General features: G+C 65.0%; 90 protein-coding genes and 1 pseudogene (2 of these 91 cut by a window edge). 35 read left to right on the top strand and 56 right to left on the bottom strand.

The window, feature by feature from the left end; translation table 11 throughout:
• Positions 1–170 carry the start of a hypothetical protein gene (locus HAV18_RS39875; protein WP_243771611.1) on the bottom strand. It extends 301 nt beyond the left edge of the window, so the window shows 170 of its 471 coding nt (coding positions 1–170); the start codon lies at positions 168–170; its stop codon lies off the left edge, out of view.
• Here HAV18_RS39875 and HAV18_RS12550 point away from each other — a divergent pair.
• From HAV18_RS12550 to tkt, 4 genes are all read left to right on the top strand, one after another.
• Positions 169–657 (top strand): Spy/CpxP family protein refolding chaperone, encoded by a 489-nt coding sequence (locus tag HAV18_RS12550; protein WP_006413580.1) that lies wholly within the window; start codon positions 169–171, stop codon positions 655–657. The two genes, HAV18_RS39875 and HAV18_RS12550, sit on opposite strands and share 2 nt — an antisense overlap.
• Positions 658–840: 183 nt before the next feature.
• Positions 841–996 (top strand): hypothetical protein, encoded by a 156-nt coding sequence (locus HAV18_RS39870; protein WP_243771610.1) that lies wholly within the window; start codon positions 841–843, stop codon positions 994–996.
• A gap of 323 nt (positions 997–1319) precedes the next feature.
• Complete coding sequence (locus HAV18_RS12540; protein WP_166955996.1) at positions 1320–2105, top strand: PRC-barrel domain-containing protein; 786 nt, start codon at positions 1320–1322, stop codon at positions 2103–2105.
• 75 nt (positions 2106–2180) lie between these two features.
• Entirely contained in the window at positions 2181–4256 is a 2076-nt protein-coding gene (gene tkt / locus HAV18_RS12535) for a transketolase (RefSeq protein ID WP_166955994.1), read from the top strand.
• A 23-nt stretch (positions 4257–4279) separates the two neighbouring features.
• Here tkt and pgm read toward each other — a convergent pair whose 3' ends face one another.
• The gene (gene pgm / locus HAV18_RS12530; RefSeq protein WP_166956778.1) at positions 4280–5956 is read right to left on the bottom strand and encodes a phosphoglucomutase (alpha-D-glucose-1,6-bisphosphate-dependent); all 1677 of its coding nucleotides are present in this window, start codon (positions 5954–5956) and stop codon (positions 4280–4282) included.
• Positions 5957–6071: 115 nt separating this feature from the next.
• On the bottom strand, positions 6072–6290 hold the full coding sequence (locus HAV18_RS12525; protein WP_078041935.1) for a hypothetical protein: 219 nt from the start codon (positions 6288–6290) through the stop codon (positions 6072–6074).
• A gap of 294 nt (positions 6291–6584) precedes the next feature.
• On the opposite strand from HAV18_RS12525, the gene HAV18_RS12520 reads away from it, so the two are divergent.
• Positions 6585–7874: a sodium:proton antiporter gene (locus tag HAV18_RS12520; protein ID WP_078041816.1), complete on the top strand. Its 1290-nt coding sequence runs from the start codon at positions 6585–6587 to the stop codon at positions 7872–7874.
• Positions 7875–8006: 132 nt separating this feature from the next.
• Here HAV18_RS12520 and HAV18_RS12515 read toward each other — a convergent pair whose 3' ends face one another.
• Positions 8007–8165 (bottom strand): DUF3309 family protein, encoded by a 159-nt coding sequence (locus HAV18_RS12515; protein ID WP_078041817.1) that lies wholly within the window; start codon positions 8163–8165, stop codon positions 8007–8009.
• 742 nt (positions 8166–8907) lie between these two features.
• Between HAV18_RS12515 and HAV18_RS12510 the strand changes: the two genes are divergently transcribed.
• Positions 8908–10161 carry a DUF2252 domain-containing protein gene (locus HAV18_RS12510; RefSeq protein WP_166955992.1) on the top strand — a complete coding sequence of 418 codons (1254 nt, stop codon included), beginning with the start codon at positions 8908–8910 and terminating at the stop codon, positions 10159–10161.
• A gap of 110 nt (positions 10162–10271) precedes the next feature.
• Here HAV18_RS12510 and HAV18_RS12505 read toward each other — a convergent pair whose 3' ends face one another.
• A complete protein-coding gene (locus HAV18_RS12505) occupies positions 10272–10418 on the bottom strand; it encodes a DUF3096 domain-containing protein (RefSeq protein WP_006413561.1) in 147 nt (48 codons plus the stop codon).
• A 425-nt stretch (positions 10419–10843) separates the two neighbouring features.
• Between HAV18_RS12505 and HAV18_RS12500 the strand changes: the two genes are divergently transcribed.
• Positions 10844–11020 carry a CsbD family protein gene (locus HAV18_RS12500; RefSeq protein WP_166955989.1) on the top strand — a complete coding sequence of 59 codons (177 nt, stop codon included), beginning with the start codon at positions 10844–10846 and terminating at the stop codon, positions 11018–11020.
• Positions 11021–11131: 111 nt separating this feature from the next.
• Here the strand turns inward: HAV18_RS12500 and HAV18_RS12495 are convergent, their stop codons facing one another.
• Together HAV18_RS12495 and HAV18_RS39865 are read right to left on the bottom strand one after the other, a co-directional pair.
• Positions 11132–11467 carry a hypothetical protein gene (locus HAV18_RS12495; protein ID WP_078041938.1) on the bottom strand — a complete coding sequence of 112 codons (336 nt, stop codon included), beginning with the start codon at positions 11465–11467 and terminating at the stop codon, positions 11132–11134.
• A 70-nt stretch (positions 11468–11537) separates the two neighbouring features.
• Positions 11538–11885 (bottom strand): hypothetical protein, encoded by a 348-nt coding sequence (locus HAV18_RS39865; RefSeq protein ID WP_226128590.1) that lies wholly within the window; start codon positions 11883–11885, stop codon positions 11538–11540.
• A gap of 123 nt (positions 11886–12008) precedes the next feature.
• Here HAV18_RS39865 and HAV18_RS12485 point away from each other — a divergent pair, with 123 nt between their 5' ends.
• Positions 12009–12281 (top strand): hypothetical protein, encoded by a 273-nt coding sequence (locus tag HAV18_RS12485; RefSeq protein ID WP_078041820.1) that lies wholly within the window; start codon positions 12009–12011, stop codon positions 12279–12281.
• 310 nt (positions 12282–12591) lie between these two features.
• Here the strand turns inward: HAV18_RS12485 and HAV18_RS12475 are convergent, their stop codons facing one another.
• The 4 genes from HAV18_RS12475 to HAV18_RS12460 all read right to left on the bottom strand — a co-directional run bounded on the left by HAV18_RS12475 (position 12592) and on the right by HAV18_RS12460 (position 23401).
• A complete protein-coding gene (locus tag HAV18_RS12475; RefSeq protein ID WP_078041822.1) occupies positions 12592–13773 on the bottom strand; it encodes a fatty acid desaturase in 1182 nt (393 codons plus the stop codon).
• Positions 13774–13860: 87 nt separating this feature from the next.
• On the bottom strand, positions 13861–14079 hold the full coding sequence (locus tag HAV18_RS12470) for a glycine zipper 2TM domain-containing protein (RefSeq protein WP_078041939.1): 219 nt from the start codon (positions 14077–14079) through the stop codon (positions 13861–13863).
• Positions 14080–14240: 161 nt separating this feature from the next.
• Positions 14241–22886: a GH36-type glycosyl hydrolase domain-containing protein gene (locus tag HAV18_RS12465; protein WP_166955987.1), complete on the bottom strand. Its 8646-nt coding sequence runs from the start codon at positions 22884–22886 to the stop codon at positions 14241–14243.
• 62 nt (positions 22887–22948) lie between these two features.
• A complete protein-coding gene (locus tag HAV18_RS12460) occupies positions 22949–23401 on the bottom strand; it encodes a type II toxin-antitoxin system HicB family antitoxin (protein ID WP_011548845.1) in 453 nt (150 codons plus the stop codon).
• Between the two features lie 327 nt (positions 23402–23728).
• Between HAV18_RS12460 and HAV18_RS12455 the strand changes: the two genes are divergently transcribed.
• Complete coding sequence (locus HAV18_RS12455) at positions 23729–24601, top strand: slipin family protein (protein WP_011548844.1); 873 nt, start codon at positions 23729–23731, stop codon at positions 24599–24601.
• Positions 24602–25854: 1253 nt separating this feature from the next.
• Here the strand turns inward: HAV18_RS12455 and HAV18_RS12445 are convergent.
• The 5 genes from HAV18_RS12445 to HAV18_RS12425 all read right to left on the bottom strand — a co-directional run bounded on the left by HAV18_RS12445 (position 25855) and on the right by HAV18_RS12425 (position 37340).
• Positions 25855–26454 (bottom strand): hypothetical protein, encoded by a 600-nt coding sequence (locus HAV18_RS12445; protein WP_166955983.1) that lies wholly within the window; start codon positions 26452–26454, stop codon positions 25855–25857.
• 99 nt (positions 26455–26553) lie between these two features.
• A complete protein-coding gene (locus tag HAV18_RS12440) occupies positions 26554–27654 on the bottom strand; it encodes a DUF4238 domain-containing protein (protein ID WP_166955980.1) in 1101 nt (366 codons plus the stop codon).
• Between the two features lie 253 nt (positions 27655–27907).
• Entirely contained in the window at positions 27908–28951 is a 1044-nt protein-coding gene (locus HAV18_RS12435; RefSeq protein WP_166955978.1) for an AAA family ATPase, read from the bottom strand.
• Positions 28936–30504 (bottom strand): ATP-dependent endonuclease, encoded by a 1569-nt coding sequence (locus tag HAV18_RS12430; protein WP_060206183.1) that lies wholly within the window; start codon positions 30502–30504, stop codon positions 28936–28938. Before HAV18_RS12430 ends, HAV18_RS12435 begins: the two co-directional genes overlap by 16 nt.
• 371 nt (positions 30505–30875) lie before the next feature.
• Complete coding sequence (locus HAV18_RS12425; RefSeq protein ID WP_166955976.1) at positions 30876–37340, bottom strand: transcriptional regulator; 6465 nt, start codon at positions 37338–37340, stop codon at positions 30876–30878.
• Positions 37341–37522: 182 nt separating this feature from the next.
• Here HAV18_RS12425 and HAV18_RS12420 point away from each other — a divergent pair.
• A pseudogene (locus HAV18_RS12420) lies at positions 37523–37912 on the top strand (transposase); the annotation flags it as partial.
• Positions 37913–37975: 63 nt separating this feature from the next.
• Here the strand turns inward: HAV18_RS12420 and HAV18_RS12415 are convergent.
• From HAV18_RS12415 to HAV18_RS12405, 3 genes are read right to left on the bottom strand one after another with little or no spacing between them, the layout of a single operon-like run.
• Entirely contained in the window at positions 37976–39397 is a 1422-nt protein-coding gene (locus HAV18_RS12415; protein ID WP_166955974.1) for a hypothetical protein, read from the bottom strand.
• Position 39398: 1 nt separating this feature from the next.
• Entirely contained in the window at positions 39399–40379 is a 981-nt protein-coding gene (locus HAV18_RS12410; protein ID WP_166955972.1) for an ATP-binding protein, read from the bottom strand.
• Positions 40379–42406 (bottom strand): hypothetical protein, encoded by a 2028-nt coding sequence (locus tag HAV18_RS12405; protein ID WP_166955969.1) that lies wholly within the window; start codon positions 42404–42406, stop codon positions 40379–40381. Before HAV18_RS12405 ends, HAV18_RS12410 begins: the two co-directional genes overlap by 1 nt.
• Positions 42407–42714: 308 nt before the next feature.
• On the opposite strand from HAV18_RS12405, the gene dapF reads away from it, so the two are divergent.
• On the top strand, positions 42715–43545 hold the full coding sequence (dapF, locus tag HAV18_RS12400) for a diaminopimelate epimerase (RefSeq protein ID WP_166955967.1): 831 nt from the start codon (positions 42715–42717) through the stop codon (positions 43543–43545).
• Between the two features lie 219 nt (positions 43546–43764).
• On the opposite strand, the gene HAV18_RS12395 is transcribed toward dapF, so the two are convergent.
• From HAV18_RS12395 to HAV18_RS12380, 4 genes are all read right to left on the bottom strand, one after another.
• Positions 43765–44193, bottom strand: a complete 429-nt coding sequence (locus tag HAV18_RS12395; protein ID WP_166955965.1) for a PRC-barrel domain-containing protein — start codon at positions 44191–44193, stop codon at positions 43765–43767.
• A 188-nt stretch (positions 44194–44381) separates the two neighbouring features.
• Positions 44382–45338 carry a hypothetical protein gene (locus HAV18_RS12390; protein WP_166955963.1) on the bottom strand — a complete coding sequence of 319 codons (957 nt, stop codon included), beginning with the start codon at positions 45336–45338 and terminating at the stop codon, positions 44382–44384.
• A gap of 16 nt (positions 45339–45354) precedes the next feature.
• A complete protein-coding gene (locus HAV18_RS12385; RefSeq protein ID WP_166955961.1) occupies positions 45355–46485 on the bottom strand; it encodes a 3-deoxy-7-phosphoheptulonate synthase in 1131 nt (376 codons plus the stop codon).
• 244 nt (positions 46486–46729) lie between these two features.
• A complete protein-coding gene (locus tag HAV18_RS12380) occupies positions 46730–48046 on the bottom strand; it encodes a lipase family protein (protein WP_166955957.1) in 1317 nt (438 codons plus the stop codon).
• A gap of 405 nt (positions 48047–48451) precedes the next feature.
• On the opposite strand from HAV18_RS12380, the gene HAV18_RS12375 reads away from it, so the two are divergent.
• Genes HAV18_RS12375 through HAV18_RS12365 form a run of 3 tightly spaced genes read left to right on the top strand, consistent with a single transcriptional unit; the run spans position 48452 to position 50722 of the window.
• Entirely contained in the window at positions 48452–49006 is a 555-nt protein-coding gene (locus tag HAV18_RS12375; RefSeq protein WP_166955953.1) for a hypothetical protein, read from the top strand.
• 28 nt (positions 49007–49034) lie between these two features.
• Positions 49035–49457 (top strand): hypothetical protein, encoded by a 423-nt coding sequence (locus tag HAV18_RS12370; RefSeq protein WP_166955951.1) that lies wholly within the window; start codon positions 49035–49037, stop codon positions 49455–49457.
• Positions 49457–50722 (top strand): hypothetical protein, encoded by a 1266-nt coding sequence (locus HAV18_RS12365; RefSeq protein WP_166955949.1) that lies wholly within the window; start codon positions 49457–49459, stop codon positions 50720–50722. Before HAV18_RS12370 ends, HAV18_RS12365 begins: the two co-directional genes overlap by 1 nt.
• A 90-nt stretch (positions 50723–50812) precedes the next feature.
• Here the strand turns inward: HAV18_RS12365 and HAV18_RS12360 are convergent, their stop codons facing one another.
• Positions 50813–51520 (bottom strand): YceH family protein, encoded by a 708-nt coding sequence (locus HAV18_RS12360; RefSeq protein WP_166955947.1) that lies wholly within the window; start codon positions 51518–51520, stop codon positions 50813–50815.
• A 402-nt stretch (positions 51521–51922) separates the two neighbouring features.
• On the opposite strand from HAV18_RS12360, the gene HAV18_RS12355 reads away from it, so the two are divergent.
• Positions 51923–52687, top strand: coding sequence for an SDR family oxidoreductase (locus HAV18_RS12355; protein ID WP_166955944.1), 765 nt, complete (start codon positions 51923–51925; stop codon positions 52685–52687).
• Between the two features lie 13 nt (positions 52688–52700).
• Here HAV18_RS12355 and HAV18_RS12350 read toward each other — a convergent pair whose 3' ends face one another.
• Genes HAV18_RS12350 through HAV18_RS12340 form a run of 3 tightly spaced genes read right to left on the bottom strand, consistent with a single transcriptional unit; the run spans position 52701 to position 55134 of the window.
• Entirely contained in the window at positions 52701–53408 is a 708-nt protein-coding gene (locus HAV18_RS12350) for an MOSC domain-containing protein (RefSeq protein WP_166955942.1), read from the bottom strand.
• Positions 53405–54301, bottom strand: a complete 897-nt coding sequence (locus HAV18_RS12345) for a dihydrodipicolinate synthase family protein (RefSeq protein WP_166955940.1) — start codon at positions 54299–54301, stop codon at positions 53405–53407. Before HAV18_RS12345 ends, HAV18_RS12350 begins: the two co-directional genes overlap by 4 nt.
• Before the next feature lie 50 nt (positions 54302–54351).
• A complete protein-coding gene (locus HAV18_RS12340; RefSeq protein ID WP_166955938.1) occupies positions 54352–55134 on the bottom strand; it encodes an aldolase in 783 nt (260 codons plus the stop codon).
• A gap of 134 nt (positions 55135–55268) precedes the next feature.
• Here HAV18_RS12340 and HAV18_RS12335 point away from each other — a divergent pair, with 134 nt between their 5' ends.
• Positions 55269–55811, top strand: coding sequence for a helix-turn-helix domain-containing protein (locus tag HAV18_RS12335; protein WP_166955936.1), 543 nt, complete (start codon positions 55269–55271; stop codon positions 55809–55811).
• A 30-nt stretch (positions 55812–55841) separates the two neighbouring features.
• Positions 55842–56579 (top strand): histidine utilization repressor, encoded by a 738-nt coding sequence (hutC, locus tag HAV18_RS12330; RefSeq protein ID WP_166955934.1) that lies wholly within the window; start codon positions 55842–55844, stop codon positions 56577–56579.
• A gap of 96 nt (positions 56580–56675) precedes the next feature.
• On the opposite strand, the gene HAV18_RS12325 is transcribed toward hutC, so the two are convergent.
• Both HAV18_RS12325 and HAV18_RS12320 read right to left on the bottom strand, forming a co-directional pair.
• Complete coding sequence (locus tag HAV18_RS12325; protein ID WP_166955932.1) at positions 56676–57524, bottom strand: phytanoyl-CoA dioxygenase family protein; 849 nt, start codon at positions 57522–57524, stop codon at positions 56676–56678.
• A gap of 31 nt (positions 57525–57555) precedes the next feature.
• Entirely contained in the window at positions 57556–58359 is an 804-nt protein-coding gene (locus tag HAV18_RS12320) for an ABC transporter substrate-binding protein (RefSeq protein ID WP_166955929.1), read from the bottom strand.
• 462 nt (positions 58360–58821) lie between these two features.
• Here HAV18_RS12320 and HAV18_RS12315 point away from each other — a divergent pair, with 462 nt between their 5' ends.
• The gene (locus HAV18_RS12315; RefSeq protein ID WP_166955927.1) at positions 58822–59301 is read left to right on the top strand and encodes a helix-turn-helix domain-containing protein; all 480 of its coding nucleotides are present in this window, start codon (positions 58822–58824) and stop codon (positions 59299–59301) included.
• Positions 59298–59987 (top strand): nucleotidyl transferase AbiEii/AbiGii toxin family protein, encoded by a 690-nt coding sequence (locus HAV18_RS12310; RefSeq protein ID WP_166955925.1) that lies wholly within the window; start codon positions 59298–59300, stop codon positions 59985–59987. The genes HAV18_RS12315 and HAV18_RS12310 overlap by 4 nt, the downstream gene beginning before the upstream one ends.
• A gap of 3 nt (positions 59988–59990) precedes the next feature.
• Here HAV18_RS12310 and HAV18_RS12305 read toward each other — a convergent pair whose 3' ends face one another.
• Entirely contained in the window at positions 59991–60665 is a 675-nt protein-coding gene (locus HAV18_RS12305) for an ankyrin repeat domain-containing protein (protein ID WP_166955923.1), read from the bottom strand.
• A 219-nt stretch (positions 60666–60884) separates the two neighbouring features.
• Between HAV18_RS12305 and HAV18_RS12300 the strand changes: the two genes are divergently transcribed.
• Complete coding sequence (locus HAV18_RS12300) at positions 60885–61745, top strand: LysR family transcriptional regulator (RefSeq protein ID WP_166955921.1); 861 nt, start codon at positions 60885–60887, stop codon at positions 61743–61745.
• A 125-nt stretch (positions 61746–61870) separates the two neighbouring features.
• Here HAV18_RS12300 and HAV18_RS12295 read toward each other — a convergent pair whose 3' ends face one another.
• The 3 genes from HAV18_RS12295 to HAV18_RS12285 all read right to left on the bottom strand — a co-directional run bounded on the left by HAV18_RS12295 (position 61871) and on the right by HAV18_RS12285 (position 64872).
• On the bottom strand, positions 61871–62344 hold the full coding sequence (locus HAV18_RS12295; protein WP_060342270.1) for a nuclear transport factor 2 family protein: 474 nt from the start codon (positions 62342–62344) through the stop codon (positions 61871–61873).
• A gap of 67 nt (positions 62345–62411) precedes the next feature.
• On the bottom strand, positions 62412–63596 hold the full coding sequence (locus HAV18_RS12290) for an amidohydrolase family protein (protein ID WP_166955919.1): 1185 nt from the start codon (positions 63594–63596) through the stop codon (positions 62412–62414).
• Between the two features lie 76 nt (positions 63597–63672).
• Positions 63673–64872, bottom strand: a complete 1200-nt coding sequence (locus HAV18_RS12285) for an amidohydrolase family protein (RefSeq protein WP_166955917.1) — start codon at positions 64870–64872, stop codon at positions 63673–63675.
• A 539-nt stretch (positions 64873–65411) separates the two neighbouring features.
• Here HAV18_RS12285 and HAV18_RS12280 point away from each other — a divergent pair.
• Positions 65412–66044: a glycine zipper 2TM domain-containing protein gene (locus HAV18_RS12280; protein WP_166955915.1), complete on the top strand. Its 633-nt coding sequence runs from the start codon at positions 65412–65414 to the stop codon at positions 66042–66044.
• A gap of 330 nt (positions 66045–66374) precedes the next feature.
• Here HAV18_RS12280 and HAV18_RS12275 read toward each other — a convergent pair whose 3' ends face one another.
• The 3 genes from HAV18_RS12275 to HAV18_RS12265 form a co-directional block, all read right to left on the bottom strand.
• The gene (locus tag HAV18_RS12275) at positions 66375–67766 is read right to left on the bottom strand and encodes an amino acid permease (RefSeq protein ID WP_166955913.1); all 1392 of its coding nucleotides are present in this window, start codon (positions 67764–67766) and stop codon (positions 66375–66377) included.
• A gap of 106 nt (positions 67767–67872) precedes the next feature.
• The gene (locus tag HAV18_RS12270) at positions 67873–69123 is read right to left on the bottom strand and encodes an FAD-binding oxidoreductase (RefSeq protein WP_166955911.1); all 1251 of its coding nucleotides are present in this window, start codon (positions 69121–69123) and stop codon (positions 67873–67875) included.
• A gap of 35 nt (positions 69124–69158) precedes the next feature.
• Entirely contained in the window at positions 69159–69512 is a 354-nt protein-coding gene (locus HAV18_RS12265; RefSeq protein ID WP_042974203.1) for a RidA family protein, read from the bottom strand.
• 346 nt (positions 69513–69858) lie between these two features.
• Between HAV18_RS12265 and HAV18_RS12260 the strand changes: the two genes are divergently transcribed.
• Together HAV18_RS12260 and HAV18_RS12255 are read left to right on the top strand one after the other, a co-directional pair.
• Positions 69859–70494, top strand: coding sequence for a helix-turn-helix domain-containing protein (locus HAV18_RS12260; protein WP_047902159.1), 636 nt, complete (start codon positions 69859–69861; stop codon positions 70492–70494).
• A gap of 139 nt (positions 70495–70633) precedes the next feature.
• Positions 70634–71143, top strand: a complete 510-nt coding sequence (locus HAV18_RS12255) for a GNAT family N-acetyltransferase (protein WP_166955909.1) — start codon at positions 70634–70636, stop codon at positions 71141–71143.
• Between the two features lie 251 nt (positions 71144–71394).
• On the opposite strand, the gene HAV18_RS12250 is transcribed toward HAV18_RS12255, so the two are convergent.
• On the bottom strand, positions 71395–71970 hold the full coding sequence (locus HAV18_RS12250; RefSeq protein ID WP_166955907.1) for a hypothetical protein: 576 nt from the start codon (positions 71968–71970) through the stop codon (positions 71395–71397).
• A 451-nt stretch (positions 71971–72421) separates the two neighbouring features.
• On the opposite strand from HAV18_RS12250, the gene HAV18_RS12245 reads away from it, so the two are divergent.
• Positions 72422–73780, top strand: a complete 1359-nt coding sequence (locus HAV18_RS12245; protein ID WP_166955905.1) for an aspartate aminotransferase family protein — start codon at positions 72422–72424, stop codon at positions 73778–73780.
• Between the two features lie 710 nt (positions 73781–74490).
• Positions 74491–76320 carry an amidohydrolase gene (locus HAV18_RS12240; RefSeq protein ID WP_166955904.1) on the top strand — a complete coding sequence of 610 codons (1830 nt, stop codon included), beginning with the start codon at positions 74491–74493 and terminating at the stop codon, positions 76318–76320.
• 73 nt (positions 76321–76393) lie between these two features.
• On the opposite strand, the gene HAV18_RS12235 is transcribed toward HAV18_RS12240, so the two are convergent.
• Positions 76394–77590: a M20 aminoacylase family protein gene (locus HAV18_RS12235; protein ID WP_166956776.1), complete on the bottom strand. Its 1197-nt coding sequence runs from the start codon at positions 77588–77590 to the stop codon at positions 76394–76396.
• A 48-nt stretch (positions 77591–77638) separates the two neighbouring features.
• Positions 77639–78871, bottom strand: a complete 1233-nt coding sequence (locus HAV18_RS12230; protein WP_166955902.1) for a diaminopropionate ammonia-lyase — start codon at positions 78869–78871, stop codon at positions 77639–77641.
• A 178-nt stretch (positions 78872–79049) separates the two neighbouring features.
• Here HAV18_RS12230 and HAV18_RS12225 point away from each other — a divergent pair, with 178 nt between their 5' ends.
• Entirely contained in the window at positions 79050–79526 is a 477-nt protein-coding gene (locus HAV18_RS12225; protein WP_166955900.1) for an Lrp/AsnC family transcriptional regulator, read from the top strand.
• A gap of 71 nt (positions 79527–79597) precedes the next feature.
• Here the strand turns inward: HAV18_RS12225 and HAV18_RS12220 are convergent, their stop codons facing one another.
• The 7 genes from HAV18_RS12220 to HAV18_RS12190 form a co-directional block, all read right to left on the bottom strand.
• Positions 79598–81322: a tannase/feruloyl esterase family alpha/beta hydrolase gene (locus HAV18_RS12220; protein ID WP_166955898.1), complete on the bottom strand. Its 1725-nt coding sequence runs from the start codon at positions 81320–81322 to the stop codon at positions 79598–79600.
• Positions 81323–81350: 28 nt separating this feature from the next.
• On the bottom strand, positions 81351–82499 hold the full coding sequence (locus HAV18_RS12215) for a porin (protein ID WP_166955889.1): 1149 nt from the start codon (positions 82497–82499) through the stop codon (positions 81351–81353).
• Between the two features lie 67 nt (positions 82500–82566).
• Complete coding sequence (gene mhpT / locus HAV18_RS12210) at positions 82567–83772, bottom strand: 3-(3-hydroxy-phenyl)propionate transporter MhpT (protein ID WP_166955887.1); 1206 nt, start codon at positions 83770–83772, stop codon at positions 82567–82569.
• A 358-nt stretch (positions 83773–84130) separates the two neighbouring features.
• On the bottom strand, positions 84131–86068 hold the full coding sequence (locus tag HAV18_RS12205) for a feruloyl-CoA synthase (protein ID WP_166955877.1): 1938 nt from the start codon (positions 86066–86068) through the stop codon (positions 84131–84133).
• On the bottom strand, positions 86065–87513 hold the full coding sequence (locus HAV18_RS12200) for an aldehyde dehydrogenase (RefSeq protein ID WP_166955874.1): 1449 nt from the start codon (positions 87511–87513) through the stop codon (positions 86065–86067). The genes HAV18_RS12205 and HAV18_RS12200 overlap by 4 nt, the downstream gene beginning before the upstream one ends.
• A gap of 58 nt (positions 87514–87571) precedes the next feature.
• Positions 87572–88402, bottom strand: a complete 831-nt coding sequence (locus HAV18_RS12195) for a p-hydroxycinnamoyl CoA hydratase/lyase (protein ID WP_166955871.1) — start codon at positions 88400–88402, stop codon at positions 87572–87574.
• A gap of 232 nt (positions 88403–88634) precedes the next feature.
• Positions 88635–89138, bottom strand: coding sequence for a MarR family winged helix-turn-helix transcriptional regulator (locus HAV18_RS12190; RefSeq protein WP_166955868.1), 504 nt, complete (start codon positions 89136–89138; stop codon positions 88635–88637).
• Positions 89139–89371: 233 nt separating this feature from the next.
• On the opposite strand from HAV18_RS12190, the gene HAV18_RS12185 reads away from it, so the two are divergent.
• Genes HAV18_RS12185 through HAV18_RS12175 form a run of 3 tightly spaced genes read left to right on the top strand, consistent with a single transcriptional unit; the run spans position 89372 to position 94336 of the window.
• On the top strand, positions 89372–89644 hold the full coding sequence (locus tag HAV18_RS12185) for a PAAR domain-containing protein (protein ID WP_166955864.1): 273 nt from the start codon (positions 89372–89374) through the stop codon (positions 89642–89644).
• Positions 89641–93495: a type VI secretion system Vgr family protein gene (locus HAV18_RS12180; RefSeq protein ID WP_166955862.1), complete on the top strand. Its 3855-nt coding sequence runs from the start codon at positions 89641–89643 to the stop codon at positions 93493–93495. Before HAV18_RS12185 ends, HAV18_RS12180 begins: the two co-directional genes overlap by 4 nt.
• Positions 93461–94336 (top strand): hypothetical protein, encoded by an 876-nt coding sequence (locus tag HAV18_RS12175; protein WP_347814750.1) that lies wholly within the window; start codon positions 93461–93463, stop codon positions 94334–94336. The genes HAV18_RS12180 and HAV18_RS12175 overlap by 35 nt, the downstream gene beginning before the upstream one ends.
• A gap of 72 nt (positions 94337–94408) precedes the next feature.
• Here the strand turns inward: HAV18_RS12175 and HAV18_RS12170 are convergent, their stop codons facing one another.
• The 7 genes from HAV18_RS12170 to HAV18_RS12140 all read right to left on the bottom strand — a co-directional run bounded on the left by HAV18_RS12170 (position 94409) and on the right by HAV18_RS12140 (position 102837).
• Positions 94409–95308 (bottom strand): SMP-30/gluconolactonase/LRE family protein, encoded by a 900-nt coding sequence (locus HAV18_RS12170; RefSeq protein WP_166955860.1) that lies wholly within the window; start codon positions 95306–95308, stop codon positions 94409–94411.
• A gap of 51 nt (positions 95309–95359) precedes the next feature.
• Entirely contained in the window at positions 95360–96379 is a 1020-nt protein-coding gene (gene araH, locus HAV18_RS12165) for an L-arabinose ABC transporter permease AraH (protein WP_166955858.1), read from the bottom strand.
• Between the two features lie 32 nt (positions 96380–96411).
• A complete protein-coding gene (araG, locus tag HAV18_RS12160; protein WP_166955856.1) occupies positions 96412–97968 on the bottom strand; it encodes an L-arabinose ABC transporter ATP-binding protein AraG in 1557 nt (518 codons plus the stop codon).
• Between the two features lie 20 nt (positions 97969–97988).
• Entirely contained in the window at positions 97989–99002 is a 1014-nt protein-coding gene (locus HAV18_RS12155) for an arabinose ABC transporter substrate-binding protein (RefSeq protein WP_166955854.1), read from the bottom strand.
• A gap of 72 nt (positions 99003–99074) precedes the next feature.
• On the bottom strand, positions 99075–100004 hold the full coding sequence (locus tag HAV18_RS12150) for a Gfo/Idh/MocA family protein (RefSeq protein WP_166955852.1): 930 nt from the start codon (positions 100002–100004) through the stop codon (positions 99075–99077).
• Positions 100005–100040: 36 nt separating this feature from the next.
• On the bottom strand, positions 100041–100970 hold the full coding sequence (locus tag HAV18_RS12145; RefSeq protein ID WP_166955850.1) for a dihydrodipicolinate synthase family protein: 930 nt from the start codon (positions 100968–100970) through the stop codon (positions 100041–100043).
• A gap of 115 nt (positions 100971–101085) precedes the next feature.
• Entirely contained in the window at positions 101086–102837 is a 1752-nt protein-coding gene (locus HAV18_RS12140; protein WP_166955848.1) for an IlvD/Edd family dehydratase, read from the bottom strand.
• 114 nt (positions 102838–102951) lie between these two features.
• Here HAV18_RS12140 and HAV18_RS12135 point away from each other — a divergent pair, with 114 nt between their 5' ends.
• Positions 102952–103902, top strand: coding sequence for a LysR family transcriptional regulator (locus tag HAV18_RS12135; RefSeq protein ID WP_166955846.1), 951 nt, complete (start codon positions 102952–102954; stop codon positions 103900–103902).
• 102 nt (positions 103903–104004) lie between these two features.
• Here HAV18_RS12135 and HAV18_RS12130 read toward each other — a convergent pair whose 3' ends face one another.
• Positions 104005–105513, bottom strand: a complete 1509-nt coding sequence (locus HAV18_RS12130) for an efflux transporter outer membrane subunit (protein WP_166955844.1) — start codon at positions 105511–105513, stop codon at positions 104005–104007.
• 238 nt (positions 105514–105751) lie between these two features.
• On the opposite strand from HAV18_RS12130, the gene HAV18_RS12125 reads away from it, so the two are divergent.
• Together HAV18_RS12125 and HAV18_RS12120 are read left to right on the top strand one after the other, a co-directional pair.
• A complete protein-coding gene (locus HAV18_RS12125; RefSeq protein WP_166955842.1) occupies positions 105752–106960 on the top strand; it encodes an efflux RND transporter periplasmic adaptor subunit in 1209 nt (402 codons plus the stop codon).
• Positions 106957–110073: an efflux RND transporter permease subunit gene (locus HAV18_RS12120; RefSeq protein ID WP_166955840.1), complete on the top strand. Its 3117-nt coding sequence runs from the start codon at positions 106957–106959 to the stop codon at positions 110071–110073. Before HAV18_RS12125 ends, HAV18_RS12120 begins: the two co-directional genes overlap by 4 nt.
• 60 nt (positions 110074–110133) lie before the next feature.
• On the opposite strand, the gene HAV18_RS12115 is transcribed toward HAV18_RS12120, so the two are convergent.
• A complete protein-coding gene (locus tag HAV18_RS12115) occupies positions 110134–110610 on the bottom strand; it encodes an OsmC family protein (protein WP_166955838.1) in 477 nt (158 codons plus the stop codon).
• Between the two features lie 131 nt (positions 110611–110741).
• Between HAV18_RS12115 and HAV18_RS12110 the strand changes: the two genes are divergently transcribed.
• Positions 110742–111383 (top strand): GntR family transcriptional regulator, encoded by a 642-nt coding sequence (locus HAV18_RS12110; protein WP_166955836.1) that lies wholly within the window; start codon positions 110742–110744, stop codon positions 111381–111383.
• 317 nt (positions 111384–111700) lie between these two features.
• Here HAV18_RS12110 and HAV18_RS12105 read toward each other — a convergent pair whose 3' ends face one another.
• Positions 111701–112741, bottom strand: coding sequence for a LacI family DNA-binding transcriptional regulator (locus HAV18_RS12105; RefSeq protein ID WP_166955834.1), 1041 nt, complete (start codon positions 112739–112741; stop codon positions 111701–111703).
• 189 nt (positions 112742–112930) lie between these two features.
• Here HAV18_RS12105 and HAV18_RS12100 point away from each other — a divergent pair, with 189 nt between their 5' ends.
• Together HAV18_RS12100 and HAV18_RS12095 are read left to right on the top strand one after the other, a co-directional pair.
• Positions 112931–114079, top strand: coding sequence for an ABC transporter ATP-binding protein (locus HAV18_RS12100; protein ID WP_166955832.1), 1149 nt, complete (start codon positions 112931–112933; stop codon positions 114077–114079).
• A gap of 8 nt (positions 114080–114087) precedes the next feature.
• Positions 114088–115343 carry the 5' portion of a beta-galactosidase gene (locus tag HAV18_RS12095; RefSeq protein WP_166955830.1) on the top strand. It continues 730 nt past the right edge of the window, so 1256 of the gene's 1986 nt are visible here — the first part of the coding sequence; it begins with the start codon at positions 114088–114090; the stop codon falls past the right edge of the window.

Here is a 115343-nt window from a genome sequence, read left to right as displayed (position 1 = left end):
GCGAACGTGATCCGCCGCACAACGCCGGGCATCGCGAAACAGCCACGCACACCGGCAAACCGTCCGGCATCGGACAGACTGAGCCCGCACACCCCGCGTATAGCTGGGCTGCCGGCCGGATAAGTCGCGAGACGTCGACTCCTTCCCGATTTTTCATCAGGATCCACCATGAAACTCGCTCTTCTCGCCCTCCCCCGACAGATTGCCGGCGCGTTCGCCGTGGCGGTGACAGTCGCCCTCGGCTCAGCCGTCTTCGCCCCACTCTCGAATGCTGCCGGCCCCGCACCGGATCACGCACCACCCCACGTCATGACCGTGGCGGCTCAAAAGTCGGTCGACGGGCGCATCAACAGCCTGCACCAGCGCCTTGGCATCACGCCTGCCCAGGAATCCCTGTGGCAGCGGGTCTCGCAGGTCATGCGCGATAACGCGAACGCGATGGAATCGCTCAGGAAGGCACGTAGCGATCACGCGAACGACATGAGCGCGATGGACGATCTTCATTCCTACGGCCAAGTCGCCAACGTGCACGCCGAAGGCATCAAAAAACTGACCACGGCATTTCAGCCGCTGTACGACAGCATGTCCGATACGCAAAAGCAGAACGCGGACGCGATTTTCCGTGGCAACGGTCACCACCTGATCAAGAAACAATAGTTCCGGATCGTACCCAGGAGAACATGATGGACGTTTCTGTCGGACACGCACGTCGAAACACGATGGCGCCGAGATCAGGCATGCGGCTCGTCGGCATGATCGTTGCGTTCGGCTGCCTTGTCGTTGCACCGCAGTTGCATGCGGAGAGAATGAATCACGGCTGGGACAAGGGCAATCACGCGCATGACGCATCAGGGCGGTCGCCACTACGACCATCACCGGCATGGAGGCGACGGCTATTACGATGGCGAGGATGACGCTTATGCCGCGCCTCCGATGGTTTACGAGCCGGCACCGGCGCCCGGCGTCTCGCTGTTCATCCCCCTGCGGCTGCGTTAACGTACGAATCCTGTCCGGCGGACGGGTACACCCGGCGGCACGTGGCTGTGGCGACCCTCACTGCTTCGTGATCCTGATGACGATGCTCGAGAGGATGTGTCGCGACATGCCGGGACGGACGGTTCCCCCTCGTGCGCGCTTTGTACGGTTTCGTACCGCATCGGCTAGCCGCCGCGTGTAGCGTCTCAAACATGCCGGCTATCCGAGTGGACGCGCTCGGCAGGAATCGCTCCGCATCGGCGGACGAACGGCTGGATGCCACCGCACGGCACGCATGCCAGCCGGATCACCGACGTGCCGAGCATCGATCTGGCGAGGACATCATGTTACGAAGCATCCGAAGGTTGCACGGAGACACGGTTCGAGCGAAGGACGGCGATATCGGGCACATCCACCAGGCCTACTTCGACGATGACAACTGGTGCATCCGCTACCTCGTCGTCGAGACGGGCGACTGGCTGCACGACAGGCAGGTGCTGGTTTCGCCGTATTCCGTCACGCATGCCGATCCCGAAACCCGCACGTTATACGTCAGCCTCACGCAACAGCAGGTGAGAGACAGCCCGAATCTGGACACGCACAAGCCGGTATCGCGCCAGCACGAGATCGAGTACCTGCGTTACTACAACTACCCGACTTACTGGGGCGGCCCGAACCTTTGGGGGATGGGTGCTTACCCGGCTTTCGATCCGGCCGGACCGTCGCAGGATCTCGATGCCGGCGGCCCGCTGTTCTCGCACGGCGCGCCGGCCAGTGCGCCGGCGGATACGCATTTGCGCAGCACCGGCGAGGTCGACGGATATCGGCTCGAAGCCACGGACGGACATATCGGTCACGTGTCCGACTTCATTTACGACGATGAAGCCTGGGTGATCCGCTATCTGGCGATCGACACGTCGAGCTGGTGGTCGACCGGCAAGGAAGTCCTGATCGCGACGCACTGGCTTGACCAGGTGGAATGGCATACGGAAACGGTTTCGGCCACGCTCACGCGCGACGCGATCCGCCGCAGCCCTCCCTACGACGACTCGCAGCTCGTGCATCGAAGCTACGAAATCGAGTTGCACGAATTCTACGGCAAGCACGGCTACTGGCCCCGAGACCGATAACGCGGACGACGGGCCGTCAACGCAACCACCATCCCGTTTGGGATGTTGCGTGACCGAACGCCAAGGAGCAGTTGCATGACCTCAACCGATTTCCCGTCAATCCAAGGGGCGGCACTCGATGCGCTCTGCATCAATACGCTGCGCTTCCTGTCGATCGATGCCGTGCAGAAAGCGGCGAGCGGCCATCCAGGCTTGCCGCTCGGCGCCGCACCGATGGCCTATGTGTTATGGATGCGCCATCTCAAGCATCACCCCGCCAATCCGGCGTGGCTCGATCGCGATCGCTTCATCCTGTCGGCCGGACATGGTTCGATGCTGTTGTACAGCCTGCTTCATCTAACCGGCTACGACCTGCCGCTCGATCAGATCGGGCGCTTCCGGCAATCGGGCAGCCTCACGCCCGGCCATCCGGAGCGCGGCCTCACGCCGGGCGTCGAGACGTCGACCGGCCCGCTCGGCCAGGGCTTCGCCAACGCCGTCGGCATGGCGATGGCGGAAGCGCAGCTCGCCGCGTGCTACAACCGTCCCGGCTTCGAGATCGTGGATCACCACACCTACGCACTTGTCAGCGACGGCGACCTGATGGAAGGCGTCGCAGCGGAAGCCGCATCGCTTGCCGGCCATCTCCGGCTCGGCAAGCTGATCTGCCTGTACGACGACAATCGGGTCACACTGTCCGCCGGCACCGCTATCACCTTCACCGAAGATCGCGCGCAACGGTTCGACGCCTACGGCTGGCATACCGAAACGGTCGACGACGGCAACGATCTGGCCGCAATCGACGCGGCGCTGGCCAACGCACGTGCCGAGCTGCTGCGTCCGTCGTTGATCCTCGTGCGCACGCATCTCGGTTATGGCTCGCCCAACCGGCAAGACACCTACCAGGCGCACGGATCGCCGCTCGGCGACGCCGAGGTGCGCCTGACCAAGCACAACCTCGGGTGGCCGCCCGACCCCGCGTTTCATATCCCCGCACCGGCGCTCGCGCATTTTCGTCGCGCGCTGACGGAGGGGCGCGCACGAGAAGATCACTGGAACGCGCGGTTCGCAGCGTATGCGCGCGCGTTTCCCGAGCTGGCCGACGCGCTGCTGAACACGGTGCGCGGCACGTTGCCCGACCGGTGGGACCGCGATATCCCGGTTTTTCCGGCCGATCCGAAAGGCATGGCAACGCGGGTTGCTTCCGGCAAGGTGCTGAATGCCCTCGCCTCCCGCGTCCCTTCGCTGGTCGGCGGCTCCGCCGATCTGAATCCCTCGACCTTCACCGCGCTGACCGGGCTCGGCGATTTCGAGGCTGCCGGCATGAGCGCGCTCGACCGGCAAGGTTCCGACGGCGGCGGCTGGAGCCGCGGCGGCCGCAATCTGCATTTCGGTGTGCGCGAGCATGCGATGGGCGCGATCCTGAACGGCCTGGCGGCTCACGGCGGCATCCTGCCGTTCGGCGCGACCTTCCTGATCTTTTCCGACTACATGCGTCCGCCGATCCGGCTCGCCGCGTTGATGCGCCTGCAGGTGATCTATGTGTTCACGCACGACAGCCTCGCCGTCGGCGAGGACGGTGCGACGCATCAGCCGGTGGAGCAGCTTGCCGGCCTGCGTGCGATCCCGGGCCTGCTGGTGATTCGACCGGCCGATGCCAACGAGACGGCCGTCGCGTGGCGGGTGGCGCTCGAAGCCCGGGAGCGGCCGACCGCGCTGGTTCTGACCCGCCAGGACGTGCCGACCATCGATCGCTTGCGGTTCGCGCCGGCCGAGGGGTTGCGGCGCGGCGGCTACGTCTTGGCCGATGCGCCCGAGGGCCGCCCCACGCTGATCCTGATCGCGACGGGCTCGGAAGTCGCGCTCGCGCTGGCGGCGCACGCAGAGCTGCTCGCGCGCGGCGTGGCGGTTCGGGTGGTGTCGCTGCCCTGCTGGAGATTGTTCGACGCCCAGCCCCAGCCGTATCAGGACGCCGTGCTGCCGAAGTCGGTCGGCGCGCGGCTGGCGATCGAAGCGGGCGTATCGCAAGGCTGGCACCGCTATGTCGGCGATCGCGGCGACGTGCTCGGCGTCGCGGGTTTCGGCGCGTCGGCGCCGGGCGCCGAGTTGATGCGCGATTTCGGCTTCACAGTCGAGAACGTCTGCGACCGCGCACTGAAACTGCTCGCCTGAGCCGCAGCCGGCCCGTGCGCGTATCAGGCGTGCGGGCCGCCGCCGGCATGGTGCGTACCGGCTTCGAGCACCGCGTCGACCATCGACTGGGCATCGGCCACGATGCTCGCCACGTGCTCCTCGCCGTTGAAGCTTTCCGCATAGATCCGGTAGAGATCCTCGGTACCGGATGGCCGGGCCACGAACCAGCCGTGTTCCGTCATCACCTTGATGCCGCCGATCGCGGCCCGATTGCCCGGCGCCCGATCGAGTATCCGGACGATCGCTTCTCCCGCCAGTTCGGTGTGCGTGAACTGATGCGGCGTCAGCCGCGCCAGCAGTGCGCGCTGCTCGCGTGTGGCCGCGGCCTGTACCCGCCGTTCGGCGGGCGCGCCGAATCGGTGCGCCAGACCGCGGTAAAGCTCCGCCGGATCGCGGCCGGTTCGCGTCATGATTTCGGCAGACAGCAACGCGGGAACGATGCCGTCCTTGTCGGTCGTCCAGGGTTGCCCGTCGAGCTGCAGGCACGTGGCCCCCGCACTCTCCTCGCCGGCGAACCCCAGCGTGCCGTCGAGCAAGCCGCCGACGAACCATTTGAAGCCGACGGGTACTTCGTAGACTTCGCGAGCGCGTGCGCGGGCGACACGATCGATCATCCCGCTGCAGACGACCGACTTGCCGACCGCCGCGCGCGCGGGCCACCCCGGCCGATGCGCGTACAGATAATCGACGAGCACCGCGAGATAGTGATTGGGCGGCAAGAGACCGTCGCTCCGCGTGACGATCCCGTGCCGGTCGTGGTCGGTGTCGCACGCGAACGCGACGTCGAAGCGGTCTTTCCGCGCGATCAGGGTCTGCATCGCATACGGCGACGACGGATCCATGCGGATCCGTCCGTCCCAGTCGACGCTCATGAAGCGAAAAGTCGGGTCGACTTCCTCGCTGACGATCACGAGATTCAAACGGTAACGCTCGGCAATCGCGCGCCAGTAGTGCACCCCGGCGCCGCCGAGCGGATCGACGCCGAGCAGGATCGGCGCGCCGCGCAGAAGGTCCATGTCGATGACGCTCGCCAGGTCGTCGACATACGCCGCGAGGAAGTCGTAGCGGTGCGTCGTGGCGGCATTCGATGCCTTCGACAACGAGACGCGGCTCACCCCCGCGAGCCCCGCTTCGAGCAGATCGTTCGCCACCGTTTCGATCCAGCGGGTGACGGCCTCCTCGGCCGGGCCGCCGGTCGCCGGGTTGTACTTGATGCCGCCGTTGTCCGGGGGATTGTGCGACGGCGTCACCACGATGCCGTCGGCGAGCCCGGCACTGCGTCCGTGGTTGTACTTCAGGATCGCGCGCGAAACGGCCGGCGTGGGTGTGTATTCGCCCGGCGGCGCCAGCATGACCTCGACGCCATTGGCAGCCAGTACTTCAAGCACGCTCGCCTGCGCCGGTTCGGACAGTGCGTGCGTATCGATGCCGAGAAACAACGGACCGTCGATGCCGTGCGAACGTCGATACCGGCAGATCGCCTGCGCGATCGCGAGGACGTGCCACTCGTTGAAGCTGCGGGTCGACGCGGAGCCCCGGTGTCCCGACGTGCCGAACGTCACGCGTTGCGCCGGGACGGCCGGGTCCGGCATATCGGTGTAGTACGCGGTCACGAGGCGGGGGACGTCGATCCACAGCGCGTATGGCGCGAGCCGGCCCGCCAGCGGACTGACGGGCATCGCGGCCGGCGCGACCGGCGGGTCGGATGTCGTGGGTTTCAACCTGCCTCCTGTATGGGGCACAGCCCCATTCTCGTTCGCGCATGGGCCATGACTGCCGGCACGCCGGCCAGGCTCAATGCGTGGCCGGCGTGCCCGCTCGACGCTCGAGCATGACGATAAGGGCGATGATGCTGACGAACTGCGTGCGTTCCGACGGCGTCGGACAGCCGTCTTCCAGAATCGATTCCAGCCGGATTCGCCACAGTGCCCATGGCACAGGCTCACCGAGCGCGACGCGTGCAATGAGTCGTTCAAGTGAACGCAGGTCTCCCTCGATTGCTGTGTGGGCCATGGCCATGCTCCGATTGTCGTGAGGAACGGCGAACAGTCTATGACGAAGCACCGCGCCGCTCTGCCCGCTACCGTACATCGCATGCGTGCCGCTTCGGGTAGGCCTTCCCAACCGCGTCAGCCGCAGGCGCGCGTCGCTGCGATCGCAATGGTCGTGCCCGGTCCTTTGTCCGCCATCGGACAGACGCCGGACCGGCTCGCTGCGAACGTGGTACGACCGGCGCATCGCCATCCCGTGACGCTCCCGCGCCGACAGGCGGCCCGAGCGTCACGTTATCCATGCTGGGTATGCAAAGTGACTGAAACGATCGGATGCCTCATCTTCGGAGCCCTGCTGATTGCCATGGGACTCATCGGATCGTCGCTCGAGCGCCTGCCGCTGAGCGCGGCCATGGTGTATCTCGGGATCGGCTTTCTGATCGGACCGGCCGCCACCGGCTTGCTGTCGATGACCTTGCCGGATGACGTCACGCGCTTGCGTTTCGCCGCAGAAATCGGCTTGCTGATCTCGCTGTTCGCGATCGGCCTGAGGCTGCGTGTCCCGCCCGCCGATCCCCGCTGGATGCTGCCGCTGCGGCTTGGCGTCGTCGCGATGATCTTCACTGTCGCGTCGATCGCCGCGCTCGGCGTGCTGGTGTTGCATTTGAGCATCGGCGTCGCGGTACTGCTGGGCGCGATGATCGCGCCGACGGACCCGGTGCTCGCGCATGACGTCGGGGTGCGCGACGCGGGTGACGTCGAACTGGTGCGCTTTTCGTTGTCCGGCGAAGGCGGGATCAACGACGGCACGGCCTACCCGTGCGCGGTGCTCGGCTTGCTTTTGTGCGGTTCCGGCACGACGTTGGCGCTCCACTGGAGCATGGTCGGTGGCATTGCATGGGGCATCGCGTCCGGTGTGGGCGCCGGCTGGCTGCTCGGCTTCGTCACCGCCCGGCTCGTCGCATTCCTGCGCAGTCATCACGGACAGGCGCTCGGCCTCGAAGGGTTTTTCGCGCTGGGCCTGATCATACTGTCGTACGGCGTGGCGCTGGCCATTCATGGCTACGGGTTCCTGGCCGTGTTCGCCGCGGGGGTCGCGATGCGGCGTGTCGAGCATCGAACGAGCGGCCGGAAGACGTCGAAGGAGACGGTCGGCGTCGTGGACAGCGAGGATGTCGAGGCCACCGCCACCGATCCCGACAAAGCCCATGCCTTCGTTGCGGAATCGGTCATGGGATTTACGATCGAGCTTGAACACATCGCCGAAGCCGTGCTGATCCTGCTGATCGGCGCGCTCGTGTCCCGCTATTGGGCCGACATGCTGACCTGGACGGGCGCGGCCGTGGTCGCGACACTGCTGTTCGTCATCCGGCCGGCCGCCACCCGGCTCGCGCTGATCGGCTCCCGGGCGTCGCGCCACCAGCGCCGGTTGATCAGCTGGTTCGGCATTCGCGGCGTGGGTTCCCTGTATTACTTGATGCTGGCGATCGAGCAAGGGCCGCGCGCGCAACTGTTGCCGCTGGTTCCGTGGGTACTGACCATCATCGCCGTGTCGATCGTGCTGCACGGCATGTCGGCCACGCCGCTTATGCGCCGTTTTGCATGAGATCCGTGGCGGGCGCAGTGGCACGGTGCATGTGTTGGTAGAACGGTTCGGTTCGGTGCGATGCCACACCCGACACTCACGGTGCCGGGCGGCGGTCTTTCGATGAACCTGCAGCGTCGATGATGTCCCGCGTCACAGCCTGCCCAGCAGCATCATGATGAGCAATACGATCAATACCAAGCCAAGCAATCCGCTTGGACCATAACCCCAGCCGTTGCTGTAGCGCCAGGTCGGGATCACCCCGACCATCAACAGCACGACAACGATCAGTAGAAGAAGTCCCAGTGACATGTCGTCTCTCCTCAATCAATCCGGCCGGCCATGTCGCGATGCGTCCGCACCGATGGCTGCCGAATGCAATCGAACCGATGTTTCCGTCGATCTGCGCCCGTGCGCTTCCCCGTCGAAATGGGCGGTGCCGCCTCTCGAATGCCGGATTAGCCGGGACGTCGGTCGCCCTGCTCCTTCATGCGGGACGCGTGCTCGATGCACCCGGTTCGGGACGTGCATCGACGCTTTCAATATCAAAGTAGACGGATGCGGGCGGGGAGTCTGTCCGGCAACGTACCGGACGCACGCGGGTCATCGCGGACATCGCCGCCAATCGCCTGCTTGCCGATCTGAAGCGACGCCAACCGCCACTGCACGGCATCGTACCGACTTCCGCTGTTCGCTCGCCCATTCTGGGTCGGCACGCAAGCATGCTTGCCGATGCCGATGCGCGCACGGCGCCACAACGCGCCGACACATCGCCGATGTAATCGACCGCGATCCGGTTCGAGCGATCGGATCCATGCGAAGCGGGATTCACAGGAGCACGCTCATGAACGCCCCCAGGCAACAAGCCCGCGACACGCCGCAACAGCATCGGAAATATGCGCAGGACATCGCGACCGATGACGGAATGCCCGTCCCGCCCGAAAAACCGAGGCTGACGAACCCGCTCGCTCACGAGCGGCCGCGCACCGCGAAGCAGAAGCGTTCCGACGCGAGCACGCGCTCGGGAACGGACTATCGATCGATTCGATAGCGCATGCGTCACACTTCAGCCACCACGCACCCGGGTCGCGCGCTGCGCCGAGCCACGCCCGTCCGCGGGCGGCAGGCTGCCCTCATTGCGCTCCGAAACGAGAAGATGGCGCGGTCGGCCCACGCCTATGTCCGGGGCAATACCGTCAGATTTTACGAATGGATCGAGAGCCTGGAGCGCCACACGTTACCGGAAGGCCCGCCGATCTGGATTTGCGGCGACTGTCACGTCGGCAACCTGGGACCCATCGCGAACGCTCGGGGGCACGTCGAGATACAGATCCGCGACCTCGACCAGACGGTTGTCGGCAACCCGGTCCACGACCTCATCCGCCTCGGATTGTCGCTGGCTACCGCTGCGCGCGGCTCCGATCTGTCCGGCGTGATCGTCGCGGCCATGATTGAACAGATGATGGACGGCTATGAGCGGGCCTTCGACAGCCATGCGTGCGTGGATGCCGCGGCGTCCATTGACAATCCGGAGTCCATCCGGCTGGTCATGCGGGAGGCATGGAAGCGGTCGTGGAAAAAGCTGGCCAGGGAACGTATCGAAAACACCCGGCCAACGATCCCTTTTGGCAAGACTTTCTGGCCGCTGTCGAAGGAAGAACGGCGTGCGGTCACGCAGCTTTTCGCAGACGAGGCCGTTGCGGGCCTGGCCACTTCATTGCGGTCGCGCGACGAAGGCGCGTCGGTGGAGGTGCTCGATGCCGCTTATTGGGTAAAAGGCTGCAGCTCGCTTGGCCGCCTGCGCGTTGCGGAACTGCTCGACATTGGGCATGAATCGTCCCGCGGGAATGATCTATGTCTGATGGACGTCAAAGAGGCCATTCAGGCTGCGGCGCCGCGATACCCGTCGGTCAAGATGCCGCGCGACAACGCCGCACGCGTTGTCGAGGGGGCGCACCACCTGGCGCCATTCCTGGGCGACCGTATGCGCGCGTCGCGCTTTCTCGACCGGTCGGTGTTTCTGCGCGAACTGCTGCCGCAAGACGTGAAAATGGAAATCAACCAACTCACGCGCGACGAAGCCGCGAAAGTCGCGCGATTTCTGGCGCGGGTCGTCGGCAACGCCCACGCCAGTCAAATGGACGCGTCCACGCGCGAAAGCTGGCGGGGGGAACTGCGGCGCAATCGCTCAAAAGTGCTCGACGCGCCGTCGTGGCTGTGGGCCAGCATCGTCGAGCTCGTGAGCAGGCACGAACGAGGGTACCTGGAGCATTGCCGCAGATATGCGATGGACTCCGCGACCCGATAGATAGAACAGCACCGCGCCGCCGATCGACCTGTCAACGGCAACGGGTCGACGATCGCGAGTGCCGCGTGCGCGGTTCGTCACCTGCTGTTTCGCCGGGGGGAGGCACGGGTTCAGTGGAGATGTCCTCCGAACAGCCCGAGCAACCCGATGACGATCAGGTAGATCGCCACGATGTAATTCAACAGACGGGGCACCACAAGAATCAGGATACCGGCGATCAGCGAAACCAGTGGGCCCGCGCTCGTGAGAATGTGCATACACCCTCCGCAAGATTGAAAACAACACAGGGATACAAAGCCGCCCTGCCTTCGCCGCCGGTTACAGCGACTCGAGCCTGATGACCTTCGATGTTCGTCGCAGCATGATGCGTCTCAGGTTGTTCGTGGATATCCCTGACGCTACACACAGGCGAATGCGAATGCGGTACGAAAGCGTACCAAGCGCGCAAAGCATGATCACATGCCCCCCATCTTCGCGGCGATCGACCCAATCGCCGCCGGCATGCATCAGGCGGCACGCCGGCGCCGATTCGCGTACGGCAACGTACCGACCTTCGTCGCGATTGCGCGCAACATGTGTTCGGGCGGCTTGGTTGTCCCGCGCCGAAGCGCCCGATACGACGCCTCGATGGTTCGGGGTGTCGTACCGGTGAAACAGGCGACCCATGTCAAGGAGCAGTGTGATGAACAGGGATCAGGTGAGAGGCCGCATCGCGGAAGCAAAAGGCAGGCTGAAGGAAATGGTCGGCAGGATCATGGGAAATCGAACGACCCGAATGCAGGGCAAGGTCGAGCAGGTCGTCGGCAAGACACAAGCGTCATTCGGCGACGCGAAAGCGCAATTCAAGCGGCGGCCGTAGGGTGTTCGCGCGAACCGTCCGAAGCGCCGCGCGATCGGGCAACGTGCGGCGGACTCGCCGGTGGTGATGGCACACGTCCGCATCCGGCGAGATCCGTTTCCCAGCCGACCGTCACGATGCCGCAACGCGTCGGGTGTCGTCGCCATGCGCGGCGGCAAGCGGTTTGTGCTGCTCGTCTCCCACGCCCGGAAAGAACGCGTCCCACGCGTCCCGGACACCTTTCGCTGCGGTCGCATCCGCGGCAATCGTCTCCTGGTCGCTCGACTTGGCCGGATCGGAGCACAAGCCTCGCCAGCGCGTAAAGATGAGCATCGGCTTTTCGGTCCATTCGCCGTCGCCGAACTTCGCAAATGCCGTGTCGCCGCTCACCAGTCGCACTTCATACCATCCGTTGCGAACAGGCGCATATTGGTCCAGCTTAAACCATCGTGTAGATGAGATTTTCATCATTGCCTCATGGATTCATGGATCGTTGTACAGGACAAAACTCCGGTCCCGTCTGATCAACCCGTGCGCGCTAATACGCGCACCGATTCAGCCACAGCCGGCCTGCTGACGTCATATGGATGGAGCCGCCGGTGCGCGACTCGTATGCAAGCCCGTGAGTCAATAGTTCATTGGCTATGGAGCGCGGAATATTGGCTTGGGAATCCGGAATTCGATCAAGCGACTTGAGGGTCTCGACGACCTCGGGTGAAAGTGGGATGCACATGGCAGCCTCCTCGATGTTTATTTCATCGTGAACCGAACGACACGCGTTGGTCTGTACGGTATCGACTATTTGCAGTCGGGTTTTTCCGACACCGCAGGTGACTGCCGCATTGCAGCGCAATGATTTATCCGCATCGAAAATATGATTCGGCATCCGATGTTTTTCTTGCGAAACCATTGTCAAGCGCGCACACTGAACATACCTGCCGGTTTTTTGTCAAGGCATCGGCGCCCTTGAATCCTTCGGCGCCAACGGTTGCTCTGTCAGGAGCAAATCATGACCATCCCCACTCTCGAATATCGCGGACGTGAACTCCGCGTCTATTCACAAATGCTTTTCCCGCCGTTCGGCGATCCCCACGCCCCCGGCCCGAAGCGTTTTGCTTCAATCGTGCGCATCGACACGATTCCGGCGACCTCGGCAACGGCACCGCGTTACTCGACCATTTTCGAGCACGGCGCTCCGCAAACGGCGGCGCTCGCACTCGAACTGGCGATGCAATTCGGCAAGGACATCGTGGATGGCAAGATCGCCCCTCAGGCGATCTGATCCGTCCGCCGCATCCGACTCGACGCGGCGTCTCGCGACGCGAGCACACCTCATTCAGGAGGATCTATGAAATCCCACTCAGGCACGTCGGTTGACCGACGCGATGACGCGACCCGGAAAAAGCAGCGGGACGATCTGACCCGTGCCGACGTCGAACGCGCCGAAAAGCGCATCCGTCAGGATGCCGGCATCAATTCCAATGCGAGCAAGTGGCGTTACTCGCGTCCCGACAATCGCGCGAGATGAGCGGCGCATGCGCCGCGCGCTGTGGCACGCCGGTCCCGCATGGCGGGTCGCCGGCGTGCCGCGATCACGCATACCGGCGCAGGCGCATCGAGAAATCGGCGATCGCCTTGATGCCGCTCTGGTCCGCACTACGGCACCAGTCCTGCAACTGAACCAGCAATTGCTCGTGCGACGCGTGCGACCACGTCCATAGCTCGAGCAACGTCTCGTACATATCCACGTACACGCGTATTCGCCGGTTCGCATTGGGGCTCTTCAGCGCCCGCAGATCGGGCTTGTCCCGATGGCCCCAGGCCTGGCGCAGCCAGCGTTTCATGCCGAGCGCGAACGCGCGCTTGTCGTCGCGGCTCATGTCCTCGATGCGGCGCAGCTCCCGCCGGCAGGCCGACTCGAGCATGCGCGCATAGGCGGCCATCACCGCATGCCGGTTGCGGATGATCGCTTGCAGCGTCCCGTCGTCCGCCACCACCTTGTTCGGGAGCAGGCGCGGCTTCGTCGCGATTCGCCGAATGGTCGCGAGTCTCAACACCGCCAGCAGGCGGATGTACAGCCAGCCGATGTCGAACTCGAACCAGCGGTTCGACAGCCTGGCGGACGTAACGTATGCGTGGTGATTGTTGTGCAGTTCTTCCCCGCCGATCAGGATGCCCAACGGAAAAAGGTTGGTGCTCGCATCGGACGTCGCGAAATTCCGGTAACCGCTGAAGTGGCCGCAACCATTGATTACGCCGCCGGCCCAGAACGGAATCCACATCATCTGGATCGCCCACGCCGCCGCGCCGGGCAGCCCGAACAGCCCGACGTCGATCACGACCAGCAGCCCGACGCCGAGATTCGGATAGCGGGCATAGACGTGGCGTTCGAGCCAGTCGTCCGGCGTACCCGATCCATATCGGCGCAGCGTTTCCTCGTTCCGCACTTCCTCCCGGTACAGTTCCGCGCCGCACAGCAGCACGGTCGCGAGGCCGCGGGTGCGCGGGCTATGCGGATCTTCCGGGGTCTCGCTCCTCGCGTGATGCTTGCGATGCACGGCGACCCACTGCTTGGTCAGCATGCCCGTCGTCAACCACAGCCAGAACCGAAGGAAGTGACTGACGCCCGGGTGCAGATCCAGCGCCCGGTGCGCCTGACAACGGTGCAGGTACACCGTCACGCTGATGATGGTGACATGCGTGAGCACGAGCACGACCCACGCAAGCTGCCACCAGGACAGCCTCAGCTCGCCGTTCAGGAGAAATGCCGCCATACCGGTCGCACTCCGGGTCACGCTCGTCACGCGCGCGCTTCGCCGTGACGGCGGGTGCGCGTGCCGATGCCCTACCCTTCGGCCGGCCTATTTCCCGACCTGATTGCCGACCACCCCGCCGACGGCCGCGCCGCCCACCGTGCCCAATGCACTGCCGCCCGTCAGGACTGCACCGGCAACACCGCCGACACCCGCCCCGATCACGGTATCCGTTCCGCGGCGAGACATACCGCCGCAACCCGCCAGCACGGCAATCGTCATGGTGACTATCGCCATCTCGACTGCCACGGAATGTAGCTTTCTCATGATCATCTCCTTGGGTTGCCGCGGCGCCGTCCGATCCGGCACGACGCACGGAAGCCCATGCGCTGACGTCTCGATGAAATTCGGGACATCGGTTCATGATGGCCGGTCGATCGCGCGCAGTCCGTCCGCTAACGTACCGGCGCGGATGCCGATCTGCCGCGTCACAGAAGCACCGCTTGCGCCGCCCCCAGCGTCACGACCACGCTGTGGCGGCGACCGTCGTCTACGAGCCGCACCGCCGCTTCGCCGGCAGCGAGCCGCACGCCATCGACCACGAGGCGGGACACGCCGCCGCTGGCGCCGCCCGGATTCTCGACGACGATGTCGTAGTGCGACGCGCCGTGACGCAGCGTGGCCCTAAAGCCCGGCCAGGACAGCGGGATGCACGGTTGAATGGACAGCATGTCGCCATGCCTGCGCAGACCGAGCACGCCTTCGACGCCCGCGCGATAGAGCCAGCCGGCCGAGCCGGTGTACCACGTCCAGCCGCCGCGGCCGACATGCGGCGCGACGGAATATACGTCGGCCGCGACCACGTACGGCTCGACCCGATAGCGATTCGCCCCGCTGCGCGTGCGGCTGCGATTGACCGGATTGAGCAGCGCGAACAGATTCGCGGCGCGATCGCCGTCGCCCATTTGCGCGAACGCGAGCACCGACCACGTGGCCGCATGCGTGTACTGGCCGCCGTTCTCCCGGATGCCCGGCGGATAGCCCTTGATATAACCGGGATCGACCGACGAACGATCGAACGGCGGTGCGAACAGCAGGGCCAGGCCATCGTCGCGGCGGATCAACTGCGCTTCCAGCGCGTCCATTGCCTGAGCGGCGCGCATCGGGTCCGCCGCGCGCGACAGCACGCTCCACGACTGCGCGATCGCGTCGATCGAGCATTCGGCGTTGCCGGCCGAGCCGAGCGGCGTACCGTCGTCGAAGTAGCCGCGCCGATACCATGCGCCGTCCCATCCCGCATCGGCAAGCGCATCGCGCAACGCGGCGGCACGCGTCGACCAGCGCGCCGCCAGGTCGGCCGAGCCGCGCGCCGCGGCGAGCGGGGCGAACGCCGTGAGCGTCGCATGCAGAAACCACCCGAGCCAGACACTTTCACCCCGCCCGGCTTCGCCGACCCGGTTCATGCCGTCGTTCCAGTCGCCCGTGCCGATCAGCGGCAGGCCATGCTCGCCGACCTGCGCGAGACTGGCCTCCAGTCCGCGCACGCAATGCTCGAACAGCGACGCGCTCGTTTCCGAGATGCGCGGGATGAAGAACGCGTCCTGCTCGTCGGCGGCCAGCGGTCGTCCGTCGATGAACGGGATCGATACATCGAGAATCGCACGGTCGCCGCTGACGTCGACGTAGTGCGCAACCGCATGCGCGAGCCAGACGCGGTCGTCGGAGATCCGTGTGCGTACGCCGCTGCCGCTTTCCGGCAGCCACCAGTGCTGCATGTCGCCTTCCGGAAACTGGCGCGCCGCCGCCCGCAGCAGATGCTCGCGCGCCAGGGCCGGGCGGGCGATGGCGAGCGCCATGCCGTCCTGCAACTGGTCGCGAAAGCCGTACGCGCCGCTCGCCTGATAGAAGCCCGCACGCGCCCAGATCCGGCAAGACAGCGTCTGGTACAGCAGCCAGCGGTTCAGCATCAGATCCATCGCGCGGTCCGGTGTCTCGACCTGGATCGCGCCGAGCGTCTCGTCCCAGAACGCCGTCACGGCGGCGAATATCGCGTCGAGATCCGCCTGACGGTAATGCGCGATCAACTGTCGCGCCGCTGCCGCGTCGGCGCCCTCGCCGAGCAGCAAGACGATTTCGATGCTGCCGCCGGGTTCGAGATCGACCGTGGTCTGCAACGCGGCACACGGGTCGAGCCCGGCGCCGACGCGGCCCGACAACGGCGACGCGCCGGCCCTGCCCGGAAAACCGGCGGGATCGCTCAGGACGCCATTGCGGCCGATGAACTCGCGCCGGTCCGCGCTCCACGAGGTTTGTAGGCCGCATAAATCGGCGAACGCCACCCTGCCGCGATACACCTGACTCCAGTCGTTGCGGGCAAACAGCGCTCCGGTCGGCTGATCGATCTCGCTCGCGGTGTGCGGCGCCGCGACGCTGCGCGACGCACCCAGCGCCCACTCCGCATAGGTTGCGACGGACAGCCGGCGAGTCCGGTCGGACAGGTTGTGCAAGGTCAGGCGGGAAATCTTGACAGGATCGGCCAGGGGCACGAACTGCAGCAACTCGACGGCGACGTCGGCGGCGGAATGCGCAAACCGGCTGTAGCCCTGGCCATGACTCGCCACGAAAGCGGTCGCGCCCGGCGCGTCATCGCTGATCGAGGCCGCTTGCGGCCCCCAGCGCACGCCGGTCTCGTCGTCGCGGATGTAGAACACTTCGCTCGGCGGATCGGTGACCGGGTCGTTCGACCACGGCGTCAACGGATGCTCGCGGCTGTTCGTCACCCAAGTATAGCCGCCGCCCTCCGCCGACGTCAGGAAGCCACATGACGGATTCGCGACGACGTTGACCCACGGCATCGGCGTGCGTTGACCGGGCTGCAGGATCACGACGTATTCGCGGCCGCCGCGCGCGAATCCGCCGATACCGTTGAAGTATTCGAGCCCCGCGCCGGCCTGCGCGCCCTTCGGCGCCGCAATCGCGGGCGGCGGCAGCGGCGCGCGCGCGGCATCCGGGCGGGCGGACAGCGGTGAACCAGCGAGGCGTCGCAACTGCTCCACCAGCCGGCCGTTGCGCGCGGCGAGCACGGCGCGCGCAACCGCCGGAAACAGCGCGCGCGCCGCCGCCGCCATCAGATCCTCGCGCAGCACGAAAATACTGCCGCGCCCGGCTTCGTTCGGCTGCTGCCGGGTCCGCACCAGCCCCTCGAGCGCCGCCTGCAAATCCTGCACGTACGACGCCGCGCGCTCGTTGATGATGACCAGATCGACCTCGAGCCGCTTCATCCGCCAGTACTCGTGCGCGCGGATCAGCTGCCGCACCATCGCGATGTGCTCGATGTCGTCGATCCGCACCAGCAGGATCGGCAGATCGCCCGATACGCCATGAGTCCATAGCGGCGCCGCGCCCACGCCGCCCGCCGCGGACACCGCCGCCGCATGGCGTATCAGCGCGGCGGACCCCGGCCGCATCGACGCATCGCTGTAGAGCATGTATCCGGCCAGTTGCTGGAACAACGCGGCCTCGTCGAGGCTCACCGCGCTATGCCGCAGCTGCACCTGCGCCTGGGTCCACGCGAGCATCGCCGCCCGCGCGAACGATTCGCCGTCGCGATGCTTGTCGATCAGGTCGAGCAGCTGCGCGCGCGAATCCGCGACGATGGTCCAATAGACGATGCTCGCCTTCGCGCCCGGCTCGATGCGCAGCCGCTGCCGCAGCGTGAACGCCGCGTCCAGTACCGCGCCTTCGCAAGCGCCCAGCGCACGCTGTTCGGTCAGCGCAAGCGGCAGGCGAACGCTGCGCCCGCGTCCGATGACGCGCAATCGATCGGTGTCGAATTCTTCCGCGCCGACGGTTTCGCCGGAGGTCACGGCCAGATGCGCGGCCCAAACTTCCGCCTCGTTCGGCGCGCGCTTGCGCCGCGTCGCCAGAATCGCGCCGGACACAGGCACGTACTCGGTTTCGATGAACAGTTTCGAGAATGCGGGATGGGCGTGATCGGCGGCGGGCGGAGCGAGCACGATTTCCGCGTAGGACGTGAATTCGATCACGCGTGGCCGGGAGCCGGTATTGGCCACCGACACCCGCCGCACTTCCGCATCGTCCTCGGCGGATACCACCACCTCAAGCGACGTCGTCAAGGTGCCGTCGCGACGCACGAACTCGGCGCGATCTTCGGTGAACGTCACTTCGTAGCTGTCCGGCACCACGCCGGTGGGCTGCCACGTGGCCGACCAGACCTCGCCGCTCTCGGCGTCGCGCAGATACAGATAGCTACCCCAATCGTCGCGCGTCGCGTCTTCCCGCCAGCGCGTGACGGCCAGATCGTCGCGGCGGCTGTAGCCGGAGCCCGCGGCCGTGAGCATCACGGCGTAGCGGCCGTTGGACAGCAGATGCGTGACGGGCGCGGGATCGTCCGCCGACAGCAGGCGCCGTGCAACGCCGGCGTCGACGCCATGCATCCTGCCGGCGGGTCTGGCGTCGACCCGCGGCCGCCCTGCCGCGACCCGGCCCGGCACCCGTTCCTGCAACAGCAACTCGGTGGCGCGCACGGCCGGCTCGCCATGGAAGAAGGCGCGAATGCGCCCGCCCAGCAGTGCATTGGCGATCGACACGATCGACATGCCCTGGTGATGCGCCATGAATGCCCGCACGATCGCAACTGGCATGCCTTCCGGCACGCGCGCGGGCGTGTAGTCGAGCGCTTCGTAGAAGCCGAAGCGCCCGCACGCGCCGGCTGCACGCAACCGCTCGAAGTTGCGCGCGGCGGCGTTCGGCGCGACCATCGCCGCGAGCGCGGTCGCATAGGGCGCGACCACCAGGTTCTGGTCGAGATCGCGCTTGAGCCCCAACTCCGGCACGCCGAAGCTCGAATACTGATAGGTCAGCTCGATGTCGCGCGTGTTGTACGCCGATTCGGACATGCCCCACGGCAGGTGCAGCCCGTCGCCGTAGGCGATCTGGCGACGCACCACCAGGTGATTGGTGCGCGCGAGCAGGCTGCTGTCCGGCGCACGCATCACGAGCGACGGCATCAGGTATTCGAACATCGATCCCGACCACGAGATCAGCGCCGCGCCGTGCCCGATCGGCGTCGCCAGGCGGCCGAGCCGGAACCAGTGCCGCGCCGGGACATCACCCTTCGCGATCGCGACGAAACTCGCGAGGCGCGCCTCCGATGCCAGCAGATCGTAGTTGCCCGGATCGAGCCGTCCGTCGGCCACCGCGTAACCGATCGACAGCAGATTGCGCACCGGGTCGAGCAGAAAGCCGAACTCCATCGCATAGGCCATCTGCAACGCGGTATCGGCCAGCACCTGCAAACGCTTGTTCAACACGTCCGCTTCGTCCGGCGTGCGCGTCGCATCGCGACCATGCCCCTGCACCGCGTGCTCCAGCGCCTGCGCCCAAAACAGCACATCGTCGACGTCGCCGCCCCGCACCCGGCCGACCTCGTCCATCAGCGCGCGCGCGACATCGGCGACTGTCGCGGCGAGGATCGTGATCGCGGACCATTCCGGCGCGGCGCGACCGTCCGGTGCGCCGCCCTCCCCGGTCTGCGCGGCGAGCGTTTCCTCCAGCTCGGTCGCGGCCCGCTCGAATTCGCCATGCAGGGCCGTCCGCGCGTCGCCCTCCCGGCACACGGCGCCGCGCAGCAGCGCGAGCGTATCGCCGATTCCTTCATACGCGGCTTGCCGCCCCACGCCGGCGGGCTGATTCGCCCACGCGCGGCAAGCGTTGCCGAGCGCGATCAGGTGGCCGGCGAGATTGCCGCTGTCGACCGACGACACATACCTCGGCTCGAGGGGCCGCAGATCCCGCGTGTCGTACCAGTTATAGAAATGGCCGCGATGGCGCGACATCAGCCGCATCGTCGCGAGGGTCGCCTCCAGCCGCGCCACCGCGTCCAGCGTGCCGAGCCAGCCGAACTCGCGGGCGCTGACGGCGGACAACAGATACAGCCCTATATTGGTGGGCGAAGTCCGGTGCGCGACGACGGGCTTCGGGTCCTCCTGGAAATTGTCCAGCGGCAGCATCTGATCGTCCGCCGTCACGAACGTCTCGAAATAACGCCAGGTCCGGCGCGCGTCGCGCCGCAGTTGACGCGCATCGTGCGGGGCCACCGGCAGCTCGCCCGCCGACCGTGGTGCGCGGCTCAGCCAATACGCGATCGCCGGCGCGGCAAGCCAGACGAGTACGAACGGCACGGCCAGCCAGCCCGTATGACGATCGAAGCGCCAGCCCGCCATCAGACTGGCAGCCGCGACAAGCAGCGCGAGCGTCACGCCGCCGCGCATTTGCAGATAGGTGGGCGCGAGGGTCCGCCGGTCGCGCGCACCCGCTGCGGCCGCCGTGGTCCATTCGAGCAGATGGCGACGGCTGATCGCCACACGAAACAGCGTACGCGCGATCGCGTCGCCCATCGACCACGCCTGCTGCGGCAACATGACGATCGACAGGCCGAACCGCGTCAACGCGAACCGCAACTCCATCGACCATGCATGGAGCACGCTGCGCGTGGTCATCTTCACGTGCGTGCGCCGCCAGCGCGGCACCAGCCCGCTCAATACAGGCAACAGGAACGGCAGCGCGATCGTCACCAGCACGAAGGCGCTCCAGGCGAGCGATACGGGGAGCGGCAGCATCCATCCGGCCAGTAGCGCGACCAGCATGGCGGGCGCCGTGAGTGTGCGGCGCAGGTTGTCCAGCATCTTCCAGCGGCCGACCGCCGTCAACGGTTCGTGGCCGAACAGCAACCAGGGCAGGAGCTGCCAGTCGCCGCGCGCCCATCGGTGCAGGCGGCTCGCGGCGACGTCGTAGCGGGACGGCGACGCTTCGACAACCTCGATATCCGACGCCAGTCCGGCCCGCGCGAAAATACCTTCGAACAGATCGTGACTGAGCACCGCGTTCTCCGGCACGCGACCGGCGAGCACCGCCTCGAACGCGTCGACGTCGTAGATGCCCTTGCCCGCATAGGATCCTTCGTCGAACAGATCCTGATAGACATCCGATACGGCTGACACGTAAGGATCGATGCCGTGCGCGCTCGACGACACGCGCTGGAACAGCGAACCCTCGTCGCCGCTCGCGAGCGAGGACGTGACGCGCGGCTGAAGGACGCCGTAGCCGCCGACGATGCGCCGGCTCGCCGAATCGAATACCGGCCGGTTGAGCGGATGCGCCATCTTGCCGACCAGGCGGCGCACGGTATCGCGCAGCAACCGCGTATCGGCATCGAGCGTGATCACGTAGCGCACGTCCGGCGGCACGTGCGGCGTCCGGCCGGCCGCCGCGATGAACGTCGTGTCCGATGCGCCGCGCAGCAATCGATTCAGCTCGTGCAGCTTGCCGCGCTTGCGCTCCCAGCCCATCCAGCACCGTTCGCCGTCGTTCCATACGCGCTTGCGGTGCAGCAGCAGGAAGCGCTCGCCTTCGCCCGGCGCAGCCGGATAAAGGCGATTCAACCGGTCGATGCCCTCCGTCGCGGATGCCAGCAACCTGTCGTCGCTGTCGGCGTGTGGCGTGGACGCGTCCATCCAGTCGGAGAGCAAAGCGAAGTAAAGCGCGCCGTTGGGGCTCGCCAGATGATGAATTTCCAGTTGCTCGATCTGCTCGCCGAGCACAGCTTCCGTTGTCAGCAGCACCGGCACGGCGACCATCGTGCGCAGGTCCGGCGGAATGCCGTCGAGCAATGCGAGGCCGGGCAGGATCTTCGCGCCGACATCGCGCATCACGCCGCGATTGACGAGCGCGACCGCGGCATCCAGCGCGGGTAGCAGGCCGGCGACGCCGAGCCAGATCAGCCACTGACCGGGCGGCTCGATGCAAGCGAGCCATGCCAGCATGCCCGTCAGCAGCAGCGCGGCAATCAGCCCGATTCGGCCGAGATACCCGCCGAGACCGGCGTGGCGGGTGAGGCGCCGCAACCACAACGCAACGGGCGGCCGATAGCCGATCTCCGCTTCGAATGCGGCGCGGCCGTCCGCCAGCAGGTAGTAACCGGGGTCCGCCTCGCGGCCAGGCATCGCGCCGGCGGCCGGCGCGTGGCTCGGCCCCTGTGCCGCGGCATCGGAGACGACGCGACGGGCAATCTCGAGCTCGCTGACGGGCGCGCCGCGGGCAAGCGCTTCAACCGCGTCGCGATACAGATTGCGCGTTGGGAAATCCATCTCCGCGAAACCCGGGTGGCTGCGCAGCACCTGATCGACCAGACTGATGCGCTCGAACAACTCGGTCCAGTCCACCTCCGAAATCAGCCGCATGCTGGTGATCACGTTGCGCACGGTTAGGCTGGCGGCGCCCTGCTCGTGGTTGACGGAGGCGACGATCTGGTCCGGCGTCGCGCCGCGCGCTGCCAGGTGCCGATGCAGCCACGCCAGTGCCGGCGCGACGGCCGGATCGGGATCGTGCAGCCGCTGGATCAACTGCACCGCGAACGCATCGTGCGATACCATCTGCTCATAACGCGCGACGAGCGGCTCCGTCTCCGCCCGCGCCTGCCCGCGTTCGCCGAGCAGGCGATCCGCGAGCGCGTCGGCGTCGAGCCGCGCGCGCCGGTCGTCGATGATCTGATCCGCGAGCCGCCGCAGATTTTCGATCAGCACGATCCGCAGCGTGATCGCCACCGCCCAAAGTTCACCGATCGTCAGCGGTTCCACGGCCTGATAGGCAAGCATGAAACGGCATAGCGCGTCGGGATCGAAACGGCTGTCGGTATGGGCGACGAAGGCCCAGTTGATCTCGAGCACGCGCGGATAACCGGCGAACGGGCCGTTGCCGAGCTTGGGCAGTTGGCGGTAATAGCGCGGGGAGAGATCGTCCCGGATCTGCCGCACCTGTTCTGCGACAAGGTAGTAGTTGTCGAGCAGCCACTCCGCGGCAGGCATGATCTCTTCGCCGCGTGCGTCTGCGGCCGCCGTGTTCTGATAGGCCTTCAGCAGATGATCCGCATTGTCTCTCAGCCGTGTGGCGAGCGACGGGCCCGAGATCACACCAGGCAACACCTTCTGCGCGCGAGCCAGGCTGCCCGCATGCTGCGCCAGTCGCTCCTCGCCGAAGAACTCCTCGCGAATCGGCCGGGCATTGCTCCATGGCGATGTCCGGCGTCGCGACACACGCGCAACGTGAATCTTCAAGGCGCTTCCTCCCCCATCGCCGCACCATCCGCAGCGGCTTCATGCCCGGCACACCCGGGCCGTCAGGCCGCTTCCGACAGCGATTTCGCGATGGGTTCGCACCGCAACGCTCCGTGCTGCGCGGATCGGACGGCTGCGTTCTCGCACGCCAGCGACACGAAGGCATCGCGAGTCGTATGCAGCGCGTTCGCCGTCCGATCGATGTCGTGCACGATGCGCTTTGGCAAGCACAGCTCGATGCGCACCGAATTCGACGTCATCCGGCTCAGGTCCAGATCGATGAACCGCCAGATCCCGTCCCCGGCATCAACTTCCGACGCCTGCAATACCGACATGTCCGTGGTCGGTGGCGGAACGAGACGCGCGGAGCGGTCGTAGCGGGCCATGACCCGTTGCTCGGCGGCCGCTTGCAGCTCGCCATACGAGTCGCCCTCCACGCCGACCTCGGGGAAATCCGGAAGCGCGCCGCGATAGCGGGGCTGCCCATGCTGCGTGATGTAGATCGGATATTTCATTAACCGCTCCCGGCTGAAGAACGTGACGAACGTCATCGTGCATCGCGCAGGCTCGTCGAGTCGGTACGCTGAAGAACAGTCTCCGGGAAGCGTTTCGTGGTGCGCTGCACGTCGTTCACACACCGGATCGCCCGATATTTCGCTATCCGGTCACGCAAGCGCAGCGCGCGCGATCGAGGTACGGCACCGTACCGATCGGCATGACGATAGGGCGCACGCTCGCATCAGGGCTTCTGCCCCTGTTGCCAGAACGCCCAAGACGACCCGAGATGCAGTGCGCCTCATCGCTCATGCGCCAGGTTGTCGTCACCAAAACGGAGCGTCACCATGAATCCCATCACACTCGTGTTATCTGCCGCGTTCGTCCTCGCGGCATTCGCCATCGGCGCGTGGGGCCACCTGTATCTTGCGGCCCCCCTTTTCATCGTCGCGGTCCTGATCGCACTGTCCGTGCGGGTCGCCAACGTCTGGGAGAAGTTCGTGATCCTGCGGATTGGCAAGCTGCAAAGCGTCAAGGGTGCCGGTTTTTTCATGATCATTCCAATCCTGGACAATGTTGTCGCGATCATCGACGAACGCATTCAAACCACCGCCTTCAACGCCGAACAAGCGCTGACCAAGGACACCGTGCCCGTCAACGTCGACGCCGTGATTTTCTGGCACGTCCATGACGCGCAGAAAGCCGCGCTCGCCATCACCGACTACCGGCAGGCAATCGACCGCGTTGCGCAAACCTCGCTGCGGGAAATGATCGGGGCATCGATGCTGGCTGCCTTGTTGTCGGATCGCAAGGCGGCCGACATGCACCTGCGCGACGAGATCGGCAGAAAGACCGTGGATTGGGGCGTGACCGTCCGCTCGGTCGAGACCCGCGATGTTGCGATCCCAGTCGCGCTGCAGGATTCGATGTCGCGCCAGGCGCAAGCCGAGCGCGAAAAGCAGGCACGGGTGATCCTCGGCTCGGCGGAGGCCGAGATCGCGACCAAGTTCGTCGAAGCGGCGCAGGTCTACGAAAATCATCCAGGTGCGCTTCAGTTGCGAGCGATGAACATCATCTACGAAACGACGAAGGAACGCGGCGCGACGATCCTGATCCCCAGTGCGATGGTTGACAGCCTGAATCCCGTGCTCGCACTTGCGATTGCCGGGTATGACGCGGCGGGCGCCGCGCCGGTGCCTGCGCTCAAGACAGCAGCGTGATCGCTAGCTCGTATTCGCTCCCCCGCGACGCCTTGCGCAGATCGCCCGGACATTGCTAGAACGGGGTGTACCCCACACGATTTGATGACGAGACTGTTGCGAATACTCCACCGTGGGCAGGAGGCGGAAATTGCTTCATCACATTACAACGCGGGGTTGGTCGCGGCAGGGGTGAGTCCCCCTCTCATTCGAGGTCGGCCGTGGATCTTCACCTAGCATCGATTGATGATCGCCATGAACGTATCGTTGCAAGGAGATAGTGGCCGCGTTCACCTCACAAAGGCTGATCGTCGAATTGCAACTGGTTCGTCACCGAGACGATGCCGTCGACGCGCCAGGCGACTGTTGCTACGAAATTCGCCTCGTTCGCGTCGGCAACCGAGCCGACAAGCGTCGCGATGACGGTGTATCACCTTGCGGGCGACCCACGCGCCCTTTTCCGCGCCTTCATTTCTTGTTACTCGTTGGTTTGATGGTATGTCTGAAACCCGCTGGCTTGACATCCAGACAGCAACCATTTGATTTTAAACAGATGTTTAGAGGTGGCGGGGCGCAACCCCGCATGCAGTCCAGATCGCTCTAACCGGAAAATTGCATGGAGATCAAGGTTAGCAGTCAAAGCAAGTCCCGGCTAATGCACATGAGTTGCCAGATCCTCTGGCATAGCTGGCGCAAACCACCTACGCCGCGCGGAGTACTCCCACGGTTCAATCTCAACCGCGTTTCCGCGCTCAGCGACGGTGGCTCTATTTCAAAAATGCGCGAATATTGCTCCGAGGTTGAAGGCGCACCGGATTTTGGGAGTGTAGGTTCGCAAAAAAGGTGGCCTCTGCGGACCATGCAAATCAATGATTTGGCCATCTTTTCTGCGAATTTTCCCGCAAAGATGTGGCAGAAAAGACGACCTCTCCCTACAAAATTCGCAGAAAAGTTGACCTCCAATCGAATCCCGGCCTAGAGGTTCTTAAAATCAAAGACTTGCGCGCACGGCTGCCCAAAAAAGGTGGTGCTCATGGATCGAAACGGTCCGACCTACGCCGCATACGAGTTGCCGAAGCCCAGATTGCTCGAGATTCACGGCCCGATGGCAGGCTCGCGTCTGCTATAAATGTGTGCATAGTCTGGCAAATAGCGAACGGCTAACGACCACTTCCGTGATCAGATGAACACTTCGATACGAAGGCCACGACGAGTGTTCGCGCTTTGTCGATTCGATATGCAGAGCTTGGTTGGGTGATCTCGCCCAAGCATGTTCAGAACCTGAACTGAAAGTTGAGCGGCGGCAATAGTAGTGCGGCACGAAATAGTGCGGACAGTTTCACAAGATCCTTCGGCTTGTAGCGCAAGTCGTATGACTGTGGGTGCGGCACGAAGAGATACAGCCCGAAGAGGTTCGTGCTCCCCTCGACGGGCAGCCAATCAATCCATCCGTGATTAGCAACAAACCGACTATCCTCAGACAATGCCGGCTCGTATGATTCAGTCCTGCAAAGTCCAGCGGCAACGCGCAAGCCCAAGAAGAACGTCACTCGATCGTCGAAGAGACCAGAATCCGAGTTTCTCTGAAGCGTAATCGCCGCACGATCTGAATCAAACTCGGAGAATCCATCCTTGCTCCTCCCTGGATGGATATCGAACACGTTGCGCATCTCGAAGCAACTTGTCAGCATGTCCGTCTCTGCAGCAGCCCCAAAGATAACAGCCGCCAAGTTTTTGGTACTCTTGGCATCAGCGAACCAGGATAGCGTCGGTGCCTGCGGCGACGGCGCCTCTCCAATAATGAGTGGCCGGCGACCGAAACGGTGGGTACGCATGTAAACCCACGGATCCCAGAATGTAATTTCTTCTGTCATTTAAGAGACCTGAGCGATTTTATGCTCTCCGTGCTTCAGTTAATACAAAAACTGCCACTTCCATCGCAAACGAATCTCGCAACCACCGCCAACACATCATCAACGCGCACGCTCCTTCCAAAAGGGATTAACGCTGTGCGTGGTAACGACATGGCTGTATCGGATGTAATTCAATCCAGTCCCGTTCGTGTAGACAACACCTGGGGCCCTCCACCGAAGGAACGCTGGCCATCGGGTCGGGTGCGGGTGGAGTGTCTGCATGTGGAGAATTGCCTTGCCCTGCCGCGTTTCGTCTGTCGGCTCAACAACACGATATCTAGAGTGAGTGTGACTCGATCCCTCCTCATCCAAAATGGCATAGTTGACTCTATGCTTAGCCTCTAGTCGTCGGTCAGTACAGTCTGCAATTTGTCGCCGCACTTCACCTTCAAATTTTGCGTCGTGTATATACAGATTAGCAAAGCAATTCATTATCTGATGCTGATTCAGCGCCTTCACATCTCCGGGACTCCTAGTTTCGACCCAACCATTATTGTGCTGAACACTATACACATCGCCGTCGTAGGCAACAAAGAGAATATCTGGAGTCAGCGGCATAAATGCCAGAAAACCCGAGGATGACGATCCAAACGAACATCCCAAAGCTCGACGGTCTTCAAGATACCAACGATTTGTTGCAACAGCAGGATCATCAGAAGTGAAGAACGGTACGTCCGTTCTGTTCTTTACGAGACAAACTTTCAGATCATCTACACAGTCGCTTACGTCGACCACCGTTTGCATCGCAATTTGTACAGCCTCTCGGATACCAAATCGAAATGAAAGCAGCTCCTCACCCAGCACCGCATCAGTGGAAATGGCCATTTTTACTGCACGCTGCGATGCGGCTTCAGTTCTCAGATGCTGGAGAGCCCAAGAAAATCTGAGCGAGTGTCGGTCGGCATCGTCGAGTTCATAGCCGGGTTGACGGATCCTGCGCAGCAGGCTCGCGTACGCCGTTTCACTACCCTGTATTGCGGCCTCTAGCTTGTCATCTTGTCCATAGAAATACGATCCCGAACATTGATGCTTAACGGCAGCATTTTCAATCAATTTTGCCCTGTCGATATTGAACAAATTGATGGTGACATTTTCCTCGTTCTTCGTGAACGATCGCAAATAACAGCGAGGAACAAAATGTTGATTTTTGTTGGTTGCCATAGACAAGTTACTGAAGTTCGGGTGCATACAGCCGCCGCATCGCGCTGTGTCGACTCAACCAGGAAGAACTTCGTCAAGAAATTGGTGACCAAATTTTGCCACCGGCCCAATCGGAAACACTATCATATCGTCGACACCATCAAAGGAGAAAGAAATGGCAACGTATACCTCAGTACGATAGAAGCCGATCCTCCTGGATCGCCGGCGATCTATCGCGGAAACTCTAAACGCTAGCCCCACATCGCGATGAACACTACCCAGCTCGCGTACGTTTGTGTTTCTTCAAAATGGCATCTGGAACGAAAGTCAAATTACCACGTGCTCGTGAACATGCGACATAGAGCTTGTTTCGAGTCTCCGGATTGAGGGCGGCCAACGTTCCAGCCCTCCAAGCAGCTAGTGCAGCAGGATGCAGCACCACACATACATCCCCGTAGTGGTCGAGACCCTTCGATGCCCCCCAGTTCTGCGAGTAGCAATCATATTTGTAATGCTCTTGCAGAAAGAGCTTCACGATATGAGGCGCTTCGTAAAGTTCTTGCGCGACCGCACGATCCTCTACCAATCGAACGTCAGTGATCGTGTCCGAGTGCGACTCGATCTGTATCCCGATCTGCGCGGAGATGAAATCGCATACTGACTTGCTGCATCTCCGGCTTTTCATCAGTGACGTGAGATCTACTTCCATTTTTGCCGCTTTGAAGCGCGCCTTGTACGCTTCGTAGTCGACGTGGAGATTGGCGTTCACATTGCCGTCTCTGCTCGTATCGTACGTATGCTGATAAAAGTCACCCACAAACATACACTCGACGTCGCTGTGGCACAGCAGCATCAGCAGATTGAAATCATGTCCGGCAAAGTCTTGTACCTCATCAACGAAGAAGGCATCGAAGTACTTCTCGATTCGAGCGATCACATCCTTGACCGTACCCGTTTGCTCCACGTATTTTGCAAGGCGGTGGTGATATAGTCGGCGCCCCGAAGTCATATAGCGCCGATCATCCGCGACACCAAACATTGGCCCCGTTGCAGGCGGCCGCTGGAATGTCACACCCTTTGTACGCTTCTCCGCCAGCAGGAACGGCCGATAGCAGAACGAGTGCAAAAATGTGAAGTAGGTATAGAGGACTATGTTCGCCGGAAAATATCCAAACTTCTGGATGATTCGGATTCTCAGATTTTCCCTGTTCGCCTCCGTGTATGTGACAAGCAAGACACGTCGCGCCTCGTCCAGCTTCTCAACAATCTTGTATGTTTTTCCCGAACCGGCGACGGCGAAGATTACTGTCTTATCCATGCAACCGCCTCCTGAATGTAGGCCGGCGCCACAAGGACATCGGATTTCTTATCCAAAAGCTTGAACGCTGCCTCCGCCTTGTTGTTCAGCATGTATTCCTGGACGGTAAGTTTCTTTCTTCCCGCCGCGAATTGATCCTCGCACACGTCTTTGTTGTCTTCGTACATGCAGATCTCGAACGTTGAGCGCTTGTTGTCCGGATCGGCGAATATTTTGATCGTGGGCTCCTGATAGTCAACGTAGTTGTCCACGCATGTCTTTCGATACTCCCCGTCGTTGTCACGAATTGCTGCCACCTTGATCTGAAGCACCTTGGCGAGATCGAAATAGCGCTTGAAGCTGGTACCGTCAACAGAGATGACATGCACCCCATCCTTGTCCAAGGAACCGCCGTCCCCGTGCTTCTTGTAGAGCGCCTCCATCAGAATAAATTCTGCGTCTCCTTCGACGAGAATAGCTCGCTTACACAGGGCTAGCTCAAGTACGTTGTTATCCGGAGCTTTCATGAAGAAGGTTGCGGTATCGGGCGGGAGTTCCTTCAACGACATCGGGCATGAAGGATCAGTCTCACTGAGAATGACTGCCTTCCGTAAATTCAAGCGAGTGCAGATCATGCTGCTATGCGTAGCGACGAAAATTTGCTTCTTTGTCGCACTACTGATCCGGTCGACAAGTTTTCGCGTGTGAACGTGACTGAGATGATTCTCAGGCTCCTCCAATAGGACAACGTCTAACGTGTGTTCGCGGTCCCGTAGCGCGAACTCGATCTTGATGAAGCACTGGCGCCCCTTCCCCTTGCTGTCGATGGGAATATCGCTTTCAGTAATCATGATGTCCGTTTCAATGCTGGCCCTGGGGCTGCTCCTGACACCGAACTTGTAGTCAGGCAACTTGTCGTTGATGTCGGACAACACGGCGTCGCGGAACCTGGTCTTGGCGTTCCGGTACTCCAGCCCGTGACGGTTCCGCTCCAGTACGGAGGCGTTAGCTTGGTACATTGATCGCGTGTATTCACGCGTCGCATACTCATTGTTGATCTGCGAACTGTCGATTAGCAGATGCTTAAGTGGTTTCTTATAAGGATGAACCGAATTTCCACCGAAGGTCAAAAATCGGATTGCGTAGTACTCGAACGGGAAGCTCGAATTTCTATCCTTCAGGACTTCTTCGATATGCTTGGTGTACTCATCTACAGGTTCGCAGATGAGTTGGATTCCGTCCAACGCAACATCTCGTTTGCTGTGGTTCTTGCCGTTCAACTCAGGATCGGCAAACCCGTCGAGATGAACCTCTACGGTCATCGTCGGCAAATCAACAATCTTGCGAGCCCCACCCATGAATTCTTCGATGCACGCTGCATTAAACAGAGACTCCAGACCAATTCCTTCGACCTTACTGCGACTCGCACTCATTACCAGATCCAGTGCCTGCAGCACTGAACTTTTCCCTGCTTCATTTCCCCCGATCAGAATATTCAGATCCGGGTCAAACTCAATCTCCAATTTCTTGAAACGCTTAAAGTTTTTTAGTATGAGCTTTTTGATGGTCTTCATTCCCCATGCCTTTCGCTGTGTGATTGCTTCGACTCCGATCACACCAATCGTACCCCACGACAAAGGGACATGAAAAGCCGGACACAAGTAAAAAAGGCCCACTCATCGAGTGGGCCTTTGGAGAGGTGGGGCGGAAAGCAAATCGCGGAACAACGTCCAGACCGAGATGCTCCGCTCCCTGTTTTTTTAGTGAATGTGAATCAGTCGCAATATTATTGAATTTGTATCGCATGCGGCCACGACACGCTCACTCATTGCGATGACAACATCTGCTCGTCGTACCGTCTTTTCGAGATAGACCTTCCGGCTTCGGGAAACGGTCCGGCCGAGCCGCTTGCACAGCACCTGCCATTGAGACAATTCAGGTGCAGCTAGTACTTCGATTCGTGCAGCTCGTTGGCCCGGCCCGGGTAAAAACTGATTGCGAGCGACGGAGTCACACGCACCACTCCGGTGGTATGCCAAAACCGAGAACGCTCACGACCGTAGCCTTCGTTATAGCTCCGCAAGCGAACCAACAAGAGCAGATCCGCGTCGTTATCAGCGAGATAGTCGTGAATTAAGGATGCGCGGCAGAGGAGTCGTGCTCCCATAGCTCGGCGTTCTCGCCTGTGGCTAGAGTCCATCCACACTTCAGAGCGCACCAACACCTCACGTGATGAGTTCACCCACGCACAGCCAAACGCATCGGTCGATGTAAGCTGCCCAAAGTCGATGGCTGCCTGGCTCAGTCGTCGACGCGAGGCGGCCGCCGACGCGCCCAACGAATCGGCCTCATCCAGCCGAGCATCATCTTCTGGCACCACGATCCACGGCAAGTATGGCGCGTTCCGCTGCGCCTCGGAAGCATCGTCGTCCTCATACGGTCGAAGTCGCGGAAAATAGGCTTGAAAGGGATCTGCCGCGGCGACGGCCTCGGCCAAAGCGAGACTCTCGCCGCGTGGTGCTAAAGCAGACATCACGCAGATACCAATACCCTCCGTTGAATTCCAGTCTCCGTCCACAACCAACCAGTCGCCAACTGCCGGCTTGATCCCGAGCAACGCCTGCAATATCACTGGATCACTCGTCAGTTCGACACCCTGCCGACCCACGACACGCAGCGTATTCCACGTATCTACGGGCTGCCAATCCGTGCCATCTGCTAACCATAGGCCGTCCGCATGCGTTAGAACCTGACGCCCAAGCCATTTTCCCCACGGATCATTGTCGTCGTACGGTCCGCGCACGACAGGATGCCCAGCGAGTAGATCGCCAGCGACGCCATGCAACGCATGCCAGCACAGCTGCTCTCCGTACGTGTGATAGTCGGGGTTGATGCCCCTGACGTAGTCACGACCAGACTGCAATCTGCCCTTTGTTTCGTGCATGTGCGTGATGCCGGCGTCATGTCGGCGCACCCAAACAGTCACGGCATCCACCGTTTCCCAATGCGGATGTCTGAATAGGTTGGCCATGTGCGCGACGTCGTCTTTGTCGAAATCATAGTCCAGATGCAACTCCGGCTTGGGTCTGTCGACACCTTCGGGCCGCGACCGCCGATATGAATTGCCTACATAGTCCTTCGACCGCTTGAACGGATAAGGGGAGCAATTGACCGCGTCCAATACCTTCATCTTGGATTTTGACAGCGTGATCTCTCCGCGTTGCACGCACGCGTTCAGCGCCCGAGCGGCGAAGTGCTTGCGAAGCACATGTTTGTCCAATGGATCAAAGGCTATCTTCTCCAGAAATGTGCTATGCCGTGCGATCTCAGCAGGCGCTTCCAGAGCGATCCGAGCCATGGCGATCAAAAGCCAAAGCTGTGCGTGCAAATAGTAGAACGGCAGTTCAGGCGCCTGAAAACAGGGAGAACAACGTCGATCGAAGTGCGTGATGACAGCGTCCAGTACGTCAGCACGACTTAACCGAATCGCGGTACGCAAACTGTGGGCTGCCATCCATCGTCGCTCGCCCACCGGCGAACCCAACACAAACCAGATCAACCCAGCCGTCGTTTCGACGGGGTCGCCATTCGAATACAGCTCTGGCTTCCAAGGACCATCCTCGGCGCTGGAAGCAAGCTTCGCCGGACCGCTTTGGAGCAGACGAGTCAGCGCCGTCTGACCCACGCCCGGCATCGCCAGCTCATTGAACTCCGCAGCAAAATTGAGCCATACGGATGCAGGAACGGGCGATTTCGGATGCGATAGCTCTCGAATCAGGAACATCAACAGCGTGCAGCGATCGACGCCACAGACATCCTGAAACGCCTTGACGTGATACGTCGACAAATAGTCCGACGAGATGAACTCGAGCGCGTTCTCGCATACGATGATTTCCGCGCAGTCCCGCAATGCCTTACTTACAGCCAAAGATGCGCCAGACCACTGCTCCTTGCACTGCCGAAGTTCATATTCCTTGTCGTATAGGTCGAGCAAACCTTGACGCGCGATGAGCTTGATGTACTGCGGCCAGTCCGAAAATGCGACCTTCGCCCTCAGCACATCAAGTACGTCACGCGAGAATCTCATCCCAATTCGCACTGCACAGGCCGCGTCGAGCGCGCGAGCCACCGAGACGTCATCGAGTGGGTTCAGATCGGCCGCGAGGGCCAAGACAGCAGTCCGAGCTGCTGCTTCCTCGCTCTGCCGTTCGACTGCACTGTGCCTGGGTTCGGATGGACGCCAGTTATTGAGCGTGTTGTAGTCGTCACACGCCACCTCGATCCTTTCAGCTGCAGCCAAAAGGTAACCGCATTCCCGCGAATTTTCGCCCAACACACTCTTAGCGAACTGTGCGAGAACGCGTGGGGTTTCAGAGCTCAACGAACCTGGATTATTCTGTAGATACTGAGCGACCAGTTCGCGCACCAGGAGCACTTGTTGCCTACTGACCTTGGTCTCGAGCGTGGCAACCAACTGCTCGGTGCCACAGACATAGAGCTCGGCAGGGTTGGAAAGTCGCAGCAAAGTAACGGCGAGGTCAGGATCGAGCTGGTCATCTTCGACCAAAGCTCGCAGATAGGGCAGTAAAGTGTAATCGAGCGAAATTCGATCTCGGTCTTGCCACCGCGCCAGTTTCGCCAATCCTTTCAGCCCAGACGCCCTAGACATCGCATTTCCGAACATGCCCCAGTGAAACTTCCGCTCCTCCCCAAGATTGAGTTCGCAGATATTGGACAAGGCGTGACTATCTCGATCGTCAATATGGTCGCCTTTCAGCGTGCTGGCGAGGTGCATCAGTCCGTCCACGAATCGGTAATCACCGGAGCCGATTGCGTCCAACTGATCTAGGCCCCGCCTGAAGTACTCAACCGCCTCGGAGGGACTTGCCACAGCCAAGGCCTGGCCGAGGCGGGCAAAATGCTCCGCGCGCTCTCCCACTTCATTTTCCTGTTCTATCGCGGTGCTCACTTTGACAGCAAGCGCACCGGCCAATGCCTGAAAGGCCGGGCGAGCGGCCAGCAGTTCCACCAGCTCAATGATCTTCGGCACCGGCGTTGTTCCGGATTCGGCGGCAGCGGTAACGAACGTCGAGAGTTCCGATGGGTTCACGTCGAGGTTTGCAACGAGCGCGAGGGTCAATAGACGCTCCCCAACCGCGTTGTGCTGTCGCTGGGTATTCTTGCTACCGGAGTAATGGTCTTCCTTGTCGCGTAGCTGTTTCCACAAACTCGTCAGTGGTGACAGGGTGGCCGCAGCACGACCGTGTCCACTACCCAAGGCCTGTGCGAACGCATTCGCGACTTTCACCCAAGTCGACAGGTGTTGATCGAGGAAGCGCTCCGCCGACGTCTTGTCATCGTAGCTGATCCGTTCTTTGGCATCAGGCGACTTGCCCTTCGCTCGGTATTCCGCTTCGAGCACTGCTTGAAGTTCTTTGCAGAATTCGCTTCCATGGGTGTCGGCCGGAACTTTTTGAGCAAATTCGATCAGTTCGCGTGGTAGCAAGTGCCGATCATAGATCGGCTCACCGTCCGCGATACGGGCGATAACCTGCCGCGCCACAAACGGGTAGACCTCACCGGCCCAATGGGGCTCCCGAAAGGAGTGCAGTGTCGGCGGCACAGGAGGCAACGCATCAACAATTGCCTTGGCCTCCACTGGCATTTCCAGCGCGATGGCGGCCGCTGCAGCCTCGAGAAGGCCTCGAACGATTGCCGGTTGGCCAGTTCGATGGTGGTCTTTGCCCAGATCGACCGCTTTCTCGTTAGCGCACACTCTAGCCAGAGTGACGATGAGGTCACGCCTACGATTCTCGTCGCTAGTAGCGTACCGAACGGCCGCGGCCAGCGGCCCGAACGTGTTCAGGCTGGCCAAGTACCGGTCCATAACATCGGGGGCGAAGAGGAGCCTAGATTCGGGGCGACTCGCCAATTCAAACGTCGCCTTCGCGACGTCATAGGCGTACCAGTCAATCCACCCCTCTAAGTCATGCGCCGCCGCCTCACCGTTGCCGTTCGCTAAATGGCAAAACGGGATTGCCGCCATATCCATCACCGTTGGACTGGCACGGTCCTGAAAATGGTCGGGTTTTTGCTGATAGTAGTGCGCGCGCCACTCGGAGACCCATTGCGCATGTCGGACGGCGTCAGCGCTCTCGCCCATAAGTGCGTGAGCAATAGCGAGGCGTGCATGGCGAGACCCTGCCCACTTGGTCCGAGCTTCGAACAGGCGTCGCAATGAGTCGATATCCCGCGCGGTCACGACAAGATCAGGATGATCCAGCAGGTACTGGGTCCCGCGCTGATCTACCGAAGCCAGCGTAGACATTTCAACCAACAACGGCACCAGATGGTCCAGTTCGCTCTCACGAACCGAGTGCCCGACCGCCGCCCTCAAGCGCGCGTGGCGGATCGCTTGCTGCCCAACCTTGCTGGTGATAGCTGTCGGCAATCTTTCGTCAAACGCCAGTTGAAACAGGCGATCGCCATCCGACAACTGCAGGAGCAGTTCCGGCAAGGTCGTGGCCGCGTAGACCGAAGTCGACTGCATCGCGAGAAGATTGTCCGCCAGGATACGCAACGTCGTTGCATCGGCGGCATAATCGCGCCTAATCAAGGTCTCCGTTGGCTCGTCACGGAACATCAGCCCATGGCTCGTTTGTTCAAGCAAGGGGGCCAAGTCGGCGGAGAAGCTCCTTACGGCGCCCTCAGGCATGCCATTGACCTGAGCAAACTCTTTAAGAGGCACTGGTGGCGGCAGCGTAGCCAAGCCCGCGAGAAACGCTCGAATGTTCGTGTCGGTGTTGCCAAACTTCCTCGCCTCGACCAGCGCATCCGAGATGCGCTGTCGGATCAAGTCGTCGAGCTCAATGAGCTTCCCGACCTCAGACGGTGCAAGTAGGTCAGGCTCCTTGGCTAAATGCTCGAGGACACGTGCGTTTCCCAGCGAGCGGGATTGAGCGACCTGCACCTTCGCTTCTGTCAGTTTCGAAACACGGGAACCCAAAAACGTATGCGTTTCGGGCTCCGTAAATGGCCGAAGCTCCAGTTCTTCGCAGGACGCATCGCCTGTCGCAGCCTGGCGTCGATGGCTGCGTGCGCTGACCACCACCTGCAGGCCCGGAATTGGTATCCCGTGTTCCAGGCTTTGGAGCAGTAGCTTCGGAAAAGCATCCTGGCCACGATCGCGTGCGAGTTCGTTCGCGTTGTCGATCGCGTCCAAGAACAAGATTAGTTGTCGGTCGGCCGAGCCGAGGCGTAGTGTGGCGACCACCTGCTCTAAGCGCACGCGAAACGCACGAACAATGTCTTCGCTGTTGCTCGTCGAAGGGAGTAGCGGATCGCACAAGCCGCGGCAAGCCAAGTCATTGGCAATGTGGACGAGCCCCCGTCCGGGTAAGTGTCTGGCATCGTCAGGGGCGCGGTATTGCCCCATGCCGAAGCAGTCGAACAACACTGTCTCGTGCGACGACGACAGTCGGGCCGTTAGGGAGGTCATGAAGACAGTCTTGCCAACGCCACCTTCAGCGTGGATGACCAATGGCTTGGTGAGTCGGGGGATCCGAGCGATGGCATCGTCCAATTGCACGCGATCCACGATCGCACCCACCTCCGGAAAGCTTGCCGGACAAGGTAACAGGTCACGGTCATCGGAAAGTTGAAGCGCAGCGAAGACATCGGTGCGTGCGATTACGTTGCGGTGCTGCTTCGCGAGCCCAGCCTTATCTCGCGCCATCTCTCGTATGCTATTGAGGCGAATGGCCGCCATGTGATCACGTGCTGGTGACCAATCAGCCAGCGTGATGGCCAGCTGCTCCTTGTTGGACCGCAGATCGCCGGTCAAACCGACCATCACGACGCGCGCCGCGAACTCAGCGAGATCCTTGCCTCTCAGCTTGCAAGCAGCTGTGATTTGAGTTGCCTGTTCTTTCGTCTCACCGTCGAGTAGGTCGCCTCGAGCCAGACCAAGCAGCGCGTCGGTGAAGACTGCCGCGATCGGGCGATTCGTAACCAGCTCGAAACGAAGCTTGTCCCGGGCCGTCTCGGTGCCATGGTCGCGCTTGCGAGCGCGATAGATTCCCGCGAATTTATCTAAGGTCTTCCTGGCATCCGAAGCACGAAAAGGCTTAAGTTCCGCAGCCTTGGAATACTTCACCTGTACGACTACGACCTGCCTCGCTTCCGCGAACGTCGCGCGCCGACCAAAGTACAGCACGGCATCGGCAATTTCGTTGGCCTCGGCAGTGACAAGCTTCTGATCTTCTGCGCCAAACCCCTCGATGGCGATACCGACAAGATCATCTCTGGGCAACAACAGTCCCAGACATTTACGGGCTACCCAAGCCTCATGGAATTCGTGGCCATCCCTAGATGCCCGCACACTGTCGAACGTCTTTCGTACCTTTGCCATCGCGATCCCACTGAAGTTCCCGAAAGAATACTGGAAGTCACGAGAACGAGGCTATTAACTGAAACCTTCCACCAGATCCTCTGTATATAGGAGCCTGTAGACACTAGGCAATCCGCCAAAATCAACGATTCCACGACGCGAGACTCGCTGCTTGATTGGCCACAAAATCCCGCCTCAAGTCACAGGCACTGAGCGAACAAGCCGTGATCGCGCCCGGCACGTAAGCCGCCACCATCGTCATGCCCCGTTTGACCCAGCAGCTTGCAGCCTTGCGTCAGCAACGCGACGAAGTCGCTGCCGAGGTTGAACGACTGGTGATTGCTCACCCTCTTTGGCTGGTCCTGACCAGCATGCCGGGAGTCGGCGTCAGGACCGCCGCCAGACTCCTGACCGAAGTTGCCCACAAAGCCTTCGCCTCGGCCGCTCATCTGGCGGCCTACGCTGGTCTTGCCCCGGCCACCCGACGCTCTGGCTCATCCATCCGCGGTGAGCATCCATCCAGACACGGCAACAAGGTATTCAAGCGCGCCTTGTTCCTGTCCGCCTTCGCGGCGTTGCGGGACCCAGTCTCATAATAGTCCTACCCCAATTGGTACGCTCTTGGCAGACGCACGCGAGGCGGAATTGCAAACACGCTAGGCGGCAGGAGTCCTATGTGTCCATCGCATCAGGACCAAATTGCTCCCGTCGCGCTGTATGCGCACACATTGAGATGGAAGTGTCCACGGGTCGGGACGATGCGAGTCGTCAATGTGCTCCAGCCAAGCTGTCACCGCCTCCACCTCCATGCTCAGTTGCCACTCGGTGGCCGTGTTGAGCAGATCGAGTGTCGAATCGTCAAGATTCCAAGCGTACTTCGCGAATGTGTCCTGCAAGCGATTGAAGTTTGGTTCGGCCCAAGGGTCGTGCTCCTTGACCAGTCGAACAAAATCACATTCAAGCAGGTCCTGCACAATACAGATCAGCCTCCCCAGCTCTTGCCCTGCCTGGCGCCCCTTCAGTACCGTTGTCCACTGTCCCCAACGAACATCCAGTTCGTCGAGCGCGACTTCATACGGGCAACGTACGTCATGATATTTGGCTGCGTCAGGATCACATTCCTGCCAAAAAATTCCGTCACCTCCAATGGGCATCCCGAACCAACGACAACGGCAAGTAGCATGGCGCTCTCGGAGCGGTGCGACGAGACGTTTATAGAGAGCCACAAATGGCGGCGGATTAGGTACCAGATCTCCTGTCTGCACGAAGAAATCAAACATCGTCCGAAACAAATAATTCAACCGCTTATCATCGACGACATGCTTAATACGGTCATCAAACACTTGACGCTCAGACTCCCACTCCACATTGACTGATTGCAAATATGGCTTTACGGAATCAGCAGGCGGACAAATAGAATAAAGTTGCCCAAGCTTCTGAGCATAGGGAGCACACTCAAATATTTGGCTTGTATGATATATAAATATATCTTTCTTCGAATATTGAGCCGCCGCTTCCGTTACATCGCCGATCCACCCTAAGATGCGACTCGGCACCTCGCCCAATCCCTCGTCCGTGGGCCCATTTCCGACGAGAGGCCATTTGGCGCAATGCGTGCGCATCACGTTCCGCAGTGCAGCGATGCGCCCCTCTAAAATCGTACCGTAGTGACGCGGGGGATGAACAACCTGCAACTGAGATGCATGAAAAGGGCACGATGCCAGCCATACCACTTCGTGAAACACACTGTGGTAGCCAAGTTCGGCGCATTCAGGACAGAAACGTATAGTGAATTCGTTTCCGTCCCCAACATCGAGTCCATAGGTACCGCATTGATTCAGGCCGAGGCCAAGTCGAATTACAGTAGATACTGTTGACTCAGGCTCGCCGAGCGTGGCAGCCAGCCGTTCGATTTCCTCGTCCGGCGACTCAGACGGACGATCTGGACGCCATGCCAAAACATCGATGCCCTTTCGGAAATTGACATGATTGAGTTCGCAAAATCGCAAAAAAATGCTGATCTTGGACTCGTACGGCCTCAGGCATCCTTTCCACCAATTGAATTCTGGATAATCCATATTAAGATGGCGGACAAATAATACGCATATGGTCTGAGAAATTCGTTCTGGCCAACCGCTTCAGCCAGTTTTCATACGACGTGACTTCCTCCCACTCGCCACCACGTGCCAATTCGTAGAGCGTCGCCTCGATGGTTCGAGCAATATGTTGCATGGGAAATTCACCAAATCGCCTCGCGTTGTCGGGGGATAGTTCCTGAAGAGCCGTCCAGATATCAGCGCCACATTCGGCCAACCGCCGGCCACGGCCGAAGCACTCGGGTGCGAAGTACTCGAGGAAAGATATCTCACTGTCTTCAGGCCAACGAGAATCAATGTCGTAGCCATTCAACACATAGTCCAGTTCGTCCTTCGTACGGAGGCCGTGGAATTGAGCATGAGACGCCATGAATCGCGCAGAAACGTGAGCATTTCCGGTTCCGGCGAAGTAGTCATACTTGTAGTTCAGTTGATGAGACCCTATCGAAATGACACTCAGCAGATACCCTTTGTTATCCAGATCGTTCTGTAGTCCCATCAACCACTGCCACTCGCGCAATGTCATGCCCTGCGCTTCGTCGATTAGCAGGATCACATAGTTTCGACGCGCCCACTCGGCAATTGCGATGAACCGTTGCAGACATAGATAGCGCCCCTCCGCACGCGGCGGCGGCTTCGCCGCATTGACCAGTACGAATCGAGACGCCAGCAGCAACATGTGCCAAAAACATGCCTCACTCAGATGGCTATCAGGCGGGCGAATCCATACAACCAGCGGCAGCTCGATCTCGAAGCGCTCGCGTAGCACCTGAGACAGGAAGTACTTGACGCACTTTGACTTCCCCAGCCGTGACGCACCTCGCAAATATGCGCCCGGGCACTGCTGATCGATCCAATCACCAATCTGGGAAATCATTTCGTTCATGGGTGGCGTATAGACCGCATACTGCTGCGTGACGATACAGTGCCGTGGGTCAATATGTGCTGGGAGCGAGAATGTCATCACGACCTCGTTGAGGCGATCCGACGGGGCGGCAAAGGTAAGGGAGTGTCCCGTCGCTTAGCGCTGGATGAGCGATCTTTTGAGGTACGCGTTTCAATCTTCTCGTCATCTGACGCCTCCTCTGCGCGTTTCAGTGCGCCATCAAGCATCGTGTCTCCAACCGATCCTGCCGCGGCAGCCGTCAGGATGCGACGGGCCTCCAGGTAGGCAGGATGAACCGGTAGTTTTCCTTTAGGCTGCGCTTCTGAGAAATGCACGAACGCCTCGACCGGATCCATCCCCGGAGAAGCGCGAAACTTCCCGCTCCTGTTTGCCTGGCAAATCGCCGTACGTACAGCCAAGCTGTGTGGCAATCCATTCCACGGAGGCGCTGCTCGCAGTATCCCCAACGAAGTACCGTTGATCTCGGCACCCATTGCGATGCGAGCATCGTTCTCTCTATGTGCGATCACCCATATCTTCGACCCAGCTAGATCATGCCGAATGCCCAGGATCTCGTTCGAATACGTGGCGTTGAAGAATTCGACGTACGGTCGTCGCCCAGTGCTGGCTCCACCCCGCACCGTACAAAGCTTCCGAACACTGAACATCGAGTTGACCATCTCAGGTTCCACATGTCGCAACACCGAAGATGAATGGCGATAGAGGAACGCTGCATACTCCAGAGGGGTGCGGTATCCGATACTCCGATGAGGCGTGCTGTTGTAGTTTGCGATCAGGATGTCGAGAATTTCTTCTGCATACTCGTATTGGAAGCGGCTCGTCAACGCCACGGCGTCCGGATTGCGACCTTTCTTATCTTGCGGCTTGGCGCCAGTCGTGTTGGATAGTCGCTGAAATCCACGTCCTGCCAAATGGCGATTGAACGTCTCGATGAAAGGTCGATCATCTTTGCTACGTCGCTTCGAAAACGAGCTTGATGGGTCAAGTAGTTTGGATCGAACGACATCTTCCAGAGATCGGCGAACATGCTGACATGTCTCTGCAAGTGCGCCATCTACGCTTGTCTCGTCCCAGCATAAACCAACATAGTCCGGGCCGAGCACCGACAATAGCCCTGCGCCAGGTATATAAGCATCCTCACTAAATGTCACTTGCCGCGGCGTCCAGGGGTTCAGCGATGCCTTGATCGCTCGAAGGACGTCGTCGGTCGACACTTCCCGTCTTAGACTGAAGTAGTACCCAATGACCGCTCGAGAAACAACTTCGAGCAAGACAACCACCCAGAGCCGATGGACCATTTTCTCAACAAAGCCGCCCCCGATCTGCGGCAGGAGCACACAGAACCGCCCGTCGATTTTATGCGCGTCCATCTCTACTCGCTGCATAAACCGGGAAACTGGGCGGTTAGTCCCATCGCCCGTTGCTAGTTTTTTGACCATATCCGGCCCCCCTGCCTCATGCGCCATTACTTTGGGGTTCGCCAGCAGGACTTTCTCGACGTAGCGCCTGATCGAGTAATAACCGAGACTGACAGTGTTAAAGGGCCATTCGTCGCGTATCTCGTAACCAAGCGCTCGAAGCTGATCAAGAAACCAGTTGTGATGACGAGTCTTCGCGCGCTTTATCTCGGCAAGCTTGTTCGTGCGCGGGATAGTCAAAATCCTGGCGTCGAAACTTTTCCTCAGTTCCGGATGAGCGTCGAGAATACCCTGCATTGCACCGGCCGCACCGCCACCATAGACATCTACGTGGATCCGTTTGATTCGATGGTACGGGCGCATTCGCACGTACGGCATCAAACCCCGCCATCCAAACTCTCGGCCATCCTCATGAGTCTCGAGGCAACGCTCGTTGATCAGCCGATAGGCCTGCTTCGCGCTGAGCGATGTTGCTTTCTTGATCGACTCGGGTGATTCCCCGGCCAGGTACAGCTCAACCGCCTTCTTCCTCGCGAAATAAAGCGCTTGTCGAGAGTCAGTCATCGTACCTACGTCGGGCGTCACCCACTTTGAAGTGTCATGGGCCCGTCCTCGCACTATCCGCTGCGAAAACACTGGCAGTTCTTCGGAGTCTTCAACTGACATCCCGCCCTCCTCGCCATCGGAGCGACACGCTCAACTCATCTGAGCGCCGTCCTGACAACACCTGTCCGAAAGAAGGCTAGTACATCAAAAACGCATGCACGGGATTAGTTACAAAATCACCAAAATGCTGGGATGAGATACAATTTTATGCAAATTTTCTCCTCGTGAATTTGTTCCCGGGATCCCGGAGATGCCCTATTGGCGGGGGTGTCGTAGATACAAATTTATGCAAACCAACGTCCGGCGCGCGATTGATCGTGAACGGCGAGCCACGTACAGTGTTCACCTGTCTCCCTGCCGGAACCACCATGCCGATCGGATTTCAGAAAATGCACGCGAATGGCGACGACTTCGTCATCGTCGACCTGCGCGGCCAGGATCAGGATCGCGTGCACGCGATCGACCGCGACCTCGTACGGCGCATGGGCGACCGGCACAACGGCATCGGCTTCAACCAGCTCGCGGTCGTGTCGGATTGCGAGGACGCGGCGGCCCGCGTCGCGTTCTGGAACGCCGACGGCTCGCCGCTCGACACCTGCGGCAGCGCGACGCGCGGCGTCGCGTGGAAGCTGATGCGGGAAACCGGCATGGCGTCGCTCGTGCTGCGGACCCGCCGCGGGTATCTCGTGTGCTCGAGGGAGGCGAACGGCCTGATCACCGTCGGGATGGGCACGCCGCTCACCGGCTGGCGGGACGTGCCGGTCGCCGAGGCACTCGATACCCTCGCGCTGCCGTTACCCGGCGCGCCGGCCGCCTGCAACATGGGCAACCCGCATTGCACGTTCTTCGTCGACGACCTCCGCGTGATCGATGTCGCGGCGCTCGGCCCGGCCATCGAAACGCATCCGCTGTTCCCGCAGAAAACCAACGTGCATTTTGTTCAGGTCATCGATCGCACGCATATCCGCCTGCGCATCTGGGAGCGCGGCGGCGGCGTGCCGCTCGGTTCGGGATCGTGTTCGTGCGGTGCGGTCGTCAACGGCATCCGGCGCGGGCTGCTCGACGATACGGTGCGGGTGACCTGTGACGGCGGCGACGTCACCGTTCAATGGGACGGCACCGGCAGCGTGTTCCTGAGCGGGCCGGTCGCGTTCGGTTTCGACGGGGTGTGGGTGGACGGAGAGAAGCCGGCGATCTGATCGCCGGTATATGCGGCATTCGCGGCGTGTTGCGGATCACTGCGCCGAATCGCGCACGATGCGCTGCCGCATCGTCGTCGATCGTCGAGGCAACTCGTCCGGCGCCATGATGCGACGCCATGCCTCCGCCGATTCGCGCCGACTCGCATGGCCATCGACGGCCAGCGATCGCCAGCCCGGGCGCATTGCACGCCGGGCTGCGATACATCGAATCGACGATCAGTGCTTGTCGTCGACCTTCTTCGGCTTCGGCGGCGTCGGCACCTTCGCGTACTGGAACGCCGGCGTTGCCTTCAGCGCGTCCTTCGTCGCGCCCGGCAGGTAGATGTTGCCCTTGCGCACGTCGAGCGACGCGATCGGCACCGCGACGTCATGCGCGGCCACGCCGAGGAAGCCACCGGCCGACACGATCGCCGCCGACACCGAGCCGTCCGGCGCGACGATCAGGTCGCGCACGGTGCCGACCTTCTGGTTGTCGTCGTTATAGACGGCCTTGCCGAGCACGCTCTTCTTCACGCTCCAGCCTTCGAGCAGCGCCTGCGATTGCTCGACGGTGACGCTGAGCGGCTGCGCACCCGCGATCTGCGCGTGCGCGCTGACGCTCGAGGCGAGGACGGTTGCTGCGATGAGGGTCTTGTAGAAAGCCATGCTGTTGTGTACTCCGGTGAATTGTTGTCGGTGTCGGCGGCCGGCCGAGCCGCCGCCATGCATGCGCCGCATGAAGCACGGCGGCTCCCGCACGACGCGTTGCACCGGCCCATGTTAGCGTCACTCGCGAATCGCTGCATCGGACGCGATGACGCAGCCCCGGCCACGCGACCCGCGCGACGGCAACATTACGGACACCGCAGCGAATCGCGTACGCGGTCGAACTCCGGCAGATAACGCGCGTAGTTCTCCTCGCGCGCCGTGTAGATCAGCGCGCAGGTCTTCGTGTCGCCGGACGTCAGCACGGCCGCCTGGTGCACGGTTTCGTCGTCGAGCGCTCCCTTGTGCTCGCACATCAGTGCGGGCCGGCCGGCTATCGTGCCGTTCGCCGCGTGCGACCATTCGATCGCGCTGCCGCCTTCCTTGACCGCATCGACCATCCCGTCGCAGAAGCTCGACAGCGTGTCGTCGCCCTTCTCGCCGATGACGAACTCGATCCCCGCCGACATCAACCCGAACCTGAAACGCCGGATCCGGTAGGTCGCGTCGCCGCGATCCTCCGGCTGGTTCGCGACCCGCCATCCGGCGGGCAAGCGCAGCTCCGCGGGCGCCGGATAATCGCGCACGAGCCGCAGGTCGCTGTCGAAGTTCAGCACGCCCGCGACACCCAGCACCACGATCACCACGGCGATCGACAGCCAGACACCGAGCAGCGTCAGCAAGCCGATGCCCGCCGCACGCCAGTTCGACTGCAGCGCACCACCGGCGGCCCGATGAGCGTCGACGGCCGCGCCTTGCGCGTGCCGTGCATAGATGACCGTGCCCGCGAGACCGGCAATGACGACCGCGTGCACGAGTGCGTGCGGCACCGCCGCGGTTTCCGGAATGTCCACTGCCGCGTAAAGCACGATCGACACGAGCGTGACGAGTGCCGTGACGAGAATCTGCCGCTGCGCGAGCGCGCGGTGGCCGAGGCGTCGCGCGTTCGCCGCGAGCAGGATACCGCCGGCGAGCGGCGAGCCGAGGAACGCCGCCCAGCCGACGCCCGCCATCGTGAACAGCTTGCCGGGCGGCACCGTTGCCGCCCTACCGGAAGCAGCGGGTTCGCCCGGGATAGCCGGTGCGTCGGACGGGAAATCGGTCATGTCGGCGTCGCCCCCGTCACGCATTTCGCGAATACACGCGCCGTTGCCGCACGGCGTCGGCCAGCACGTCGAGCACCGGCTCCGTCTGTGTCCAGCTCAGGCACGCATCGGTGATCGACACCCCGTACTTCAACGGCACGCCCGGCTTCAAATCCTGACGCCCGGCTTCGAGATGGCTCTCGACCATCACGCCAACGATCCGATGCTCGCCCTGCGACAGTTGCCGTGCGAGATCCTGCGCGACGTCGATCTGCCGGTCGTGCGACTTGTTCGAGTTCGCATGCGAGCAGTCGACCATCACCTGCTCGCGCAAGCCGGCCTTGCGCAGCACCGCGCAGCACGCCTCGACATGCTCGGCGTCGTAGTTCGGGCCAGTCTTGCCGCCGCGCAGGATCACGTGCGCGTCGTCGTTGCCGCGCGTCTCGAAGATCGCGGCCATCCCCATCTTCGTCATCCCCATGAACGCATGGCTCGCGGCCGCGGCGACGATCGCATCCGACGCGACCTGCACGCCGCCGTCGGTGCCGTTCTTGAAACCGATCGGGCAGCTCAGGCCCGACGCGAGCTGGCGGTGGCTCTGGCTCTCGGTCGTGCGCGCGCCGATCGCGCCCCACGCGATCAGGTCGGCGATGTACTGCGGGCTCAGCAGGTCGAGGAATTCGGTCGACGCCGGCAGGCCCAGCGCGTTGATGTCGAGCAGTAATTGCCGCGCGGCACGCAGCCCTTCGTTGATACGGAAGCTGCCGTCGAGGCGCGGATCGTTGATGTAACCCTTCCAGCCGACCGTCGTGCGCGGCTTCTCGAAGTAGACGCGCATCGTGATCAGCAGGTCGTCCTTCAGCGCATCGGCGGCCACCTTCAGGCGGCGCGCGTAGTCGAGCGCCTGGTCGTGATCGTGGATCGAGCACGGGCCGACGACGAGCAGCAGCCGATCGTCGCGGCCGTGCAGGATGTCGCCGATCGCGCGGCGCGTATCTTCGACGAGCGTCTGCGTGGCGGCCGGCACCGGCAGCTCGTCGAGCAGCAGCGCAGGCGAAATCAGCGGGCGCACGGCGCCGATGCGGACGTCGTCGATGCGCGTGGTGTCCTGCGTCGCGTCGGCGCTGCCTACCTCGCGATCGTGGGAAGGATTGTCGAGGTTCTGCATGGTGATTCTCCGGGGGACGTCTGGAATGATGGGCAGGCTCGATTATGGCACCCGGGCGGGACGGCGAAGGGTTGCGGCGGGAGGAACGGGCGCGGCTCAGGCGGAGCAAACGTGACTGCGGTCAATCCCGGAATGAAAAAAAGCGACCCATGAAGGGTCGCCTGGTCATGCGCCGCGCGGTGCGGTGCTGTTGGGTGCTGCCGTGCTGTGCAGTGCTGCTGTGCAGTGCGGTGCGGCGCTGCGGCTAGTGCAGCGTCTCGGGCGCCAGCGAATTGCTCGGCAGCAGCGACGTCAGCCAGCAATTGCTCGGCGCGGCTTTCCCGTTGAATCGGTCGTAGAGCCACGGCAGCATGCCGGCCACCCACGGCACGATCGCACCCGCATGCTCGAGCGGATACTCGGTGTACGTGACCGGCGTGCCGCTGGCGCAGAACTTCTGCGCCAGCGCGCGCACGTCGTACGCCATCATCACACCGTCGCCCACCTGGCTGCTGAAGGTGCCGTCCAGCGCGCCCGCCGTGCCCTGGCCGATGAACATCGGGATCGTCGGCGATGCGGCCAGCCCGGCATTCACCTTGTTTGCGTACGTCACATACACGGGAATGCTGTTGATGTCGTTCGCGTATTGCGGCTTGAACAGCGTGCTCCAATGCAGCCCCGTGTACTTCGGCAGGATGTACGCGAGCGACTGGTTCTGGATGTCCTGGAACACGGCGACGCCGGTATCGCTGAGATAGGGCGTCAGGTCGAAGCCGTAGCCGCGCGACAGCCCGGCCAGCGCGGCCGCCGCCACGCCGCCCCACACGATGCTGCCGTCGACATAGCGCAGGTTGTGCGCGGGGTCGACCAGCACACCGCCTTCCGCCGCGCCGACGAGCTGCCGGTTGATCTCGGGCGCATAGCTCGGCGCGAGCTGCGCGGCCCAGTTCGTCGCGATCGCGCCGCCGGAATAACCGATCATCGCGACCTTGCTCGACGGATTCAGGCCGGTCGACGGCGTATTGAGCGCCGCGCGGATCGAATCGAGCGTCGTCATCCCGTACTCGGGGCCGGCGGCGAAGTCGGCCGTCTGGCCTTCCGTATCGGGCACGATGACGTTGTAGCCGAGTAGCAGCAGGGTCGACAGCGGAATCGATTCCGCGCTGTAGAGCAACGTGCCGATATTGATGACCTTCGTGACGTCGCGATCGCCGGCGATCACCTGCGACGGCTCGTCGTACGGGTTCAGCGAATCGTAGGCCGACTGGTACGAGATGGCCTGGCCGTTGCTGACCTGGCTCCGGATCACGGACGTCACGTTGACGACCGGCTGGTTCAGCGCGTTATTGGTGCGATACAGCAACTGCTGCGCGGTCAGCGCGGTCGGGATGCCGGCCACGTGATAGGTGACGTTGCGCGTGTTGAGCACCGTGCCCGGTGGAATCGATGCCAGCGGCGTGGTGCCGGTGTACGTGTAGAACGGATCGGACACGGCCGGTGCGCCGGCGCTGGCCGGCGGTGCGGCGACAGCCAGCGCGGCGGACACGGCGGCCGCGGCCAGCATGAAGCGTCTGGAGGACATGGTTGGAGCCCCTGGGATAACCTGCTTTCATCGAAGGAAGTTCGGCGGTGTTGCAGAGCATCGTGTGTGCCGCTTCAAAACCGTTTCCGTGCCATCGCACTGTCTCCTGTTAATGAATAATCCGGCCTGTTCTGAATCTGTAATTTTAGTAGGAGTACAAACCGGATTAATTGAAGCACATCGAGAACGCGCTCGATGGGCGTTTTCCATTGTTTGAAGGAAAACGTCTAAATCCGCCGCCGCACGATGCGGGTGCACCGGCCGTTTGGCCGACTGTCCGCGTTTTGCCGAAGTGCCGTACGATCACGGCTGTCCGGTACCGAAGCGGCCGCGTCGTACGACGCCGGCCGCACGGCGCACCGCCTGACCGTGACCGATCGTTCCCTGCCCAACCGACATGCCACGATGACCGTCTCCGAACTGCTCCGCGCCATCCGCCAACCGTATGCCGACCTGCTCGCGAAAGCGGCTGCACAACCGGCCGTGATCGTCGAACCGGCCTACCGGCGTGCCGACGGCACGCTCGCCACCGAAGGGCCGCTCGCGCTGCCGTGCCGGGCCGACCTCATCGCGACCGAAGGCGAAGCGGCCGGCCAGCCCGCGATGGTCGATTCCGCCACGCAGCTGGATTTCGAGCCGTTCGCGTTCGACCTCGAAACGGCAGCCGTGTCGATCCGCCCGTTCGTATGGGACTGGGCCGCGATCGAGGCCGACGGGCTCGACGAAAGCGCAGCAATCGATGCGTTCAAGACCTGGTTCTTCGCGTGGTTCGATGCCGACGACGAGAACACGCCGGCCGAGGACGGCCTGCACGGGATCGTTCACTACCTGTCGGAACCGGTTCGCACGGAACAGGGGTGGCGCGTGAATGCGGATCTCGGCTCCGCGCCCGAAACGGCCGTCGAGGATCTGCTGTTCCGGCTCGTCGATGCGGGCGCTTCGCGGATCAGCGTCGGTTGACGTGCCGCTTCATTACTCTCACGCCATCATGAAAAAAGTCCTCGCAGCCGTGCTGCTCTGCGTGTCGCTGCCGGCGCTCGCCAAGGTGTCCACCGAAGTGTTCTGCTTCCGGTCGGACGGCGACAAACCCGTGCGTTTCGAGATGCGCACCTACTATGACGATGCGGTCAAATGGTCGGGCGGCATGGTCCGGTATGCGCAATCGAAAACGGCCCTGCCGCTGGTGATCGAGCACGAGGAGGATGAAGTGCTCGACGAAAGCCGTCCGCACCAGTACACGACGACCTGGGCCGAAATGGTCGGCGGCAGGATCAACGGGCGCTACGAAATGATGACCCAGGGCGCGATGGTCTATTCGATGACCTACACCAATGCGCGCACCGGCAAGCAGACCGCGTTCGGCCGCGCGCTGGATGTCGACGCATCCGAACAGACCGGGTGCCGCTGGTGATGCGCCCGCTGATCCGGATCGCGTGGGTGCTGGCCGCGCTGCACGCAGGCTTCGCGCATGCCGCGCCGCGCACGGTCTACGAAGGCACGCTGCAGGGCGCCGGCACCGTCGTCATGGAGCTCGACGATCGCACGGCGGCTGACGGTTCAATCTCGGGCCGCTACTTCTATGCACAGCTCGGCGTCGATATTCCGCTGCACGGCACGCCTGCGCAACTGGTCGAACCGCTCGTGCGAACGCAGTTGCCGGACGACGCCCGCAGTCCATTGGGATTCCGCGAGCAAGCCGATTTCGATCATGCCGCGGCCACCTGGCAGGGCACGCGGGACAAAGCCGGCTATCGCGGCCGCTGGACCGATGCGCGCTCCGGCAAGACGCGCAGCTTCACGCTGCGGCGCATCGCTGAATACGATCCCGACGCGGTTGCGCCCGGCTCCGTCGAAGCCGTCACCAACAGCATCGCCGGCGGCGTCGGCAGCGGTATCGCAAGCGGCGTGGCCATCGACATGCGGCAGGCGCCTTATGCCACGCTGAAGCTTGACGGGCACGCGCAGCCGGCCGGCCCCGAGATCGGAGACGGCACCGTCGCGTACCGGATGTGGCGCGACCCGCGCACGAAGCTCATGTATCCGCGTCTGAGCCGCCATCCCGATCCAGCGGTCATGGCACGGGTCAACCGCCTGCTCGAACAGCAGCACTGGCAGATGAATCTCGCCGCGCTCGAATGCGCGTCGACCCGCTATTCCGACGACGGGCCGGCCGCCGGTTCGCTCGGCGGCTACGACGACGAACAGGTGACGGTCACGTGGCTGTCACCTGCGGCACTCGGCATCGTGGAATCGGGCAGTACGTACTGCGGCGGCGCTCATCCGAACAATCACTACGATCCGGTCACGTTCGACCTGCTGCGTGGTACGTACCTCGACTGGAATCGCGTGATCGACGCGGCTACGGCAGGCAAGGACGGCGACCCGGGAACAAGCCCCGCGCTGGTGAGTTTCATTACGCAGTTGCGCGACAAGGCAACACACGGTCAGCAAGTGACGGACGGCGAAGGCGACTCGCTGTCGTGCGCGGATGTGTTCCCCGAGTATCTGGCGTTCGAGCTCGATGCGCCCGGCAAGCTGTCGTTCGTCGTATCCGGGATCGGCCACGCGATGGGCGCCTGTCTTGGGCCGCAACTCGACGTGCCGTTTGCGGCGCTCGCGCCGATCCTGAGACCGGACGGCGCACGCTATCTCGTACCGGGCGTCAAGCTGAAGTAACGCGGCGGTGCGGGCGGTATCCGCCACGCGCCCCGGCCCGGCCGCGTGGCGACGGGGCCGGGCGAGGCACGCGCATCGCCGCCATCTGCGTCAGGACGCGTCGCCTTGCACGTCGACGTCGATTCCGAGCTCGCCGGCCATCCGCAGAACCAGCGCATTCAGTCGCGCCACTTCATCCGCGAGGCGCTTCTGTTCGGCCTTCAGCGCTTCGAATTCCGAAGGCGGCACGGAATCCGCGCCGCCGGCATCCGCGCTCGCGAAGTCGGCCATGTTCACTTCGCCGCACATCAGGTGCATCCAGCGGTTCTCGCGCGCGCCCGGCGCACGCGGCAACCGGACGACGAGCGGCTGCGCGCGCGCCGCGAGTTCGTCGAGGAACGCCTCGACCGACGAGATATCCGCGAAGCCATGCAGGCGCGCGCTGTTCAGGCGCAGCTCGGCGGCCGTCTGCGGGCCGCGCAGCAGCAGGATCGTCAGCAGCGCGATCGCCTGGCTCGGGATGCCGAGCACACGGTTCATGTTGTGCTCGAAACGCGGCACGCGGCTGCTGCTGCCTTCCATCACGATGCTCAGGTGCTTCAGCCCGTCGAGCGCGGTCGTGACTTCGTCCTCGCTGACGTTCATCACCGGCGCGCGCGCGGTTTTCTGGTTGCAGCCCGCGGTCAACGCATTCAGCGACAGCGGATAGGTATCCGGCACCGTGTGCTGTTTCTCGACGAGCACACCGAGAATGCGGGCCTCGAGGGGCGTGAGTTCGCGAAGGGCGCGTGGCGTGGGCGTATCCGGCGTGGTGTTCATGAGTGGCGTCGCAGCGTGCAGCAGGTGAAGGGAAACGGTCGCGGCCCGTCCGGCATCGCGCACGGGCGAGCCATATGATAGCTCGCGTCGCGCCGCCCGGCGCCGCCCGCCGCGCCGGCGCGCGAACTTGCCGCAGCCGGCTTTCGTCCGACCTGTCGGCCCGCCGGTGCCGCGCGGCGATGGATGCGCGCCGCGCCGGCGATTCCGCCGCCTTGCACACGGCGGCGTTTGCGCGACACGCATGCGGGCGCTACGATATGCGTCACCCTGACGTCCGCGGCGCCATGCGGCCGCCTTCGCACGCATCGCCACGCATCGCCCGTCCCGCACGCCATGCCGCCACGCATACGCGCCGCGCGTCGCTGGCGCTCATCCGTTCACCCCTTCGACCCGCTCACCGCCATGAACGCATCCTCTTCCGTACCGCACGTGCGCGCCATCGTCACCGGACACACGCGCGGCCTCGGCGCGTCGCTCGCCGAACAACTGCTGCTTGAAGGCATCGCCGTGCTGGGCGTATCGCGCAGCCGTCATCCGGCGCTCGCGTCGCAAGCCGGCGACCGATTCACCGAAATCGAACTCGACCTGTCGGACACGCCGGCCGTCGCGGGCTGGCTCGCCGGCGACACGCTGCGCCGCTTCGTCGACGGCGCATCGATCGTGCTGCTGTTCAACAACGCGGGCATCGTCGATCCGATCGGCCCGCTCGCCGCGCAGGACCCGGCGATCGTCGCACGTGCGGTCGGCGTGAACGTCGCGGCACCGCTGATGCTGTCGGCCGCGCTCGCGCAAGCGGCATCGACCACCACCGAATGCCGGATCCTGCACGTGTCGAGCGGCGCGGCGCGCAACGCGTACGCGGGCTGGAGCGTCTACTGCGCGACCAAGGCCGCGCTCGATCACCATGCGCGCGCAGTCGCGCTCGACGCGAACCGCGCGTTGCGGATCTGCAGTGTCGCGCCGGGCGTCGTCGATACGGGCATGCAGGCGACGATCCGCTCGACCAGCGAAGACAACTTCCCGATGCGCGAGAAATTCGACCAGTTGAAGTCGAGCGGCGCGCTCGCGACGCCCGAGGCGGCCGCGCGACAGTTGATCGCCTATGCATTGAGCGATGCGTTCGGTTCGGTGCCGACCGCCGACGTGCGGGAACTGCCGAGCCACTGAGCGGCGCGGCCCGTCAACGCCCATCGAGCCGCTTCGCCCAGTCTTCGACCTGCCGCTCCGTCCGGCGCTTGTCGAGCATCTTGCGCCATCCGGGCGGCAGTATCGGGACGTCGCACAGTGCCTCGAGCGCGGCCATGTCGAGCGTGCGCCGGTACAGCACGTCGAGCACCGTCGACAGCGTCCATTGCGGAAAGGTGCGTCGATGCAGCGCCAGCACGTCGCCCGGCGCCACCCAGCCGTCCTGCAGCACGCGGTAGTACCACCCGGTCCGGCCGCTTTGCTGCACGAGCGCGGCCATCCGCGGATGATCGAAACGCGCGTTGAGCTTCCAGCACGGCTGCCGCGACTGCGACACCTGAAGCACGGCGCCGCCCAGCGTGAACTCGTCGCCAAGACACACGTCGTGCTCGGTCACACCGCGCGTCGACAGGTTCTCGCCGAACGCACCCGGTTGCGCAAGCACGTCGCGCGCGCCGATCTGCGCGGCCCACCATGCATAGTGATCGTGCGCATAGTGGTGCACCGCCTTGTCGGGGCCGCCGTGATGCCGCGCATCGGCCTGCTCGTCGCCGACAAAACCGAGCGCGCCCAGCCACAGACGCGAGCCCACCGGCTGCTTGTCGATCGCGCTGGCGTGCGGCGTGCCGGCCAGCGGCCGGCTCTTACCGACCCGCACCGCGCCGATAGCGGCCGAGATCGCCGGCCGTGCCGGATCGCTCATGTCGTCACACCGTCCGGCAGCGCCGCGAGCACGCGTTCGAGTTCGCGCGTGCGCGCGTCGCCGAGCGGCATCAGCGGCTTCCTCGGTTCGCCGGCATCGAAGCCGCACAGGCGCAACCCGGCCTTCACGGTCACCGGCAACCCGCCGTTGACGATGAACTGCAGCAGCGGCAGCTGCGCATGAAAGACCGTCCTGGCGCGCGCCAGATCGCCCGCGCGCATCGCGTCGAACAGCGCCAGCGGCAACGCCGCATTCAGGTTCGGCGCGGCCGTGCACCATCCGGCCGCGCCTGCCGCGAGCGCGGCGAGCGCCATCGGGTTGCTGCCGTTGTAGAACGGGATCGTCCCGTCGCTCAGTTGCGCGAGCCGATGCATCCGGCCGATGTCGCCCGTGCTCTCCTTCACCATCGTCACGTTGTCGACGCTCCGGCAGATCGTCGCGATCAGGTCAGGCGACATGTCGACGCCGCTCGTCGCGGGGTTGTTGTACAGCATGATCGGGATGCCGATCGCATCGCCAATCGCGCGGTAGTGCGCGACAATCTCGTCGTTACCGAGCTTCCAGTACGACACCGGCAGCACCATCACCGCATCGGCGCCGGCCTGTTCGGCGAAGCGCGCGCGGCGCACCGCGCCCGCCGTGGTGAGGTCGGAAATGCCGACGACGGTCGGCACGCGCCGACGCACCGCGCGGATCGACGCGGTGGCGACCGCCTCCCATTCAGCGTCGGACAGGTATGCACTCTCACCCGTGCTACCCAGTGGGGCGATCGCGTGGACGCCATCGGTAATGAGCCGCTCGATCAGCGCATCGAGCGCTTTCAGGTCAACGCCGCCGTCGGCGGAGAACGGCGTGACCGGGTAGGCAATGATGCCTTGCAGCAGGATGGACACGATGTGTATTCCTCAATGATTGTCGGACGAGATGGAAACGACGCACGCGTTCATGCGACGCAGTCCTGATGGGTACGCAGCGCGCGACGCGCGTAATAGTCGAACGTCACCGCATCGCGCTTCGGCTTCGAGATCCAGTCATGCGCTTCACGCGCCAGCGCCGGCGGCACCGGCCTGATCTCGCCGGCCGCCATCGCAAGCAGCTGCAGCTTCGCGGCCCGCTCGATCAGCAGCGCGAGGATGCACGCTTCCTCGATCGTCTTGCCGACCACGAGCTGACCGTGATGCGACAGCAGGATCGCGCGCTTGCTGCCGAGCGCCTTCGAGATGATCTCGCCCTCCTCGTTGCCGACCGGCACGCCGGGCCAGTCCTTCAGGAACGCGCAATCGTCGTACAGCGGGCAGGTATCCATGTGCGACACGACGAGCGGCTGCTCGAGCATCGACAGCGCCGCGACATGCGCGGGATGCGTGTGGATGATGCAATTCACGTCGGGGCGCTCGCGATAGATCCACGTGTGGAACCGGTTGGCCGGATTCGGGATGCCTTCTCCGTCGATCACGTCGAGATCCTCGTTGACGCGCAACAGGTTCGCGGCCGAGATCTCGTCGAAACCGAGCCCGAGCCGCTGCGTGTAGTACGTGCCGGCGTCGCCCGCTCGGCAGGTGATCTGCCCGGCGAGGCCGGAATCGTGGCCGGCGTCGAACAGGATCCGGCACGTGAGCGCGAGCTTTTGCCGCGCGGACCAGCCGCTGTCGCCCACCTCGTTGTCGAGACGCCGCTCCGCCAGCGCGACCAGCGCCTCCTTCGTCAGATTCAGCGTTTCCGCCATGTTCACCTCCTGAATGGATCGGGTCGGTCGCGCCGACCGCGGCCGCTTTCCCGGAGAAACATGACACACAATACACCACAGGACACTTTGTGTCATGCGTTACAATCGGTTTTTCGAAGGACACCTGGCGCCCCATGACGATTCGCCTGAAGCTGCTCAGAAAACAGAAGGGCTGGACGCTCGACGTGCTGGCCGACGAAACGGGCCTCACCAAGAGCTACCTGTCGAAAGTCGAGCGCGGCCTGAGCGTGCCGTCGATCGCGGTCGCGCTGAAGCTGTCGAAGGCACTGAATGTCGACGTCGAGCAGTTGTTCTCGGAAAGTCACAACCGCGAGCTGATCACGGTCACGCGCGCCGGCGAGCGCACGGCGATGGGCGCGGCGGCCAACAGCCAGGCGCACCGCTTCGAGAGCATCGCGGCCGGCGTCGCGCCGAAGAAGATGCTGCCGTTCGTCGTGCATCCGCCGCACGAATTCGTCGCATCGACGTTCCGCGAGCACGAAGGCGAGGAATTCCTGTTCGTGCACAAGGGGCGCGTCGAAATCGAGTTTCCGAACGAGACGGTGCAACTCAAGACCGGCGATTCAGTCTATTTCAACGCACTCATCCCGCACCGCACGCGCAGCCTCGGCGCCGCGCAGGCGGAGATCCTGGTCATCGTCAGTCACGACGACTAGCCTCGCCACTTCTTCGCGCAAGGATCCCCGATGGTCACAAAGGCCACCGCACCGTTCCAGCAGATCAAGACGCTCGTTCGTCAGAACGTCGACTCGGGCGACTGGCGCCCCGGGGACCGCATTCCGTCCGAGCTCGATCTCGCCGCGCAGTTCGGCGTCGCGCGCATGACGGTCAACCGCGCGCTGCGCGAGCTGACCGAGGAAGGCGTGCTCAAGCGCATCGCGGGCGTCGGCACGTTCGTCGCCGAGGTGAAGCCGCAGTCGAACCTGCTGATGATCGCGCACATCCGCGACGAAATCCGCGCGCGCGGGCACGAATACCGCTGCCGCGTGCTGAGCCAGTCGAGCGAACCCGCGTCGTTCGACGTCGCGGCCGCGTTCGGCCTGCCGGTCAATACGCCGGTTTTTCACGTGGTCTGCGTGCACGAGGAAAACGGCCGCCCGATCCAGCTCGAGGATCGCTACGTAAACCCGGCCGCCGCACCCGGGTTCATCGACCAGGATTTCCAGGTCGAGCCGCCGTCCGAGTACCTGTTCAACAACGTGTCGCACTACGAACTGGAGATCGAGCACGTGGTCGATGCAGCGCTGCCAACCGGCGAACAGGCGCGGCTGCTCGACATGCGCGCCGACGAGCCGTGCCTCACGCTCACGCGCCGCACCTGGACGAACGGGCAGCCCGTCACGTTCGTGCACTTCCTGCATCCGGGCAACCGCTACCGGCTCGGCTCGCGCTTCAAGCCGGGCGCCGGACGCCACCCGACCTGATCCTTCGTCACACGCCCGCACGCACAAAAGCGCGCGGCGGCCGTTTCGTCAGGAAACGGCCGCCGCGTCCGTCATGCACGCGCGCCAGTGTCAGCGTCAGATCGCGCCGGCCTGCCCCGCGCCGCGCGACCACACGACCGGAAACAGCGGGTGGTCGAGCGGCGCACCGTCGGGCAGTTGCTCCGCGAGCCCGGGAAATTCGGGCGACGTCTTCCAGCGGCGCGGCGCGTGACGGATATCGTCGCCGACGAAGCGGATCGAGAACGCACGCCGGCGGTTCTGCGTACCGCCCGACGCATGCAGCGTGAGCATCCGGAAGCACACCATGTCGCCGGGCTCGAGCGCCCAATGGCGGATCGGGAAAGCCGCACGGTCGCCTTCGATGTCCGGTAGATCCGCAAGGCTGCCTTCCGGAAACCACTTCGCTTCCTTGTCCATGAACGTGCGCGGCATCAGCCACGGCCCGAGATGCGAGCCCGCGACGAATTCCAGCGTCGATTCGAGCGGCACCGGATCGACCGGAATCCACATGCTGACGTTGTCGTCGCCCTCGATGTTGTAGTACGGCTGGTCCTGGTGCCACGGCGTGCGCTGCCGCGTGCCGGGCTCCTTCACGAGCAGGTGGTCGTGATGCAGCCGCACGTTTTCGGTGCCCATCAGCGCGGCCGCGACGGACGGCGCCGGCGAGCGCACGATGAAGTCGCGATACGCGTCGTTGTGCTGCCAGTTGCAGAAATCCTCGAAGAACCAGCCCGGATCGTCGGGCCGGCTCGCGACTTTCGCGCGCGGGCTGGGCTGCGCGAGATTCGCGTCGATGCCGGCGCGCAGCGCGGCGACTTCGTCGGGCGAGAAGATGCCCTTGATGCAGACCGCGCCTTCCTCGCGGAACGCGGCGATCAGTTCGGGCGTCACGGCTTGCGCGACGCGATCCTGGATACTCGTCATGGTGTGCCTGTCGATTGAATGAATCACTGAATCACGGTGCCGAAGTCAGCTGCTGCTTCGCCCCGTAGATGTCGAAGTCGAAGTATTTCGCGGCGATCTTCTGGTACGTGCCGTTCGCGCGGATCGCGACGATCGCGTCGTTCAGCCGCTTCTTCATCGCGTCGTCGCCCTTGCGCACGCCCATCGCCACGCCGTAGCCGGTGATCCGCACGTCGGTCACGTCGGGGCCTGCGAACGCGTAACCCTTGCCGCGCGGCGTCTTCAGGAACGAGTAGCCGGCCTGCGTCTTGTCCTGGAAGGTCGCGTCGAGGCGGCCGTTGACGAGATCCTGGTACACCTGGTCCTGGTTCTGGTACGAGACGATCGTCACACCCTTGGTCGCCCATTCGGCCTTTGCGTACGCTTCCTGCGTCGTGCCCTGGTCGATCCCGATGCGCTTGCCCGCGAGCGACGCGGCAGTCGGCAGCAGCTTCGAGCCGACCGGCGCGACGAGCGCGCCCGGCGACGCATACAGCTTGTTCGAGAAATCGATCTGCTTGAGCCGCTCGTCGGTGGCCGTCATCGCGGACATGATCACGTCGAACTTGCGCGCGCGCAGCGCCGGAATCATCCCGTCGAAGCCCTGCTCGACCCATACGCACTTCGCGCGCAGTTGCTCGCAGATCGCATTGCGCAGGTCGATGTCGAAGCCGGCCAGCGAGCCGTCGGGCTGCTTCGCCTCGAACGGCGGATACGTGGGGTCGATGCCCCAGCGGATCGTCGACGTGTCCTGCGCGAACGACACGAGCGGCGCGAACGCCAGCGCGGTAACGAGAAGCTTTGCAGTGCGGTTCATGGCGTGTCCTTGAAGGTCTCGACGCGGCGGGCAAGCGCCGGCGTCCGGTGGGTGGCGTTGCGCCGGAACGCCCGGCGCGGTGCGCGAAAGACAGGGACTTCGATGAAACTGCGATGCAGTCTAGACTGCTCAAATTTTGAGCGCAAGCGGGGAAAACGGGATCAGCGGATTAAGGCCGGGCGGGAGCGAGATGAAAGGAATTGCGCACGAAACGAGCGTGAAGAGCAGGGATTTTCGCGTTGTTTGAGCGTTTACCCTGTGAGATGCACGCCCGCCACAGAGCGTGTTTTTCCGGATATCCGTGGAATAGCGATGTCTATACAGGTATCGTCCGGTCTCGCCTTGATAGCATCGACGATGCGTCCTATACCGCACCAGACCATGCTCAGAGACAACAGGCCATCCGAAGATGTAAGATATACTTTACATTCAAACGCATTGAACCTGCGCCGGGAGGTCAACGTGCAACTCTATGAAATCGGTCAGGCCGTGGCGAAACGGCGGGCGGAACTCGATCTCACGCAGGCCCAGCTTGCCAAGCTCGCCGGGCTGTCCCGGTTCACCGTCAACCAGCTCGAAGCCGGCAAGGTCAAGGATCTCGGAATCAACAAGCTGATCCCGTTGCTCAGCGTGCTCGGCATCGAACTCCTGGCATTGCCGCGACAGGCCCATAATGGCCTCTACAAGGCCGTTGTGAGCGCAAACGTCAGCTACAAGGGCGAATTGACCGAACGCTTGCTGGCCGACGCGTTGATCACCGGACACATTCCGGAAGGATACGAATCGCAGTTTTCCGTCATCCTCGACGAGGTGCCGCTACCCGTCGTGGTGAAAGCGGCCGAGGAGGCCGCCGAACGCTCGGGCACCCCGCTTCGGGCCATCTGGAAAAACCTCGCGGCATGGTCGAAGGATCTTCACCTGTATCGGGAGGTATGGGCATGACCACACCATCCGCGTTGCCCGACGGCCCGTGGCAAGGCCTTTTTCGTCACGCGGTGACGCTGGTTGACGAGATACGCAAGCACGGCACGTCGAATCCGTTCTGGACGTTCGGTGGAGGCACGGTTCTCATGCTGCGCCACGGCCATCGCGTCAGCAAGGACGTCGACATCTTCGTACCCGACCCACAATATCTCGGGTACGTGAATCCCCGCATCAGCGACGCCGCATCCGACATCACGACACACTACGAAGAACATGCGGGTTTCGTGAAACTGGTGCTGCCCGACGGCGAAATCGACTTCGTGGTCTCCCGAAATCTGATGTCTCCCGGCTACGACGAATGGATGCTGATGGATCACGTCGTCAAGGTCGAGACTTCCGCGGAAATCATCGCCAAGAAAATGTGGCACCGTGGCGATCGCCCGACCGCGCGGGACCTGTTCGATCTGTGTCTGGTCATCGAGCGGGAACCGGAGAGCCTGATGGAAGCCGGAGCATTTCTCGTTCGGCATCGCGATACGTTTTTGCGTCTGCTCAACGAGCATCGCGCCTTCGTCAAGTCGCGTTTCGACGACATCCAGACACTCGACTACACGCCGTCGTTCGACTATTGCGTCGAACTGGCCGAAGCATTCCTGCGCAAACTTCCCGGCGGCACGCCCGAACACAAGTCTCGCCACCGCTGAAACCTACCGCGCCCCCGCCCCCACCAGCACCCTCTCGATCGCCGCATATCCGCGCCGCCGCGCATGCTGCAGCGGCGACTCGCCGTTCGAATCCGCGAGATTGACGTTCGCGTGCCCGTCGACGAGCAACTGCACGATCCGCACATAACGCTCGCTGCCGTCGCCGAGCATGATCGCCTCCAGCAACGCGGTCCAGCCGAGCCGGTTCACGTGGTCGACGTTCACGCCCGCGTCGATCAACGTGCGCACCGTATCCACATGGCCGCGCTCCGCGGCCGGAATCAGCGCGGTGCCGCGATACCGGTTCGTGCTGCACAGGTCCGCGCCGTGCACGAGCGTCATCCGCAGGATGTCGAGATAGCCGCGCGCACCGGCATACAAATACGGGCTGTCCTGGATCGCGTCCTTCGCGTTGACGTCCGCGCCCGCGTCGATCAGCACGCGCGCCGCCTCGACGTGATTGCCGTGCGTCGCGAGCAGCAGCGCCGTGCGGCCCTGCCCGTCGCGCGAATCGATCTGCGCGCCGTGTTCGAGCAGCGTGCGCACTTCGCCCGCGTCACCCCGGTCGGCCGCGCTGCGCAGCCGGCTTTCGGGCGCGCCGCCGTCGGCGGCCGCCACGGCCGACGTGAGCGTGGTCAAGGCAAACGAGCCGATGATCGCGATCCGTTTGAAAAACATCCCGTTTCCTCCTTGCGTGCCGCGCCTGCCGATGTGCCTGCCGATGCACGGGTGACGCACCGCTGACACGCGGTTAATGCGATCCGTCAGGCGCCCCCGTGGCGCCACACGGCGCCGCACCGCGTCCGGCGAAACCGCGATTGCCCACGGCGTCCGGCCATGTTAAAAGTCGTCGCACGCATTTGGAAATGAAATGTTCGAATCCGCAAAAGTGCAGAAATGAATAGACCCCTGTTCGACATCGACCTGCTGCGCGCGCTCGTGATGGTCGCCGACTGCGGCAGCTTCACGACGGCGTCCGCGCGCCTGCATTCGACGCAGTCGACGGTCAGCCAGAAGGTACGCCGGCTCGAGGAAATCGCCGGGCACCGCCTGCTCGACCGCGGCACGCGCGACGTCCGGCCGACCGACGCGGGCGTGACGGTGCTCAGCTATGCGCGGCGCATGCTCGCGCTGAACGACGAGATGCTGGAAGCATTGTCGGGCGCGACGGTCGCGCTGACGATCCGGCTCGGCGTGCCCGACGATTTCGCGGCGGGCCGCACGACCCACGCGCTCGCCGCGTTCAATCGCGAGCATCCGCAGGTCAAGCTCGAAGTGATGTGCGGGCTGAGCCGCGACATCAGCGCAGCGTACGATCGCGGTGAACTCGACCTCGTGCTGATCAAGCAGCGCCGCGACAGCCGCGAAGCCGTCGTGCGCTGGCCCGAGAAACTGCGCTGGATCGACAGCGCCGCGCATCCGTCGATCGATCTCGACCCGGTGCCGATCGTCGTGTTTCCGCCGCGCGGGCTCTATCGCGACGACATGATCAAGGCGATCGAGGAGCGCGGCCGCCGCTGGCGGATCAGCTTCACGACATCGAGCCTGAGCGGCATCCAGGCCGCCGTCGCCGACGGGCTCGGCATCAGCGTGCTGCCCGCCCGCGTGGTGACGGACGAGCACACGGTGCTGACCGCGAAGCAGGGTTTCGCGCCGATCGAGCACATGGACATCGCCATCCTGCATCGGCCGACGGCCGACCCGATGGTCAGCGAGCTGACGAAGACGCTCGCGGCGATGCTGGAGCACGAGGAGTAGCAAGAAAGAGCAAGCCGGATGCGGCAAAGAAAAGGACGCCGTGGTGCCGCCGGCACGGCCGATGCGACGCGATCGCGGGCGCATCGCCACGCCCGCACGCCCGCGCGCCCGATGCCCGATGCCCGTCAGAACATCGTGTTCCCGTTCGCGGCCTGCTCGGGCACGGGTTGATTGACGTCCCAGTGCTCGACGATCTTGCCGTTCTCCAGCCGGAAGATGTCCATGATCGCGCTGCCGCGCGTGCCGGGTTCACGCACCGCGTGCACGTGCAGGATCACGTAGTCGCCATCGACGAACGAGCGCTTGATCTCGCTGTGCGACTGCGGATACTTGTCGCGCAGGAACGCGACGAATTTGCGGAAGCCGTCGCGGCCGTCGGCCGCGTTCGGATTGTGCTGCACGTAGCGATCGCCGACGTACGCGAGCGCGGCGTCGGCATCCTTCTCGTTCAGGCCTTTTTCATAGAACGCGAGCACTGTGCGCCGGTTGGCTTCCTGCTGCGCGTCCGTCGGCCCCGCCGCCACCGCATGCGCGGCGCTCACGGCGAACAGGGCCGCCGCCATCCATCGTGCGGCCCGTGCCGCTGTCGTGCGTCGCATCGTCGTCTCCCGGGAGGTTCGGCTGAAAACCGGATCATACCGGGGTGACGCTGCGCTCACGCTTCACTCAAACCAGCGCACCGTTCCGCGCAACGATCTTCCCCGACGACACGACGAGCCGCCGCACCGGCCGCGCAACGACGGCCTCGGCGAACGTCAGCGCGTCGACCAGCACGACGTCCGCGCGGCTGCCCGGCTGCAGCCCGTAATCGTCGAAGCCGCAACCGCGCGCCGCGCTGTGCGTCACGCAGTCGAGCGCGACCTCGAGCGCATCGTCGCGGCGGAAATCGTTGCGCATGCCGATCAGCATCGCGCGTTCGAGCATGTCGGGCGACCCGTAGGGCGTCCACGTATCGCGCACGCCGTCGTTGCCGCCGATGACCGTCACACCCGCCGCACGGCACGCGGCCACTGGCGGCACGGGCACCGCCGCCGGCGCGGTCGTGACGAGCCCGACGCCGAGTTCCGCCATCCGGGCGAGCAGCGCATCGCGCTCGCGTTCGGCGATATCACCCAGACAGAATCCGTGGCTGATCGTCACCTTGCCCTGCATGCCGTGCGCAGCGGTGCGCTGCAGGATCAGGTCGAGCGAGTACGCGCCCATCGATCCGCGCTCGTGCAGGTGGAGGTCGAGCCCGCGGCCGTGGCGTTCGGCGATCGCGAACAACACGTCCACCGCCTCGACCGGATCGCCTTCGATCGCGCACGGGTCGAGCCCGCCGAGCAGATCGGCGCCGGCGGCGAGCGCATCGGACAGCAGTGCGTCGGTGCCCGGCCGCTTGAGCACGCCCGATTGCGGAAACGCGACGATCTGGATGTCAACCTGCCCGCGCAAGGTCTCGCGCGTCGCGAGCACGCCGTGCAGATGCCGCAGCCCGGCTTCGGTATCGATGTCGACGTGCGTGCGGATGCGCGTCGTGCCGGCCGCGAGGAAGGCGCGCGCCAGCGCGAGCGACGCGGCGCCGGCGTCATGGCCGCTCGTCGCGCGATAGTGGCGTTCGTTCTCGATCCGGTCGACGAGGCGCGGCCCGACCTGGTTGCGATACCACGGCATCCCCCAGTGCGTCTTGTCGAGGTGCGTGTGGCCTTCGACGAGGCCGGGCAGCGCGAGTGCCCCCGCGCCATCCTCGATCGCACAGCCGGCGGGCGCGTCGAGCGACGGGCCGATGCGCGCGATGCGATCGCCTTCGATCAGGATGTCGAGCGCAGCGTCGGCGCTCGGGCGGACGTTGCGGATCAGCAGGTTCGTCATGTCGGTTCCGGTGGGGTCGGTCAGTGCAGTCAGTACGAACGGGGCACGGCGCGCGCCGTGCCGCCGGTCAGGTGGGTCAGCGCGTGAAGCGCAGCGCAGGGGCGAATGGCGCGCTCGTATCGCTTTCGCCGCGGCGGAACACCCAGCGCTCGGCCGGCACGCCCGCGACGGCCGCCGCCGCATTCGGCGCACGCACTGCGACGAACGTCGCATCGCAGCCGACCGCGATTCCATAGTTATCCTTGCCGATCACGCGCGCGCCGGCGTGCGTCGCCATGTCCAGCGCGATACCGAGCGCCTCGTCGGTGTAGAAGCCCGACCGGTAGCCGACCATCATCGCCCGCTGCAGCATGTCGCCGTTGCCGTACGGCCACCATGCGTCGCGGATGTTGTCGTTGCCCGCGAACACGTGCACGCCCGCGTCGCGCAGCGGCTGCACCGGCGGAAACGCGCAGTCGCCCGGCGCATTCGTCAGGATCGACACACCGGCTTCGGCCAGTGCCGCGGCGGTGCGCTGCACGTCGTCATCGCTCACCTGGCCGAGCGCATACGCATGGCTCACGTTCACGCGACCGCCGAGCCCCGCCGCGCGCGTGCGCGCCGCGATCCGCAGCAGCTGCGCGATGCCCGTTTCTCCCGGCTCGTGCAGGTGGATGTCGATCTTCGCGCCGCGCTTCTCGGCGATGCCGAACACGATGTCGAGCTGGCCGTCCGCATCGCCGTCGAGCGTCGTCGGGTCGATCCCGCCAACCACGTCCGCACCTTCGCGCACGGCTGCGTCGAGGATCTCGGCGGTGCCCGGGCACGTCACGACGCCGGCCTGCGGGAACGCGACGAGTTCGATATCGACGATTCCGCGCCACTGCTCGCGCGCGGCCATCACGGCCTGCAGGTTCGACAGGCCCGTCGTCGCGTCGACGTCGACGTGGCTGCGCATCGCGACCGTGCCGAACGCGGCGGCCTGCTCGATCAGCGCGTTCGCGCGCTCGACGATCGGCGGTGCGGCCGCGAGCTGGCGCTTCTCGACCGCGAGCCGCTCGCGCAACGTGCCGACCGGTTCGTGCGGCACCCAGCGATCGCCGACGAAGCTCTTGTCGAGGTGGATGTGGCCATCGACGAAGCCGGGCAGCACGACGCGGCCGTCGAGGTCGATCGTTTCCGCGCCGGGCGCGGCAGCACAATCGGCGCCGATCGCGGTAAAACGGCCGTCACGGACGACGAGGTTGATGGGCTGGCCGCCGGCGTCGACGGCGTTGATGAAGATACGATCGGTCATGGCTCGGAATGTGGGGCGGTCGCGGCACGTCACCGGCGCGGGCAGGGGAAGGAACCGCAGCCGGCACGGCGCGACCGTTGGCAGGGAATCCGGCCACGATATCGGACGCCGCCACCCGAGGCCAATTAAATGTCGCGATGCCGCGCATTCGATTTCGCGATGCGCGTCGCAAACGCCACGCCAGCAAGGTGCGGCGGCGGGGTCCGATCTCGTCGGCGACGGCCTGCATGCCAATGGCCCGTCGGGCAACGTCGCGCAAGCCGACGTTTCGGGCACCGGCACCGAGGGGCTGACCGCCTCGCAAGACACGCTGCCGGACCGCTGTCGATGCGTGTCATCGAAGCTGCCGACCGGGCGCCGCCGCCCTTGCCAGGCGTTGCGCGACCGCCCCGCGCAAGCCGCGATTTACGCGGCAACAGACTTTACACGTTGTTACCCGGCCGCACCGGACGCGCCACCAGCCATTCCTTATACTCACGCCGAGTTCGCCACCCGTCCCGGAATTCGTCGGCGAACCCGTTGCCGATGCAGGAATCATCATGATGCGCATGCCTTCCACGAAGACCGTTCTGTTCGCCTCGCTCGTCGCCGTCGCGGCGCTTCCGCTGACCGCGTGCGTCGCGCCGGGTTACTACGGCGCGCAGCCGGGGTATCCGCAGCAACAGCAATACGCGACGCCCGCGTATTCACAACCGGGCTACGTGCAGCAGCAACAGCCGTATCCGAACCAGGCGCCGCAACCGTACGATCAGTACGGCAACCAGCAGCAATACGGGTCGCAGCCGTATGACCAGTACGGCAATCAGCAGCAATACGGCAACGGCTACGGCACGCAGTACGGCACGGTCTCGAACATCCAGCCGGTCAACGGTTCGGTCGGCCCGTCGGGCGTGGCCGGCACCGTCGTCGGTGCGCTGGTCGGCGGCCTCGTGGGCAACCAGTTCGGCCGCGGCCACGGCCGCGATGCGGCGACCGTGATCGGTGCGCTCGGCGGCGCGGTGGCCGGCAATCAGATCGGCCAGCAGATGGGCGCCGCGCAAGGCCCGAGCAGCTACCGGATCGACGTGCAGGTCAGCGACGGCACGATGCGCTCGTTCGACGTGCAGTCGCCGGGCAACCTGCGCCCGGGTGATCGCGTGCAGATCAACGGCAATCAGCTGGCTCGGTATTGATTCGGATGCGGTGCGCCTGACCTGATCGGGCGCATCGTCGCGCGTTTGACGTCGGGCGCCGGTTCAGCGCGACGGCGCGCGTGTTCAACGGCAATCAGCTGGCGCGGTATTGATTCCGGCCCGGTGCGCCTGACCTGATCGGGCGCATCGTCGCGCGTTTGACGTCGGGCGCCGTTCCTGCGCGACGGCGCGCATGTTTCACGTCACCCTCCACCTTCGTGCCGACGCGACGCGCATGACGCACGCGCCGGCATCCGCCTTCAGTGCCCCCCGTCGCACGACCGCTCCACCGCTCACCCGCACCGACAGCCGCGACCCGGCGCATGGCCGTCACACGCGCTCGGCACCGAGCCCGACGCGCGTCGACCGCGCGGCCGCCTGCAGATGCCGCGATCGCCGGTAGATGATCGCCATCAACGCCATTACCGCAGCACCGGCATACAGCGACCCGCGCGTCGACGGATCGACGCCGAGCATCACGAACACGAACGCGACGAACACGAGACAGATCCACGACGTGACCGACGCATACGGCATGCGGAACGCCACCGTCTCGCCGCGCGCGGCCAGCACGCGCCGGAACCGCATGTGCGTCAGCACGATCATCGCCCAGATCACGGCCACGTCGAACGACAGGAACGACATCAGCCAGCCGAACACGCGCGCGGGAATCACATAGTTCAGCACCACGCCGACCGACATGAACAGCACGGTCGCACGCACCGCGCGCGACGGCGAGCCGCTTGCGCTCAGCGCCGCGAACGACGCGGGCGCGAGGCCGTTGCCGGCCATGCTCGACAGCATGCGCGCCCCGCTGAACACGATGCAGTTGAAGCTCGACAGCGCGGCCGTCACGACCACGAAGTTGACGATGCCGGCCGCCTGCCGCAGCCCGAGCGATTCGAACGTCGTCACGAACGGGCTGCCGCGCTCGCCGAGCTCGTGCCACGGATACAGCGCCATGATGATGAACAGCGCGCCGACGTAGAAGATCAGGATGCGCCACAGCACCGAGTTGATCGCGCGCGGGATCATCTTCTGCGGCTCGCGCGCCTCGCCGGCCGTGAGGCCGATCATCTCGACGCCCGCGAACGAATACGCGACGATCGGCAGCGCGCTCACGACCCCGAGCACGCCGTGCGGAAACACGCCGCCGTGCCGCCACAGGTTCGACAGCCCGACCGGCTCGCCGTGATGACCGATCCCGGTGAACACGATCAGCGCGCCGCCCGCGATCATCAGCACGATCGTCACGACCTTCACGATCGCGAACCAGAACTCCAGCTCGCCGTACACCTTCACGTTGAGCAGGTTGAAGCCCGAGATCGCGGCGATCGCCGCCACGACCCACAGCCACTGCGGCACCTCCGGAAACCAGAAGCCCATGTAGATGCCGATGGCGGTCGTCTCCGCGACGCCGACGCCGACCATCAGCAGCCAGTAGCTCCAGCCGACCACGTAGCCGGCGAACGGCCCGAGGTATTCGAACGCATACGCGCCGAACGAGCCGGACACCGGCCGGTGCACGGCCATCTCGCCGAGCGCGCGCATGATCAGGAAGATCATCGCGCCGCCGATCAGGTAGGCGACGAGCGCACCGGGCCCGGCCGCCTTGATCGCGGATGCCGAGCCGAGGAACAGGCCGACGCCGATGGCCATGCCGAGCGCCATGAACGAAATCTGGCGCGCGCCGAGCTCGCGCCGCATCGTGTGCTGTTGCATGTTGTCTCCAGTCGTTGATCGTTGCGGCGAGCCGGATGGGCCGGCCGCTGGACGGAGCGGCCGGCGTCGTGTGCCGGCCGCCCTGCTGCAGCGCACGGACGCCGGTTCAGCGGCCGTGAAGGAAGCGTTCGACGCGAAATGGCGCCGGGTCGACGAACGGTTGCGTGCCGGTCATCAGGTCGGCGATCAGCCGGCCGGTCACGGGGCCGAGCGTGAAGCCGTGATGCGCATGCCCGAACGCGAACCACAGATCGCGGTGACGCGGCGCGGCGCCGATCACGGGCAGCATGTCGGGCGTGCACGGCCGGCGGCCGAGCCACGGTGCGCCGTCGACACGTGCGCCGAGCGGAAACAGCTCGCGCGCGACCGGTTCGACGGCGGCGAGCTGGGTGGGCGTCGGCGGCGTATCGCGATAGCCGAGTTCGACGCCGGTCGTCAGGCGGATGCCGCGCGTCATCGGCGTGATCAGAAAGCCGCTGTCGGCGTCGAGCACGGGCCGGTTCAGCCGTGCGCCAGGCTGCGGCGCGTAGTGCATGTGATAGCCGCGCTTGACCGCGAGCGGCAGCGTGTAGCCGAGCCGCTCGCACAGCAGGTCCGACCAGGGCCCGAGCGCGACGACCGCCGCACGCGCGTCGACCGGGCCTTGCGCGGTGTCGACGCGCCAGCCGTTCGCGGCCGACAGCGTCAGCGCGTCGCCGGTCAGGATGCGGCCGCCGAGTTGCTCGAAGCGGCGCGCATAGGCGGTCACGAGCGCATTCGGATCGCTGATCGAATCGGAGCCCGTGTAGCGCAGCGCGCCGATCAGCGCGCGGCTCAGGTTCGGCTCCGCGTCGCGCAGCGCGGCCGCATCGAGCGCGTCGAAGGTCACGCCGTATTCGGCGCGCCAGCGCTCGGCGTCGCGCGTTTCGGCATCGCGCGTCGCGGCCGTGCGGAACACCTTCAGCCAGCCGCCTTCGCGCAGCAACGCGCCAGCGCCGGACGCTTCGATCAGCGCGCGATGCTCGGTCACGCAGTGTTCGATCAGCGGCGCATACGCGCGCGCGATCTCGGCATGGCGCGCCGGATGCGAATTGCGCCAGTAGCGGTACAGGAACGGGATCAGCTTCGGCAGCGCGCCGGCGTGATAGCGGACGTCCGGCGAGCGGTTGCACGCGTATTTCAGCAGCGTGCCGAAGCCGCGCGGAAACGCATACGGGTACACGCCTTCGCGCTGGATCAGCCCGGCATTGCCGAGCGACGTCTCGTTGCCGGGCGCCTTGCGATCGACGAGCGCGACCGACAGGCCGCGCTGTTGCAGATGAACGGCGACGGAGACGCCGATCATGCCGCCGCCCAGGACGAGCGTGTCGAATGTCATCGGGAGTGCCTCGGGGCGGGCGAGCGGCGCCGGGCTCAGGCGAGCGCGGTCACGGCGATCTCGACGTCGAGACCGGGCTTCATCAGCAACGCCTGCACGCACGCGCGGGTCGGCGCGTGGCCGGCCGGCACCCAGGCGTCCCACACCGCGTTGAACGCGTCGAAGTGCGCGGCGTCGCTGAGCCACACGTTGGCCGTGAGCACGCGCGTCTTGTCGACGCCGGCCGACGCGAGCAGCGCGTCGATGCGCGTGAGGATTTCGGTCGCCTGCACGGCGATCGGCGCGCCGGCCGTATCGGGCACCTGGCCGGCCAGGTGGACGATGCCGTTCGCGATCACGACCTGGCTCATGCGTGCGCCGGTCTGCAGACGTTTGATTTCACTGGACATGGATTGCACCTTCACGGGCCCGGCCACGACCGGCCGGGGAAATGACTGGGAAAGACCGCTGACGTGCGGGCGGTCGCGGATCACCGCGCGAGCCGCCATACCGGCCGGTCCGGGCCTACCTTGCGCAAGATCGGGCCGCCGCCGCACAAGCGAACGCGCAGCGCCGATTCGTACACGTGTCGTTCACGCCGGCCGCACCGGTCGCGCGAGTTTCGCGTCGTCCGATGCTAGAGTGGCCGTCACGCCCACCATCGGCGGTTTCGACGAAAATTATCATATACGATAAAATTTATTCTCGTATACGACAAAACCCGTATTTACGCCGCGCGTCGCGCCCCGTCTCCGCATGCCCAAATCCACCGTTCCCGTTCCGCCGCCCACCGACGCCGCGCCGCAGCTCGACCACCAGACGGTCGGCGCGCGGCTGCGCGACGCGCGCAAGTCACGCGGCCTGACGCTCGCACAACTGTCCGAGCGTTCCGGTATCGCGGTGTCGACGATTTCGAAGGCCGAGCGCGGCGACATTGCGCTCACCTACGACAAGTTCGCGGCGCTCACGCATGCGCTCGCGCTCGACTTCGACACGATGTTCGGCCGGCCCGCGCCCGCCGGCGCGATGACGCCGTCGTTCACGCCGGCCGGCCAGCAGATGGTCTACGACACGCCGAACTATGCGTACGGGATGCTCGCGAACGACCTGACCGGCAAGCGGATGGTGCCGGTGCGCGGGCGGATCCATGCGCGCAAGCTGTCGGACTTCGCCGACTACATCCGGCACAGCGGCGAGGAGTTCGTGTTCGTGCTGAGCGGCGAGCTGGAGCTGCGCTTCGAGAACGGCCACGCGTACCGGCTCGGCGCCGGCGACAGCCTGTATTTCGACAGCGCGGTCGGACACGTGTACCTGAGCCTCGGCGACACCGATGCCGAGGTGCTCGCGTGCTGCGTCGACGGCGATGCGCGGCGGCCGCGCGACGCAATCTGAACGCAACGGTGCGGCCAGCGCGCGCGATGCGCAGAATGCCGACACGCGCCATCCGAATTCCTATTAGGATTAGTACGATGCATCCCGCGGCCGCAGCGGCCCGCGCCGGCATGCACGACCCTCAACCGGAATCCCCTCGATGACGATCACGACTCGCCTGCTCGACGCGGCCGACGCCGCCCGTTACCAGACCGTTCGCCTGCGTGCGGTCGACACCGCGCCCACCTCTTTCCTGCCGACAACCGACGAAGAGTCGCAGATACCGGTCGACGAATTCGCGATACGCATCACGCCGACCCACGAACGCGCCGTGTTCGGCGCATTCGACGGCGATACGCTCGTCGGCATCACCGGCGTGCGCCGCGATGCGCGCGCGAAGATCGCACACAAGGCGACGATCTGGGGCGTGTTCGTCGATTCCACGTATCGCGGGCGGGGCATCGCGCAGACGCTGCTTGAAAGCGCGACCGCGCACGCGGCGCAGGTGTGGGACTGCAAGCAACTGATGCTGTGCGTGAACGAAGTCAATGCCAATGCCGAGCGGCTGTATGCATCGCAAGGGTTCGTGCGGTTCGGTACGGAACCGCGCTCCATGTTCTTCGACGGGCGGTTCTACGACGAGCACCACATGATCAAGACGCTGGCGTGACGCATCCGGGTTGGCGATCGCGTTGGCATGCGCGTGCGCCGGTCGCTCCCGCACGCCAACGCTCGTCCCCGTCTCGCCCCGGCGCGTGCCGGTGGCCGTCATGCCGACGGCCTGCCCGGCGATCGTCGCGATCGTCGCGTTCGTCGGCGCCCACCGCTGGCGGCGCCTCCCCGGAGAGAAGTTGTCGAATGTTTATGCGCAAAAACTTTTATTGAAAATACGCGCCCGGCGACGTCCACCGGGGCGACCGCTCACTCGCCAGCCGCCGCGATCGCTCCCGTCGCCGGCTCGCGCCCTGCGGAAGCAGCCGGCTCGAATATCAGCACCATGTCTCCATGATAACTTCCATGGGCCGGCACCGCCTCGCTGGCAGCGGGCGCGTGCGCGCTGATCTTCACTTGACGGGTTTCGTCATAACCGTCGAAGCCGTCGCGCCCGCGCTTTCCCAGCGTGAGCACGCGAGCGGCATCGGCAGCAATTTCAGCATCGCCCGCACTGCCCGTCAGCACGACCTTCGCGTTGACCAGGTCGTCGCGGCCGTTCGACAGCCGCAGCGGCTGCAACAGCGTGACGTTGATATCGGGATTCGTCGTGCGTACGCGGATCGGCAGCGTCGCAGCAAGGGCCTGCTGGCTGCCGTCCGTCGCGGTCAGTTCGACCACGCCGTACGCGGAGTTGTCCGGCATCGAAACGAACAGGCTGTCGCCGATGTGCGCGGTCAGCGTGATCGTCTTGACGACGGCTTGCGGCGACGCCGGGCCTGCGTGGGCGATGCCGGCCAATGCACCCCACGCGACGAGTGCAGCGAGACGGGTTCCGATCTTCATCGTATTGCTCCGCATTCCGGATGGTTGTCATTCGGGCACCCGATCCCGTCATCGCAGGAGAATCCGGGATTTTTTTATCCCGAAATTAGCCGGCAATATCCCCGTGGAATTCGATATGCCCAGCCGCATGCGCGAACGGTCGAGTTGGCCGGATGCCACCTCGATCGCCGCCAGGATGCGATCGCCCGCCTTTACCGGCCGGCTCTGATGCCTCCCTCCCGCCACGGCATGCAATAACGATAGGTGACGAAAAGCCCATTAAAAATCCATGGAAACCTGCACGATTCTTTTCGGACTCCATTCACCTGTGCCATCTCGAAATCAAATAGGACACACGCGTCGATCGCACGAATATCCGCCTGCCGCCAATCCGCCTCGGTAATTCCGCCTCTGTTCAGCCCCCCGCCGCCCGCGCTATCGTTTCCGTCACCTTCACAGTCAGGAGCCCCACTTGCCTTCCCGCCACGGAGTCGACCTCATCCGCGCCCGCGCGCTGTTCGATCGCGAGCGCCGTGCCTTCACCGAAGCCATGCCGATCTCCCGCGCGCTCTCCGCGGAAGCATCCGAGCATCTGCTGTTCGGCGTGCCGTTGCACTGGATGCAGGACTGGTCGACACCGTTCTCGCTGTACGTGAAGGAAGCGCGCGGCGCGACGTTCACCGACGTCGACGGCCATCGCTACGTCGATTTCTGCCTCGGCGATACGGGTGCGATGTTCGGCCATGCGCCCGAACCCGTCGCGCGCGCGCTCGTCGAACAGGCAACGGGCGGCTACACGACGATGCTACCGAGCGAGGACGCCGCGTGGGTGTCGCGCGAGCTCGCGCGCCGCTTCAAGCTGCCGGTCTGGCAGTTCGCGCTGAGCGCGAGCGACGCGAACCGCTTCGTGCTGCGCTGGGCGCGCGCGGCCACCGGCCGCAACACGATCGTCGTGTTCAACGGCTGCTATCACGGCACGGTCGACGACGTTTTCGTCGATCTCGTCGACGGCCGCCCGGTGCAGCGCGACAGCCTGCTCGGGCAGTCGTACGACTTGCTCGCGAACACGCGTGTCGTCGAATTCAACGACCTGGCCGCGCTCGAAGCGGCGCTGAAGGATGGCGACGTGGCATGCGTGCTGGCCGAGCCCGCGATGACGAACATCGGGATGGTGCTGCCCGACCCGGGCTTCTGGGAGGCGGCACGCGAACTGACGCGCCGCTACGGCACGCTGCTCGTGATCGACGAGACGCACACGATCAGCAGCGGCCCGGGCGGCTACGCGGTCGCACACGATCTCGAACCGGACATGCTGGTGGTCGGCAAGCCGATCGCGGGCGGCGTGCCGTGCGCGGTGTACGGATTCAGCGCCGAATTCGCGGAACGCGCGAAGCAGGCGAAGCTGAACGCGCCGCCCGGCCATTCGGGCATCGGCACGACGCTCACCGCGAACATGCTCGCGATGCATGCGATGCGCGCGACGCTGGCCGAGGTCGCGACCGACGCCGCGTATGCGCACATGTTCGAAGGTGCCGCGCGGCTGGCGACGGGCCTCGAACACGCGATCGCGAAACACGGGCTGCCGTGGTGCGTGACGCGCATCGGCGCGCGCACCGAATTTCAGTTCGCACCCGAGCCGCCGCGCAACGGCACGATCGCCGGCGCACAGCTCGACAGCGAACTCGAACACATCGTGCACCTGTACCTGCTGAATCGCGGCGTGCTGATCACGCCGTTCCACAACATGATGCTCGTGTGTCCGCAGACGACGGCCGAGGACATCGACCGGCTGGTCGCGCAGTTCGATGCGTGTCTCGGCGAATTGATGTGACGCCGTGATGCAACGGGCACGTGCTCGTTGCGTCACGCCGGTCGTGGGTCGTGGGTCGTGGGTCGTGGGTCGCGGGTCGCGGGTCGCGGGTCGCGGGTCGCGGGTCGCGGGTCGCGGGTCGCGGGTCGCGGGTCGCGGGTCGCGGGTCGCGGGTCGCGGGTCGCGGGTCGCGGGTCGCGGGTCGCGGGTCGCGGGTCTTCGGCTCGGGGCCCGCTTGCAGCCCCGCTCGGCATGTCGCCGCCCGACGCCGCAGCAAGCACGAACCGCATCACAAGATCGCCGCCATCGCCCCGGTTTCGGGGCCGCGCGCCCGCGCGGCGCTACAGGGTGCCCGAATCGTCGAAGCCGCCGCGGCAAGCCTGTCCCAAGCGATCTGCCGAGCCAAAGCGAGTCGAAGCGAGCCGTGCCCTGCCCGCCGGCGCGACCTTCAGGCCGATCGTCGCGCATCCCGCAGGATGGCGTTATGCGTACGGATTTTGATCTTGATCCATGCGCAGGCGGTGTTTATACATACGATTCAGCATTGACGCCGCACCCTCGCGTCGCATGCTGCATCCGCGTCATTCGCCCGCGGAGTTCCTGAAGCAAGTCGCACCGATGTCACATGGCTACACGCTGCATTCGTTTCTTCAAATTGATTCGTATTGCGAAACTATACGTAGTGGACAATAAATCAATCCAATGCATTAGAAACCAAAAAGGATTCAATCATGTTTCATCGACACCAGCTCGGATGTGCATGCTGCAGCCCTCATTTGGTCGCAACCGCCCTTGGCCAGGGTGAACACGAATGGCAGGATCTACTCGAGGAATTGAGCCGGACGGAAGCACAGCGGGCACCCGAAGCCGTGATCTTTCACGGTGGGCGCATCTATCCGGACCCGGAAGACACCAGCAAGCTGGTCGACGCACTCGGCATCGCCGATCACAAGGTCATCGCCACCGGGACGCTGGATGACGTGCGTCGGCGCGTACGGGAAAAATACCCCGAAGCGCGCGAGCAGACGCTCGATGACGGTCAGACCTTGCTGCCGGGCCTGATCGACCCGCACATGCATATCCTGCCCAGCGCGGTTTTCCAGATCGACCCGTGGGTGGACCTGTCGCCTTTCGAAGATCAAAAGTTGCGCCCCAACTACGGCGAAACGTTTATCCGCACGCGGCTCAAGGATGCCGTCGACCACGCGAAGCAACATCAGGAAAAGTGGGTGGGCGGCATTGGCGTCGATCCGTCGTTGATGAACGAATGGCTGAATATCGACCGTGCGTGGCTGGACACGGTCAGCACGGAGGTGTGCCTGTTCCTGGTCAACGCCTCCGGGCATCTCGCCTATGCCAACAGCGCCGCGCTGCAAGCAGCCGGACTCGAGGACAGCGAGCACGACGGCGTGTTGACCGAATCGCAAGTCGGCGAGGTAATGAAATGCATGCCGCAGCCGAAGCCGGCCGATCTGCTTGGCAGCATTCGCAAGGTGTTGCATGACGCGAACAGCCGCGGCATCACCACCCTGTTCGATGCCGGCCTCGGGATGGGAATGGGATATTTCGAAGTGGTCGTGATGAAGGCGCTGGCGAAAACGCCATGGATGACGGTGCGCCTGGGCGCGGCCCTGTTCGGCAACAACGATCTCTGGTCGATGTGGCTGAAGCACTTCAAGCCTCAACTGGACAGCGGGCCCGAGGCATTGTTCTCGATCCGCGCGATGAAGCTGATTGCCGACGGCTCCAACCAGGGGTTGACCGGCCTGCAACGCCAGCCCTACAAGTGTTGCGATGAACACAGTGTTCCCCAGGTGGGACCGAACGGCCTGTTCAACTTCGACCCGATCGAATCACTGGCGCAAATCATGCAAGAAGTCGTCGCTGCCGAATGGCCGATCATGACGCATGCCAATGGCGACGAAGCCATCTCCAACGTCCTGGCGGCCTACCAGCTCGTGCTGAGCAAGGTGCCTCCCGCGCCGTCGGTTCCGCCCCAACCCGTGAAGCCACCGATCGAGCTGCGCCATCGGATCGAGCATGCGTCGCTGCTCAGCGACGACGACCTGCGCACGATGAAGCGGCTGTCCGTCTCGCCCAGCTTCCTGATCGGCCATGTCGGCTACTGGGGGCGTGCATTCCAGAAGACCATCCTGGGTGAAGAACGCGCGCAGAAGCTCGATCGATGCAAGTCGGCGTTGCGCGAGGGTCTTCGCATCAGCCTCCACAGCGATCGCTTCGTCTCGCCGCTGGGGCCGTTGCGTTATATGGACCAGGCGATCGGGCGGGTCATGGAAGCCGACCCGGAGCAGGCAGTGTTGAATGACGCCGAATGCCTGAGCCCGCCCGAAGCGCTGCGTGCGGTGACCATCGACGCGGCCTGGCAATGCCACCTGGACGACCAGATCGGCTCCTTGAAAGAAGGGAAGCAGGCCGACCTCGTGATCCTGGAACAGGATCCCCTGCAGGCCAAGACGGGGAATCCTTATCAACTGCGCGACATCAAGGTGATGGAGACCTGGGTCAGCGGGCGCAAGGTTTACGACGCGTTAACCCTGTAGATCGTCGCGATCCGACACAGTGCGGTTCGGATCGCCGATCATGCGCTTCGTTTCGAAAGACGGCGATCGTCTTTTACCGCGCATGGCGCGGCTCGCGCAACGCGAGCCGCGCCACCGCCTCGAAATACCGCGCGCCGATCGGCAGGATCTCGTCGTTGAAGTCGTACGTCGCGTTATGCAGCGGCACACCGCCGCGGCCGCCCGCCTCGCCGTTGCCGATGAACACGAAATTGCCGGGCACGGCCTGCAGGAACGCGCCGAAATCCTCCGAGATCATCATCGGCTGCACGTCGGCATTCACCGCATCCGCGCCCGCGACCTGGGCCGCGGCCTGCACGGCCGTGTCGACCCACTCCGGGGAATTCACCGTCGGCGCGAACTCGTGCGTGTACTCGAACGTGCAGGTCGCACCGTGCGTGCGGCAGATCCCTTCGCTGACCTCGCGCATCCGCGTTTCCAGCAGCGCCTGCACGTCGCGCGAATAGCTGCGCGTGTCACCCTTGATCGTCACGGTCGACGGCAGCACGTTGCGCAGCCCGTCGGTGATGAATTCCGTGCACGAGATCACGGCCTGCTGGCCCGGATCGAGATTGCGCGACACGATCGTCTGCAGCGCGAGCACGACCTGCGCACCGATCACGATCGGATCGATGCCCATGTGCGGGCGCGCCGCATGCGTGCCGCGCCCGTCAATCCGGATCACGAAGTTGTCCTCGCTCGCCATGATGCCGCCCGCGCGCGTCGAGAACGTCCCCACGCGCATGCCCGGCATGTTGTGCGCGCCGAAGATCGCGTCGACCGGAAAGCGCTCGAACAGAGCGTCGGCCATCATCGCCTTCGCGCCGCGGCCATGTTCTTCAGCCGGCTGGAAAATGAAGCGCACCGTACCGTCGAAATCCTTGCGCTCGGCCAGCAGCTGCGCTGCGCCGAGCACCATCGACATGTGGCCGTCGTGCCCGCACGCATGCATCTTGCCGGGCGTACGCGACGCATGTTCGCGGCCCGGTGCGTGCTCGGCGATGTTCAGCGCATCCATGTCCGCGCGGATGCCGATCGCGCGCTTGCCGGTGCCGACCGTCAGGTTCGCGACGAGCCCCGTGCCGCCGATCCCCCGATGCACGTCGAGCCCGAGTGTCGTCAGGATGCGCGCGACGTAGTCCGACGTGTTCACCTCTTCGAATCCCGTCTCCGGATGCTGGTGCAGGTGGCGGCGCCAGGTCTTCAATTGCCCCTGCAGCGTGCTTTCTTCGATTGCGTCCATCGCGTCCATTGCGTCCATTGCGTTTGCCTCGTCGGTCGTAGTCGGTCGTGATGCCGGTCAGGCCGCGACCGCCGCGCGGTCCAGCCAGTCGCGCTGTCGCGCGAGCACCGCGTCGGCCGCCTCGCCGACGCAGCTCCGGTACACGGACGGCGCCGTCGCACCTTCCGTATTGATCGCCAGCACGCGCGAATGCGCGTCGAGCCCCACCTGTCGCGCGAGCACCGGGTCGCGCATCAGCACCTCGAGCCCCGCGACGCCCGCCGCGCCCGATTCGCCCGCCACGAGCGGCACGTCGCGTTCGCTGCCGGCCGCGAGGCCGCGCATCGCCTGCACCGCGTCTTCGTCGTCGATCAGCATGAAGTAGTCGATGCACATCTCGAGGAAATCCCACGCAAGCGGCGACGCCTCGCCGCACGCAAGCCCGGCCATCACCGAATCGACGTTGCCGGTCGCCCTGGTCGCCCGCCCTGCCAGTGCGCTCTGGTACAGGCAATCGGCCTGGCGCGGCTCGACGACGATGAAATGCGGCCGCTGCACGCCGTCGCGCTCCCACAGATAACTCGCGACGCCCGCGGCGAGACCGCCCACGCCGCCCTGCAGCAACACATGCGTAAAAGGCCGCCCGTCGTCCTGCGCCGCCTGCGCGGCGGCCTCGGCGGCGATCACGCCGTAACCCTGCATCACGTCGCGCGGAATCGCTTCGTAGCCGTCGTACGACGTATCCGACACGACATACCAGCCGTTCGCCTGCGCGAGTTGCGCCGCGCAGACCACCGACTCGTCGTAGTTCCCCGCGATGCGCACGATCCGCGCGCCGTACGCCGAGATCGCGCGCTCGCGCTCGGCGTCGACGTTCGCGTGCAGCACGATCACGCACCCGCAGCCGATCGCGCGCGCGGCGGCGGCCAGCGCACGGCCGTGATTGCCGTCGGTCGCGCTGATCACCGTCAGGTCGGCGAGCTGCGCCGCGTAGCGACCGGTAACCAGCCCTTGCGGATCGAGATCCTGCGTGCGCCGCAGGCGCTTCACGAGCCGCACCAGCGCGATCGGCGCCCCAAGCGCCTTGAAGCTGCCGAGCGGCGAGCGGCACGACTCGTCCTTCACGCTGACGCTCGCGACGCCAAGCCGCGCGGCGAGATCGGGCAGCGCGCGCAGCGGCGTGCGCGCGTTGCCGACGAGCGGCCAGTGCGACAGCCACGCGCCGCTTTCGTCGGCCGAGGCGATGTTCATCACGCGGCGCAACGCGTGGGGATAGGCGGCGCGCGATGCGCGGGGGTTGGCGATCAGCATGGCGAAAGGCTCCGGAACAGGACCGCGCCGGCGGCCCGTCAGGTGAGTCGGATCGGGCAAGCGCGGGTTGCGTTCGCCGTCGGTACGAAAATAATATTGCGCATGGCGGTCAATAAAATCGCCGAATCGACCGTCCAGACGCAAAAATTTCTCATTTTTCGAGGCTTCACGCGCCATCATGACCACCCCACTCGATGCGTTCGATCGCAAGCTGCTGATGGAGATCCAGCGCGACGCGCAGACGCCGCAAGCCGAGCTCGGCGCGCGCGTCAACCTGTCGACCGCGGCTGTGAACCGGCGTCTGAAACGTCTCGCGGACGACGGCGTGATCGAGCGCTACACGGCCGTCGTCGCACCGGACAAGGTCGATCATCCGCTGACGATCGTCGTCAACGTCGAGGTCGAAAGCGAGCAGATCGACCAGCTCGACGCGATGAAGCGCGCGTTCGAGCGCTGCCCGCAGATCCAGCAGTGCTACTACGTGACGGGGGAATGGGATTTCGTGCTGATCCTGGCCGTGCGCAACATGGATCAGTACAACGCGCTCACGCGCGAGCTGTTCTTCGCGAACAACAACGTGAAGCGGTTCAAGACGCTGGTGAGCATGAGCCGCGTGAAGGTCGGGCTCGACGTGCCGGTCGATTCCGGCGAGTGAGTGAGCGGTTGCACACATGAAGCGGCCGGCACGCAATCGCACGCGCCGGCCGCTTCCCATCGACGGCTACCTCAACGACAACTGAAGCTCGCCGCCGAATTCAGGTCGCCCGAGCCGTTGTAACGCGCCACCTGCGGATACGGGCACAGCGGGCGCGTACGCCCCGCACCCCACGACGCCGGCACATCCGCATTCGGCACCGCGTTCGTCGCATCGCGCGCGGCGGCCACCACCGCGCCGGGCGCCTGCCCCTGCTCGACCCACGCGACGAGCGGCGTCAGCAGGTCGAACTGGTCGGCCGCCGGCCCGCCCGAGCAGTGGTTCATCCCCGGCACCGGGTAAAAGCGCGCGAAATCCGACGCGTCGCCGCCGTTCGCCTGGGCAACCCGTGCGTACCAGTCGCGCGTGTCGTCGAACGAGAACACCGGGTCGCCCGTGCCGTGATAGACGAGCAGCTTCGCACCGCGCGCCTTTAGCGCTGACAGGTTCGTCTCGTCGGGCGGCGTCATGAACGTCCACGCGGATTGCGTGTATGTGCCGTTCGTCGCGAAGATCGCCGGCGCGTCGTTGTCCATGTCGAAGCCGAGCGCGAAACCGGGCAGGTTCGCGAGCGTCGCGGCGGTCTTCGGCGGCGTCATGAACGTGAACGCCATCGCGGCCGGATCGAGCGTGATCGAATTCGACTGCTTCCACGCAGCCCAGCCGCTGCCGGCAATGCCCGGATCGTACGGAAAGCCCGCGTAGAGTGCCGTGTCCGCGCTGTTGCGTGCGCCGGTGAATACGTTCTCGAGCGCGGTCTTCTGTGCAGGCGTCAGGCAGGCGCCGGTGCGCGTGCTGTTCGCGCAGGTCGGAATATCGGCATCGACGCTGAAGTGCGCCTGGCACGCGGCCACGTCCTGCACCATTCCGTCGGCCGCGCCGTCGAGCGCATCGCATTTCTCGAGGATCTTCGCGCCGACGAACTGCCGCTCGGCATCGGTGAAGCCGCTGCGGATGTCCGGCAGCCCGTTCGATCCGGTCGCCGATGCGATCTTCGCGAACTGCTGCGCGCCGTACATCTCGCCGATCGCCGCTTTCGGCAGATGAAAGCCCGGATCGCCCGCGATGATGCCGTCGTAGTCGGCCGGGTTGCGCACCGCCGTGACCATCGCGTGACGGCCGCCGTTCGAGCAGCCATCGAAATAGCTGCGGTCGGGCGCCTTGCCGTACGCGAGCCGGATCACCTGCTTCGCCATTGGCGTGAGCGCGTCGACCGCGCCGTAGCCGTAGTCGACGCGAGCCTGCGGATCGACGCCGAACAGCGGATTCTGCGCGGCACCGTGCCCGGAATCCGAACTGATCACCGCGAAACCCAGGTTCAGCGCATCGTTCAGCGGCCCGCCGCCGCTGATCTCGCCGGTCGCGGTCACGACGTTGCCGTCGAGCCCGCCGTTCGCCTGGTAGAAGAAGCGGCCGTTCCATGCCTTCGGCAAGCGCATTTCGAAGCCGATTGCATAGGTCTGGCCGTCGACCGCGCTCACACGCTCATTCATCTTCCCTTCGATCACGCAGTGCTCGGCGACCGGTTTGCCGGCTACCGTGAGCGCACCGGCGGCTGCGATCGTCACCGACGTGAACGACGTGTTCGCATACGCGAGCTTCGCGGCAAGCGCATCGCAGGTCTGCGTCATCGCGGCCGGTGTCGCGGCGCTCAGGTGGGTCGGCGTGGCGCTGACCGAATCGTCTCCGCCGCACCCGGCAAGCATGGCCGCCGCGGACAGCGGCACAATGCAGAGGAATGCAGATTTCCTGTTCAAGATATCTCCCGTTCGTCAGGCTGCCGGATCAGAACATGTGCCGCACGCCGACCATCGCGCCGAGCTGCCCCATCCCTTCGCCGGGCGTCGTGCCGGCCCCGCCGCCGCTGACGGCGTAGCGTGCATGCGCGCTGTTCCACAGATACGACGATTGCGCATAGACGGCCGTGCGCTTGGTCAGCAGATAGGTCGCGCGCAGCGTGGCCATCGTCGCGCGCGTGTCGTGCGCGCTGTTGACGATCCGGTAGCCCTCGCCGTCGACGACGAAATCGGGCTTCACCGCATACGACGCGCCGATGAAGAAGAGATCGGAATGTGCGCCGGCCTCAGCCGGCGAACCGGTCGACACGCGCCGCCCGATCCAGCCCGCGCCGATCCGCGCGCCCGCCGCCTGCGCATAGGCGCTCACGTGCGTACGCGCGTCCTTGCCGCCGCTGCTGGTGAAGGCAACCGGCGCAATGCCGTCGAAGAAGTTCGCGGCCGCGCCGGTGCCGCCGCGTTGCTCCTCGTACGACGCCGCCGCGCCGAAATACGCGCTGTCGTACTTGAGCATCACCGACCAGTCGCGGCACTGCGTGGCGTCGCCCGGCACCTGCCCCGCGCACGTGCCCTGCCCCGGCGAGTTGCCGGTGCCCGCGCTGTCGCGGCCGAACGAATACGCGGCGCCGAGCGTCACGCCGCGATAGGTGCCGACGTAGGTCACCGCATTATCGGCGCGGCCGTTCGGCACATACGCATCGAGCGAGCCGAGCCCGTAGATGTCGGGGCCGATGATGTCCGCGCCCTGCAGCGCGAGGTAGGTCATCGTGTACTGGCGGCCGAACGCGAGCGTGCCGAAGCCGCCCTTCAGCCCGACGAATGCCTGCCGTCCGAACAGCCGGCCGCCCTGCCCGAGATCGCCGCCGCGCACGTTGAAGCCGCTTTCGAGCGTGAATACAGCCTGATAGCCGCCGCCGAGGTCCTCCGCGCCGCGCAGCCCCCAGCGTGACGGCAGCTCGCCCGTCACGCCCGGCATGCGCACCACGTGGTCGCCGGCCGCGTTCGCGTGCGACACGAACTCGATGCCTGTGTCGATGATCCCGTACAGCGTCACGCTCGACTGCGCGTGCGCCGCCGGGGCGGCTAGCGCGCAGCATGCGCCGGCGGCCAGCAGGCCGTTCCTGGTGTTCTTTTTCATGTCGTTGTGTCTCCAGACCTTGAGTAATCGCGCGCTCTGACGGCACGCATTGAAGAAACGGGAAATGTCAGTCGTCGGCTTGCGGGCGGCGAATCAGCACCAGCGCGGCGACCGCCGCGACGAGCGTGACGGGGATGCTCGCGCCGATCACAACCGGCGCGCTGCGGCCGGCGGCGAGCAGCGTCGCGGCCGCGAGCGGCCCGACGACGGAGCCGAGCCGACCAACGGCCACCGCCGCGCCGACACCCGTGCCGCGCATCGCGGTCGGGTAGTAGATCGCCGCAAGCGCATACAGCACCGACTGCCCGCCGACCACGAACATCCCGGCCGCGAACGCGGCCGCCGCGAGCGACGCGAAGCCGGGCGCGGCCGCGAGCGCGGCGAGCGACAGCACGATCCCCACATACATGCCGCCGACCACGCGCGACGCGCGCATCCGGTCAAGCGCCGCGCCGATGCCGAGCGCGCCGAGCCCCGCGCCGACGTTGAACGCAATCTGCACGAGGCCGACGTGCTCGCGATCGAGCCCGCGCGCGGCCATCAGCGACGGCAGCCAGTTCAGCAGGAAGTAGAGGACGATCAACGTGCAAAAGTAGCTGACCCACAGCGCGATCGTCGACGTCGTGCGGCCGTCGCCGAACAGCGTCCGTCCGACGCTCGCGCGCGCGGCCTGCGTGCCGGCGACGTCGAGATACGCGCGCGACTCCGGCAGGCACCACACCAGCAGCGGCACGAGCAGCAGCGGCCCCGCGCCGCCGACGTAGAAGATGTGCCGCCATTCGGTATCGCCGGCGAGCAGCACGCCGATCAGCGACGCGATCACGCCGCCGAACGGGATGCCGCAGTACATCGTCGCCACCGCGCTGCTGCGCGAGCGCGGCTCGACCGCTTCGGACGACAGCGCGATCAGGTTCGGCATCGCGCCGCCGAGGCCGATGCCGGTCAGCACGCGCACGACGACCAGCATCGCGAAGCTCGACACCTGCGCGGTGGCGATCGACAACAACCCGAACAGCACGACCGACGCGATCAGCACGCGCTTGCGGCCGATCCGGTCGGCCAGCCGCCCGCCGAGCATCGCGCCCGGCAGCAACCCGAAGGTGCCCGCGCTGAACGCGATGCCCATCTGCGATACGGTGAGCCCGAATTCGCGCGCCATGCGCGGCGCGGCGACGCCGACCGACTGCAGGTCGAGCCCTTCGAGGAGGGCGATCGCGAAACACAGCGCGAGCGTGGTCGCGACCGCGGGTTTTTCAGCAACGTAAGTGTTCATCCTGTCTCCTGTCTTCGGTCGGCTGGAGTGAGTGCTTCAGCACTTGTGTCGGCTGGAGTCGGTGCTTCAGCACTTATGTCGGCTGGAGTTAGTGCTTTAGCACTTACTCCGGCCCCATGCTTTGCATCCGGCGCCATGCACCGCGATCCGATGTCTTGTCTTGTAGTCGTTCGGCCCTGCAACGGCCGCCGCGCGCCGCCGCCGGCCAGTGGCGAAGCGGCGCGCGAGGTGTCGTCCGAACGACCGTCTTTATCAGGCAGCCTGATTCACTGGCCGCAAGCGTGCCTACCGGCCCCGTGGCCGGCCGGTCGTTACGCCTGCTCGTAGCTGCTTGTACCTGCTCGTGCCCGCTGACTGCTTACGCGTAAATCACGTCGGGATCGCGCCGCGCCGGGTCGTACAGCGCGTCGATCGTCGCCGCGCGATGCTTCTGCACGGCCGCCTGGTTCAGCGAACCCTTGTCGGTCGCTTCGCCGAGATCGAGCGACGGCGGCGTATCCATCAACCGGATGCGCGCGACGAACGTCGATCCGCCGCTTGCATGCCGGTTCAGCGCGGCAAGCCACGCCGCGAACGCCGCGCGCACGGCCGGTGCGCGCAGTATGTCGGCGACCGGTGTTTCGGCGGCAAGCCCCGCCAGCACACGACACGCATCGACACGCGGGAACACCAGCAAGCCGATGTCGTCGCGATTGATCCCGGTGACGACCACGTCCTGCACATACGGCGCACCACTCGACACCGCGTTCGCGCGCAACGGCCCGACGCTCACGAACGTGCCGCTGCTCAGCTTGAAATCCTCGGTCAGCCGCCCGTCGAACAGCAGCCCGAGTTCCGGCCGCTCAGGATCGGCAAACACGCCCGCGTCACCGCTGCGGTAATAGCCTTCGTCGTCGAACACGTCGCGCGGATCGACGTCCGCGTGCCAGTAGCCGCGCATCACGTTCGGCCCCTTGAAGCGCAGTTCGAGCTTGCCGCCGCACGGCACGAGCTTCGCGTCGCAGCCGGGCGCGGGCAATCCGATATAGCCCGCTCGCATCAGCGGCCCCGTCGTAAACAGGCACGACGGCGACGCCTCCGTCATCCCGAGGCCGGCCATGATGCGGATACGCTCGCCGCAATGCGCGTCGGTCACGCGGTCGAGCCGGTCCCACGCAGCCTGCGACAGCCCCGCGCCACCGAAGAAATACAGCTTCACGCGCGAGAAGAACGTGTCGCGCAGCGCGGCGTCGCTTTCGAGCGCGGTGGTCAGCTCTTCCCAGCCCTTCGGCACGTTGAAGTAGATCGTCGGCGCGATCTCGCGCAGGTTGCGCACGGTTTCGTCGAAGCGACCGGGTACCGGACGGCCGTCGTCGATGTACAGCGTGCCGCCGTTGTACAGCGCGATGCCGAGGTTGTGACTGCCGCCGAACGTGTGATTCCACGGCAACCAGTCGACCAGCACCGGCGGTTCGCGCGTCAGCTCGGGCATCGTCTGGCGCAGCATCTGCTGGTTGCTGCACAGCATCCGGTGCGTGGTCGGCACGGCCTTCGGCTGCTTCGTCGAACCGGACGTGAACAGGATCTTCGCGAGATGATCCGGGCCGACCGCCGCGTGGATTGCATCGATCGTGCGCGGGACGATGGCGAGCAGGCGTGACAGCGGCACCGCGCGGCCCTCGACATCGACATCGACATCGACATCGACATCGGCATCGGCATCGACATCGGCATCGTGCGCGACGATCAGCGCCGCATCGGCCGGCAATGTCGCGTCGAGCGCGCGTGTGAACGGCGCGCGTTCCGCGACGAACACCGCGCCCGGCCGCAGCACGCCGAGCGTGTGACGCAGCTTGCCGTAGTCGGTCGACACCAGCGAATACGCGGGAGAAATCGGCGAGTACGGTACGCCGGCCAGCATCGCCGCGAACATCAGTTGCAGGTGCTCGAGATCGTTGCCGGACAGCACGGCGAGCGGACGCTCGGCCGACAGCCCGAGATCGACGAGACCCTGGCCGATCGCGCGGGCGCGTTCGAGCATCTGCGCGTAGGTGATCTCGATCCAGTGGCCGTCGGCACCGCGCCGTGCGGCCAGCACGCGGTCGGGATGCGCTTGCGCGCCGCGCACGAGGCAGTCGGTCAGGCGCGTCGGGTAGTCGCCGAGCGGTTCGCGCGAGCGCAGATACCACGCGCCGTTGTCCGCGCGACGAATCTCGGCCGCGCCGACGGCGACGGCCGCCGCGCGATAGCGTACGGCGCCCGTGTCGTTCACCGGCCCGCTCGCGGGCGTCGCAACATTCATCGTCGGCTCGCTCATAACGGGTAGTGACGCGGCGTGGTCTGCACGGTGATCCAGCGCAGCTCGGTGAATTCGGCGATCGACGCGCGGCTGCCGAAGCGGCCGTAACCACTCGCCTTCGTGCCACCGAACGGCATCTGCGCCTCGTCGTGCACGGTCGGGCCGTTGATGTGGCAGATCCCCGATTCGATCCGGCGCGCGACCGCCATCGCGCGTGCGACATCGCGGCTGAACACGCTCGCGGACAACCCGAACTCGCTGTCGTTCGCGAGTGCGACCGCTTCGTCATCGCTGTCCGCGCGCAGGATCGCGACCACCGGCGCGAACGATTCCTCGCGATACAGCCGCATGTCGCGCGTGACGCCATCGACGATCGCGGGTTGCATCGTCGCGCCTTCGACGCGGCAGCCGAGCGGCAGCTGCGCGCCGTGCGCACGAGCGTCCTCGACGAGCGACGCCGCGCGCGCGGCGGCCGCCGCGTCGACCATCGTGCCGAGCGGATGGCCGGCCAGCGGATCGCCCGCGACGAGCGTGCGCGCCTTCGCGGCGAGACGCTCGACGAGCGCATCGGCAATCGGCCGCGCGACGATCACGCGCTCGGTCGACATGCAGATCTGCCCCTGGTTGAAGAACGCGCCGAACGCGATCGCGTCGACGGCCGCATCGAGATCGGCGTCGTCGAGCACGAGCACCGGCGCCTTGCCGCCGAGTTCGAGCAGTACGGGTTTCAGGTGCGCGGCCGCGTGGCGCGCGATGATGCGCCCGACATGCGTCGACCCGGTGAAGTTGATCCGCTTCACGTGCGGATGCGCGATCAGCCGCTCGACGAGTTCGGGTGCATCGGCCGCCGCGTGCGTGATCACGTTGACGACGCCCGCGCCGAGCCCCGCCTCGTCCAGTACCGCGCCGATCAGCGCGTGCACGCCCGGGCACGCTTCCGACGCCTTCAGCACGACCGTGTTGCCGCACGCGAGCGGCATCGCCAGCGCACGCGTGCCGAGGATCACCGGCGCATTCCACGGCGCGATGCCGAGCACCACGCCGCACGGCACGCGCATCGCGAGCGCGAGATTGCCGGGCACGTCGGACGGGATCACGTCGCCGGCAATCTGCGTCGTCATCGACGCGGCCTCGCGCAGCATGTTCGCCGCGAGCGTCACGTTGAAGCCGAGCCAGCCCGGCGTCGCGCCCGTTTCGGCCACGCCCGTCGCGATGAACGCGTCGATGCGCGCGTCCATCAGGTCGGCCGCCTTCAGCAGCCGTCGGCGCCGCTCGGTCGGCGCGAGCGCCGCCCACGCGGGGAACGCGCGGTGCGCGGCGTCGATCGCCGCGTCGGCGTCGGCCACGCCGGCCGCCGGCGCGCGCGACGCGAGTGCGCCGGTCGCGGGGTTGAATCGGTCGAAGGTCCTACCGTCGCGGGCGGTGCACCACTCACCGGCGATCAGCATCCGTCTGTCGGTCATGTCGTCTCCTGCCTTGCCTGTCTCTTGCGGTTGCGTGGGCGGTTCGTCTGCGCTCGTATCAGCGCTTGTATGCCTGCAGGCCGGGCTTGATCGTCTTGTCGTCGAGGAACTGCTTCAGCCCCTGCTCGCGGCCGCGCTCCGGATCGCGCAGTTGCGCCTGGTCGAGCTTCGCGTACAGGTAATCCTCGCACTGCTCCCACGTGAATTCACGCGAACGCTTGAAGCCGTGCTTCGCCGCGCGCAGCACGACCGGGTTCTTGTCCATCAGCCGCGCGGCGAGCGCGATCGTCGCATCACGCAGGCCGGCCAGCGGCACGCTGCTGTTCACGAGGCCCATTTCCGCCGCGTCCACGCCGGTGAACGTGTCGCCGGTCATGATGTAGTGCAGCGCGCGGCGATGCCCGACCGTGTCCGCCATCGCCTTGCTGACGAGGTTACCCGGCGGAATGCCCCAGTTGATCTCCGACAACCCGAACACCGCTTCGTCCGCGGCGATCGCGAGGTCGCACGCGACGAGCGGCGAGAACCCGCCGCCGAAGCACCAGCCGTTCACCATCGCGATCGTCGGCTTGTTGTACATCCGCAGGCGGCGCCATTGCCATTCCGACGCGTCGCGGCGCACCTTTTCCTGCAGCGCGTCGGAGCCGCCGTCGATCTCGCGGAAATATTCCTTCAGATCCATGCCGGCCGTCCACGCAGCGCCCGCGCCGGTCAGCACCAGCACCTTCGCTTCGTCGTCGAACTCGACCGCGTCGAGGACTTCCAGCATCTCCCGGTTCAACGTCGGGCTCATTGCATTGCGCTTGTCAGGGCGGTTCAGCGTGACCCATGCGATGCCGGCCTCCACGTTCACTTCCACGGTCTGCCAGCGGTTGTCGTACTTGCTCATGTCTGTTCCTGTCGTTCGTTCCTGTGCGATTCGGTGCGCAGCATTCCTGCTGCGGACGGCTTCATTTAATATCAGGCTACCTGATATTGCAAGCGGCACGCGTGGCGGTGTAAACCCGGAGCGGAAGGCGAGAGGAAACGACGAAATCAGGGATCGGTCAGGCGACCGGCGATGGCGCGTACGGAGCGAACGCGGGCCCGACGGGCCTACGTCGTAGAGATTCGGTAAGCGATCAGCCGCGCAGGTTGCGCGAGAACAGTTCGAGCGCGCGCTGCACGTGCGCGGCGTCGTCGGCGGAGACGTCGCCAAGCATCCGCGTTTCGAGCGGGCGCAGGACGGCTTCACATTCACGCAGCATCGCCGCGCCTTCGTCGGTCAGCGTCAGCAGGATGATGCGGCCGTGCGACGGGTCGGCTTCACGCGTGACGAAACCGCGGGCGGCCATCACGCTCATCACTTCGTTCGCCGATTGCGGCGTGATCCACGAGCGCTCGGCCAGTTGCGCGTTCGACGACGCGCCGCGCGCCTCGAGCACCGACAGCGCCGTGTATTGCGCGAGCGTGATGCCGAGCGGTGCGAGCGCGTCGGTCATGTGGCGGCGCAGCAGCCGGTCGAGACCACCGATCACGTAGGTCAGGCGCTGCTGTACGCGCGCCTTCGGCTTGTCGCCTGTCGCGCGGGGGGTGTTCTTCGCGGTGCTTTTCGGGTTCGCGGGCTTGGTCGGGGTGGAACTCATGGCGCGGGCAGGATGGGAATGCGGGCCATCTTACCAGCAGGTCGGGGCTGTGAATCGCATCATCGCGACATCGACCTCAACGCGTATCCCATTCGATATGGGCTCGTATCTGTACGACTTTATCAGTCGATTTACTAATTAAATTATCAAAAACGGCCGACTCTCATCTTGAAAATTGTGCAGCGTTTCGATGCGAGGTAAAAGAACGATTTCATTCCTCGCGCGAGTCGTCGATGAAAAACGAGCAAGGCATTGAAATGGTCCGCCTGGGTGACCAAACCGACCACGGTGGCGAAGTCATCGAATGCACGGATGACCTGAAACATCTTGGAATTGGCGTGGCACTCGACGGCCATGGCGTTCGGTGTCCGAAATGTGGTGGCGTTTTTCCGCTGCTGGCAAGCGGCCAGCGCACACATCACGGCCGGCGCGTCGGCTATCACGGCGACAAGACCGGTTGCGGCGCGACCGTCATCGGTCAGCGAACAACGGGGCAACGTAAATGACGATGTTTTCTCAAGCTCGCACGCTGTCACTCGCCGGCGCAGCGCTGCCGACCTATGGCATGGATGCGCTACCAGTCTTGGTTCCGGTGCGATTGCAAGGCACCGAAACCATCGGCCGTCTCGATGAATGCCGCTACCTCGTCACGTTGCGAACCGACGACGCCTACGCAGTCTCCCCAAGTCGCACCGCCGATCTCGATCTGGACAAGATGGTCGGCACCGACGTGACCGTATCGATCCAGCTCGAAGGCAAAGGGCATTTCATTCCCGGGTTGGCGGGGAACGCAGGACTCGGCAATGTCGGCGCGGGCACGCGCGAGATCACCGGATTGGTCGAGGCGGCACGGCTTGCCGGTCAGGATCGCAATGCGATCCTGTACGAACTCGAGTTGCGCCCATGGCTCTATCGCGCGACGCTGACGCAGGATTGCCGCCTGTTTCAGGATATGACCGTCGTCGACATCACCGACGCGGTGCTCTCGAAATATCCTTACCCCGTCGACAAGCGCCTCGGCGCATTCCGGGGCGTCTATCCGAAACGCGACGTGCAGCGGCAAGCATCCGAGACAGATTGGGCGTTCCTGCAACGCCTCTGGGAGGAATGGGGAATCTGGTGGTGGTTCGAGCACGACGATGGTCATCACCGCCTGGTCTTGTGCGACGCCATGGGCGGTCACCGGCCGCATGGCGAAGCCTACGAGACGTTGCGCTATCTGCCGCCCGGCGGTCAGCGCATCGACGAGGAACACATTCGCACGCTGTCCGTAACAAGTCGCCTCACGCCGGGCCGTGTGAACGTGACGGATTACGACTACACGCGCCCGCGTGCGAGGTTGGGCGCGACCGTGGAGAACCCGCGCCCGACGGCCAGCGCCGACGGGGAAATTTACGGCTGGGGGGATTACAGTCAACCGCTGGCCGGCGCTCAGGGGTTGGCAGGCGCCCCGAACGACGTGGATCGCGAAGCCCATCATTTCGCGCGCGTCCAGCTTGAGGCCAAGCTTTGCAAAGGACGACGCACGAACGGCAACGGGCATCTGCGCGGCCTCACGGTGGGCCGTACCTTTACGCTTGCCGGTCATCCGCAACGGGCGGCGAACCGTGAATACCTCGTTGTGTCCTGCACGCTCGATATCGAGGAGATCGCAGAGCGAACCGGCAGCGCGCAAACCTATCGCGCCGATGCGCAGTTCGAACTGCTGCCGACTAACGAACCGTTCCGACTGGAGCGCAGTGTCCGCAAGCCCGTCCTGAGCGGCCCCGAGAAAGCTATCGTCGTTGGTCCGGCCGGGCAGGAAATCTGGACGGACCAATACGGTCGAGTGAAGGTGCAGTTCGAATGGGATCGCCAAGGCAAGCGCGACGAGCATTCGGGCATCTGGCTGCGCGTGTTGTCCTCATGGCAAGGCGTCGACATGGGTGCGACGTTCATCCCGCGCATCGGTCATGAGGTGGCGGTGTCGCACTACCATGGCGACCCGGATTTGCCGGTGATTATCGGCAGTGCCATCAACGCGTTCCGCCAGCCTGCGCTGGAGCAGCCACACAATCACGCGGTATCGGTCATTCGCGGCAGAGAGCTCCACGGCACGGCATCCGGCCATCTGGCGATCGACGATACGCAAGAGCAAATCCAGACGCAGCTTGCCAGCGACGCGGGCACGTCGCAATTGAGTCTCGGCAATCTCCGGCGCATCACCCGAAAGAAGGGGCGCGCCGATGCGCGCGGCAAGGGCTTTGACCTGAGAACCGACGATTGGGGCGTCGTTCGGGCGTTGAAGGGTTTGCTTGTGTCGACGGACGGTCAACCAGGCGGCCCCGGTCATGCGAAGGACGCCGGGGAGGCAATCGGCAGGCTCACGCGGGCGCGTGAACTACAGGAAAGCCTCACGGGCCTGGCGCAGCGGCATCAGGCGCAACAGCACGACGCCGATCAGAGCGATGTCATCCGGGCGATCAAGGCACGCAACGATGCGATTCGGGGAACCCCGACTGGCACGGCGGACGAATTCCCGGAGCTGACGGAGCGCGACCTGGCCGTGTCGGCATCATCGGGGATCAGTCTGGCAGCGGAGCGCACCACACATATCGCGAGCGGCGAGGATGTCGCGGTGACGAGCGGTCGGCATGTCGGAATTGCCGTCGGGCGTTCGCTGTTCGCGAGTGTGTCGAACGCGTTCTCGCTGTTCGTGCACAAGGCGGGCATGGCGCTTGTCACCGCAGCGGGGAAAGTGCGTATCGAAGCGCGGACCGATGGTGTCGACCTCACCGCGAAGAAAACGGTCACCATCACGAGTACGACCGACAGCATCCACCTGCATGCGGCAAAGGAAATCGTGCTGCATGCAGGCAGCACCGAAGTGCGTATCAGCGAGCAGGGGTACGTGGTGCGAACGGCCGGCGAGCACACGATCCATGCAGGCAGTCATCAGACGGACGCCGCACAGGTGCGGCCGATGCGCCTGCCGGTCACGCCCGAACATCCGGGGCAGTATGCAGCGCACTTCGTGCTGCTGGAGCATGACAGCGGGTTTGCACTGCCGAACCAGCCGTACCGGGTCACGCTCGATAACGGCCGTGTGATCGAGGGTGTGAGTAATGAGCTGGGCGAAACGGATGTGGTGACGAGTCACGATATTGCGTTCGGCACGGTGGAGCTGCTGGCGGCGAGCGATCCGGACAAGGTGATTGCCGTCAACCGGGCCGCCATCGTGCGCGATCACACGACACCCTACACCGCGAAGGCACCGAACGCCGACAAGCGTACCGCAACCATCAAGGGCAAGAAGGTCGGCACCCCGGAACAGGGGGCCACCTCAGAGAATCAGCCGGCTGCGTTCGCGACTTGTGATCCGCTCAACTTCGGGTTGCGCTTCCATCACTTCATCGACGGGGCCAAGCAAGACGATGTGAAGGCAGATATGCCCGTGCGCCGCGATGTCGAGTATCCGCTGACGAAGGCTTACACGGCGGCGGTCAAAAAAGCGCTCAACGAGATTGAATGGAACAAGTTCCATTCGTTGAGCCACGAGATAGCAAACGAATTAAAGGCAAATATAAAGCTTGCTGTTGGCAATATATTGAGCAGCACCCTTGCCATGGGACCATTTGGATTACCCAAAGGTTCTTCATCCGATCCCATGCAGTCAAATGGAGCAACCCCCAAAATAGACATTGTTAACGCTACGCAAGGACAGTCTCGATACAACATGCGCACAGACGTCAGCGCATCGTTTTCCACGCCAAAATGGACTATAGCTATTCAAGAGACGGAAATCATAAAAATCATTGCGTCGGCAAAAAATTCAGACGCCTTGGATAGCACTCTGAAGGCATTCGCGGACACGCTTTACCACGAAGCGCGCCATTGCCAGCAGACATTCTGGATGATGGCCTTGCTTCAACAACACCCGAGCGACTATGCGATGTTCTCGCAGGCAATGCACGTCTACAAAGTCAATTCTCCACAAGAGATTTTTGAGGCCGCAGAGAAAGCACAAATACCCGATGATACACGGGCGGCTACGGGGCTACATCGCATGCTGGTCTTTCACTATTACTGGATTATTTCACATATTCAAAGCCAGACGGGGGGCGCCTACGTGAAGTCCGACGTGCCGATTTCACAGACTGAAGTCTGCAAGCTGTTGAGGGTGTCGCCAGAAACGGCGGCCAAGATGGTGAGTTTCGAAGAGGGCTACCGGAGCCAGTTGCATGAAGAAGATGCCTACGCGTGTGCAGAAGTGGTGCAAGCCTATTGGGACCGTCCTGATCGCGCTTTCGTACGGAATCCAGGTACATGCACAGGAGAATACAGTGCTTCATTTCAAATCATTGGGGGAGGAGTTTGAAATGCAGGCGACCGACGAAGAGCAGCGCGTCATCTTGCGGAGCATTCTCAAAACAGCAATGGTGATCCTGCGTGATGATGCGTCATATCATCCCGAGAATATTGTCTTTGGAATGAACTACACAACGTGGACACACCCTCCCGCAAAGGGGTTTCTTTATTTTTATAGAAATCGTGCACTACGTGCAACGGAGATTGAATTTTCAACAGGCGACGACCCCGAAGATTACAGTGATGATCGAGAAAAAGTAAAAATTGTCCCAGCCGGATTGAGAATGGTCCTTGATTCAAGAATTGCCAGTTTATCCGACACAGAAATAAAATCACTTCTTCAACTGGAGGACTATTGGGTTGACGGACATGGGAGACGTGAATACGGAAACCAAGTTGGAGGACATACTCCAGATTCACCAAATCTGGAAGGCTTTCGCTATCGATCAAAAGACATTCCAGGGAGTAAATTTCCTGTTAATGTCGCACTTTTTTATGTAACTTCGCCAGATGGTTCATCTCCGCCTATACTGGACGAAGTTAGAATAAGGCGCGCATACAAAATCTTGACGCCCGAGGAACGCAAGCAGCACCGCCTGGAAGAACAACAAGCGAAGCGCCACAAATACGGGCTGATGAATTTGTGCACCGGCATGCTATGCCCCGAAACGGGGATATGGCAGGGATATACCAAGACTTCCGATTCGGATATCCATCTGATCCGAAAGGGGCAAAAATTTCCCAACGTCCGCAAACTGACTCCGCGGGAGCAGGCGGAACGAGGCCAGTACACGAACCTCTTTGAGGCTGGCCAGTGGATGTGGTTGGAAGAATATCAGGAGCGGTTGTAAGCAAGGTGTGACCTGAACCAACTGGGATTACTGTCCGCCTGCCAATGGACTTTTCCCATCAATATCCGCTATTCAGGTCGCGGGCGCGCCCGCGAACCGCGCGGTCTGCAGCCCCCCGTAGCGCGACCGGGCGACAAACACACCGCCGGCGTCGGCATCGTTCACCAGCGCATCATCGCCGAGCCCGACCCGCGCACTCGTCACGTACAACCGGCCTTCGCCATCGAGCGTCACGCAGCTCGGCTGCGCGGTCGGCACGGCCACGCGATCCGTCTCGACGCCGTCCGGCCCGTAGCGCACCACCCGCCGGCCGCCCCACTGCGCGTTCCACAGCCCACCGTCGCGATCCATCGTCGAGCCGTCCGGGTCGCCGTCCGCGTCAGTCAGCCGCGCGAACGGCCGCACGTTCGCGACGTCGCCGCCCGCGCGGTAATCGCAGACGAAAATCTCGCGCACGAGCGAATCGCAGAAATACATCTTCGAACCATCGGGGGAAAACGCAATGCTGTTCGCGATCGCGGCCGGCGGCAACGCGAGCCGCTCCAGCGTGAGGTCGGCATTGAGCCGGTAAAACCCGCCAACCGCTTGCGGCGGCTCGCTGCCCTCGTCCTTCATCCCGAACACGAACGCGCCAAAAGGATCGCAGCGCCCGTCGTTCAGCCGCGTCGGCAGCTCGGGCTCGACGTCGACGATCCGCGTGAACGCGCCGCTGCGCAGGTCGAAGAACGCGAGATGCGTCGCGAGCCCGACGAGCAGCACGTCAGGATCATGCGTCAGCGCGAAGCACGCGAGCCGTTCCGGCATCGGCCACTGCGCGACGTCCGAGCCGTCCGCGCGGCAGCGCCACAGCCGCGCACCTTCGATGTCCGTCCAGTACAGCGCGTGCGTCGCGTCGCACCACGTCGCGCCTTCGCCGAGCGTATTGCGGCTGTCCACGAGCAGCGCCGCCGCGCCCGGATGAATCTGTTGCATGCCGTCTCCCGATGTCTGTCGCCTTCGCCGGCGGCCGCGCGTTCGCCAGGGTCAGATCTTCATCGCGCGCCGCTGGTTGCGACGATACTGGTCGAACAGCACCGCGAGCAACAGAATTCCGCCGCGTATCAGATATTGGTAAAAGGTCGGCACGTTCAGCAGGCTCATCGCGTCCTGCACGGAGCCCATGATCAGCACGCCGACCAGCACGCCGGAAATCGTCGCGACGCCGCCCGTCAGCGACACGCCGCCGAGCACGCACGCGGAGATCACGCCGAGCTCGAGGCCGACCGACGTCTTCGGATCGCCGAGGCTCATCCGCGACGCGAGCATCACGCCGGCGAAGCCGGTCACGAGCCCCTGCAGCACGAACACCGTGATCTTGATGCGCATCACCGGCAGCCCCGCGAGCAGCGCGGTCTCGCCGTTGCCGCCCACGGCCAGCACGTTCTTGCCGAACACGGTCCGGCGCAAGATGAAGCCGAACACGATAAAGCCGACGATGTTGCTCCAGATCGGATACGAGATGCCGAGGAACGACCCGCCGCCGAGATCGAAGAAGCGCTCCTCGGAGATCATCACCGCGTCGCCGTTCGACGTGATGAACGCGAGCCCGCGCACGACTTCCATCATCGCGAGCGTGACGATCAGCGAGTTGATCCGCCAGCGCGCGATCAGCACGCCGTTCACGAGCCCGACCGCACCGCCCGCGAGCACGCCGGCCGCGATGCCGAGCACGACGCTGTGCGTCGCGGTGATCAGCGTCGACGCGACGACGCCCGAGAACGCGACGATCGACGCGACCGACAGGTCGACCTCGCCGAGCGCGAGCACGAACATCATCGTCACCGCGATCGAGCCGATCAGCGTGACCGACAGCAGCAGGCCCTGGATGTTGCGCGGCGTAAGGAAGTCCGGCACCGTCAGCGACAGCGTCGCGAACAGCACGACAAACACCATCACGATGCCGGAGCGGTTGATCAGTTGCCACACGCCGCCGCGCGCTCGCGCGGGCGCGGCGGCGGCATCGGGGGACGGGGAAGTGCGTTGGGGTTGCATGGCCTGGCTCATGTCGTATGCGTTCCGGTTGTTGCAGTACGCCGCTAGCGCGGCAGCGCGAGCTTGATCAGCGCGTCGGGCGTCGCATGCGCCTTCGCGACCTCGCCCGCGATCCGTCCTTCCTTCATCACGATGATCCGGTCCGACACGCCGATCACCTCGGCCAGGTCGCTCGACACGAGGATCACCGTGCGGCCCGCTTCCGCGAGTTCGTAGAACAGGTTGTAGATTTCCGCGCGCGCGCCGACGTCGATGCCGCGCGTCGGCTCGTCCATCAGGAACACGTCGATGCGCTCGGCCAGCCAGCGCGCGAGCACGACCTTCTGCTGGTTGCCGCCGGACAGCGCGCCGATCGGCGTGTCGCCGTCGCGGGTCTTGATTGCAAGCCGCTCGATGTAGCGTTGCGCGAGTTCACGCTCGCGCCGCGCGTCGAGCAGCACGCGCGCCGGGCTGAAATGACGGCGCGCGCTGATGTTCAGGTTGTCGGCCACCGACGCGATCGCGACGATGCCTTCCTGCTTGCGGTCCTCCGGGCACAGCGCGAGGCCGGCGCGCACCGCGTCGCGCGGGCTCCCGAATGCAACGCGTTTCCCGTTCAGCTCGACGTGCCCGGCGCTCGGGCGCACCGCGCCGTACAGCAGCTTCATCAGCTCCGAGCGGCCCGCGCCGACGAGCCCGAAGAAGCCGACGATCTCGCCACGCCGTGCGGTGAACGACACGGGCTCGGATAACCCGGGCCCCGCCAGCCCCTTCGCCTCGATCAGCACGTCGCCGGCCGCGCGCGGCCGGTAGCCGTACACGTCCTCGATCGAGCGGCCGACCATGCAGCCGATCAGCCGGTCGCGGTCGAGATCGGTCACGGAATCGAACGTGTCGATGCGACGACCGTCGCGAAACACGGTCACGCGGTCGCACAGTTCATACACCTCCTCCATCCGGTGCGTGACGTAGATGATCGCGCGGCCTTCCGCGCGCAGCGCACGGATGATCCGGAACAGCTGCGTGGTTTCCCGCGCGGACAGCGAACTCGTCGGTTCGTCGAACGCGATCACGCGCGCATCGCGCATCAGCGCCTTGCCGATCTCGATCATCTGGCGCTGGCCGATCGACAGGTACTTCACCGGAATGCCCGGATCGATGTGCTCGCCGAGCCGCTCCAGCGCATCGAGCGCGCGCGCGGCAAGCGTGCGTTCGTCGACCACGCCGAGCCGGCTCGGCACTTGCCCGAGCATCAGGTTCTCGGCGACCGTCAGCTCGGGCACCAGATGCAGTTCCTGGTAGATGATCGCGACGCCGGCCTCGAGCGCCGCGCGCGTCGACGCGAAGCGCTGCTCGGTACCGTTCAGCGTCAGCGTGCCTGCCTGCGGCTGGTTCACACCGGACAGCACCTTCAGCAGCGTCGACTTCCCCGCGCCGTTCTCGCCCATCAGCCCGTGCACTTCGCCCGCGCGCACCGACAGCGACACGGCGTCGAGCGCGCGCACGCCCGGGAACGTCACCGTGATGCCGTCGAGTGCGAGCAGCGGGCCGCCCGGCGGCGATACGCCGGCATCGCCACCGGTGTCGCTGCCGGATACGGCCGTCATCGTCTGCATCGTCATCGCGTTCTCGCCTCGCGCACTCAGATGCCGAGCTCGGCGCGCACGGCCTGCCAGTTCGCGCGCGTCATCAGCTTGCCGCTCGTCTGCGTGTCGGCCGGCGGCGTCTTGCCGTCGCGGATCCAGTCGACGAGGTTCTGCGTGCTGTCCTTGCCGTGGTTCGTCGAGCTGACCGCGATCGTCCCGTAGAAGCCGGTCGGCTCCTTTTTCTGGAATTCGGCGAACGCCTCGCCGGCGCCGTTGATGCCGACGCCGATCACATCGGCGGCCGGGATGTGCAGCTGCTCGGTCGCGCGCACCGCGCCGAGCACGGTTTCCTCGTTCAGCGCGTAGACCACCCACTTCTTGATGTTCGGATGACGCGCGAGCACCGGCGCGGCCGCGCTGAAACCGCCTTCGTCATCGGTCGTCTTCTGCGGCGCGTCGAAGATGTTCTCCTTGCGGAAACCGTTCGCGAGCAACGCCTGCGTCGCGCCGTCGGTGCGCAGCTTCGCGGTCGGCAGCTCGTAGTTGGTGATCCGCAGCGCGCCGACTTCCTCGGGCTTCCACCCACGCCGCTTCATCTCGTCGGAAATGGCCTGGCCGACCTGGTTGCCGATCTTGGTCGCCGACATCCCGAGGTGCGGCACGTTCGGCAGCGGCTTGCCGGTCGAATCGACGAGCTGGTCGTCGACGGTCACGAACTTCATGTTGTAGCGCTTCGCACGCGACGCGATCGCCGGGCCGAGGCGCACGTCCGGCGCGCAGATCACGAAGCCCTGTGCGCCCTGCGAGCCGAGGTTGTCGATCGCGGCCAGCACCTTCTCGCCATCGGGCGTGCCGATCTTCACGACCGAGAAATTCTCCTTCTGGCCGAGCGCGGACGCCGCGTTCTGCTCGTTGATGAACCACGCCTGCTCGGGCATCTTCACCAGGAAGCCGATCTTCAGCGGCGCATCGGCGCGCGCAGCGCCCTGCATGCCGAGCGGCGCGATGCAAAGCGCGGCCAGCAGCGCGCGTAACGTGTGTCGGCGAATCGTGTGGGTCGTGCGGTTCATGCGGTGTCTCCTTGATGTCGGCTTGTGCCGTAATGATTCGTCGTGCGCGATCGCGCCGCAGCGCGCGCGTGGTCAGCGGCCGAACGCGTCGGTCTGCACGCGCCGCCCGAACAGGAACGCGTCGGCAACGAGCCGCAGCGGCCGCACGTCGACGTCGCTTTCGCCACGCGCGATCAGCGCATGGAAGTGCGCGTACAGCGCCGGATACTCGCGTTCGGGCCCGATCTCGACCGGCTCGCCCGCAATCGACAACTGCGCGCCGCCGCGGCTGATCGCGAGCACGCCGTCGGCCGTGTCGACCGCGATCTCCCATTGCTCGACCGGGCCGTGCCGCCAGTCGAATTCCGCGCGCACGGGCACGCCGTCGGTATCGGTGCAGTCGAGTTCGGCGGCGATCGGCGTCTGCACGTCGCTCGGCACGATGAGCGTCGCCTCGCGCAGCACGAGTTCGCGCGGCAGGATCCGCGTGACGATCGACAGCGCGTTGATGCCCGGATCGAACACGCCGAGGCCGCCCGGCTCCCAGATCCATTGCTGCCCCGGGTGCCAGCGCCGCACGTCCTCCTTCCAGCGCACCTGCACTGCGCGGATCGTGCGTGTCGCGAGCCACGCGCGGGCGGGCTCCACCGCGCTCGCGCAGCGCGAATGCCAGGTTGCGAACAACGTGAGGCCGCGTTCGCGCGCGAGCGCCTCCAGCACGGCCACTTCGCCGAGCGTCGCGCCCGGCGGCTTCTCGAGCATCACGTGCTTGCCGGCTTCGAGCGCGGCGCGCGCCTGCGCGTAGCGCACCTGCGGCGGCGCGCACAGCGACACGGCGTCGAGCTCGCGCTCGGCGGCCAGCAACGCGCGCAGATCGCGATAGTTGCGCACGCCGGCGACTTCCGCGTGGCGGCTCGCGCACGCGGTCAACCTGAAGCCCGGTTCGGCGTCAATCGCCGGCAGATGCTGGTCGCGCGCGATCTTGCCGATTCCGACGACACCCAGCGAAACCTGATCACTCATCGTGCATGCCTCCTTCGCGTATCGTTCGGTGGTCGCTCAGTGCGCCCAGCGCAGCACGAGCGGATCGAGCCGGCGCGCGATCGCGAGCAGTTCCGCGCGCGTGTCCGGATGCAGTTCCGGCATCGGATGCCGTGGCCGCTCGCACGCGATCACGCCGCCTTCGCGCATCAGCGCCTTCGCGGTGAGGATCCCGGACTGGCGGTTCTCGTGGTTGATCAGCGGCAGCCATGCCTGGTAGTGCGCGAAAGCGTCGTCGTGGCGCCCTTCGCGCCAGGCTTCGAGGATCGGCCGGATGCCGTCCGGATACGCGCCGCCCGTCATCGCGCCGGTCGCGCCCGCGTGCAGATCGGCGAGCAGCGTGATCGCCTCCTCGCCGTCCCACGGCCCCTCGATCGCGTCGCCACCGAGCCGGACCAGCTCGCGCAGCTTGTTCGCGGCGCCCGGCGTCTCGATCTTGAAGTACGCGACCTGCTCGATCTCGCGCGCCATCCGTGCGAGGAACGGGGCCGACAGCGCGGTGCCGCTCGCGGGCGCGTCCTGGATCATGATCGGGATCGCGATCGCATCGGACACGTGCGCAAAGAAATCGAAGACCTGCGCTTCCGGCACGCGGAACGTCGCGCCGTGATAAGGCGGCATCGCCATCACCATCGCCGCGCCGAGCTGCTGCGCACGCAGGCTGCGCGCCGCGCACACCTGCGTGCTGTAGTGCGACGTCGTGACGATCACCGGCACGCGGCCCGCGACGTGTTCGAGGATCGTGCGCGTGAGCACGTCGCGTTCGTCGTCGGTGATCGCGAACTGCTCGGAGAAATTCGCGAGGATGCACAGCCCGTCGGAACCCGCGTCGATCATGAAATCGACCGCGCGCTTCTGGCTTGCGAGGTCGAGCGCGCCGGTATCGGTGAAGGTCGTCGGGACGACCGGGAAGATGCCGCGATAGCGCGGCGTGCTGCTCGATGTCATGGTTCGCGTCCTGCGCCGGCCGCTGTGGCGGCCGGCCGTCATGCGTTCACGGTTTCACGAAGCGGGCCCAAGCGGGCTCGCAACCGGCTGCGACGCACATCGCGCCGCCTGCCGCTCAATGCGAATGGCTCGGCACGTCCGCGCCGCGCGTGCCGACCAGGAAGTCGAGGTCGCACCCTTCATCGGCTTGCAGCACGTGATCGATGTACAGCCGCGCATAGCCGCCCTTGCCAAGCTGGCCGGCCACGCCCGGCGCCGCGGTCGGGTCGACGTCCGACAGGCGGCGCTGCAGTTCGTCATCCGTAATGTCGAGATGCAACGTACCGGCCTCGCAGTCGAGTTCGATCCAGTCGCCGTTGCGCACGGCCGCGAGCGGCCCGCCGGCGGCGGCCTCCGGCGCGACGTGCAGCACGACCGTGCCGTACGCGGTGCCGCTCATCCGCGCGTCCGAAATCCGCACCATGTCCTTCACGCCCTGGCGCAGCAGCTTCGGCGGCAGCCCCATGTTGCCGACCTCGGCCATGCCCGGATAACCGCGCGGCCCGCAGTTCTTCAACACGAGCACCGAGCTGGCATCGACGTCGAGTGCTTCGTCGTTGATCGTCGCCTTGTAGTGCTCGAGGTTCTCAAACACGACCGCACGACCACGGTGCTTCAGCAACTCGGGGCTCGCCGCAGACGGCTTCAGCACCGCGCCGCGCGGCGCGAGATTGCCGCGCAGGATGCAGATGCCGCCGTCCGCGATCAGCGGCCGGTCGAGCGGGCGAATCACTTCGTCGTCGTAGTTCGGCGCTTCGCGCACGTTGTCCCACAGCGACCTGCCGTTCACGGTCAGCGCGTCCGGGTGCGGCAGCAGCCCGCCTTCGCCGAGCCGGCGCAGCACGGCCGGCAGCCCGCCCGCGTAATAGAACTCCTCCATCAGGAAGCGCCCCGACGGCATCAGGTCGACGATCGTCGGCGTGTCGCGGCCGATCCGCATCCAGTCTTCCAGTTCGAGCGGCACGCCGATGCGGCCGGCGATCGCCTTCAGGTGGATCACCGCATTCGTCGAGCCGCCGATCGCCGCATTCGTGCGGATCGCGTTCTCGAACGCCGAGCGCGTGAGGATCTTCGACAGCACGAGCCCTTCGAGCGCCATCTCGACGATACGGATGCCGGACATGTGCGCGAGCACGTAGCGGCGCGAATCGACGGCCGGAATCGCCGCGTTGTGCGGCAGCGCGACGCCGAGCGCCTCGGCCATGCACGCCATCGTCGACGCGGTGCCCATCGTGTTGCAGGTGCCGGCCGAGCGCGACATCCCGGCTTCGGCCGACAGGAAGTGATGCAGGTCGATCTCGCCGGCCTTCAACGCTTCATGCAGCTGCCACACGGCCGTGCCCGAGCCGATGTTCTTGCCCTCGAGCTTGCCGTTCAGCATCGGGCCGCCGGACACGACGATCGCCGGCACGTCGCAGCTCGCCGCGCCCATCAGCAGCGCGGGCGTCGTCTTGTCGCAGCCCGCGAGCAGCACGACCGCGTCGATCGGGTTGCCGCGGATCGCTTCCTCGACGTCCATCGACGCGAGGTTGCGCGTGAGCATCGCCGACGGCCGCAGGTTCGATTCGCCGTTCGAGAACACCGGGAACTCGACCGGGAAACCGCCCGCTTCGGAGATCCCGCGCTTCACGTGCTCGGCGAGCTTGCGAAAGTGCGCGTTGCACGGCGTCAGTTCGGACCACGTATTGCAGACGCCGATGATCGGCCGGCCATCGAACTCGTGATCGGGGATGCCCTGGTTCTTCATCCAGCTCCGGTACATGAAGCCGTTCTTGTCGTTCGTGCCGAACCATTGGGCGGAGCGCAGCCTGGGTTTTGTTGCCGACATCGTCAGTCCTGTGGTGACGGGATACCGGCGCAGTCTAGGCAGAATTTTGATAACTGGCTAATGACGTTTTTGGCGATTACGATATCGATTCCGATATCGATATAAACCCGTACGATGCCCGAAGCCAGTCCGTGGGGAAACCGGGGCCGCCTGAAGACGCGCCAGCTTCTGTTGGTCGTCGCGCTTGCCGACGAAGGCAGCATTCACCGCGCGGCGGCTGCGCTGAACATGACGCAGCCGGCCGCGTCGAAGCTGCTGCGCGAACTCGAGGAATCGATCGGCGCGGTGCTGTTCGAGCGCCTGCCGCGCGGGATGCGACCGACGCTGTACGGCGACGCGCTGATCCGCCATGCGCGCGCGGCGCTCGGCAGCCTCGACCAGGCGCACGAGGAACTGGCCGCGCTGAAGGCCGGCCATCTCGGGCACGTGGCGGTGGGGGCAATCACGTCGCCCGGCTTGCGGCTCGTGCCGCCGGCCGTCGCCGCGGTGAAGGGCACGCATGCGGGCCTGCACGTCTCGGTCGAGATCGACACCAGCAACGTGCTGCTCGAACATCTCGCGCAGGACAAGATCGACATCGTGCTCGGCCGGCTCTCCGCCGAACACGACAAGCTGCGGCTGCGCTACGAGCCGCTGACCGGCGAGCCGGTGGCGGCCGTCGTGCGAACCGGCCATCCGCTGCTCGCGCAGGCGCCGCTGTCGCTCGCGGACGTGCAGCGCGCCGCGTGGGTCGTGCCGCCCGCCGGCAGCGTGCTGCGCCATCGCTTCGAACTCGTGTTCCAGCGCGCGAGCCTCGCGCCGCCGGCGAACCTCGTCGAGACGTCCGCGCTGCTGTTCATCACGCAGTTGCTCGAGCAGAGCGACATGATCGCGGTGCTCGCGGAAGACGTCGCGCGCTACTACGCGCGGCACGGAATCGTCACGGTGCTGCCACTGGAGATGGATTGCCGGATGGACGATTTCGGGATCATCACGCGCACCGACCGGCTGCATTCGCCGGCCGTCGCGGTGATGGCCGACGCGATTCGGGCTGCTGCGCGGGAGGTGTACGGCGTCGAGTTCTGACGCGGCGGCAGGGCTGTTTCCGGCGTCGATCCGGACGCTGCTTCTGCGGAAGTATCTGAACAGCCCGCTCTTGCGGCGGCTTGCGGTGTCGTCACGTGCCGCTCATCCGTCGTGCCCGACCACCGCGCCGCCAACCGCCTTGTGCAACGCGACGACCGCGAGGCCCTGCTTCTCGAGCGCCTCGACCGTCGCCAGGTCGGCCTCGCGGGCCGCCAGACCTACTTCGATGCGCTCGAGCCGACTCGTCATTCCGCGCTGCCGGAGCAGCGCGGCGTGCGCGTCTGTACGGCGCGCGGCATCGACATGCAGCGCGAGATCGGCCACGCGGCGCCGCTCGGCCGCGAGCGCGTTCAGCGCATTCTCGGTTTCCTCGATGCCTTCGAGCACGGCGTGCCGATACGCGACGATCGCCGCGGCAAGCTCCGCTTCGCGGGCGCGCACGACGGCGCGGCGCGCCCCCCAATCGAGCAGCGGAATCGTCACGGAGAGCGCGCCCGAACCGACCGTGCTGCGTCCCGGCAGCGGCATGCCGACCAGATTGCCGCTGACGACGATGTCGCCGACCAGGTTCAGGCGCGGATAAAGCTCGGCGTTCGACACGCGCAGCTCGGCCGCCGCCTGCTCGATCGCACGCTCCGCGCGCCGGATGTCGGGCCGCGTGCGCAACAGATCTGCCGGCACGGCCCGCAGCGAGACCGGCGGCACGGCCGGCTGGGCGGCCACGGCCAGCCAGCGGTCGTCCGGTTCCGGCTCGCCGGTGAGCAGCGCGATGCGTTGCGCAGCCTGCTGCACGGCCTGGTCGGACGCCGCACGGCGGGCCGTGAGCTCGGCGGCGCCGGCGAGCACGCGCTCGACGTCGAAGTCGCTGGCGACGCCGGCCGCGCGCTTCTCACGGGTCAACACGATCCGTTCCCGCTGGTCGCTCACGCTTTGCGCAAGCAGGGCACTGCGGCGCTGCGCGCCGCGCAACTCGACGTAACAGCGCACCAGCTCGGCGATGACCGTCACGCGCGCCTGCCGCCAGTCGGCCTGCGCGACACTCGCGCCCGCTCGCGCCGCATCGGCGGCGGCCGCAAGCCGGCCGAACAGGTCGATTTCCCACGATGCGTCGAAGCCGGCCTGGTAGTAGCCGCTGGCGCGGTCGGACGGCACGAACGGCACATTGCCGGACGGAAAATCCGTGCCGTCCGTTTCGTTCGCGAACCCGCCGGGCCCGTCCGCGCCCGACACACGCTGCTGCCGTTGCAGCTCGCCGATCGCATCGAGCTGCGGAAGACGCGCCGCGGCCGCTTGCCGGGCGATCGCGCGCGCGGCCTGCAGGCGATAGCCGGCCTCCGCGAGTGTCAGGTTGTGCGACAGCGCGGTAGCAACCAGCCCATCGAGCACCGGGTCGCGGAACATGGTCCACCAGTCGGCGGGTGCCGGCGCGGCTGCGGCGGCCGAATCGGACTCGCCGCGATTGCGCCAGTCGGCCGGCACGGGCTGATGCGCATCGGGCAACTGCGCCGGCGACAGACAGCCGGACAGCATGCCCACACTGACCAGCCACGCAATGCCACGCAACCACAGGCCGCATAACCGGCCCGGTTTCCTGTCACCCATGATGCTCATGTTCGTGTTCATCCTCGACAACGCGGCTTGACGCATCGGCGCCGCCGCTGAATAATAGATCGATCAGTCAGTCTATTAGAGATCAAGGCCAACGTCCAGCACGGAGTACCCGATGAGAACGGTCGCCCCGGAAAGACGAAGACACATGCGCCGATGCTCCGGCTGATCATCCAGCGGATGCTGCGTCCGCAATGACGCGCGGCGATCCCCCACCCGATTTTCTTTCGTGAAGACTCCCATGATCCGGAAACCGCCCGCGACGGGCGCCCTGTTTCGCTGGAAAGCCGTTGTGCGCGCGCGCTGCAGCACGCTGACATTTACGCTGCTGATGGCGCTGGCGGGCGCCGCCGCCAGCCTGCTGCCGTCGTCGACGCACGGTGAACTCGCGGCGCGGCCCGCACCGGCTGCACAACGTGTCACCCTCGCGGCCGCCGGGCCGGCCGTGTTTGCGCGCACGATCCGGCTGACGGGCACGATCGCCGCGCGTGACGACATCGCGATCGGCACGCCGCTGCAGGATCAGCGGGTGACGGCCGTGCTGGTCGACGAAGGCGATCGCGTGAAAGCCGGCCAGATCCTCGCGCGGCTCGATACCGCGACGCTCGACGCACGGCTGCGCGACGCACGAGCGGCGGTCGATCGCGCACAGGCCGCGGTCGCGCAACAGCAGGCGCTCGACGCCGATGCGCAGGCCGCATGGCGCCGCATCGAGCCGCTCGGCCGCTCCGGTGCGGTCAGCGACCAGCAGGTCGACCAGCAGCGCGCGCAAGCCGCCGCAGCCGCTGCGAACCTGCGCGGCGCGCGCGCGGATCGCGAGCAGGCGCTCGCGCGGCTGGCCGAGGCGCACGCAGAACTCGACAAGGCTGCCGTCCGCGCGCCAACGGATGGCGTGATCGCGAGCCGCGCCGCGCGCGCCGGCGCGCTGGCCGGCAGCGAACCGCTGTTCCGGCTGATCGGCCGGGGCGAACTCGAATTCGACGGCGACGTGGTCGAACGCGACCTGGGCGCGCTCAGCGCGGGGCAGCGCGCGACGGTCACACTGCCCGAATCACAGCGCACCGCTGACGGCACCGTGCGCCTCGTCGCGCCGCGCATCGACCCGCAAACCCGGATGGGCAAGGTGCGCATCGCGCTGGACGACACGTCGCGCTTCCGGGCCGGCGGCTTCGCGCGCGCCGAGCTCACGGTCGAACGGGCCGACGTGCCGGTCGCCGTGCCGCAACGCGCGGTCACGTTCGGCGCGCAGGACGCGGCGTTCGTGTCGCAGGTCGACGCCACCGGCCGCGTGACGCGCCGCGCGATCGTGGCGGGCCGGCGCGATGGTTCATGGATCGAGGTCCGCAGCGGCCTGAAGGCAGGCGATCGTGTCGTCGCGGTCGCCTCGGCGCTGGTACGCGACGGCGACGTCGTGCAGGCGGCCGGCATTGGCGCAGCGGGGGCGAAATGAGTTTCAGGCTGTCGTCATGGGCCATCCGTCGCCCGATCCCGACCATCGTATTGTTCGTCGTGCTCGCGGTGGCGGGCTGGGCAGCGTTTCTCAAGCTGCCGATCAACGCCAACCCGCGCGTGGATTTTCCGATCGTCACGGTAGCGATCGCGCAGGCGGGCACCGCGCCCGCCGATCTCGAGCATGCGATCACGCTGCCGGTCGAGCGTGCCGTATCGGGGCTCGCGGGCATCCGGCACATCACGTCGACAATCGGCGACGGCTTGTCGATCACGACCGTCGAATTCCAGCTCGGCGTCGATACGGCGCGCGCGGTCAACGACGTGCGCGAAGCCGTCGCGCAGAACCGCATGAACCTGCCGCAGTCGATCGAGGAGCCGATCGTCACACGAGTCGACATCGAGGGCGGCGCGATCCTCAACTACGCGCTGCGGGCGAAAGGACGCAGCGTCGTCGAACAGTCATGGTTCGTCGACGATACGCTCAGCCGCGAACTGCTGGCGGTGCCCGGCGTGCAGCGCGTGCAGCGTCTCGGTGGCGTCGACCGCGAGATTCGCGTGCAGTTGCGCCCGGAGCAGCTCGAGGCGCTCGGCATCACGACCGACCAGGTCAACGCGCAACTGATGCGCACGAGCGTCGACGTACCGGGCGGCCGTGCGGTGCTGGCCGGCAGCGAGCAGTCAATCCGCACGCTCGGCGGCGCGACCTCGGTCGACGCGCTCGCCGCGATGCCGATCGCGCTGTCCGGCGGCCGATGGGCCCGACTGTCCGATCTGGCAACGATCCGCGACGGTGCGAGCGACGCGCGTTCGCTCGCGCGGCTCGATGGCGCGGAAGTGGTCGGCTTCGCCGTGTATCGCGCGAAGGGATCGAGCGATACGGACGTCGCGTCCGGTGTGCAGGCGGTGCTCGAGCGTCTGCAGAAACAGCGCCCCGACATCGAGATCCGCGAAGTGGCGTCGATGGTCGAATACACGCTCGCGAGCTACAACGCGACCATGACGACGCTGATCGAGGGCGCCGTGCTGACCGTGCTGGTGGTGTTCGTCTTCCTGCGCAGCTGGCGTGCGACCGTGGTTGCCGCCGTCGCGCTGCCGCTGTCGATGCTGCCGACCTTCGCGGCGATGCTGGGGTTCGGCTACACGCTGAACAGCATCACGCTGCTGGCGCTGACGCTCGTGATCGGCATCCTCGTCGACGATGCCATCGTCGAGATCGAGAACATCGAGCATCACCTGGACCTCGGCAAGCGGCCGTTCCAGGCCGCGATCGACGCCGCAGACGCAATCGGCTTCGCGGTGGTCGCGATCACCGCGACGATCGTCGCGGTATTCCTGCCGGTCAGCTTCATCGGCGGCATCGTCGGGCGGTACTTCACGCCGTTCGGCGTGACCGTATCGGTCGCCGTGCTCGCATCGCTGCTGGTCGCGCGGCTCGTCACGCCGTTGCTGGCCGCATACCTGTTGCACCCGAAACCCGCCGGCACGGCCGCGCACGCGTCGCGCTCCGGCCGGCGGCCCGGGCGTGTGCTCGGCCGCTACCTGACGCTGCTGGACTGGGCGCTGCGGCACCGGCGCATCTGCCTGTTCGCGGGCGCCGCCTTCTTCGCCGCATCGCTGGCGGTCGTGCCGCTGCTGCCGTCCGGCTTCCTGCCGACCAGCGACGTCAGCCAGTCGCGGATCGAGGTGACGCTGCCGCCGGGCACACCGCTCGCGAAGACCGACGCGGTACTGCGGCAGATTGCGGCAGAGGCGCGCCTGCGGCCCGAGGTGCTCGCCGCGTTCACGACGGCGGGCGGCGAAGATGCGTCGGGCACCACCGATGTGTCGACCGGCACCGTGATGCTGAAGCTCGTGCCGCCGAACCGGCGCGAGCTCGGCCAGAAGGCGTTCGAACAATCGCTGCGCCCGGCGCTCGACCGCGTGCCCGACATCCGCTATGCATTCCGCGCGGATGGCGCCGCGCGCGACGTGTCGATCATCCTCGTCGGTGCCGATCCGGCGCAGCTGTCGCTGGCTGCGTCGGCATTGCGGCACGACATGCGCAACGTGCCGGGCCTTGCCAACGTGCAGGTCAACGAGCCGCTGCCGCGCCCCGAGATCCAGGTGCGTCCTCGTTTCGACGAAGCGGCGCGCGCAGGTGTCACGACCCACGCGATCGGCACCATTGCGCGCATCGCAACCGTCGGCGACATCAATGCAAACTCGGCGCGCTTCAACCTGCGCGACCGGCAGGTGCCGGTGCGCGTCGCGTTACCGGAGACGGAGCGCGGCGACCTGAATACGCTGCGGCAATTGCGCGTGGCGACCGACAGCGGAACGAGCGTGCCGCTGCAATCGGTCGCGGACGTCGATTTCGGCAGCGGACCGTCGCGCATCGAACGTTTCGACCGGCTGCGGCGCGTGTCGGTGGATGCCGACCTGACGGACGGCATGACGCTCGGCCCGGTGCTCGACGCGGTCGATGCGCTGCCGTCGATGCGCGCGCTGCCGGACGGCGTGCGTCGGGCGGAGTATGGCGACGCCGAGTACATGAACGAGATGTTCTCCCGGTTCGGTACAGCGATGACGTTCGGCATCCTGATGGTGCTCGCGGTGCTGACGTTGCTGTTCCGCGATTTCCTGCAGCCGCTGACGATCCTGACGGCGCTGCCGCTGTCGGTCGGCGGCGCGCTCGGCGCGCTGTTGCTGTACGGCGCCGCGATCGACCTGCCGGTGGTGATCGGCATGCTGATGTTGATGGGCATCGTCACGAAGAATTCGATCCTGATGGTCGACTTCGCGATCGAGAAGCGGCGCGAGGGCATGCCGCGTCACCAGGCGTTGCTGCAATCCGGCGCGGAACGCGCGCGGCCGATCATCATGACGACGATCGCAATGGTGGCCGGCATGGTGCCGTCGGTGATCAGCACGGGCGCGGATGCAGGCTTTCGGGCACCGATGGCCGTCGCAGTGATCGGCGGGCTGATCACGTCGACGCTGCTGAGCCTCGTGTTCGTGCCGGTTGCCTATACGTGCATGGACGACCTGCGGGCGTGGCTCGCCGCGCGCCTCGCGCGGCTCACGTCGGTGACCGCCGAGGATCGCACGGAGGCCGAGCGGCGCGGCGGCTAGCGAAACCGCGCGGTTCCCGACAGTCTGAATTCGACCTCCGACAATGGAGCGGCATTTTCGTCAGCCTGCGGCGAACTCGATCACCGGCTCGCAGCGGATCGGAAAATTGACCGAGTTCGCGATATAGCACTTCGCATGCGCATCATGATGCAGATGTTCCGCCCGCTCGCAATCGTCGCCGGCCTGGATCGTCACATGCGGGCGCAGTACGATTTCCGTGAAGCGGCCCGGCTCCGAACTGTCGACCATCGTGCCTTCCGCATCGTCGACATAGGCAAGCACGCGAATGCCCGCATCGGAGCACAGATGCAGGTACCAGAGCTTGTGACACGCCGATACCGACGCCAGCAACAGGTCTTCGGGGTTCCAGCGCGACGCGTCGCCACGAAACGCCGCGTCCGACGAACCGGGAATATCCGGCTTGGAACCGGCCCGGATCACATGATCGCGGCCGTACTCGCGATACCCCGACGTGCCGGTGCCGCGATTGCCCGTCCACGCTACCGCAACGCGATACTTGTGTTCGCCAGATGCCATCTCGCTCTCCATTGATGTGGGTTGCCTCGACCGGGCCGGAGTTCGTTGTACGGAGCCCGCCTGCGATCGCCATTTTGGCACTGGATTCTCGCTTGGTATACCATTATTCCAAATTGACGGAACACACAGGCATGGAAGCCAAACTCGATTCCACGGCGGACGCGGTCGCTGCCTCGTTGCGCGACATGATCATCAACGGCGAGCTCGAAGCCGGCGAGCGGCTCGTCGAGCGCGACCTGGCCGACCGGTTCGGCATCAGCCGGATTCCGATGCGCGAGGCCATCCAGCGCCTGGAACGCGAAGGCTTGCTGGACATCTTCAGGAATCGCGGCGCCGTGGTGCGCATGCTGAGCGCATCGGACGTGCAGGAAATCTACGACCTGCGCACGCTGCTCGAAGGCGACGCGATCTACCGAAGCGTGAAACGGCTCGACGACGAGACGCTCGCGCGCGCCGAACTCGTCCATCGCCTGCTCGGCGACGCGACCGTGCCGCGCCGGCAGGGCGAACTGAACCGCGAATTCCATGCGTTGCTGTATTCGTGCTGCGGCAACGCGCGGCAGTTGAAGACGATCGCGGAGCTGCGCAGCCAGGTCGAACGGTACGAGCGCCTGCAGGCCACGCTGCTCGCCGATACGCCGTCGTTCCAGGTCGAGCACGAGGAGATCCTGCAGGCGTGCCGCGAACGCAATGCGCGCGCGGCACGTTCGATGACGGTCGCGCATCTCGAATCGGCCAGGCGCATCGTGATGCAGCTCGTCGAAGGTGATTGAGGCCGGCGCTGCGTTTGCCGCTGCGGCACCGCGCGCGGGCCTTGCCTTGCCTTGCCTTGCCTTGCCTTGCCTTGCCTTGCCTTGCCTTGCCTTGCCTTGCCTTGCCTTGCCTTGCCTTGCCTTGCCTTGCCGGGCCGTGCCGGGCCGTGCCGTGCCGTGCCGTGCCGTGCCGTGCCGTGCCGTGCCGTGCCGCGCCGTGCCATGCCGCGCCGTGCCATGCCGTGCCTTGCCTTGCCGTGCCGTGCCGAGCCGTGCCTTGCCGGGCCCTGCCGCGCCGATTGCGGCAGCAACCTCGCGACATACGCCCCACCCACGCATCAAGTCGACCGCATCGCGCCCCCGTCGGCCGCCCGGCCGGTCGTACCACGCACTACCAGTTTCGGCAGCGACGCTATCCGCACGCGTGACGCAGCGTCGCTGCGCTCGCCCGCCTCGCGCAGCGCATTGAGCAATTCGACCGCGAGCCCGGCGGCCTCGGCGGTCGGGATCGCGACAGTCGTCAGCGTGGGCCGCGTGTCGCTTGCCAAGTGAATGTCGGTAATCCCGACGATCGACAGATCGTCCGGCACACGCCTGCCGCGATCGGCCGCCGCATGCATCGCGCCGATCGCCGGCAGGTCATTGGTCGCGACCAGCGCGGTCAGCCGCGGATGCGCGTCGAGCAACCGACCCGCCGCGCGCACGCCGCCTTCGATCGAATCGGGTTCGGCCGCGACGATCGACGCGTCGAGCCCGGCTTCGCGCATCACGTCGACGAAGCCGTCGTAGCGCGCCGCCTGCACGCCGCTCGCCGACCCGCCGACGATCACGCCGATCCGTTCGTGGCCGAGCTCGAGCAGATGCCGCGTCGCGATCCGCCCCGCCTCTCGAAAATCGATCGCCACGCACGGCAATCCGTCGGGCGGCGCCTCCGGCCGCTCCCACAGGCACAGCACGACCGGCACGCCGCGCGCCGCCACGTCGCGCAGATCGGGCAAATGCAGGTTCGCGTTGGTCACGAGAATCCCTTCGGAGATCGTGCCGGCGATCTGGTCGAGATACGCGCGCCCCTGCAACGGATCTTCGTTCGTATTGCAGACGATCAGGAACTGCCCGTTGCGGCGCACCGCGCGCTCGACCGCCAGCGCGAACTCCGGGTAGAACGGGTTCGCGATGCTCGACACCATCAGCGCGACCGTCGGCGCGCGCCCTTCCGCCAGCGCCCGCGCGGCGAGATGCGGCCGATACCCGAGCGCCTCCACGGCTTCCAGCACCCGCGCACGCGTCGCCTCGCCCACCCGGCCGCGGTCGCGCAGCACGTTCGACACGGTCGCGGCCGTCACGCCGGCACGGCGCGCCACTTCATCCAGGGTTGCCATCGTTTGCTCACTATATGAGACGTCTATCCAGTATTTGCTTCGCTCACCGAAGCGGCGCACTATCGCCGCACACCCTGCCGCCCGACCGACGGGCGCGACTCGGCCGCGATCGCATCGCCTCTTTTTTTGATCGCGGTGATTAAGCGCTTAATCAAACATGATGGCGCATTAAAACATGGAGCGGAGACAATGGCGAGCATCTCGATGCGACGCGTGCAGAAAGCCTATGGCGATCACGCGCCGGTCATTCGCGACGTCGATCTGGAGATCGGCGCGCACGAGTTCTGCGTGTTCCTCGGGCCGTCCGGATGCGGCAAGTCGACGTTGCTGCGGATGATCGCCGGGCTCGAGGACCTGAGCGCGGGCGAGCTGTCGATCGACGGCCGCCGCGTGGACGACGTGCCCGCTGCCGAGCGCGGCGTCGCGATGGTGTTCCAGAGCTACGCGCTGTTTCCGCACATGACGGTGTACGAGAACATGGCGTTCGGGCTGAAGCTCGCGCGTGTGCCGAAAGCCGAGATCGACCGGAAGGTGCGCGACGCCGCGCGCATCCTGCAGCTCGACACGCTGCTCGAGCGCAAGCCGAAGGCGCTGTCGGGCGGGCAGCGCCAGCGCGTCGCGATCGGCCGCGCGATCGTGCGCGAGCCGGGCGTGTTCCTGTTCGACGAGCCGCTGTCGAATCTCGACGCGGCGCTGCGCGGCCAGACCCGCATCGAGATCGCGCGGCTGCACCGGCAGTTCGCACGCGCGAGCGTCGTCTACGTGACGCACGACCAGACCGAAGCGATGACGCTCGCCGACAAGATCGTGCTGCTGCATGCCGGCGCCGACACCGCACAGTACGGCAGCATCGCGCAGGTCGGCGCACCGCTCGACCTCTACCACCATCCGGCCAGCCGCTTCGTCGCGGGCTTCATCGGTTCGCCGCGCATGAACTTCCTGCCGGCCGTCGTGACCGCGGCCGATGCCCGTCGCACGACCGTCACGCTCGCACCGTCCGGCGAAACCTTCGTGCTGCCGCGCGACGGCTCGGCGCTCGGCGCCGGCGCCACCGTGACGCTCGGCATTCGCCCCGAACACCTGACACTCGGCGCCGCGCACGACGCGACAACGCTCGCGCGCGACGTCGCGCTCGTCGAACGCCTCGGCGAACAGACCTACGTGCACCTCGACACGCCCGGCGGCGCACCGCTGATCGCGAAAGTACCCGGCGACGCGCAGGTGCGCAGCGGCGAACGCGTGCACGTGCATGCGCCAGCCGCGGCCTGCCATCTCTTCACCGAAGACGGCCGCGCAGTGCCCGCGTGCGCCGACGCCCACGTTCACCACTACGCATAAGGATCGGCATGCGCCTCGGAGTCTGCTACTACCCGGAACACTGGCCGGAATCGATGTGGGCCGATGACGCCCGCCGGATGAAAGCGCTCGGCATCGAGCAGGTGCGGATCGCCGAATTCGCGTGGAGCCGCATCGAGCCGTCGCCGGGCGAATACGACTGGGGCTGGCTGGATCGCGCGGTCGACGTGCTGGGCGCGGCCGGCCTCGAGATCGTGATGTGCACACCGACCGCGACGCCGCCGAAATGGCTGGTCGACCGCCACCCCGACATCCTCGCGATCGGCGCCGACGGCCGGCCGCGCGCGTTCGGCTCGCGCCGCCACTACGACTTCTCGTCGCCGACCTATCTCGAAGCGTCGCGCCACATCTGTACGGCGGTCGCCGAGCGCTACGGCCACCACCCGGCCGTGCGCTACTGGCAGACCGACAACGAGCTGGGTTGCCACCAGACCGTCGTCAGCTATTCGCCGGCCGCGCTCGTGCGCTTCCGTGCGTGGCTGAAGGCCCGCTACAGCACGATCGACGCGCTGAACCGCGCGTGGGGCACCGTGTTCTGGAGCATGGAGTATCGCCATTTCGACGAAGTCGACGCGCCCGTCGGCACCGTGACCGAAGCCCATCCGTCGCATCGTCTCGACTACCGGCGCTTCGCGTCGGACGAAGTCGCGCGCTATCACCGGATGCAGGTCGACGTGATCCGTGCGCATTCGCCGGGCCGGCCCGTCGCGCACAACTTCATGCAGCTGTTCACCGAGTTCGACCATTACGAAGTGGCGCGCGACCTCGATGTCGCGACGTGGGACAGCTATCCGCTCGGCGCGCTCGAGGAACAATGGTTCACGCCCGACGTGAAGGCGCGCTGGCTGCGCACCGGCCACCCGGATTTCGCGTCGTTCAATCACGACCTCTATCGCGGCATGTCGAAGCTGCCGTTCTGGGTGATGGAGCAGCAGCCGGGGCCCGTGAACTGGGCGCAGTGGAACCCCGCGCCACTGCCCGGCATGGTGCGCCTGTGGAGCTGGGAGGCATTCGCGCACGGCGCCGGCTGCGTGTCGTACTTCCGCTGGCGGCAGGCACCGTTCGCGCAAGAGCAGATGCATGCGGGCCTGAACACGCCGGACAACAAACTCGACGAAGGCGGCCGCGAGGCGCAGCACGTCGCGCGCGAGATCGCGGCCATGCACGACGCCGGCGCGGATGCGGACGGCGCTGTGCGCGCCCCCGTCGCACTGGTCTTCGACTACGAGGCGAAGTGGCTGTTCGA

Origin of the sequence: Burkholderia sp. D-99, assembly GCF_011605345.1 — a bacterium.
Lineage (GTDB): Bacteria > Pseudomonadota > Gammaproteobacteria > Burkholderiales > Burkholderiaceae > Burkholderia.
The sequence above is the reverse complement of the archived record's forward strand: the minus strand, read 5'-3'. Positions and strand labels throughout refer to the sequence as shown.

Bases quoted from the DNA above. Each gene is read 5' to 3' on its own strand.
- HAV18_RS12550 (WP_006413580.1), top strand. From the start codon at position 169: ATGAAACTCGCTCTTCTCGCCCTCCCCCGACAGATTGCCGGCGCGTTC.
- HAV18_RS39870 (WP_243771610.1), top strand. From the start codon at position 841: ATGACGCATCAGGGCGGTCGCCACTACGACCATCACCGGCATGGAGGC.
- HAV18_RS12540 (WP_166955996.1), top strand. From the start codon at position 1,320: ATGTTACGAAGCATCCGAAGGTTGCACGGAGACACGGTTCGAGCGAAG.
- tkt (WP_166955994.1), top strand. From the start codon at position 2,181: ATGACCTCAACCGATTTCCCGTCAATCCAAGGGGCGGCACTCGATGCG.
- pgm (WP_166956778.1), bottom strand. From the start codon at position 5,956: ATGCCCGTCAGTCCGCTGGCGGGCCGGCTCGCGCCATACGCGCTGTGG.
- HAV18_RS12525 (WP_078041935.1), bottom strand. From the start codon at position 6,290: ATGGCCCACACAGCAATCGAGGGAGACCTGCGTTCACTTGAACGACTC.
- HAV18_RS12515 (WP_078041817.1), bottom strand. From the start codon at position 8,165: ATGTCACTGGGACTTCTTCTACTGATCGTTGTCGTGCTGTTGATGGTC.
- HAV18_RS12510 (WP_166955992.1), top strand. From the start codon at position 8,908: ATGCGTCACACTTCAGCCACCACGCACCCGGGTCGCGCGCTGCGCCGA.
- HAV18_RS12505 (WP_006413561.1), bottom strand. From the start codon at position 10,418: ATGCACATTCTCACGAGCGCGGGCCCACTGGTTTCGCTGATCGCCGGT.
- HAV18_RS12500 (WP_166955989.1), top strand. From the start codon at position 10,844: ATGAACAGGGATCAGGTGAGAGGCCGCATCGCGGAAGCAAAAGGCAGG.
- HAV18_RS12495 (WP_078041938.1), bottom strand. From the start codon at position 11,467: ATGAAAATCTCATCTACACGATGGTTTAAGCTGGACCAATATGCGCCT.
- HAV18_RS39865 (WP_226128590.1), bottom strand. From the start codon at position 11,885: ATGCCGAATCATATTTTCGATGCGGATAAATCATTGCGCTGCAATGCG.
- HAV18_RS12485 (WP_078041820.1), top strand. From the start codon at position 12,009: ATGACCATCCCCACTCTCGAATATCGCGGACGTGAACTCCGCGTCTAT.
- HAV18_RS12475 (WP_078041822.1), bottom strand. From the start codon at position 13,773: ATGGCGGCATTTCTCCTGAACGGCGAGCTGAGGCTGTCCTGGTGGCAG.
- HAV18_RS12470 (WP_078041939.1), bottom strand. From the start codon at position 14,079: ATGAGAAAGCTACATTCCGTGGCAGTCGAGATGGCGATAGTCACCATG.
- HAV18_RS12460 (WP_011548845.1), bottom strand. From the start codon at position 23,401: ATGAAATATCCGATCTACATCACGCAGCATGGGCAGCCCCGCTATCGC.
- HAV18_RS12455 (WP_011548844.1), top strand. From the start codon at position 23,729: ATGAATCCCATCACACTCGTGTTATCTGCCGCGTTCGTCCTCGCGGCA.
- HAV18_RS12445 (WP_166955983.1), bottom strand. From the start codon at position 26,454: ATGACAGAAGAAATTACATTCTGGGATCCGTGGGTTTACATGCGTACC.
- HAV18_RS12440 (WP_166955980.1), bottom strand. From the start codon at position 27,654: ATGGCAACCAACAAAAATCAACATTTTGTTCCTCGCTGTTATTTGCGA.
- HAV18_RS12435 (WP_166955978.1), bottom strand. From the start codon at position 28,951: ATGGATAAGACAGTAATCTTCGCCGTCGCCGGTTCGGGAAAAACATAC.
- HAV18_RS12430 (WP_060206183.1), bottom strand. From the start codon at position 30,504: ATGAAGACCATCAAAAAGCTCATACTAAAAAACTTTAAGCGTTTCAAG.
- HAV18_RS12425 (WP_166955976.1), bottom strand. From the start codon at position 37,340: ATGGCAAAGGTACGAAAGACGTTCGACAGTGTGCGGGCATCTAGGGAT.
- HAV18_RS12415 (WP_166955974.1), bottom strand. From the start codon at position 39,397: ATGGATTATCCAGAATTCAATTGGTGGAAAGGATGCCTGAGGCCGTAC.
- HAV18_RS12410 (WP_166955972.1), bottom strand. From the start codon at position 40,379: ATGACATTCTCGCTCCCAGCACATATTGACCCACGGCACTGTATCGTC.
- HAV18_RS12405 (WP_166955969.1), bottom strand. From the start codon at position 42,406: ATGTCAGTTGAAGACTCCGAAGAACTGCCAGTGTTTTCGCAGCGGATA.
- dapF (WP_166955967.1), top strand. From the start codon at position 42,715: ATGCCGATCGGATTTCAGAAAATGCACGCGAATGGCGACGACTTCGTC.
- HAV18_RS12395 (WP_166955965.1), bottom strand. From the start codon at position 44,193: ATGGCTTTCTACAAGACCCTCATCGCAGCAACCGTCCTCGCCTCGAGC.
- HAV18_RS12390 (WP_166955963.1), bottom strand. From the start codon at position 45,338: ATGACCGATTTCCCGTCCGACGCACCGGCTATCCCGGGCGAACCCGCT.
- HAV18_RS12385 (WP_166955961.1), bottom strand. From the start codon at position 46,485: ATGCAGAACCTCGACAATCCTTCCCACGATCGCGAGGTAGGCAGCGCC.
- HAV18_RS12380 (WP_166955957.1), bottom strand. From the start codon at position 48,046: ATGTCCTCCAGACGCTTCATGCTGGCCGCGGCCGCCGTGTCCGCCGCG.
- HAV18_RS12375 (WP_166955953.1), top strand. From the start codon at position 48,452: ATGACCGTCTCCGAACTGCTCCGCGCCATCCGCCAACCGTATGCCGAC.
- HAV18_RS12370 (WP_166955951.1), top strand. From the start codon at position 49,035: ATGAAAAAAGTCCTCGCAGCCGTGCTGCTCTGCGTGTCGCTGCCGGCG.
- HAV18_RS12365 (WP_166955949.1), top strand. From the start codon at position 49,457: ATGCGCCCGCTGATCCGGATCGCGTGGGTGCTGGCCGCGCTGCACGCA.
- HAV18_RS12360 (WP_166955947.1), bottom strand. From the start codon at position 51,520: ATGAACACCACGCCGGATACGCCCACGCCACGCGCCCTTCGCGAACTC.
- HAV18_RS12355 (WP_166955944.1), top strand. From the start codon at position 51,923: ATGAACGCATCCTCTTCCGTACCGCACGTGCGCGCCATCGTCACCGGA.
- HAV18_RS12350 (WP_166955942.1), bottom strand. From the start codon at position 53,408: ATGAGCGATCCGGCACGGCCGGCGATCTCGGCCGCTATCGGCGCGGTG.
- HAV18_RS12340 (WP_166955938.1), bottom strand. From the start codon at position 55,134: ATGGCGGAAACGCTGAATCTGACGAAGGAGGCGCTGGTCGCGCTGGCG.
- HAV18_RS12335 (WP_166955936.1), top strand. From the start codon at position 55,269: ATGACGATTCGCCTGAAGCTGCTCAGAAAACAGAAGGGCTGGACGCTC.
- hutC (WP_166955934.1), top strand. From the start codon at position 55,842: ATGGTCACAAAGGCCACCGCACCGTTCCAGCAGATCAAGACGCTCGTT.
- HAV18_RS12325 (WP_166955932.1), bottom strand. From the start codon at position 57,524: ATGACGAGTATCCAGGATCGCGTCGCGCAAGCCGTGACGCCCGAACTG.
- HAV18_RS12320 (WP_166955929.1), bottom strand. From the start codon at position 58,359: ATGAACCGCACTGCAAAGCTTCTCGTTACCGCGCTGGCGTTCGCGCCG.
- HAV18_RS12310 (WP_166955925.1), top strand. From the start codon at position 59,298: ATGACCACACCATCCGCGTTGCCCGACGGCCCGTGGCAAGGCCTTTTT.
- HAV18_RS12305 (WP_166955923.1), bottom strand. From the start codon at position 60,665: ATGTTTTTCAAACGGATCGCGATCATCGGCTCGTTTGCCTTGACCACG.
- HAV18_RS12300 (WP_166955921.1), top strand. From the start codon at position 60,885: ATGAATAGACCCCTGTTCGACATCGACCTGCTGCGCGCGCTCGTGATG.
- HAV18_RS12295 (WP_060342270.1), bottom strand. From the start codon at position 62,344: ATGCGACGCACGACAGCGGCACGGGCCGCACGATGGATGGCGGCGGCC.
- HAV18_RS12290 (WP_166955919.1), bottom strand. From the start codon at position 63,596: ATGACGAACCTGCTGATCCGCAACGTCCGCCCGAGCGCCGACGCTGCG.
- HAV18_RS12285 (WP_166955917.1), bottom strand. From the start codon at position 64,872: ATGACCGATCGTATCTTCATCAACGCCGTCGACGCCGGCGGCCAGCCC.
- HAV18_RS12280 (WP_166955915.1), top strand. From the start codon at position 65,412: ATGATGCGCATGCCTTCCACGAAGACCGTTCTGTTCGCCTCGCTCGTC.
- HAV18_RS12275 (WP_166955913.1), bottom strand. From the start codon at position 67,766: ATGCAACAGCACACGATGCGGCGCGAGCTCGGCGCGCGCCAGATTTCG.
- HAV18_RS12270 (WP_166955911.1), bottom strand. From the start codon at position 69,123: ATGACATTCGACACGCTCGTCCTGGGCGGCGGCATGATCGGCGTCTCC.
- HAV18_RS12265 (WP_042974203.1), bottom strand. From the start codon at position 69,512: ATGTCCAGTGAAATCAAACGTCTGCAGACCGGCGCACGCATGAGCCAG.
- HAV18_RS12260 (WP_047902159.1), top strand. From the start codon at position 69,859: ATGCCCAAATCCACCGTTCCCGTTCCGCCGCCCACCGACGCCGCGCCG.
- HAV18_RS12255 (WP_166955909.1), top strand. From the start codon at position 70,634: ATGACGATCACGACTCGCCTGCTCGACGCGGCCGACGCCGCCCGTTAC.
- HAV18_RS12250 (WP_166955907.1), bottom strand. From the start codon at position 71,970: ATGAAGATCGGAACCCGTCTCGCTGCACTCGTCGCGTGGGGTGCATTG.
- HAV18_RS12240 (WP_166955904.1), top strand. From the start codon at position 74,491: ATGTTTCATCGACACCAGCTCGGATGTGCATGCTGCAGCCCTCATTTG.
- HAV18_RS12235 (WP_166956776.1), bottom strand. From the start codon at position 77,590: ATGGACGCGATGGACGCAATCGAAGAAAGCACGCTGCAGGGGCAATTG.
- HAV18_RS12230 (WP_166955902.1), bottom strand. From the start codon at position 78,871: ATGCTGATCGCCAACCCCCGCGCATCGCGCGCCGCCTATCCCCACGCG.
- HAV18_RS12225 (WP_166955900.1), top strand. From the start codon at position 79,050: ATGACCACCCCACTCGATGCGTTCGATCGCAAGCTGCTGATGGAGATC.
- HAV18_RS12215 (WP_166955889.1), bottom strand. From the start codon at position 82,499: ATGAAAAAGAACACCAGGAACGGCCTGCTGGCCGCCGGCGCATGCTGC.
- mhpT (WP_166955887.1), bottom strand. From the start codon at position 83,772: ATGAACACTTACGTTGCTGAAAAACCCGCGGTCGCGACCACGCTCGCG.
- HAV18_RS12205 (WP_166955877.1), bottom strand. From the start codon at position 86,068: ATGAGCGAGCCGACGATGAATGTTGCGACGCCCGCGAGCGGGCCGGTG.
- HAV18_RS12200 (WP_166955874.1), bottom strand. From the start codon at position 87,513: ATGACCGACAGACGGATGCTGATCGCCGGTGAGTGGTGCACCGCCCGC.
- HAV18_RS12195 (WP_166955871.1), bottom strand. From the start codon at position 88,402: ATGAGCAAGTACGACAACCGCTGGCAGACCGTGGAAGTGAACGTGGAG.
- HAV18_RS12190 (WP_166955868.1), bottom strand. From the start codon at position 89,138: ATGAGTTCCACCCCGACCAAGCCCGCGAACCCGAAAAGCACCGCGAAG.
- HAV18_RS12185 (WP_166955864.1), top strand. From the start codon at position 89,372: ATGAAAAACGAGCAAGGCATTGAAATGGTCCGCCTGGGTGACCAAACC.
- HAV18_RS12180 (WP_166955862.1), top strand. From the start codon at position 89,641: ATGACGATGTTTTCTCAAGCTCGCACGCTGTCACTCGCCGGCGCAGCG.
- HAV18_RS12170 (WP_166955860.1), bottom strand. From the start codon at position 95,308: ATGCAACAGATTCATCCGGGCGCGGCGGCGCTGCTCGTGGACAGCCGC.
- araH (WP_166955858.1), bottom strand. From the start codon at position 96,379: ATGAGCCAGGCCATGCAACCCCAACGCACTTCCCCGTCCCCCGATGCC.
- araG (WP_166955856.1), bottom strand. From the start codon at position 97,968: ATGACGATGCAGACGATGACGGCCGTATCCGGCAGCGACACCGGTGGC.
- HAV18_RS12155 (WP_166955854.1), bottom strand. From the start codon at position 99,002: ATGAACCGCACGACCCACACGATTCGCCGACACACGTTACGCGCGCTG.
- HAV18_RS12150 (WP_166955852.1), bottom strand. From the start codon at position 100,004: ATGAGTGATCAGGTTTCGCTGGGTGTCGTCGGAATCGGCAAGATCGCG.
- HAV18_RS12145 (WP_166955850.1), bottom strand. From the start codon at position 100,970: ATGACATCGAGCAGCACGCCGCGCTATCGCGGCATCTTCCCGGTCGTC.
- HAV18_RS12140 (WP_166955848.1), bottom strand. From the start codon at position 102,837: ATGTCGGCAACAAAACCCAGGCTGCGCTCCGCCCAATGGTTCGGCACG.
- HAV18_RS12135 (WP_166955846.1), top strand. From the start codon at position 102,952: ATGCCCGAAGCCAGTCCGTGGGGAAACCGGGGCCGCCTGAAGACGCGC.
- HAV18_RS12130 (WP_166955844.1), bottom strand. From the start codon at position 105,513: ATGAGCATCATGGGTGACAGGAAACCGGGCCGGTTATGCGGCCTGTGG.
- HAV18_RS12125 (WP_166955842.1), top strand. From the start codon at position 105,752: ATGATCCGGAAACCGCCCGCGACGGGCGCCCTGTTTCGCTGGAAAGCC.
- HAV18_RS12120 (WP_166955840.1), top strand. From the start codon at position 106,957: ATGAGTTTCAGGCTGTCGTCATGGGCCATCCGTCGCCCGATCCCGACC.
- HAV18_RS12115 (WP_166955838.1), bottom strand. From the start codon at position 110,610: ATGGCATCTGGCGAACACAAGTATCGCGTTGCGGTAGCGTGGACGGGC.
- HAV18_RS12110 (WP_166955836.1), top strand. From the start codon at position 110,742: ATGGAAGCCAAACTCGATTCCACGGCGGACGCGGTCGCTGCCTCGTTG.
- HAV18_RS12105 (WP_166955834.1), bottom strand. From the start codon at position 112,741: ATGGCAACCCTGGATGAAGTGGCGCGCCGTGCCGGCGTGACGGCCGCG.
- HAV18_RS12100 (WP_166955832.1), top strand. From the start codon at position 112,931: ATGGCGAGCATCTCGATGCGACGCGTGCAGAAAGCCTATGGCGATCAC.